Source organism: Streptomyces sp. NPDC127114 (genome assembly GCF_042677525.1).
GTDB lineage: Bacteria > Actinomycetota > Actinomycetes > Streptomycetales > Streptomycetaceae > Streptomyces.
The window spans coordinates 55,160-160,191 of sequence record NZ_JBHXTJ010000016.1; the positions used below are offsets into that span (position 1 = coordinate 55,160).

The 105,032-nt window shown below is 72.3% G+C and carries 101 protein-coding genes, 1 tRNA gene and 1 pseudogene (1 of these 103 cut by a window edge); 51 read left to right on the forward strand and 52 right to left on the reverse strand.

Annotation, left to right across the window (positions count from 1 at the left end; all coding sequences use genetic code 11):
* Together ACFVGS_RS18385 and ACFVGS_RS18390 are read right to left on the reverse strand one after the other, a co-directional pair.
* Positions 1 to 258, reverse strand: the 5' portion of a protein-coding gene (locus tag ACFVGS_RS18385) for a GNAT family N-acetyltransferase (RefSeq protein WP_384410176.1). The gene continues 225 nt to the left of window position 1, outside the view; 258 of the gene's 483 nt are visible here — the first part of the coding sequence; it begins with the start codon at positions 256 to 258; the stop codon falls past the left edge of the window.
* 19 nt (positions 259 to 277) lie between these two features.
* Positions 278 to 1,192: an aminoglycoside phosphotransferase family protein gene (locus tag ACFVGS_RS18390; RefSeq protein WP_385693043.1), complete on the reverse strand. Its 915-nt coding sequence runs from the start codon at positions 1,190 to 1,192 to the stop codon at positions 278 to 280.
* A gap of 293 nt (positions 1,193 to 1,485) precedes the next feature.
* Here ACFVGS_RS18390 and ACFVGS_RS18395 point away from each other — a divergent pair, with 293 nt between their 5' ends.
* Positions 1,486 to 2,892 (forward strand): NAD(P)/FAD-dependent oxidoreductase, encoded by a 1,407-nt coding sequence (locus tag ACFVGS_RS18395; RefSeq protein WP_384410170.1) that lies wholly within the window; start codon positions 1,486 to 1,488, stop codon positions 2,890 to 2,892.
* 61 nt (positions 2,893 to 2,953) lie between these two features.
* On the opposite strand, the gene ACFVGS_RS18400 is transcribed toward ACFVGS_RS18395, so the two are convergent.
* From ACFVGS_RS18400 to ACFVGS_RS18410, 3 genes are all read right to left on the reverse strand, one after another.
* Positions 2,954 to 3,376 carry a hypothetical protein gene (locus ACFVGS_RS18400; RefSeq protein WP_384410167.1) on the reverse strand — a complete coding sequence of 141 codons (423 nt, stop codon included), beginning with the start codon at positions 3,374 to 3,376 and terminating at the stop codon, positions 2,954 to 2,956.
* Entirely contained in the window at positions 3,373 to 5,103 is a 1,731-nt protein-coding gene (locus ACFVGS_RS18405) for a right-handed parallel beta-helix repeat-containing protein (protein WP_385693044.1), read from the reverse strand. Before ACFVGS_RS18405 ends, ACFVGS_RS18400 begins: the two co-directional genes overlap by 4 nt.
* A gap of 96 nt (positions 5,104 to 5,199) precedes the next feature.
* Positions 5,200 to 5,273: transfer RNA gene (locus tag ACFVGS_RS18410), tRNA-Thr, on the reverse strand.
* Positions 5,274 to 5,464: 191 nt separating this feature from the next.
* Here ACFVGS_RS18410 and ACFVGS_RS18415 point away from each other — a divergent pair.
* The 3 genes from ACFVGS_RS18415 to ACFVGS_RS18425 all read left to right on the forward strand — a co-directional run bounded on the left by ACFVGS_RS18415 (position 5,465) and on the right by ACFVGS_RS18425 (position 7,989).
* Positions 5,465 to 6,562: an ABC transporter ATP-binding protein gene (locus ACFVGS_RS18415; protein WP_384410161.1), complete on the forward strand. Its 1,098-nt coding sequence runs from the start codon at positions 5,465 to 5,467 to the stop codon at positions 6,560 to 6,562.
* Positions 6,563 to 6,808: 246 nt separating this feature from the next.
* Positions 6,809 to 7,231 carry a hypothetical protein gene (locus tag ACFVGS_RS18420; protein ID WP_384410158.1) on the forward strand — a complete coding sequence of 141 codons (423 nt, stop codon included), beginning with the start codon at positions 6,809 to 6,811 and terminating at the stop codon, positions 7,229 to 7,231.
* A gap of 44 nt (positions 7,232 to 7,275) precedes the next feature.
* Positions 7,276 to 7,989 (forward strand): NDP-sugar synthase, encoded by a 714-nt coding sequence (locus ACFVGS_RS18425; protein WP_384410155.1) that lies wholly within the window; start codon positions 7,276 to 7,278, stop codon positions 7,987 to 7,989.
* A gap of 441 nt (positions 7,990 to 8,430) precedes the next feature.
* On the opposite strand, the gene ACFVGS_RS18430 is transcribed toward ACFVGS_RS18425, so the two are convergent.
* From ACFVGS_RS18430 to ACFVGS_RS18455, 6 genes are all read right to left on the reverse strand, one after another.
* The gene (locus tag ACFVGS_RS18430) at positions 8,431 to 9,963 is read right to left on the reverse strand and encodes a DoxX family membrane protein (RefSeq protein WP_384410152.1); all 1,533 of its coding nucleotides are present in this window, start codon (positions 9,961 to 9,963) and stop codon (positions 8,431 to 8,433) included.
* 116 nt (positions 9,964 to 10,079) lie between these two features.
* Complete coding sequence (gene rlmB, locus ACFVGS_RS18435) at positions 10,080 to 11,036, reverse strand: 23S rRNA (guanosine(2251)-2'-O)-methyltransferase RlmB (protein WP_384410149.1); 957 nt, start codon at positions 11,034 to 11,036, stop codon at positions 10,080 to 10,082.
* A 91-nt stretch (positions 11,037 to 11,127) separates the two neighbouring features.
* The gene (gene cysS, locus ACFVGS_RS18440; RefSeq protein WP_384410146.1) at positions 11,128 to 12,528 is read right to left on the reverse strand and encodes a cysteine--tRNA ligase; all 1,401 of its coding nucleotides are present in this window, start codon (positions 12,526 to 12,528) and stop codon (positions 11,128 to 11,130) included.
* A gap of 193 nt (positions 12,529 to 12,721) precedes the next feature.
* Positions 12,722 to 13,255, reverse strand: a complete 534-nt coding sequence (gene ispF, locus ACFVGS_RS18445; protein WP_384410143.1) for a 2-C-methyl-D-erythritol 2,4-cyclodiphosphate synthase — start codon at positions 13,253 to 13,255, stop codon at positions 12,722 to 12,724.
* Positions 13,245 to 13,994 carry a 2-C-methyl-D-erythritol 4-phosphate cytidylyltransferase gene (gene ispD, locus ACFVGS_RS18450; RefSeq protein WP_384410140.1) on the reverse strand — a complete coding sequence of 250 codons (750 nt, stop codon included), beginning with the start codon at positions 13,992 to 13,994 and terminating at the stop codon, positions 13,245 to 13,247. The genes ispF and ispD overlap by 11 nt, the downstream gene beginning before the upstream one ends.
* Before the next feature lie 317 nt (positions 13,995 to 14,311).
* Entirely contained in the window at positions 14,312 to 14,794 is a 483-nt protein-coding gene (locus tag ACFVGS_RS18455) for a CarD family transcriptional regulator (RefSeq protein ID WP_003953493.1), read from the reverse strand.
* A gap of 736 nt (positions 14,795 to 15,530) precedes the next feature.
* Between ACFVGS_RS18455 and ACFVGS_RS18460 the strand changes: the two genes are divergently transcribed.
* Entirely contained in the window at positions 15,531 to 16,199 is a 669-nt protein-coding gene (locus ACFVGS_RS18460; RefSeq protein ID WP_384410138.1) for a DUF461 domain-containing protein, read from the forward strand.
* A 262-nt stretch (positions 16,200 to 16,461) separates the two neighbouring features.
* Here the strand turns inward: ACFVGS_RS18460 and ACFVGS_RS18465 are convergent, their stop codons facing one another.
* Positions 16,462 to 17,142, reverse strand: coding sequence for a response regulator transcription factor (locus tag ACFVGS_RS18465; RefSeq protein WP_015035162.1), 681 nt, complete (start codon positions 17,140 to 17,142; stop codon positions 16,462 to 16,464).
* Positions 17,139 to 18,713 carry a sensor histidine kinase gene (locus tag ACFVGS_RS18470; RefSeq protein WP_385693045.1) on the reverse strand — a complete coding sequence of 525 codons (1,575 nt, stop codon included), beginning with the start codon at positions 18,711 to 18,713 and terminating at the stop codon, positions 17,139 to 17,141. Before ACFVGS_RS18470 ends, ACFVGS_RS18465 begins: the two co-directional genes overlap by 4 nt.
* 288 nt (positions 18,714 to 19,001) lie before the next feature.
* On the opposite strand from ACFVGS_RS18470, the gene phoU reads away from it, so the two are divergent.
* Together phoU and ACFVGS_RS18480 are read left to right on the forward strand one after the other, a co-directional pair.
* Positions 19,002 to 19,682, forward strand: a complete 681-nt coding sequence (gene phoU / locus ACFVGS_RS18475; protein WP_384410133.1) for a phosphate signaling complex protein PhoU — start codon at positions 19,002 to 19,004, stop codon at positions 19,680 to 19,682.
* Positions 19,683 to 19,807: 125 nt separating this feature from the next.
* Entirely contained in the window at positions 19,808 to 19,966 is a 159-nt protein-coding gene (locus ACFVGS_RS18480) for a hypothetical protein (RefSeq protein ID WP_384410130.1), read from the forward strand.
* 202 nt (positions 19,967 to 20,168) lie between these two features.
* Here ACFVGS_RS18480 and ACFVGS_RS18485 read toward each other — a convergent pair whose 3' ends face one another.
* Positions 20,169 to 20,639 carry a GNAT family N-acetyltransferase gene (locus ACFVGS_RS18485; protein WP_384410127.1) on the reverse strand — a complete coding sequence of 157 codons (471 nt, stop codon included), beginning with the start codon at positions 20,637 to 20,639 and terminating at the stop codon, positions 20,169 to 20,171.
* A gap of 85 nt (positions 20,640 to 20,724) precedes the next feature.
* Here ACFVGS_RS18485 and ACFVGS_RS18490 point away from each other — a divergent pair, with 85 nt between their 5' ends.
* Positions 20,725 to 21,303 (forward strand): GNAT family N-acetyltransferase, encoded by a 579-nt coding sequence (locus ACFVGS_RS18490; protein WP_385693046.1) that lies wholly within the window; start codon positions 20,725 to 20,727, stop codon positions 21,301 to 21,303.
* On the opposite strand, the gene ACFVGS_RS18495 is transcribed toward ACFVGS_RS18490, so the two are convergent.
* Both ACFVGS_RS18495 and ACFVGS_RS18500 read right to left on the reverse strand, forming a co-directional pair.
* The gene (locus ACFVGS_RS18495) at positions 21,293 to 21,646 is read right to left on the reverse strand and encodes a hypothetical protein (protein WP_385693047.1); all 354 of its coding nucleotides are present in this window, start codon (positions 21,644 to 21,646) and stop codon (positions 21,293 to 21,295) included. The genes ACFVGS_RS18490 and ACFVGS_RS18495 overlap by 11 nt on opposite strands.
* Positions 21,647 to 21,960: 314 nt before the next feature.
* Positions 21,961 to 22,635 carry a hypothetical protein gene (locus ACFVGS_RS18500; RefSeq protein WP_385693048.1) on the reverse strand — a complete coding sequence of 225 codons (675 nt, stop codon included), beginning with the start codon at positions 22,633 to 22,635 and terminating at the stop codon, positions 21,961 to 21,963.
* A gap of 236 nt (positions 22,636 to 22,871) precedes the next feature.
* Here ACFVGS_RS18500 and ACFVGS_RS18505 point away from each other — a divergent pair, with 236 nt between their 5' ends.
* The 4 genes from ACFVGS_RS18505 to ACFVGS_RS18520 all read left to right on the forward strand — a co-directional run bounded on the left by ACFVGS_RS18505 (position 22,872) and on the right by ACFVGS_RS18520 (position 24,916).
* Entirely contained in the window at positions 22,872 to 23,333 is a 462-nt protein-coding gene (locus tag ACFVGS_RS18505; RefSeq protein WP_384410116.1) for a DUF6325 family protein, read from the forward strand.
* A gap of 43 nt (positions 23,334 to 23,376) precedes the next feature.
* Positions 23,377 to 23,706, forward strand: coding sequence for an SHOCT domain-containing protein (locus ACFVGS_RS18510; protein ID WP_384410114.1), 330 nt, complete (start codon positions 23,377 to 23,379; stop codon positions 23,704 to 23,706).
* 96 nt (positions 23,707 to 23,802) lie between these two features.
* Entirely contained in the window at positions 23,803 to 24,582 is a 780-nt protein-coding gene (locus ACFVGS_RS18515; protein WP_385693049.1) for a hypothetical protein, read from the forward strand.
* Between the two features lie 31 nt (positions 24,583 to 24,613).
* Positions 24,614 to 24,916 carry a ribosomal protein L7/L12 gene (locus tag ACFVGS_RS18520; RefSeq protein ID WP_384410108.1) on the forward strand — a complete coding sequence of 101 codons (303 nt, stop codon included), beginning with the start codon at positions 24,614 to 24,616 and terminating at the stop codon, positions 24,914 to 24,916.
* 82 nt (positions 24,917 to 24,998) lie between these two features.
* Here the strand turns inward: ACFVGS_RS18520 and ACFVGS_RS18525 are convergent, their stop codons facing one another.
* On the reverse strand, positions 24,999 to 25,757 hold the full coding sequence (locus ACFVGS_RS18525) for a phosphoglyceromutase (protein WP_384410105.1): 759 nt from the start codon (positions 25,755 to 25,757) through the stop codon (positions 24,999 to 25,001).
* Between the two features lie 126 nt (positions 25,758 to 25,883).
* Between ACFVGS_RS18525 and ACFVGS_RS18530 the strand changes: the two genes are divergently transcribed.
* Complete coding sequence (locus ACFVGS_RS18530; protein WP_385693050.1) at positions 25,884 to 27,269, forward strand: MDR family MFS transporter; 1,386 nt, start codon at positions 25,884 to 25,886, stop codon at positions 27,267 to 27,269.
* Between the two features lie 222 nt (positions 27,270 to 27,491).
* Here ACFVGS_RS18530 and ACFVGS_RS18535 read toward each other — a convergent pair whose 3' ends face one another.
* The gene (locus ACFVGS_RS18535) at positions 27,492 to 27,998 is read right to left on the reverse strand and encodes a YbjN domain-containing protein (RefSeq protein WP_384410098.1); all 507 of its coding nucleotides are present in this window, start codon (positions 27,996 to 27,998) and stop codon (positions 27,492 to 27,494) included.
* Positions 27,991 to 29,370 carry a D-inositol-3-phosphate glycosyltransferase gene (gene mshA / locus ACFVGS_RS18540; RefSeq protein ID WP_385693078.1) on the reverse strand — a complete coding sequence of 460 codons (1,380 nt, stop codon included), beginning with the start codon at positions 29,368 to 29,370 and terminating at the stop codon, positions 27,991 to 27,993. Before mshA ends, ACFVGS_RS18535 begins: the two co-directional genes overlap by 8 nt.
* Before the next feature lie 515 nt (positions 29,371 to 29,885).
* Between mshA and ACFVGS_RS18545 the strand changes: the two genes are divergently transcribed.
* The 3 genes from ACFVGS_RS18545 to ACFVGS_RS18555 all read left to right on the forward strand — a co-directional run bounded on the left by ACFVGS_RS18545 (position 29,886) and on the right by ACFVGS_RS18555 (position 33,626).
* Positions 29,886 to 30,695: a class I SAM-dependent methyltransferase gene (locus ACFVGS_RS18545; RefSeq protein ID WP_385693051.1), complete on the forward strand. Its 810-nt coding sequence runs from the start codon at positions 29,886 to 29,888 to the stop codon at positions 30,693 to 30,695.
* 371 nt (positions 30,696 to 31,066) lie between these two features.
* Entirely contained in the window at positions 31,067 to 32,125 is a 1,059-nt protein-coding gene (locus tag ACFVGS_RS18550) for a C40 family peptidase (RefSeq protein ID WP_384410092.1), read from the forward strand.
* Positions 32,126 to 32,375: 250 nt separating this feature from the next.
* Positions 32,376 to 33,626: a PP2C family protein-serine/threonine phosphatase gene (locus tag ACFVGS_RS18555; protein WP_384410089.1), complete on the forward strand. Its 1,251-nt coding sequence runs from the start codon at positions 32,376 to 32,378 to the stop codon at positions 33,624 to 33,626.
* 78 nt (positions 33,627 to 33,704) lie between these two features.
* Here ACFVGS_RS18555 and ACFVGS_RS18560 read toward each other — a convergent pair whose 3' ends face one another.
* The 3 genes from ACFVGS_RS18560 to ACFVGS_RS18570 all read right to left on the reverse strand — a co-directional run bounded on the left by ACFVGS_RS18560 (position 33,705) and on the right by ACFVGS_RS18570 (position 35,121).
* Positions 33,705 to 34,040: a DUF2516 family protein gene (locus ACFVGS_RS18560; protein ID WP_384410360.1), complete on the reverse strand. Its 336-nt coding sequence runs from the start codon at positions 34,038 to 34,040 to the stop codon at positions 33,705 to 33,707.
* A gap of 114 nt (positions 34,041 to 34,154) precedes the next feature.
* Complete coding sequence (locus ACFVGS_RS18565; RefSeq protein ID WP_384410087.1) at positions 34,155 to 34,727, reverse strand: hypothetical protein; 573 nt, start codon at positions 34,725 to 34,727, stop codon at positions 34,155 to 34,157.
* 22 nt (positions 34,728 to 34,749) lie between these two features.
* Positions 34,750 to 35,121, reverse strand: a complete 372-nt coding sequence (locus ACFVGS_RS18570; protein WP_384410084.1) for a helix-turn-helix domain-containing protein — start codon at positions 35,119 to 35,121, stop codon at positions 34,750 to 34,752.
* A gap of 233 nt (positions 35,122 to 35,354) precedes the next feature.
* Between ACFVGS_RS18570 and ACFVGS_RS18575 the strand changes: the two are divergent.
* Positions 35,355 to 35,576: pseudogene (locus ACFVGS_RS18575) on the forward strand (helix-turn-helix domain-containing protein); the annotation flags it as partial.
* A gap of 32 nt (positions 35,577 to 35,608) precedes the next feature.
* Here the strand turns inward: ACFVGS_RS18575 and ACFVGS_RS18580 are convergent.
* Positions 35,609 to 37,969: an ATP-binding cassette domain-containing protein gene (locus ACFVGS_RS18580; RefSeq protein ID WP_385693052.1), complete on the reverse strand. Its 2,361-nt coding sequence runs from the start codon at positions 37,967 to 37,969 to the stop codon at positions 35,609 to 35,611.
* A 209-nt stretch (positions 37,970 to 38,178) separates the two neighbouring features.
* On the opposite strand from ACFVGS_RS18580, the gene ACFVGS_RS18585 reads away from it, so the two are divergent.
* On the forward strand, positions 38,179 to 38,664 hold the full coding sequence (locus ACFVGS_RS18585) for a helix-turn-helix transcriptional regulator (protein WP_385693079.1): 486 nt from the start codon (positions 38,179 to 38,181) through the stop codon (positions 38,662 to 38,664).
* 10 nt (positions 38,665 to 38,674) lie between these two features.
* The gene (locus ACFVGS_RS18590) at positions 38,675 to 39,094 is read left to right on the forward strand and encodes a VOC family protein (protein ID WP_384410078.1); all 420 of its coding nucleotides are present in this window, start codon (positions 38,675 to 38,677) and stop codon (positions 39,092 to 39,094) included.
* A gap of 84 nt (positions 39,095 to 39,178) precedes the next feature.
* On the opposite strand, the gene ACFVGS_RS18595 is transcribed toward ACFVGS_RS18590, so the two are convergent.
* On the reverse strand, positions 39,179 to 39,745 hold the full coding sequence (locus ACFVGS_RS18595; RefSeq protein ID WP_385693053.1) for an HAD domain-containing protein: 567 nt from the start codon (positions 39,743 to 39,745) through the stop codon (positions 39,179 to 39,181).
* A 92-nt stretch (positions 39,746 to 39,837) separates the two neighbouring features.
* Here ACFVGS_RS18595 and ACFVGS_RS18600 point away from each other — a divergent pair, with 92 nt between their 5' ends.
* A complete protein-coding gene (locus ACFVGS_RS18600) occupies positions 39,838 to 40,326 on the forward strand; it encodes a MarR family winged helix-turn-helix transcriptional regulator (protein ID WP_385693054.1) in 489 nt (162 codons plus the stop codon).
* Between the two features lie 74 nt (positions 40,327 to 40,400).
* Positions 40,401 to 41,849 (forward strand): MFS transporter, encoded by a 1,449-nt coding sequence (locus ACFVGS_RS18605; protein WP_385693055.1) that lies wholly within the window; start codon positions 40,401 to 40,403, stop codon positions 41,847 to 41,849.
* Here the strand turns inward: ACFVGS_RS18605 and ACFVGS_RS18610 are convergent.
* From ACFVGS_RS18610 to ACFVGS_RS18625, 4 genes are all read right to left on the reverse strand, one after another.
* Positions 41,839 to 44,046, reverse strand: coding sequence for a HelD family protein (locus ACFVGS_RS18610; RefSeq protein WP_385693056.1), 2,208 nt, complete (start codon positions 44,044 to 44,046; stop codon positions 41,839 to 41,841). The two genes, ACFVGS_RS18605 and ACFVGS_RS18610, sit on opposite strands and share 11 nt — an antisense overlap.
* Before the next feature lie 40 nt (positions 44,047 to 44,086).
* Complete coding sequence (locus tag ACFVGS_RS18615) at positions 44,087 to 44,776, reverse strand: TetR family transcriptional regulator (RefSeq protein ID WP_384410061.1); 690 nt, start codon at positions 44,774 to 44,776, stop codon at positions 44,087 to 44,089.
* A 73-nt stretch (positions 44,777 to 44,849) separates the two neighbouring features.
* Positions 44,850 to 46,103 carry a GNAT family N-acetyltransferase gene (locus tag ACFVGS_RS18620; RefSeq protein ID WP_384410058.1) on the reverse strand — a complete coding sequence of 418 codons (1,254 nt, stop codon included), beginning with the start codon at positions 46,101 to 46,103 and terminating at the stop codon, positions 44,850 to 44,852.
* A 166-nt stretch (positions 46,104 to 46,269) separates the two neighbouring features.
* Positions 46,270 to 46,890 carry an ABC transporter substrate-binding protein gene (locus ACFVGS_RS18625; protein WP_384410055.1) on the reverse strand — a complete coding sequence of 207 codons (621 nt, stop codon included), beginning with the start codon at positions 46,888 to 46,890 and terminating at the stop codon, positions 46,270 to 46,272.
* Positions 46,891 to 47,040: 150 nt separating this feature from the next.
* Between ACFVGS_RS18625 and dtd the strand changes: the two genes are divergently transcribed.
* Complete coding sequence (gene dtd, locus ACFVGS_RS18630; RefSeq protein ID WP_384410052.1) at positions 47,041 to 47,466, forward strand: D-aminoacyl-tRNA deacylase; 426 nt, start codon at positions 47,041 to 47,043, stop codon at positions 47,464 to 47,466.
* Between the two features lie 84 nt (positions 47,467 to 47,550).
* Here dtd and ACFVGS_RS18635 read toward each other — a convergent pair whose 3' ends face one another.
* From ACFVGS_RS18635 to ACFVGS_RS18660, 6 genes are all read right to left on the reverse strand, one after another.
* Positions 47,551 to 48,531, reverse strand: coding sequence for a YgfZ/GcvT domain-containing protein (locus ACFVGS_RS18635; RefSeq protein ID WP_384410049.1), 981 nt, complete (start codon positions 48,529 to 48,531; stop codon positions 47,551 to 47,553).
* A 23-nt stretch (positions 48,532 to 48,554) separates the two neighbouring features.
* Positions 48,555 to 48,992, reverse strand: coding sequence for a Fur family transcriptional regulator (locus tag ACFVGS_RS18640; RefSeq protein WP_384410046.1), 438 nt, complete (start codon positions 48,990 to 48,992; stop codon positions 48,555 to 48,557).
* Between the two features lie 79 nt (positions 48,993 to 49,071).
* Positions 49,072 to 49,644 (reverse strand): FABP family protein, encoded by a 573-nt coding sequence (locus ACFVGS_RS18645; RefSeq protein WP_384410043.1) that lies wholly within the window; start codon positions 49,642 to 49,644, stop codon positions 49,072 to 49,074.
* A 246-nt stretch (positions 49,645 to 49,890) separates the two neighbouring features.
* Positions 49,891 to 50,892, reverse strand: coding sequence for a hypothetical protein (locus tag ACFVGS_RS18650; RefSeq protein ID WP_385693057.1), 1,002 nt, complete (start codon positions 50,890 to 50,892; stop codon positions 49,891 to 49,893).
* On the reverse strand, positions 50,889 to 51,692 hold the full coding sequence (locus ACFVGS_RS18655; RefSeq protein ID WP_385693058.1) for a hypothetical protein: 804 nt from the start codon (positions 51,690 to 51,692) through the stop codon (positions 50,889 to 50,891). Before ACFVGS_RS18655 ends, ACFVGS_RS18650 begins: the two co-directional genes overlap by 4 nt.
* A gap of 17 nt (positions 51,693 to 51,709) precedes the next feature.
* Positions 51,710 to 52,480, reverse strand: a complete 771-nt coding sequence (locus ACFVGS_RS18660) for a hypothetical protein (protein ID WP_385693059.1) — start codon at positions 52,478 to 52,480, stop codon at positions 51,710 to 51,712.
* A 195-nt stretch (positions 52,481 to 52,675) separates the two neighbouring features.
* On the opposite strand from ACFVGS_RS18660, the gene ACFVGS_RS18665 reads away from it, so the two are divergent.
* Positions 52,676 to 53,038, forward strand: coding sequence for a DsrE family protein (locus tag ACFVGS_RS18665; RefSeq protein WP_384410030.1), 363 nt, complete (start codon positions 52,676 to 52,678; stop codon positions 53,036 to 53,038).
* A gap of 218 nt (positions 53,039 to 53,256) precedes the next feature.
* Positions 53,257 to 54,303 (forward strand): hypothetical protein, encoded by a 1,047-nt coding sequence (locus ACFVGS_RS18670; protein WP_385693060.1) that lies wholly within the window; start codon positions 53,257 to 53,259, stop codon positions 54,301 to 54,303.
* Between the two features lie 24 nt (positions 54,304 to 54,327).
* Here ACFVGS_RS18670 and ACFVGS_RS18675 read toward each other — a convergent pair whose 3' ends face one another.
* The 7 genes from ACFVGS_RS18675 to ACFVGS_RS18705 form a co-directional block, all read right to left on the reverse strand.
* On the reverse strand, positions 54,328 to 54,588 hold the full coding sequence (locus ACFVGS_RS18675) for a DUF3099 domain-containing protein (protein WP_385693061.1): 261 nt from the start codon (positions 54,586 to 54,588) through the stop codon (positions 54,328 to 54,330).
* A gap of 137 nt (positions 54,589 to 54,725) precedes the next feature.
* Positions 54,726 to 55,013, reverse strand: a complete 288-nt coding sequence (locus tag ACFVGS_RS18680; RefSeq protein ID WP_384410023.1) for a DUF1416 domain-containing protein — start codon at positions 55,011 to 55,013, stop codon at positions 54,726 to 54,728.
* Between the two features lie 47 nt (positions 55,014 to 55,060).
* Positions 55,061 to 55,906, reverse strand: coding sequence for a sulfurtransferase (locus tag ACFVGS_RS18685; RefSeq protein WP_384410020.1), 846 nt, complete (start codon positions 55,904 to 55,906; stop codon positions 55,061 to 55,063).
* A gap of 474 nt (positions 55,907 to 56,380) precedes the next feature.
* A complete protein-coding gene (locus ACFVGS_RS18690) occupies positions 56,381 to 57,073 on the reverse strand; it encodes a DUF2993 domain-containing protein (RefSeq protein ID WP_384410017.1) in 693 nt (230 codons plus the stop codon).
* 92 nt (positions 57,074 to 57,165) lie between these two features.
* On the reverse strand, positions 57,166 to 58,398 hold the full coding sequence (locus ACFVGS_RS18695) for a hypothetical protein (protein WP_385693062.1): 1,233 nt from the start codon (positions 58,396 to 58,398) through the stop codon (positions 57,166 to 57,168).
* 10 nt (positions 58,399 to 58,408) lie between these two features.
* Positions 58,409 to 58,663, reverse strand: coding sequence for a MoaD/ThiS family protein (locus tag ACFVGS_RS18700; RefSeq protein WP_384410012.1), 255 nt, complete (start codon positions 58,661 to 58,663; stop codon positions 58,409 to 58,411).
* A 45-nt stretch (positions 58,664 to 58,708) separates the two neighbouring features.
* Positions 58,709 to 59,539 (reverse strand): alpha/beta hydrolase, encoded by an 831-nt coding sequence (locus tag ACFVGS_RS18705; RefSeq protein ID WP_384410009.1) that lies wholly within the window; start codon positions 59,537 to 59,539, stop codon positions 58,709 to 58,711.
* Between the two features lie 247 nt (positions 59,540 to 59,786).
* On the opposite strand from ACFVGS_RS18705, the gene ACFVGS_RS18710 reads away from it, so the two are divergent.
* The 5 genes from ACFVGS_RS18710 (at position 59,787) to ACFVGS_RS18730 (ending at position 65,276) form a co-directional block, all read left to right on the forward strand.
* Positions 59,787 to 60,545 carry a response regulator transcription factor gene (locus ACFVGS_RS18710; protein WP_384410006.1) on the forward strand — a complete coding sequence of 253 codons (759 nt, stop codon included), beginning with the start codon at positions 59,787 to 59,789 and terminating at the stop codon, positions 60,543 to 60,545.
* A gap of 254 nt (positions 60,546 to 60,799) precedes the next feature.
* A complete protein-coding gene (locus ACFVGS_RS18715) occupies positions 60,800 to 61,822 on the forward strand; it encodes a LacI family DNA-binding transcriptional regulator (RefSeq protein WP_384410003.1) in 1,023 nt (340 codons plus the stop codon).
* 111 nt (positions 61,823 to 61,933) lie between these two features.
* Entirely contained in the window at positions 61,934 to 63,079 is a 1,146-nt protein-coding gene (locus ACFVGS_RS18720; RefSeq protein ID WP_385693063.1) for a S1C family serine protease, read from the forward strand.
* A 20-nt stretch (positions 63,080 to 63,099) separates the two neighbouring features.
* Positions 63,100 to 63,855 (forward strand): response regulator transcription factor, encoded by a 756-nt coding sequence (locus ACFVGS_RS18725; RefSeq protein WP_385693064.1) that lies wholly within the window; start codon positions 63,100 to 63,102, stop codon positions 63,853 to 63,855.
* Complete coding sequence (locus ACFVGS_RS18730; protein ID WP_385693065.1) at positions 63,852 to 65,276, forward strand: sensor histidine kinase; 1,425 nt, start codon at positions 63,852 to 63,854, stop codon at positions 65,274 to 65,276. Before ACFVGS_RS18725 ends, ACFVGS_RS18730 begins: the two co-directional genes overlap by 4 nt.
* Positions 65,277 to 65,351: 75 nt before the next feature.
* On the opposite strand, the gene ACFVGS_RS18735 is transcribed toward ACFVGS_RS18730, so the two are convergent.
* The 4 genes from ACFVGS_RS18735 to ACFVGS_RS18750 form a co-directional block, all read right to left on the reverse strand.
* Positions 65,352 to 66,212: a phosphatidylinositol-specific phospholipase C gene (locus tag ACFVGS_RS18735; protein ID WP_385693066.1), complete on the reverse strand. Its 861-nt coding sequence runs from the start codon at positions 66,210 to 66,212 to the stop codon at positions 65,352 to 65,354.
* Positions 66,213 to 66,438: 226 nt separating this feature from the next.
* Positions 66,439 to 69,765 (reverse strand): FlgD immunoglobulin-like domain containing protein, encoded by a 3,327-nt coding sequence (locus ACFVGS_RS18740; protein ID WP_385693067.1) that lies wholly within the window; start codon positions 69,763 to 69,765, stop codon positions 66,439 to 66,441.
* Positions 69,766 to 69,949: 184 nt separating this feature from the next.
* On the reverse strand, positions 69,950 to 73,252 hold the full coding sequence (locus tag ACFVGS_RS18745) for a FlgD immunoglobulin-like domain containing protein (protein WP_385693068.1): 3,303 nt from the start codon (positions 73,250 to 73,252) through the stop codon (positions 69,950 to 69,952).
* Positions 73,253 to 73,376: 124 nt separating this feature from the next.
* Entirely contained in the window at positions 73,377 to 75,221 is a 1,845-nt protein-coding gene (locus ACFVGS_RS18750) for a bifunctional metallophosphatase/5'-nucleotidase (RefSeq protein ID WP_384409982.1), read from the reverse strand.
* Between the two features lie 199 nt (positions 75,222 to 75,420).
* Here ACFVGS_RS18750 and mshD point away from each other — a divergent pair, with 199 nt between their 5' ends.
* From mshD to pstB, 11 genes are all read left to right on the forward strand, one after another.
* Entirely contained in the window at positions 75,421 to 76,347 is a 927-nt protein-coding gene (mshD, locus tag ACFVGS_RS18755) for a mycothiol synthase (RefSeq protein WP_384409980.1), read from the forward strand.
* 152 nt (positions 76,348 to 76,499) lie between these two features.
* Complete coding sequence (locus tag ACFVGS_RS18760) at positions 76,500 to 76,898, forward strand: GntR family transcriptional regulator (protein ID WP_385693069.1); 399 nt, start codon at positions 76,500 to 76,502, stop codon at positions 76,896 to 76,898.
* A complete protein-coding gene (locus tag ACFVGS_RS18765; protein ID WP_385693070.1) occupies positions 76,895 to 77,740 on the forward strand; it encodes an ABC transporter ATP-binding protein in 846 nt (281 codons plus the stop codon). Before ACFVGS_RS18760 ends, ACFVGS_RS18765 begins: the two co-directional genes overlap by 4 nt.
* Positions 77,737 to 78,741 carry an ABC transporter permease gene (locus tag ACFVGS_RS18770; RefSeq protein WP_385693071.1) on the forward strand — a complete coding sequence of 335 codons (1,005 nt, stop codon included), beginning with the start codon at positions 77,737 to 77,739 and terminating at the stop codon, positions 78,739 to 78,741. Before ACFVGS_RS18765 ends, ACFVGS_RS18770 begins: the two co-directional genes overlap by 4 nt.
* A 105-nt stretch (positions 78,742 to 78,846) precedes the next feature.
* Positions 78,847 to 81,303 (forward strand): RNA degradosome polyphosphate kinase, encoded by a 2,457-nt coding sequence (locus tag ACFVGS_RS18775; protein WP_385693072.1) that lies wholly within the window; start codon positions 78,847 to 78,849, stop codon positions 81,301 to 81,303.
* A complete protein-coding gene (locus tag ACFVGS_RS18780; protein ID WP_384409965.1) occupies positions 81,290 to 82,372 on the forward strand; it encodes a CHAD domain-containing protein in 1,083 nt (360 codons plus the stop codon). The genes ACFVGS_RS18775 and ACFVGS_RS18780 overlap by 14 nt, the downstream gene beginning before the upstream one ends.
* Complete coding sequence (locus tag ACFVGS_RS18785; protein WP_384409963.1) at positions 82,369 to 82,779, forward strand: NUDIX hydrolase; 411 nt, start codon at positions 82,369 to 82,371, stop codon at positions 82,777 to 82,779. Before ACFVGS_RS18780 ends, ACFVGS_RS18785 begins: the two co-directional genes overlap by 4 nt.
* Positions 82,780 to 83,039: 260 nt before the next feature.
* On the forward strand, positions 83,040 to 84,176 hold the full coding sequence (pstS, locus tag ACFVGS_RS18790; protein ID WP_384409960.1) for a phosphate ABC transporter substrate-binding protein PstS: 1,137 nt from the start codon (positions 83,040 to 83,042) through the stop codon (positions 84,174 to 84,176).
* Between the two features lie 132 nt (positions 84,177 to 84,308).
* The gene (pstC, locus tag ACFVGS_RS18795; RefSeq protein WP_384409957.1) at positions 84,309 to 85,283 is read left to right on the forward strand and encodes a phosphate ABC transporter permease subunit PstC; all 975 of its coding nucleotides are present in this window, start codon (positions 84,309 to 84,311) and stop codon (positions 85,281 to 85,283) included.
* Positions 85,280 to 86,350, forward strand: a complete 1,071-nt coding sequence (gene pstA / locus ACFVGS_RS18800) for a phosphate ABC transporter permease PstA (RefSeq protein WP_384409954.1) — start codon at positions 85,280 to 85,282, stop codon at positions 86,348 to 86,350. Before pstC ends, pstA begins: the two co-directional genes overlap by 4 nt.
* Positions 86,351 to 86,375: 25 nt before the next feature.
* A complete protein-coding gene (pstB, locus tag ACFVGS_RS18805; protein ID WP_384409951.1) occupies positions 86,376 to 87,152 on the forward strand; it encodes a phosphate ABC transporter ATP-binding protein PstB in 777 nt (258 codons plus the stop codon).
* A 176-nt stretch (positions 87,153 to 87,328) separates the two neighbouring features.
* On the opposite strand, the gene ACFVGS_RS18810 is transcribed toward pstB, so the two are convergent.
* Together ACFVGS_RS18810 and ACFVGS_RS18815 are read right to left on the reverse strand one after the other, a co-directional pair.
* Complete coding sequence (locus ACFVGS_RS18810) at positions 87,329 to 88,327, reverse strand: anion permease (protein WP_384409948.1); 999 nt, start codon at positions 88,325 to 88,327, stop codon at positions 87,329 to 87,331.
* A gap of 6 nt (positions 88,328 to 88,333) precedes the next feature.
* Positions 88,334 to 88,954, reverse strand: a complete 621-nt coding sequence (locus tag ACFVGS_RS18815) for a DUF47 domain-containing protein (protein ID WP_384409946.1) — start codon at positions 88,952 to 88,954, stop codon at positions 88,334 to 88,336.
* 193 nt (positions 88,955 to 89,147) lie between these two features.
* Here ACFVGS_RS18815 and ACFVGS_RS18820 point away from each other — a divergent pair, with 193 nt between their 5' ends.
* Positions 89,148 to 89,498: a metal-sensitive transcriptional regulator gene (locus ACFVGS_RS18820; protein ID WP_384410354.1), complete on the forward strand. Its 351-nt coding sequence runs from the start codon at positions 89,148 to 89,150 to the stop codon at positions 89,496 to 89,498.
* A gap of 5 nt (positions 89,499 to 89,503) precedes the next feature.
* Here ACFVGS_RS18820 and ACFVGS_RS18825 read toward each other — a convergent pair whose 3' ends face one another.
* The 4 genes from ACFVGS_RS18825 to ACFVGS_RS18840 form a co-directional block, all read right to left on the reverse strand.
* Positions 89,504 to 89,686, reverse strand: a complete 183-nt coding sequence (locus tag ACFVGS_RS18825) for a hypothetical protein (RefSeq protein ID WP_384409943.1) — start codon at positions 89,684 to 89,686, stop codon at positions 89,504 to 89,506.
* A gap of 120 nt (positions 89,687 to 89,806) precedes the next feature.
* Positions 89,807 to 90,628: a hypothetical protein gene (locus ACFVGS_RS18830; RefSeq protein WP_384409940.1), complete on the reverse strand. Its 822-nt coding sequence runs from the start codon at positions 90,626 to 90,628 to the stop codon at positions 89,807 to 89,809.
* Positions 90,629 to 90,891: 263 nt separating this feature from the next.
* Positions 90,892 to 91,602 (reverse strand): phosphatase PAP2 family protein, encoded by a 711-nt coding sequence (locus ACFVGS_RS18835; protein WP_384409938.1) that lies wholly within the window; start codon positions 91,600 to 91,602, stop codon positions 90,892 to 90,894.
* Positions 91,603 to 91,842: 240 nt separating this feature from the next.
* Positions 91,843 to 92,877: an NlpC/P60 family protein gene (locus tag ACFVGS_RS18840; protein WP_384409936.1), complete on the reverse strand. Its 1,035-nt coding sequence runs from the start codon at positions 92,875 to 92,877 to the stop codon at positions 91,843 to 91,845.
* 363 nt (positions 92,878 to 93,240) lie between these two features.
* Here ACFVGS_RS18840 and ACFVGS_RS18845 point away from each other — a divergent pair, with 363 nt between their 5' ends.
* The 6 genes from ACFVGS_RS18845 (at position 93,241) to ACFVGS_RS18870 (ending at position 100,377) form a co-directional block, all read left to right on the forward strand.
* Positions 93,241 to 93,549 (forward strand): hypothetical protein, encoded by a 309-nt coding sequence (locus tag ACFVGS_RS18845; RefSeq protein ID WP_046908545.1) that lies wholly within the window; start codon positions 93,241 to 93,243, stop codon positions 93,547 to 93,549.
* 126 nt (positions 93,550 to 93,675) lie between these two features.
* Positions 93,676 to 94,479, forward strand: coding sequence for a hypothetical protein (locus ACFVGS_RS18850; protein WP_385693073.1), 804 nt, complete (start codon positions 93,676 to 93,678; stop codon positions 94,477 to 94,479).
* On the forward strand, positions 94,469 to 95,806 hold the full coding sequence (locus tag ACFVGS_RS18855; protein ID WP_385693074.1) for a hypothetical protein: 1,338 nt from the start codon (positions 94,469 to 94,471) through the stop codon (positions 95,804 to 95,806). Before ACFVGS_RS18850 ends, ACFVGS_RS18855 begins: the two co-directional genes overlap by 11 nt.
* Positions 95,803 to 97,356: an SCO6880 family protein gene (locus ACFVGS_RS18860; RefSeq protein WP_384409930.1), complete on the forward strand. Its 1,554-nt coding sequence runs from the start codon at positions 95,803 to 95,805 to the stop codon at positions 97,354 to 97,356. The genes ACFVGS_RS18855 and ACFVGS_RS18860 overlap by 4 nt, the downstream gene beginning before the upstream one ends.
* A 20-nt stretch (positions 97,357 to 97,376) precedes the next feature.
* Positions 97,377 to 98,768: an ATP-binding protein gene (locus ACFVGS_RS18865; protein WP_384409928.1), complete on the forward strand. Its 1,392-nt coding sequence runs from the start codon at positions 97,377 to 97,379 to the stop codon at positions 98,766 to 98,768.
* A gap of 1 nt (position 98,769) precedes the next feature.
* Positions 98,770 to 100,377, forward strand: a complete 1,608-nt coding sequence (locus tag ACFVGS_RS18870) for a type VI secretion protein (protein WP_385693075.1) — start codon at positions 98,770 to 98,772, stop codon at positions 100,375 to 100,377.
* A 100-nt stretch (positions 100,378 to 100,477) separates the two neighbouring features.
* On the opposite strand, the gene ACFVGS_RS18875 is transcribed toward ACFVGS_RS18870, so the two are convergent.
* A complete protein-coding gene (locus ACFVGS_RS18875) occupies positions 100,478 to 101,047 on the reverse strand; it encodes a GNAT family N-acetyltransferase (RefSeq protein WP_385693076.1) in 570 nt (189 codons plus the stop codon).
* A gap of 228 nt (positions 101,048 to 101,275) precedes the next feature.
* Here ACFVGS_RS18875 and ACFVGS_RS18880 point away from each other — a divergent pair, with 228 nt between their 5' ends.
* Genes ACFVGS_RS18880 through ACFVGS_RS18895 form a run of 4 tightly spaced genes read left to right on the forward strand, consistent with a single transcriptional unit; the run spans position 101,276 to position 104,903 of the window.
* On the forward strand, positions 101,276 to 102,196 hold the full coding sequence (locus ACFVGS_RS18880; RefSeq protein WP_384409922.1) for an ABC transporter ATP-binding protein: 921 nt from the start codon (positions 101,276 to 101,278) through the stop codon (positions 102,194 to 102,196).
* Positions 102,193 to 102,963: an ABC transporter permease gene (locus tag ACFVGS_RS18885; protein ID WP_384409920.1), complete on the forward strand. Its 771-nt coding sequence runs from the start codon at positions 102,193 to 102,195 to the stop codon at positions 102,961 to 102,963. The genes ACFVGS_RS18880 and ACFVGS_RS18885 overlap by 4 nt, the downstream gene beginning before the upstream one ends.
* A 60-nt stretch (positions 102,964 to 103,023) precedes the next feature.
* Positions 103,024 to 104,226, forward strand: coding sequence for a sensor histidine kinase (locus ACFVGS_RS18890; protein WP_384409918.1), 1,203 nt, complete (start codon positions 103,024 to 103,026; stop codon positions 104,224 to 104,226).
* Positions 104,223 to 104,903: a response regulator gene (locus ACFVGS_RS18895; RefSeq protein ID WP_384409916.1), complete on the forward strand. Its 681-nt coding sequence runs from the start codon at positions 104,223 to 104,225 to the stop codon at positions 104,901 to 104,903. The genes ACFVGS_RS18890 and ACFVGS_RS18895 overlap by 4 nt, the downstream gene beginning before the upstream one ends.
* The last annotated feature ends 129 nt before the right edge of the window (positions 104,904 to 105,032 follow it).

Consider the following 105,032-nt stretch of genomic DNA (forward strand, 5'->3'; position numbering starts at 1 on the left):
GACGTAGAGGTCTTCCAGGTAGATGCCGTGGACGCCGCGCCACGTCGAGAAGTTGAGGAACCAGAGGGCGAAGCCCGCGACCTCTCCGTCGGCGGTCTCGGCGATGTGGGCGTAGGCGGCGGGGCGGTCGCCGAACAGGGCGTCGTGGAGCTGTTCGGGGGTCGCGCGGGCCTCGTCGAGGGCCTTCTCGTACTCCGCGAGGTCGCGGACGAGCTGGTGGATCACGGGGACGTCGGCAGGCGTGGCGGTACGGATCATGAGGTCAGGGTGCACCCCCTCAGGGGCGCCTGGCCAGCAGGTTCCGAGCGATGGACACCTGGTCCGGGTCGAGGGCCGGTTCGCCGTCCGCCACGTCCCACAGACCGTTCTGGAGCACGCGGGCGAGGGTCCAGGCCCGGGCCCGGGCGCGGTCCAGGCCCAGGCGCTCGGTGAGGAGGTCGAAGCGCCACGAGGTCTCGGCCGGGTCCGGGTCCCACAGGTTGGTGAGGGCCGGCAGCAGCTCGAAGCCCGGGTCGCCGGCCAGGGGCTTCGGGTCGATGGCCAGCCAGGGCTCGCGTTCGGACGCCAGGATGTTGTCGTAGTGCAGGTCCCAGTGGAGCAGCCGGTCGCCGGGCTCGCCCATGACCTCCCGCACCGCCGCCGCGCAGTCCTTCAGGAGCGTCGCGTCGTCCGGGTCCGCCAGCCGCCCGGCCGCCTCCGGCGCCGCCGCCACCATGCGCGCCGCGATGTCCCCCAGGGACCGCAGGCCCTGCGGCGCCGGGACCGCGACGAGGCGGGCCAGGAGGTCCGCGAGGACGCGTACGGCCCCGCGCGCGTCGCCCGATCCCGACAGGTGACGGGTCTCGTCGGCCCGCTCCAGGAGCAACGTGCCGGTCTCCCGGTCGTGTTCGAGGAGGCGTACGGCTCCGTCCCCCGCCCACGTCCGCAGCGCGGCCGGCTCGCCCTCGCTCTCCTCGTCCACGAGTTGGAGCTTGAGCGCCGCCCTGGTCCCGTCGGCCCGCGACACCGGCAGCACCAGCGACGCCGCCCCGTGCATCGACGGACCGGTCGGCCGCAGCTCCCAGCGGTCCAGGAACTCCTCCGCCCTGCCCGGCAGCGCGGCGATGAACGCCCTTCCCGCCGCGCCGTTGTACTCCGCCTGCGACTCCGCCAGTTCCGCCGGGATCTCGATCACCCGACCGACCTTAGACACCCGCGTCGCGCAGCGCCTTCGAGAATTCCGGCGCGTCGTGGAAGCCGTTCCCCGCCGCCAGTGGTGCCCCGTCGACCAGGACGGTCGGCGTGCCGCCGGACGCCCGAGTCCTCGGCGCGGCCGGTCCCACTTACGCGCATGGGAAGAGTCCTTGCCGAGCGACGAAATCCGTACGTCCGACGCCAGGCGCGCCGCCGCCGGGGAAGCGGCGCCGAAGGACCCGTATCCACGGGACCCAGGCCCCCGGTAGCCTCCCGCGCACGGCCCCGGAAGGACCCGGAAGAGGGATGGACATGAGCACGATCGGCACGGTCAACGGCGGCATCTCGTTCTGGTACGCGCAGGACGGCGCCCCCGCCCCGCGCGAGCCGCTGCCCGGCGACACGACGGCCGACGTCTGCATCGTCGGCGGCGGCTACACCGGCCTGTGGACCGCGTACTACCTCAAGAAGGCCGTGCCCTTCCTCGACATCACCGTCCTGGAGGCCGCCTTCTGCGGCTACGGCGCCTCCGGCCGCAACGGCGGCTGGCTCTACAACGGCATCGCCGGCCGCGACCGCTACGCACGGCAGCACGGCCACGAGGCCGCCGTACGCCTCCAGCACGCCATGAACGACACCGTCACCGAGGTCGTCGACGTCTGCGCCGCCGAGGGCATCGACGCCGACATCCACCGCGGCGGCGTCCTGGAGGTCGCCACCTCACCCGCCCAGCTCGCCCGCCTCAAGGACTTCCACGCCGTCGAGATCGCCTTCGGCGAGAAGGAGCGCGAGCTGTACGGGGCACGGGAGACCGCCGAGCGCATCCGCGTCACCGGCGCCGTCGGCTCCTCCTGGACCCCGCACGGCGCCCGGCTCCACCCGGTCAAGCTGGTCAAGGGCCTGGCCGCGGCCGTCGAGGCGCTCGGCGTCACCATCCACGAGTCCACGCCGGTGACGGAGATCCGGCCCAAGCACGCGGTCACGCCGTACGGCACGGTCCGCGCCCCCTATGTGCTGCGCTGCACCGAGGGCTTCACCGCCTCGCTCGCGGGCCAGCGCCGCACCTGGCTCCCCATGAACTCCTCCATGATCGCCACCGAACCGCTGACCGACGCCCAGTGGGACGCCATCGGCTGGGACGGGCTGGAGACCCTCGGCGACATGGCGCACGCCTACATGTACGCCCAGCGCACCGCCGACGGCCGCATCGCGCTCGGCGGCCGGGGCGTCCCGTACCGCTACGGCTCGAAGGCCGCCACCGCCAGGAACGCAGACCGCACCCAGCCGCAGACCGTCGAGGCCCTGCGCGAGATCCTGATCCGCTTCTTCCCGCAGCTCGCGGGCGTCGGCATCGCCCACGCCTGGTCCGGCGTCCTCGGCGTGCCGCGCGACTGGTGCGCGACGGTCACCCTGGACCGCTCCACCGGACTCGGCTGGGCGGGCGGTTACGTCGGCTCCGGCGTCGCCACCACCAACCTGGCCGCCCGCACCCTGCGCGACCTCATCCGGCAGGACTCCGGCCAGTCGGGCCCGACGGACCTGACCACCCTGCCCTGGGTCAACCACCGCGTCCGCAAGTGGGAGCCGGAGCCGTTGCGCTGGCTCGGCGTCCAGACCATGTACGCCGCCTTCCGCGGCGCCGACCGCCGCGAGTCCACCGCCCGCACGGCCGCGACGGACCGCGTCGCGGTCCTCGCGAACAAGCTCAGCGGCCGCTGACGGCCGAGTGCTCGGACCTCGGCGACCCGCTGAGGCCGAGCACTCCGGAACCACTCCCGCCTCAGCCGAGGCCGCTCAGTCCCTGCATCGCCGAAAGCGCCCACTCCTGGGCCCCGACCGTCGTCCCGGCCGCCACCCCCGTCGCGACCGGGGCGAGCGCGCCCCGGAGCATGGTGAGGGCGCGCCGCAGCCTGCCGGGCTCGGGCTCCTCGGTGCCGCTGATGGCGGCGAGGACCTCGCCGGCCGCGGCCTCGGTGTCCTCGCGCTCCTGCGCGCCGAGGCCCTGCTCGGGCAGCCGCGCCAGCAGCTCCCGTACGAGGCCGGCGAGTTCGGTGTAACCGGGGGCGACCGCCGCCGGGGTGTGGTTGATCTGGTTCTGGGTGACCTGCTCGTTGCCCACGGCGATCTGGGAACCGGTCACCGGGCCGTGGATGTGGAGCCCCGAACCCTGGTGCTCCGGGGTGCCGTGCTGGGGACCGTTCATGCGGGAGATCCGTCCTCGTCGGTGTGCGGCGTCTGCCGGCTGTCGATGCGCTGGTTCATGTCGACCCGCTCGTTGCCCACGGCGAGCTGGGAGTCCCTCACGCCTCCGTGGATGGTCACGTTGTTGTAGGTGACGTGCGTCGGCGGCGGCTGGTTCGCCTCGTCCTTCCACTCCTCCACCGACAGCGAGCTCCGCAGCGACGGCATCGACACCAGGCCGTTGTGCCGCACGCCCGCCGCGCCCGTCCCCGACACCGCGCAGCCCACGAAGAGCCCGCCCGCCTGGTCCCGGAAGAACGCACCCACCGATGCGCAGTCGGTGAACTCGCTGTCGTGGACCTCCAGTCTCGACTGGTCCTGGGCGAGGAGACCGAGCGACTCCGATCCGGCCACCCTGAGCCGCCGGGCGACGAGCCGCCCCTTCCCGAGGGCCGCGGCCCCCGCCGACGTCACCGCCCGCGCGTCGCAGTCGGTCAGGAAGAGCTGGGCCTCCTCCGCGACGGCGAAGCCCACCGTGCCGCGCTCCGCGGTGACCTGGCGCAGGGTGACCCGGGAGGTACCGAGGACCTCCGCGGCCGACATCGAGAAGTCCGTGAACACCCCGCCGTCCACCTCCGCGGTCGTGCCCGCGTCGCCACGCGACTCCAGATGGGTCACGCAGCGCTCCACCCGCACGTCCCGGAAGACGGCCTTGCCGCCCTCGTACGCCCGGAGCGCGACGCTCGTCAGATCCGCGACCCGCACCCCGTGGAAGGCGCCCCGAGAGCCCGTGCCGGTGACGACGACGCCGACGTTGCCGCCGGCGACCCGGAGGCCGTGCACCTCCGGGGCACCGCGCTCGGACACGAACACCGCGACGTTGCCTGCCTCCGCGACCTCGCAGTCCTCGAACCGGCCGCGCCCCGCCCGTACGGTGATCCCGGTGTCCCGGCAGCCGGTGAAGACACAGCCGCGCACCACGGGGTCGGAGCCCTCCGCGACCGCGATGCCGTGCTCGGAGCCGGTGACGCGGACCCGGTCCACGGTCCCACGGGAGTGCTGGAGGTATCCGACGGCCTCCGCGCCCACGTCGGCGATGGTGCAGTCGGCCACCGCCAGCCAGGCCTGCGTGTCCGCGAACAGCGCGGCCAGCCCGGTCCCGGTGAGCTCGCAGCCGGTCACCTCGGCCTGCGCGCCGCTGACCCTGACGCCGTGGATCCGGGCACCCGTGAACCGGCTGTCCCTCACGGACACCCGAGCGCCCTCGATCGCCGCGAGCGCGTTGTCCGCGGCGTCGGTGAACCGGCACCGCTCGACGTGCCCGCCGGCCCCGGAGAAGAGCACCCGGCCGTGCCGGAAGGCGCTGTCCCTGAGCGTCACCGCGGTGCCGGGCGTCGCGTGCACGCAGACGCCGGCCGGCGCCCGTACCTCCGTGTGCTCCAGTGTGAGCGTGCCCGCAGCGCAGCGGACGACGTCCGCGTCACGGGAGGCAAGGACGAGTCCGCGGGCCAGGACGGTCCCGGCCGTCTCCAGCGCGGTGCCGCTCGGCAGGATCACCGTGACCGAACCGGGCTCGCCCGTCGCGACCAGCTCGACCTCGCCCCGGACGAGGAGCGGCTCCGCGTAGTGCCCGGGCGCGATCTCGATCCGGGCCGGCCGGTTCTTGCGGGCCGCCGCGGCGAGCGCGGACGCGATGTCGCGGTGGACGCCCATGCCGCCGCGCGGCGACACGCGGTACCTCGCGGCCAAGGCGGCCACCTCCCCGTCAGCTTCCGCCCGTACCCAGAACCGAGGCCCTGCCGCCCGCACGGACGACAGGGCCTCGGACCTGGTGCTGTTTCAGAGAGCCCCCTGTCGGGTTCGAACCGACGACCCCCGCTTTACAAGAGCGGTGCTCTGGCCAGCTGAGCTAAGGAGGCAGCGAATGCAGTGTAACGAACGCCCGCCCGCCCCAGGTCGGAAATCTCACGCATCCCGTAGCACCCGGACTGCTGACAGATCCCGCGCCGCCGGGTAGCGTCACTCCGAGTTCACCCAGGTGGACTAGACCTCAATCCTTCCTTTACTCGGATCGTCCGGCACGTTCCTGCCGGTGAAGGGACACATCACCATGGCTTCCGTCACCTACGACAAGGCGACCCTGGTCTACCCCGGCGCCGAAAAGCCCTCCGTCAACGAGCTGGAGATCGAGATCGCCGACGGCGAGTTCCTCGTCCTCGTCGGCCCCTCCGGCTGTGGCAAGTCGACCTCGCTGCGCATGCTGGCCGGTCTGGAGGACGTCACCTCCGGCTCCATCCGCATCGGCGACCGCGACGTCACGCACCTGCCGCCGAAGGACCGGGACATCGCCATGGTGTTCCAGAACTACGCGCTCTACCCGCACATGACCGTCGCCGACAACATGGGCTTCGCCCTCAAGATCGCCGGCGTGAACAAGAGCGAGATCCGCGCCAAGGTCGAGGAGGCGGCGAAGATCCTCGACCTCACCGAGTACCTGGACCGCAAGCCGAAGGCGCTCTCCGGCGGTCAGCGCCAGCGCGTCGCCATGGGCCGCGCCATCGTCCGCGAGCCGCAGGTCTTCCTCATGGACGAGCCGCTGTCGAACCTCGACGCCAAGCTCCGCGTCTCGACCCGTACCCAGATCGCGAGCCTCCAGCGCCGCCTGGGCATCACGACCGTGTACGTGACGCACGACCAGACCGAGGCCCTCACCATGGGCGACCGGGTCGCGGTCCTCAAGGACGGTCTGCTCCAGCAGGTCGACACCCCGCGCAACATGTACGACAAGCCCGCCAACCTCTTCGTCGCCGGCTTCATCGGCTCCCCCGCCATGAACCTGATCGAGGTCCCGATCACCGACGGCGGCGTGAAGTTCGGCGCGAGCGTCGTCCCGGTCTCCCGCGAGGCCATCGCCGCCGCGGCCGCCAAGGGCGACACCACCGTCACCGTCGGCGTCCGCCCCGAGCACTTCGACGTGTCGGGCCCCACGGGCAAGGACGGCCTGGCCGTGACCGTGAACGTGGTCGAGGAGCTCGGCTCCGACGGCTTCGTGTACGGCTCCACCCGCGTCGGCGGCGAGGACAAGGACGTCGTGGTCCGCGTCGGCGGCCGCGAGGTCCCGGCCAAGGGCTCCACGCTGCACGTCGTGCCGCGCTCGGCCGAGCTGCACGTCTTCTCGACCTCGACGGGCGAGCGTCTCTCCGACTGACGCCGGCCCGCGCCGCCCGGCGCACGCGCTCCGCTCCGTACGGCTCCGTCCCCGCTTGCGGGGGCGGGGCCGTTCGCGTACAGGAGGCATGAATCCCCGACTCGGCGAAAACCCCGGCAGAACTGGGCAAACAGACACCCGGCCTCTCCCCCGCGTCAACACGGGATTCGAAAAGCCGCCTCGAACCATCCCTCGCGAGAGTGACTAAATGTCGCCATATCACTACCGGCCGCTACGCTCGCCTGCGTGACGCATACTGCCCGCCGAATCGGCCGCTCTCTCGCCCTCGTCCTGCCCGTCGTCCTGGTGCTCTCCGGAACGCTCGCGGTATCCGCCGTTCCGTGGGCCGGCCAGAGCCACGGAACCCAGATGCTGACCGCGTCGTCCGCCTCGTCGACGGACGTCTCCACCCGCGCCAAGTCCCGCGCCCCGCAGGATATTCTGCGCGACCAGCTCCTCGCAGAGCTTCAGGAGAAGGACCCCGGGGTCGCCCTCACCCACCTCCAGCGCGAAGTGGAGAACCGGCCCTCGCTCGCCCGGCACTGCATGTCCATCGCCCGCGCCCTCGGCGCCGCCGCGGTCGAGCGCTTCGGCCCGACGCGCGCCCAGTCCTACTCCCGCCCGGTCTGCGACACGTCCTTCGCGACCGGCGTCATGAACGCCGCCTGAGCCGGGCCCGGTAGGCCCGCCGTTCACCGCATATCGTTCCCGGTATGCACACTTCCCCGACGCAGGCCGTGGTCCTGGCGGGCGGCCAGGGCTCGCGGCTGCGCCCGTACACCGACGACCGCCCCAAGCCGATGGTCGAGATCCCGGGCACCGGGACCCCGATCATCGGCCATCAGCTGTCCTGGCTCGCCGCCGAGGGAGTGACGGACGCCGTCGTCTCCTGCGGCCACCTCGCCGAGGTGCTCCAGGAGTGGCTGGAGACCGCCGACCTGCCGCTGAAGGTGACCACGGTCGTCGAGTCCGAGCCGCTGGGCCGCGGCGGCGGCCTCAAGTACGCGGCGACGCACCTGCCCGAGCCCGGAAAGCCCTGGTACGCCACCAACGGCGACATCTGGACCCGCTTCTCGCTGCGCGAGATGGCCGAGTTCCACACCGAGCGCGACGCCACCGCGACCCTCGCGCTGGCCCGCCCGCGCATCCCGTGGGGCGCCGTCGAGACCGACGCCTTCGGCCACATCACCGACTTCATCGAGTCGCCGCCGTCCCCGTACCTCATCAACGCGGGCGTGTACGTCTTCTCCGCGGCCTTCACCGAGCTGCTGCCCGAGCGCGGCGACCACGAGCGCACCACCTTCCCGCGCCTCGCGCGGGAACGCCGCCTGGCGGGCTTCCCGCTGCCGCAGGGCGCGTACTGGCGGGCCATCGACACCGCCAAGGACCTGACGGAGGCGGCGAAGGAACTCGCCGCCCAGGCGTAGCCGGCGACGCACGGCGGGCGCGGCCCGCGGCGCACGGGTGGGCGCAGCCCGCGGCGCACGGGTGGGCGCAGCCCGCGGCGCACGGACGGGCCCAAACCGCGGCGCACGCGCAGCCCGCGGCGTACGGACGAGCCCAGACCCGCAGCGCACGGGCGGCCCAAACCGCGGCGCAGGCGCAACCCGCGGCGCACGGGCTTCGCCCGCCGCCCCGCCCAGGCGTGGGTCCAGGAAGCCGACGAAGGCGGCACCACGACTCGTGGTGCCGCCTTCTCGCGCTCCGGCGGCCCTGGCCGCCTTCTCGCGCTTCGGCGGCCCGGCTCCTCTCGCGGTGCCTCGCACCGGCCGGGTGGAGCGCCGGCCACGCGAGAGGGGCCCCGGTGTCCGCATGGACACCGGGGCCCTCAGGAAGTCGGGCCGCCCGGCCGGCAGGGCCGCCCGGCCTCAGCCCAGCAGGCCACCGATCGGGTTGCGCGCGCCGCCCGACGTCGAGCCGCCGTCCGACGAGCCGGTGCTGCTCCCGCTCGACGGGGTGCCGCTCGTGCCGCCCGACGTGGAGTCGCTCGTCGAGGACGACGGAGCCGTCGTGCGGGTCTGGCTCGGGCTCCGCGTGGTCGTCGCCGACGGGCTCGTACGGTCGCTGCGCCGGGTCTCCCGCGCCGACTCCGTCGGCTTCGCCTCGTCCTCGTCCTGCTCGCTCGTGCCGCTCGCCCCGGTCGTCGCCGTGGGCTTCGGGCTCTTCGTGGCCTTCCGGGACGGGCTGCTCGCGCCCGGTTCCTGCGGCAGCGGCTGCCCCGGCAGGTGGTTGATCGGGTCGTCGTTCGGCCCCGGCACCGTGACCATCTGCGAGGAGCGCACCGCGCCGCCGAGCATCGAGCCGACGAGCAGCGTGAGTCCGACGACCACCGCGGCCACCACCGTGCCGCGCCGCAGCACCCGGCGGCGCAGCTCCCACAGCTCCGAGCGCGGCCCGAGGGTCCGCCACGCCTCGCCCGCCAGCCGGCCGTCGATCGAGTACACCGGGGCGCCCGCGATGATCAGCGGCGACCACGCGGCCAGGTAGATGATGTCCGGCGCGTCGTAGACCGGGACGGTCTTCCAGCTGACGGTCAGGATCAGCGCCGCCGACAGCAGCGCGCCCACCACGGCCGCGACCCGCTGCCACAGGCCGAGCACGGTGAGGACGCCGACGACGACCTGGAGGAACGCGACGGTGAGGCCCGCGCCGACCGGGTGCTGCAGCGCGAAGTCGCGCAGCGGCTCGGCCAGCGCCCACGGGTGCAGCGAGTGCAGCCACTTGACCATGGAGCCGCGCTCGCCGCCGTCGAAGTAGACGGGGTCGCAGAGCTTGCCCATGCCCGCGTAGATGGAGATGAAGCCGAGGAAGACGCGCAGCGGCAGGAGCACCACGCCCAGGTTCATCCGGCGGCCCGGGTAGTACGCGTGCCGGACGGCGTCCGCGCCGTGCCGCTGCCCGCGGGCCTGCGGATCGGCGCCCTCGTCGTACGCGTCGGGCGCCATCTCGTACACGTCGTCGTACGCGCCCTCGGCGCGCCGCATCGGCGGCAGCAGCGGGGCGGGCGGCCCGGCCGCCGGCACCACCGGGGTGGGCATCGTGTCGTCGATGCGCGGGATGGTCTGGGTCGTCGGCTCCAGAGTGGAGACGGCGCCCGCGGCCGACGAGTCGCGGACCGCCTGGAGCAGCCCGGTGGCGCCCGGCGCGGACTTGCCGCTCCACACGACGGGCCGGCGGCGGGCCTGGCCGGCTCCCGCGCCGGCGACAGCGCCGACACCCGCCGCGGCTCCGGCGAGCGCGGCGATACGGGGAGCGACCTTCGTCTCCTTGGCCGGCGCGAGCCGCACACGGAAGCTGGCGTGGTTCACGATCACCTGGGCGGGATCGGAATCCACCTTGACCATGCTCAGCGCGGGCTGATCGTCGAACCCCGGCCGGGGCGTTCTGGTGTCCACACTCATCTAACCGAGTGATGCGCGGTTAGGACACTGCCTTGACGGACCCGAAATGTCGGAGGTCCGTCAAGATCACGGCCGGGGCGCGTCCCCCGTTCGGGTCAGCCCGTACGGGGGACGGATCAGCGCATGCGGCGGCGGGCCGCCTCGTAGAGCACCACGCCCGCCGCGACACCGGCGTTCAGCGACTCGGCGCCACCGGGCATCGGGATGCGGACGAGGAAGTCGCAGGTCTCACCGACCAGTCGGGACAGGCCCTTGCCCTCGGAGCCGACGACGACGACGACCGGGCCGGACAGCGCCTCCAGCTCGTGCACCTCGGTGTCGCCGTCCGCGGACAGGCCGACGACCGTCAGGCCCGCCTTCTGGTACTGCTCCAGGCAGCGGGTCAGGTTGGTGGCGCGGGCCACCGGCGTACGGGCGGCGGTACCGGCCGAGGTCTTCCAGGCGCCGGCGGTCATGCCGGCCGCGCGCCGCTCCGGCACGACCACGCCGTGGCCGCCGAAGGCGGAGACCGACCGCACGACGGCGCCCAGGTTGCGCGGGTCGGTGACGCCGTCGAGGGCGACGATCAGCGGGTCCTCGTGGTCGTCGTAGGCCGCCTCGGCCAGGTCCTCGGGGTGCGCGTACTCGTACGGCGGGACCTGGAGGACGAGGCCCTGGTGGTTGAGCCCGTTGGTCATCCGGTCGAGCTCGGGGCGCGGCGCCTCCATGATGTTGATGTTGCCGCGGCCGGTGGCGAGGTTCAGCGCCTCGCGCACGCGCTCGTCGTTGTCGATGAACTGCTGGACGTAGAGCGTGGTGGCGGGCACGCCGTCGCGCAGCGCCTCGAAGACCGGGTTGCGGCCGACGACCATCTCCGACTGGCCCTTGCCGCCGCGGCGGGCGACAGGCTTGCGCTTGGCCGCGTTGCGGGCCATCGCGTTGGAGACGCGGTACGCCTTGTGGCCCTTGCGGTTCTCGGCCTTGGGCGTCGGGCCCTTGCCTTCGAGGCCCTTGCGCCGCTGGCCACCGCTGCCGACCGTCGCGCCCTTCTTGTTGGACGTGCGACGTCCCCTGCGCTGGCTGTTCCCGGCCATGACTGCTACCTGTTTCCTCTACCTGCGTGCGTATGAAGTCTGTAAGTGAAGTGTGCCGCCCGGAGGCCCGGACGGCACACGCGTCGTCTTGCTAGCGGTTGGCGAGGGTCCAGCGCGGACCGTCCGGGCTGTCCTCGATGGCGAGGCCGGACTGCGTGAGCTGGTCACGGATGGCGTCCGCGGTCGCCCAGTCCTTCCGTTCACGGGCGGACTCGCGCTGCTGGAGCACCAGCCGTACGAGGGTGTCGACCACGCCGTGCAGCTCCTCGCCGCCACCGGTCTCCTCGGCCCAGTGGGGGTCGAGCGGGTCGAGACCGAGGACGCCGAGCATGGCGCGCACCTCGGCGAGGCGGGCGATGGCCTCGTCCTTGTCGTCGGCGGCCAGCGCGCTGTTGCCCTGGCGGACGGTGGTGTGGATGATCGCCAGCGCGTGCGGCACGCCCAGGTCGTCGTCCATGGCCTCGGCGAAGGCCGGCGGCACCTCGGCGGCGGGGGCGACGGGCGACCCGGCCTTCTCGGTGGCGCGCTGCACGAAGCCCTCGATGCGGCCGAAGGCGGCCTCGGCCTCGCGCAGGGACTCCTCGCTGTACTCGATCATCGAGCGGTAGTGCGGGGTGCCCAGGTAGTAACGCAGGACGATCGGGCGCCAGTTCTTCACCATCTCGGAGACGAGGACGCTGTTGCCCAGCGACTTCGACATCTTCTCGCCGCTCATGGTGACCCAGGCGTTGTGCACCCAGTACGAGGCGAAGTCGTCGCCGAAGGCCTTGGCCTGGGCGATCTCGTTCTCGTGGTGGGGGAAGATCAGGTCGAGACCGCCGCCGTGGATGTCGAAGGCGGAGCCCAGGTACTTGTGCGCCATCGCCGAGCACTCCAGGTGCCAGCCGGGACGGCCGCGGCCCCACGGGGTCTCCCAGTCGGGCTCGCCCGGCTTGGTCGCCTTCCACATGGCGAAGTCGCGCGGGTCGCGCTTGCCGGTGATGCCTTCCTCGGCCGGCTGGCGCAGGTCGTCGATGTCCTGGTTGGACAGCGCCAGGTAGTCCGGGAAGGAGCGCACGTCGAAGTAGACGCTGCCGTCGGCGACGTAGGCGTGGCCGCGCTCGACGAGGCCGCGCATCATCTCGACCATCTCGGTGACGTGGCCGGTGGCGCGCGGCTCGTAGGTGGGCGGCAGGCAACCGAGGGCGTGGTAGCCGTCGTTGAAGGCGCGCTCGTTCTCGTAGCCGATGGACCACCAGGGGCGGCCCTGCTCGGCGCCCTTCTTGATGATCTTGTCGTCGATGTCGGTGACGTTGCGGACGAACGTGACGTCGTAGCCGCGGTACGCGAACCAGCGGCGCATGATGTCGAAGTTCAGGCCCGAGCGGATGTGCCCGATGTGCGGGGCGGCCTGCACGGTCGCGCCACACAGGTAGATCGAGACACAGCCCGGCTTGATCGGGGTGAAGTCACGGATCTGCCGGGCGCTGGTGTCGTACAGGCGAATAGTCACCACACCAGGGTAGTGGGCGGGGGGCAGTGCCCCGCGACCCTTTGCGGGTCGCGGGTGACACTTTTCCCACTCGGCTTCCCGCTCGGCTTCCCGCCGGGCGTTCCCCGGGTGGGGACCCGGCCGGGATCCGGCCCGGCGACGGGATGCCGCCAGGCCTTCTCTTTCGGACCGGCCGAGATCCGGAAGAGGCGGCCTAGGCGCGGGCCACCGGGTAGACGAGAGCGGTCGCGAGGGCGGCCAGGCCCTCGGCGCGGCCGGTGAGGCCGAGGCCGTCGGTGGTGGTGCCGGAGACGGACACGGGGGCGCCGGCCGCCTCGCTCAGGGCCTTCTGGGCCTCGTCGCGGCGCTTGCCGATCTTGGGGCGGACGCCGACGACCTGGACGGCGATGTTGCCGATCTCGTAGCCCTCGGCCCGGACGATGCGGGCGGCCTCGGCGAGCAGGGTGACGCCGGAGGCGCCGGACCACTCGGGGCGCGAGGTCCCGAAGTGGGCGCCGAGGTCGCCGATGCCGGCGGCGGAGAACAGCGCGTCGCAGGCGGCGTGGGCGGCCACGTCACCGTCGGAGTGCCCGGCGAGCCCGTACCCGTCGCTGTCGGGGCCCTCCCACAGGAGACCGGCGCACCACAGCTCGCGCCCCTTCTCGAAGGCGTGGACGTCGGTGCCGATGCCGGTACGGGGCAGCGGCACGGAGGCGGGGGCGGGGGCCTGGGAGAACTCAGAAGCCATCGTTGGCCCTCCTGCGGGCGAGTACGGCCTCGGCGAGGACGAGGTCGAGGGGGCGGGTCACCTTGAAGGCCTCTTCGTGACCGGGCACGACGACGACGGGCGCGCCGAGCTTCTCGACCATGCCGGCGTCGTCGGTGGCGCCCTCTCCGGTGAGGGCGACGGTGGCGTGGGCGTTGACGAGGGTCTCGCGGTCGAAGCCCTGCGGGGTCTGTACGGCGCGGAGGCGGGCGCGGACCGGGGTGGCGACGACCTGCTCGGGGCCGCCGGGCCGCTCGGCCGGCTCGACCTCCTTGACGGTGTCGGCGACGGGCAGCGCGGGGACGACGGCGACGGCTCCGTCCCGTACCGCCTCGATGACGGCGTCGACGGTGTCGACGGGCACGAGCGGGCGGGCGGCGTCGTGCACCAGGACGGTGGTGACGTCGTCGGGGATCGCCTTGAGGCCGAGGTGGACGGACTCCTGGCGGGTGTCGCCGCCGGGCACGACCACGTAGTCGGTCCGCTCGGGCAGGGCGTGGGCGTCGAGGAGGTTCTTGACCTCGGCGGCGCCGTCGGACGGCGCGACCACGACGACGAGGGAGACGGCGCGGGAGGCGGCCATCGCCCGGACGGCGTGGATGAGCATGGGGGTGCCGTTCAGCGCGCGCAGCGCCTTGGGGGCGCCCGGGCCGAGGCGCACGCCCCGGCCGGCCGCGGGGATCACCACGGCGGTGCGAGTAGGACGCGCTTCGTCTGTCATCGGTTGCACTCCGGCAGGTTTGTTTCCGCGGGCGACGTGGGTATGGCGTCAGCAGGCTTGCCGCGACGCCTCGACCGGGCCCTTTCCGTGACGACGGTCGAGGCGTCGCCGTGCGAGCCGCCGTGATCGTCGTGTGGGGTGCCGAGGTCGGCAGGGGGTCGGGAAAAGAGAGACGAACATGCCGCAGTGCCCGGCGACGGCACTGTGGAATCACTGGGATTCACAGCGCGTCAGCGGGCACCGCGGCATTGTGCGTGGCATGCATGTGCGTGACATGGCATGAGCGCCAGGCGTCGGATGGCATCAGACGGCAGGCGTCAGGACGCGAGCACCTCGTCGAGAAGCGCCTCGGCCTTGTCCTCGTTGGTGTTCTCCGCGAGGGCCAGCTCGCTCACCAGGATCTGGCGTGCCTTGGCGAGCATGCGCTTCTCACCGGCGGAGAGACCGCGCTCGCGCTCACGGCGCCACAGGTCGCGCACCACTTCGGCGACCTTGATGACGTCGCCCGACGCGAGCTTCTCCAGATTCGCCTTGTAGCGACGGGACCAGTTGGTCGGCTCCTCGGCGTACGGCGCGCGCAGCACCTCGAAGACCCGGTCCAGCCCGTCCTGACCGACCACGTCGCGAACACCGACGAACTCCGCATTGTCCGCCGGCACACGAACCGTCAGGTCGCCCTGCGCGACCTTGAGCACCAAGTAGGTCTTGTCCACGCCTTTGATCTGGCGAGTTTCGATGGCCTCGATCAGCGCGGCCCCGTGATGGGGATAGACCACGGTGTCGCCAACCTTGAACGTCATGTGACAGGTACCCCTTCCGTGGCTATCCAGAGTAACACGGATACGGCTTCTTCTGAATGGCGTTTTCGCAGGTCAGGGCATATCTCGGGGCTTGACAACAGCGCCGCGGACGTGCTGCGGAGGCCTTCCGGAAGGCGGTATTCGCAGGTCGGAGCGGCTGCGTGGACGCAGAGAAACACCCACGTTACAGGCTCCGAGGGTGGTGCGAGAGAGGGGTGATGTCCAGGTTTGCCGGGTTCGGTGTGGCGCTCTTCACGTAGTCCGTTCGAGGATCGACCACCCGTACGGGCGGATTCTCGAATTGATCACGGAGGGATTCCCGAATGGCGCGGAGGGGTGGTGCACGGGTAATGCGCGGCCGGCGGCCGAATTGATCACGGCGCTTATGTGAACGGCGCGTCAATGGGGCGTGATCCGGCCATGACGGCGAGTTCCCGACGGAGGCGGGGGGGCGGAGGGCCGCGGCGGTGCGGCGGGCGGGGGTGGCGGGCGGGGCGGGCGCGGGGGTGGCGGGCGGGGCGGGCGCGGGGGTGTGGTGGGCGGGCGGCTGGTGGCGGGCCCGGTACGCGACCGGGGTGCGGCCGGTACGCGACCGGTGCGCGGCCGGTACGCGACCGGTTACGCGTTGGGGGCGGGTCGGGTGCGGGACGGAGAGTGCGGCTCGGTAACCTAAGCGCGCTGACACACCTTTAGCCGTTACTTAGCCCGTCCGTACGTCCTAGGAGTTGCCGCCGCCGTGAGCCGCAGCCTTCGACGCGGCGCCCTCGCCGCCACCGCCATCGTGATCTCGATCGCCTCGCTGTCCGCCTGTGGTGCGGGCAACGACGCACAGACGCTCGGCGTCCGGCCGGACAACGCCGCCGTCACGGTGGACGACGTCAAGATCCAGAACGCGCTCGTGATCACCCAGCCGGACCCGGGTGCCGTCGGCCCGGCCGTCGTCTCCGCCACCGTCTTCAACAACGGCCGGACGCAGCAGACCCTCGAGTCGATCGCCCTGCCGGGCACCGTCGGCACCGTGAAGCTCAAGGCGGCCGAGGGCGACGGCCCGATCGTCGTCCCCGCCGGCGGCTCCGTCGTGATCGGCGGCGCCGGCAACGCGACCGCCACGATCGAGGGCGGCCTGCGGGAGGCCAGGAACGGCGACGCGCAGAAGGTCGTCTTCAAGCTGAGCAAGACCGGCGAGGTGTCGCTCGACGCGTTCGTCGTCCCGGCGCAGGGCTACTTCAAGGAGTACGGCCCCGCCGAGATCCCGAAGCCGCCGGCCACCACGCCGACCACGGGCGCCACCGCCACCGCCTCCCCGACCGGTGAGGCCGGCCACGGCGCCACCCCGTCGGGCACGGCGACCCCGACCGGCACGGCCACGCCGACCGGCGAGGCCGGCCACGCGGCCGGCCACTGAGCCCGGACACAGGCAAGCCGAAAGGGCGCCCCCTCCGAGGAGGGGGCGCCCTTTCGCACAGGCGCTGACGCGGCGCCGTCGGCCTACGGCTCGAACTTGTAGCCCAGACCCCGCACCGTCACCAGGTAGCGCGGCGCACCGGGGTCCGGCTCGAGCCCCCTGCCACACCGCGCCCCTCGCACCGCTCGACCCCAGGGGGCCTCCCGGGCTTCGGGACGCCGCGCCGGACTCCGTCCGGCGGTGATGGGCCGCGGGTCGCGTCCTACGGCTCGAACTTGTAGCCCAGACCCCGCACCGTCACCAGGTAGCGCGGCGCACCGGGGTCCGGCTCGATCTTGGCGCGGAGGCGCTTCACGTGGACGTCGAGGGTCTTCGTGTCGCCGACGTAGTCGGCGCCCCAGACCCGGTCGATGAGCTGCATGCGGGTGAGGACGCGGCCCGCGTTGCGGAGCAGCATCTCCAGGAGGTCGAACTCCTTCAGCGGCAGGTCGACCTTGCCGCCCGCGACGGTGACCACGTGGCGGTCGACGTCCATGCGGACCGGGCCGGCCTCCAGGGCGGCGGGCGTGACCTCCTCCGGCTCTCCGCGGCGGCGCAGCACCGCGCGGATGCGGGCCACCAGCTCACGCGAGGAGAAGGGCTTGGTCACGTAGTCGTCGGCTCCTATTTCCAGCCCGACGACCTTGTCGATCTCGCTGTCCTTGGCGGTCACCATGATCACCGGGACGTTGGAGCGGCCGCGCAGCTGCCGGCACACCTCCGTACCGGGCAGGCCCGGCAGCATCAGGTCGAGGAGGACGAGATCCGCTCCGTTGCGCTCGAACTCGTCGAGGCCGTCGGGCCCGGTCGCCGCGACGGCGACCTCGAAGCCCTCCTTGCGGAGCATGTACGACAGGGCGTCGCTGAAGGATTCCTCATCCTCGACGACAAGCACTCGGGTCACGGAAGGACCTCCGGGGCAGGGAGTGGTTCGGTCATGAGATCGGGGGTGGTGGAGGTGGAGGTGGACGCGGAGAGGGAAGGCGAGTCGGAGCCGAGCCCGGGACCGTGGCCCGAGCCCGAGCCCGAGCCGTTGCCGGCGCCCGAGCCGGGAGCGTGACCCGAGCCGTAACCGTGGCCGGCGCCCGAGCCGGGACCGTGGCCCGGGCCGGAGCTCTGGCCGTGGCCCTGGCTGTGACCCTGGCCGGAGGCCGAAGCGTGGCCGTGGTCGGGACCGAGCCGGCCGTCGAGGCCCGGGGCGTCGAGACCCGGGGCGTCGTCGTGACCGAGGTCGTGGTCATGGCCGAGGTCGTGGTCGTGGCCGGGTTCGTCGTCGTGGTCGTGGTCGCCCGCCGTGCCGTTCTGCTCGGCGCGGCGGTTCCGCCCCGCGCGCGCCTCGGGCAGCCGCAGGGTGAAGGTCGAGCCCTGGCCCTCGGTGCTCCACACCGTGACCTCCCCGCCGTGCGAGGCGGCCACGTGCTTGACGATGGCCAGGCCGAGGCCCGTACCGCCGGTGGCGCGGGAGCGGGCCGGGTCGACCCGGTAGAAGCGTTCGAAGATCCGCTCGCGGTCCTTCTCCGAGATGCCGATGCCCTGGTCGGTCACCGCTATCTCGATCAGGTCGCCGCCGGGTGCCGCGACGCGGCGGGCGGCGATGCCGACCCGCGTACGGGCCGGCGAGTAGTTGACGGCGTTCTCGACGAGGTTGCCGAGGGCGGCGGCGAGCTGGCCGCGGCTGCCCCAGACATACAGGTCGGCGGTGCCTCCGGACGCCATCGTGATCTGCTTGGTGGAGGCGGTGTGCCGCGAACGGTCGATCGCCTCGGCGACCAGCTCGTCCACGCGCACCGGCTCGGAGTCCTCCAGCGGGTCGTCGTTCTGCACCCGCGAGAGGTCGATGAGCTCCTGCACCAGGTTGGTGAGGCGGGTCGCCTCGATCTGCATCCGGCCCGCGAAGCGGGTGACCGCCTCGGGGTCGTCCGAGGCGTCCATGACGGCCTCGGAGAGCAGGGAGAGCGCGCCGGTGGGCGTCTTCAGCTCGTGGCTCACGTTGGCGACGAAGTCGCGCCGTACCGCTTCGATCCGGCGGGCCTCCGTCAGGTCCTCGACGAGCAGCAGCACGAGCCGCGACCCCAGCGGCGCGACCCGGGCGGAGACCGCCAGGGCCTCGCCGCGGCCGGTGCCGCGCCGTGGCAGGTCGAGCTCCACCTGGCGTATCTCTCCGTCGCGGCGGGTGTCGCGGGCCATGTTGAGCATGGGCTCGACGGCCAGCTTCCCGCCGCGGACCAGGCCGAGCGCGTACGCCGCCGAGCTGGCCTTGACCACCGAGTCGCTCTCGTCGAGGACGACGGCGGAGGAGCGCAGCACGGACAGCACGGTGTCGACGCCGGGCGGGAGCACGGCATCGGTGTGCAGGGAGGTACGGGTGGGTCGCGCCTGGTCGCGCTCGCTCCAGCGGAATGCCAGCATGGCGATCACGCCGGTGCACACGCCGGCGATAGCGGCCAATGCGGCGACCGCCGCGTTCACGTCCATGCCATCCAGGTTATGCGGGTCGAATGACACTCTCCCAGCCGTCCGGGTGGCTCCTCGAACAGTCGTCGCCCAGAGTTCACCGAGGAGACGGGGCTGGTTCATTTGCCCTGGTGGACCCTGCGGCGTGCGTTGCCCAGAGTTCACCTGGGTGACAGGGGTGGTTCACGTGAGGGGGTGGAGCCCGACGCGTACGGGCCCGAACGTGGGAGCGTGGGGGCACGGACCGACCCGGGACCCGGGGTCCGGGCCCCGAGGCATTTACGGAGCGCGTAGAGAGGGACGACATCGATGCGGGACGCGTACCACGAGGAACTTGACTCGATCGGCGAGGGCCTGGTCGAGATGGCCCGTCTGGTCGGGTCGGCGATCGGGCGCGCCACGACGGCGATGCTGGACGCCGACCTGAAGCTCGCGGAGAGCGTCATCGCCGCGGACCAGAAGATCGACGACCTCCAGCACGACCTGGAGGCGCGGGCGATAGCGCTGCTCGCCCGGCAGCAGCCGGTGGCGACCGACCTGCGGATCGTGGTCACCTCGCTGCGCATGAGCGCCGACCTGGAGCGCTCGGGCGACCTCGCCCAACACGTCGCCAAGCTGACCCGGCTGCGCTTCCCGGACCGGGCGGTGCCGAACGACCTGCACGCCACCATCCTCCAGATGGGGCAGCTGGCGCAGCGGCTGATGGCGAAGGCGGCCGAGGTGATCATCACCAAGGACGTCGACCTCGCGCTGCAGCTGGAGCAGGACGACGACGAGATGGACCTGCTGCACCGCACGCTCTTCCAGCACCTGATGGACGACCGCTGGAAGCACGGCATCGAGACGGCCGTGGACGTGACGCTTCTCGGCCGCTACTACGAGCGGTTCGCCGACCACGCGGTGTCGGTCGCGAAGCGCGTCGTGTACCTGGTGACGGGTGAGCACGCGGACGAGCTCCAGCCGGCGGAGGCGCCGGTCGAGGGCGCGTAGGCGCTCCGGGGCGGACGGCCGGGCGGCGGCCGCACGGCCGTCGCACACCTGTGCGCCGTTGATGCGCCTCGGTGACTGGGCATGCAATGGGGGGAGGCGAGGTACGCCTCTCAGGGAGGGACCCCATGGCCGAATCCGCTCCGATCACCGACCCTCAGCAGGAGAGCGCGCTCCCGCGCGACGCGACGTTCCTGCCCGTCCTCGGCGCCTGCGGGTGCGGCTCGGGCTGCGGCTGCGGCTGCCAGTCCGGCGGGCCGTGCCAGTGCGGAGGCTGCTCCGGCTGACCGGCACGACACCTCGGTACGGGCTCCGCCCGGCTCTCGGGCGGAGCCCCTACTGCCGCGCGCGATCGCGGTCCGGGAGGCTCGACCCGGGCCGTAGGCCCTACGGGACCTACTCGCGCCTGTAGGCCTACAAGCCGTACAGGCCCTACAAGCAGCCCTACAAGCCGTACAGGCCCTACAAGCCGTACAGCCCTACTGGCCCCTACGAGATGTCCAGGACGCCGACCGTCTGGTCGCCGGCCAGTTCGCCGGTCTCTCGGAAGCCGAGCCGGCGGTAGAAGTCGCCGGGGCCGTGCTCGCCCTGGTGCCAGCTCACGTACATCTCGGTCGCCCCGCGCCGCCGCAGCTCCTCGCGTACGGCGTCGACGGCGAAGCGCCCGTACCCCCTGCCCTGCTGCTCGCCGCTGATGTTCAGCCGCCAGAGCCCGCTGCGCCGGTCGTCCGGGTCCTGCTCCGCGTTCCACTGGATGTCGACGAAGGCCATCAGGAAGCCGACCGGCTCGTCGCCGTCGAAGATCAGCCGTGGCCAGGCGGTCTCGCCGAACGCGTAGGCCTCGGCGAGCGAACGGACCACGGGCGCGACGTTGTCCTGCTGGTGGGGACGGACACTCAGTCCGAGGGCGGCGTCGATGTTCGCGGGGGTGACCGGCTCAAGACGCGGTGACGTGCTCATGGCCGGGACGGTAGACGAAGGCGATGATCAGCGCGCGCGAATTCGGAGGGGCGCGGACGCGGCCGGCTGCGCCAGGATGGCCCGCATGCCGACCACGCCCGCGCTGCTCCGCCGTACCGTCCTCGCCCAGGCGACCGCTCCCGGGGAGGTGAGCCCGGAGCTGCGCCGACGGCTGATCGACTGCTGGATCGCGGTCACCAACGCGGGCGGTGCCGCCGGTTTCCCGTTCCCGCCGGTCACGGAGGTGGACGTCGCGCCGGTGACGGACGCGCTCCTCGCCCGTCTCGCACCGGACGGCCACCGGCTGGTCACCGCGACGGTCGGCACGCGACTGGCCGGCTGGGTGGTGCTCGGCCACGAGCCGAACCCGCTGGTCGCCCACTGGGGAACGGTCCACCACCTCCAGACCCACCCCGACTTCCGCGGCCTGGGCCTGGGCAGGGCCCTGATGCGCGAACTCCACCGCATAGCCCGCGACGAACTCTCCCTCACCCACCTCCGCCTCGCCGCCCGCGGCGGCGAGGGCCTGGAGTCCTTCTACGCGTCCCTCGGCTGGACGGAAACCGGCCGCTGGCCCCGCGCCCTGCGCCTGGGCCCGTCGCCGGAGGACACCCGGGACGAGGTCCTGATGGGCCTGGAGCTCCGGCCGGAGGTCAAGCCCTGAGGAAGACCACCGAGCGCAGCTTCAGGCGGTCCGAGGCGGGGCGGCCGTGGGGGCGGAGAGTCCAGCTGTCGCCGGTGCAGTCGGGCTCGGTGAAGACCGTCGCCCACTCGTCGGTGTCGTTGTGCGGGGCGAAGGCCGGGGCGGACGCGTCCGGGTCCGCGACCTCGGGCAGGGTGACGCACTCGCCGCTCGCCGGGTCGTGCAGGGTGACGGCGAGGGGCTGCCCGTCCAGGCCGGTCACGCGGTAGCCGAAGTCGCCGGTGGCGGCGTGGGCGGGGGAGACCATGACGGCGGTGAGGGCGAGGGCACCGCAGGTGGCGGCGAGGGTGTGCCGAAGGCGCACGGGGGTTCTCGTTTCGTGAGGACGACCAAGGTCGTCCTCACTGTGCTCGCCGGCAGCGGCGGCTACGCGCGGCGCCGAAGCCGAAAGCTTTCTTTGTCGCCCGTCCGGGCGACCGCTGCGGGGCGACCGCTGGGGGCGACCACTCGGGCCGGCACCTGCGGCGTACGCCCTCCGGGTGCTCCGGGCGAGCGCTCCCGCCGGGCGACTGCTCGGGGCGGGCGCTCCGGGCGGGGCCCTCCCGCCCGGCCCTCGCGCCCGGCCTTCGCGCCCGGCCCTCGCGCCCGGCCCTCCCGGCCCGAAGCGCCGGCCGGCGACTACGGCGTGAAGACCTGCTCCAGGCGGTGGATCGCCCCGTCGTCGCCCGTCTGGTACTTGAAGACCAGGCCCGAGTCGGGGTGCGCGTTCACCCAGTCGATGAGTTCCTGCACGCCGATCGGGATGTTCTCGGTGCTCGCCACGATCGGGTCGGTGGCGGTGACGTACGCGGCCTGGTCGAGCGCCCAGCGGCTCTCCTCGCCGCTGACGACGAACGGCCCGCCGTCGGTGTCCTTGCCGCCGCAGCCCCAGGCCCCGTGCTGGAGGATGAGATTGACCTTGCCGGTGCTTCCGGGAAGCTCCTCGATGCGGTAGAGGGCGAACTCGTCGGGGTCGTACTCGTCGGGAGTCGGCGCGGTGGTGACGCAGTCGGCACCGGGCGTGCCGCCCGGCTTCGTCGCGGGCTTGGCCGTGGGCTTCGCGGCGGGCTTCGCCGCGGGCTGCGCCGTCTCCTTCGACGGCGTGGCCGCGGGCTTGGCCGCCGGCTTCGCGCTCGCCCCTGACGAGGGATCGGCGGGCGCCGCGGTGGCCGGATCCTGCGCCGGCGCGGACGCGGTGGCACGCGTACCCGGCTGCGCGGCCGCGCCGTCGTCGTTCTGGCAGGCCGTGAGCGAGGCGGCCAGCGCGACGGCGCCGAGCGCGACACCGGCGGATCTGAAGCGCGTGAGGTTCATCCGGGACTCCCCCTTTGTCCGACGGCGGCCGTCCGTAGCCGCGTCCCGTCCGGAACGTAGCAACGCCCCGCGTCCAGGCGCGATATCCGGCCACGCTCTGTCGCACACCCGCGACATTCCCGTCACGCCCTGCGGACGGGGAGGGCCGGTGCGCCGGCGCCGCGGAGGTGCGGGCCCCCGGCCCGCGTGCTGGACTGGAGGGGCCGCTTCCGCCCGTAACGTGAGGTGAAGGCACCATGGAGACCCTCGAAGAGATGGGGCCGGTCGACTACCTGGTCATCGAGTTCCCCGGCAACCGCATGACGGGCGAGGCGTTCCCGCTCCTCGTCGACCTCGTCGACCGCGGCATCATCCGGATCATCGACCTCGCCTTCGTCGGCAAGGACGCCGACGGCTCGGTCGCCGGACTGGAGCTGCAGGACCTGGGCGGCGGCGAGATGGACCTGTCGGTCTTCGACGGAGTGTCGTCCGGAGTACTCGACCAGAGCGACCTGGAGGAGGCGGCCAACGCCCTCGACCCCGGCAACTCGGCCGCCGTGCTGGTCTACGAGAACCTGTGGGCCGCGCCCCTGGCCCGCGCGCTGCGTCGCAGCGGCGCCCAGCTCGTGGCCGGCGGACGCATCCCCGTACAGGCGCTGCTCGCGGCCCTGGACGCCACGGAGAAGACGTCACCGTCCGGCGGCTCCGTGGCCGCCTGATCCGCCACCCGTACGGACACCGACCCATGGGAGATGACCGACCATGCCCGGACTGCTGAGGGGCGTCGCCCGCACGGCCGTCGTCGCCGGAACCGCCACCGCCGTCTCCAACCGCGTCTCACGGCGCCAGGCCGGCCGGTGGGCACGGCAGGACTACGCTCAGCAGGAGCAGTACGCCCAACAGGATCAGTACGCCAGGCAGGAGCAGTACGCCCAGCAGGCACCCCCGCCCCCGGCCGCCCCACCGCCCGCCGGCACGGACGACGACATGACCCGCAAGATCGACCAGCTGAAGCAGCTCGGCGACCTGAAGGCACAGGGCGTCCTGACGGAGGAGGAGTTCGCGGAACAGAAGCGCCGCCTCCTGAGCTGACCGACCGCCGACTCGGCATCAAACGCCGACCCGCGCCGTCGTCCCGAGCGCAACCATCGCCGACGCCGTGCCCGCGCCTCTGGCTAGGCTGCGGGCATGACGGAGCATCTCGGTTTCGGCGCGGTGCTGGGGCGGTTGCTGAAGCACAGAGGACTCGGCGTGCAGGAGCTGGCCGACCGCGCCGGGCTCACCGCCGAGGAGGTCCGAGCGGTGCTCGCGGGCGAGCCTGCCGACGAAGGGCTCCTTCTACGGCTCGCGCCTGCTCTGCATCTCCACGCCGTCGATCTGTTCATCCTCGCAGGGCGGGTGATCCCGGACGACCTGGCGCCGTTGGACGCCACGGCCCGGCCGTGGGTGCCTTACGTCGTGATGAATGCGGCGCACCTTCCGGCGGAGCGGCGCCGTGAGGTCCTGGAGATCGTCCGCTCACTGCCCCAGGAGGAACGGCGCTCCGACGTCACCCCGGAGCGGCTCGCAGCGCCTGCCGGCGGTCCGGGCGGTCGGGTCGTCCGCATGTTCCGGTACCGCAACCTGGACTGGCCGGGCATGGCGAAGACTCTGGCGGTGGTGACGCCCACATATCTGTCGGCACCCACTTACGGGGTGATCGGCGCCGGCCGAAAGCAGCTGACGCCCCGCTTGGTGACGGACTTCGCCGCCTTGCTGGCGATCGACGCCCGCGAACTGGCGGTGCTGACGGACATCGTCCTGCCGGGGACGCCCCCACCTCCGGCCCCGGAGGCGGTGGACTCCGCGGCGCTGCTGTGGGAGGCCCGACGCCTGTCCGCCACCCAGGTACGCCATGTCGCCGAGCTCGCGCGTTCCATGCGCGGGGACTCCGGCACCGGCTACATCGTGAACCTGCCTGGATCATGACATCCGCCGGCCGGACAGAAGGAGGGCGAAGATGGCCGACGACGAGTCCACCGAGTACTTCACGCTGCTCTGCGACGACCCGTCCCACGAGGTCGTGCTCCTCGACTGCGGGCCACGCGGAAAGGATGTGACCCTGGCGGTGCGCAAGGTGACCGGGCTGAGTCTGTGGCAGAGCCGGCTCCTGGCGCGGCAAGCCCCCGTCACCGTCGTGGGAGGGCTGTCCGCGTTCCGGGCCCAGTCCGCCGTCTCGGTGCTCCAGAGCGCCGGCGCCACAGCGGAGTGGAGGCAGGAGCCGGAGCCGGAGCCGGTGGAGCGCGCGGTCCAGCCCCTCTGACGGCCCACAGACGCCCCCCGGCACGAAGAAGCCCCCTCCCTGCGGGGAAACCGCAGGTCGGGGGCTCTTTCGTGGGTAAGGGTTACTTCTTGCCCTGGTTCTTCACGGCCTCGATGGCCGCCGCCGCGGCCTCCGGGTCGAGGTAGGTGCCGCCGGGCTTGAGCGGCTTGAAGTTCTCGTCGAGCTCGTAGGCCAGCGGGATGCCGGTCGGGATGTTGAGGCCCGCGATGTCGGCGTCCGAGATGCCGTCGAGGTGCTTGACGAGGGCGCGGAGGCTGTTGCCGTGGGCGGCGACGAGGACCGTGCGGCCGGCCAGGAGGTCCGGGACGATGCCGTCGTACCAGTACGGGAGCATCCGCTGGACGACGTCCTTCAGGCACTCGGTGTCCGGGCGCAGCTCCGGCGGGATCGTCGCGTAGCGGGCGTCGTGCGCCTGGGAGAACTCGCTGTCCTCGGCGAGCGCCGGCGGCGGGGTGTCGTAGGAGCGGCGCCACAGCATGAACTGCTCCTCGCCGAACTCGGCGAGGGTCTGCGCCTTGTCCTTGCCCTGCAGCGCGCCGTAGTGGCGCTCGTTCAGACGCCAGGAGCGGTGGACCGGGATCCAGTGGCGGTCGGCGGCCTCGAGGGCCAGCTGCGCCGTGCGGATCGCGCGCTTCTGCAGCGAGGTGTGGACCACGTCCGGGAGCAGACCGGCGGCCTCGAGCAGCTCACCGCCGCGCGCCGCCTCCTTCTCGCCCTTCGCGGTGAGGTTGACGTCCACCCAGCCGGTGAACAGGTTCTTCTCGTTCCATTCGCTCTCGCCGTGGCGGAGGAGGATCAGCTTGTACGGTGCGTCGGCCATGCCTCCGAGACTAGACGACGGCCGACGATTGACGCGCACCGTCAATTCGCTGGCGTCCGGCGTATGAGATCCGTAAGTTACGGGAGCGGATAGCGGGACTTACAGATCACCAGGGGGCGGCCACACATGTCCATCGACTCACTCAGACGATCGGCGCGTGCCACCGTCTCGGGACTTCCCGGCGGCTTCTGGTGGCTCTGGCTGTCGACCCTGGTCAACCGGACCGGGGCCTTCGTCCTCACCTTCCTCTCCCTCTACCTCACCCAGGAGCTCGGGCACTCCGCCTGGTTCGCCGGACTCGTCGTCGCCCTCCACGGCCTCGGCGGCGTCGCCGGCTCGCCGCTCGGCGGCATGCTGACCGATCGCTGGGGCCGCCGCCCCACCATGGTCACGATGCACCTGGCGGCCGCCACCTGCGCCGTCCTGCTCGCGCTGGTCACCAGCGCCTGGGGCGTCGCCCTCGTCGTGCTCCTCATGGGCGTCGCCATGCAGGCCGTCCGGCCCTCCATCAACGCCACCATCGCCGACCTGGTGCCCGCCCACGAGGTCCGCCGCGCCTACGCCCTCAACTACTGGGCCCTCAACCTCGGCTTCGCCATCGCCGCCATCGGCGGCGGCGCCGCGATCGTCTTCGGCTACCGCACCCTCTTCCTCGTCGACGCCGCCGCGACCGCGCTGTGCGCCCTCATCGTCTTCCTCCGCCTGCCCGAGACCCGGCCGGACGCCAAGGTCGACCACGTCACCGGCGAGACCCTCGCGGACGAGAAGGTCAGCGTCCTCACCGTGCTGCGCGACGCGCCCTTCCGCACCCTGGTGCTGCTCAACCTGCTCGTCTGCCTGGTCTTCACCGCACCGTGGATCGGCCTGCCGCTCACCATGGCCGGCGAAGGCCTCGAGCCCTCCGCGTACGGTGCCGTCATCGCCGTCAACGGTGTCGTCATCGTCGGCTTCCAGCTGCTCGTCAACAAGGTCACCGACAAGCGCTCGCCGGTGATGCTGCTGACCGTCTCCTCCCTCCTCTTCGCCCTCGGCACCGGCGCCACCGCGCTCGCCGGCAGCTCCGTCGCCTTCGGCGCGACCGTCGTCGTCTGGACGATCGGCGAGATGGTCCACGTCCCGACCAACGCCGCCGCCACCGCCCGGCTCGCGCCGGAGCACGCCCGCGGTCGCTACCAGGGCGTGATGGGCATGTCCTGGGCGGTGGCCGGTTTCGTCGCGCCGATCCTGGCCGGCTGGGTCGTCGACGGACCCGGGCCTGACGTCCTGTGGATCGCCTGCGCGGTGATCGGCGCCGTCGCGGCCATCGGCTACCAGACGCGGCTGCGGTCCGCCCTGCGCGAGGCGGAGCCGGAGGAGGAGCTCGGGGACGAGACCGAGGCGGAGAGCAAGGCGGTTGCCAAGGCGGTTGCCGAGTCGGCAACCGAGGCGGAGACGAAGGGGGAGCCTCTGGCCGCCCAGGTTTCGACGGCCAAGGCGGCCACCCCCGCCGTCCAGAGCGTCAGCTCCTCCTGAAGCCCGAGGGGCCCCCGAAGTCCGGGGGCCCCTGAACCGCTTCTGTGCCTCGTACAGGTCCCGGGGGCGTACGGCGTCCGGTGCGCCGTACGCCCCCGTGCGTGTGTGGAGGTCGCCCGCGAAGTCCGGCACGTCGATCTGGTCGAACCTCGCGGACCTCAGGGATGGCGTCAGCCGGAGGGCGTCAGCGGGCGGCGTCCGTGGAAGGCGTCCGAGAAGGCGTCAGTTCGACGGCTTCTGGGTCAGGTTCTTGAACGCGTCGAGATTGCGCGTCGACTCCCCGCGCGACACCCGCCACGCGTACTCCCGGCGGATCGCCGTCGCGAAGCCCAGTTCGAGCAGCGTGTTGAAGTCGCCGTCCGCCGCCTCCAGGACGGACCCGAGGAGCCGGTCCAGCTCCTCCGGCGTGACCGCCGCCAGGGGCAGCTTGCCGGCCAGATAGATGTCGCCGAGGTGGTCGATCGCGTAACCGACCCCGTACAGCCGGAGGTTGCGCTCCAGGAGCCAGCGGTGGACGCCGGCCTCGTTCTCGTCGGGGTGGCGGATGACGAAGGCGTTGAGGGAGAGCGAGTGGCGGCCCACGCGCAGCGACAGCGTGGTGAACAGCTTCCGCGTGCCCGGCAGCTTGACCACGTAGGAGCCCGGTTCGGTGGACTCCCACTCCAGTTCCGCGTCCTTGAAGGTGTCCTCGACGATCCGCCGGACGCTCTCTGCCTCGACCTCAGCCATGGAGCGAGCGTACGCGACGGCGATGATCACGCGCCCGGAGGTCGTGCGTGCGGTGCCTGTGGTCGTGCATCGCGGCCGTGTACACGTCCGCCGTCCCGGACGCCGCCGTGTCCCAGCCGAACGAGCCGGCGTGCCGCGCCGCCGCCGCGCCCATCCGGTCGGAGAGCCGCGGATCGTCGACGAAGCGCGCGAGCGCGCGGGCGTAGTCCGCCGGGTCGTGCCCCTGCACGAGGAAGCCGGTGACGTCGTCCCGTACGGCCACGGGCAGACCGCCCACCGCGGCGGCGACGACCGGCGTGCCGGCCGCCTGCGCCTCGATGGCGACCAGACCGAAGGACTCGCTGTACGAGGGGACGACGAGCACGCTGGCGGCCCGGAACCAGTCCGCGAGCCGGTCCTGCCCCACCGGCGGGTGGAAGCGGACGACATCCGAGATGCCCAGCCTGGCCGCCAGCTTCTGCAGGCCCTCCGGCTTGGCGAGGCCGCTGCCGCTCGGCCCGCCGACCACCGGCACCACCATGCGCGAGCGCAGCAAGGGGTCACGGTCGATGAGCAGGGCCGCCGCGCGCAGCAGGATGTCCGGGGCCTTCAGCGGCTGTATCCGGCCGGCGAAGGCGGGGATGAACGCGTCCTGGGGCAGGCCGAGCCGGGCCCGGGCGGCGGCGCGGCCGTCGGCGGGCCGGAAGTGGTCCAGGTTGACGCCCGGGTGCACGACGGCGATCTTGGCCGGATCGGCGTCGTAGAAACGGGAGAGCTCGTCGGCCTCCTCGGCCGTGTTGGCGATCAGCCGGTCGGCCGCCTCGACGATCTGGGTCTCGCCGATGACCCGGGCCGCGGGCTCGGGCGTGTCGCCCTCGGCGAGCGCCGCGTTCTTGACCTTGGCCATGGTGTGCATGGTGTGGACGAGCGGAACGCCCCAGCGCTCGGCGGCGAGCCAGCCGACGTGGCCGGACAGCCAGTAGTGGGAGTGCACCAGGTCGTAGTGGCCGGACCGGTGGCCCGCCCAGGCCTGCATCACCCCGTGCGTGAAGGCGCAGAGCTGGGCCGGCAGCTCCTCCTTGGCCAGCCCCTCGTACGGACCGGCGTCGACGTGCCGGACGAGCACGCCGGGCGCGAGCTCGACCACCGGGGCGAGGCCGCCGGTGGTGGCCCGGGTGAAGATCTCGACCTCGACGTTGATCGCGGCGAGCCGCTTGGCCAGCTCCACGATGTAGACGTTCATACCGCCCGCGTCGCCGGTGCCCGGCTGGTGGAGCGGGGAGGTGTGGACACTGAGCATGGCCACGCGGCGCGGGCCACGGTGCCGGCCGGGAAGCCGGAGCCGGGGCGGCGCCGCCAGGGTGCCGGCGAACCGGGACACGTACTGGCTCACGTCGGCGGTCCTTCCGCTGTCGGGCATGACGGGCATGACAGGTATGACAGATGTGGCAGGTCTGGCAGGCATGACAGTGGGAGGGCGGGTCGCACCCTCCGCCCCCGCACAACACCGGAATCCCACTTTTCATTTCCCCGGCGGCCCGCGCTTTGCCAAGTCATTACCGCCGACGCGGCGCACGGCACGGAGGCAAAGCCTCCGCAGTGAACCGGATCGCGCTCGCGGTCGTGGCCGCAGGGGACGGTCGCGGCGGGGCGCGGGGGGCGGTCGCGGTGCGGGGGACGGCCGCGGTGCAGGGGACGGCCGCGGTGCAGGGGACGGCCGCGGTGCGGGGGACGGCCGCGGTGCGGGGGACGGCCGCGGTCGCAGAGGGCGGTCGCGGTCGCAGGGAACGGGCCCGCTCCTCCCTGCCCACTCCCCCGCCGCCACCGCCCCCGCCCCTGCCCCGCCCCTGCCCCCGCCCCGGCCCCGGCCCCGGTCAGCGGCGCTTCCCGACCCCTTACGCTCGTTCCATGGCCCCGCGCACCACACTCCCCGCCGTCGCCCGACCCGTCGGCACGGTCACCCGCGGGACCACCAACCCCAACCGGCTGCGCCGCCAGGACCGCTGGATCGCCGCGGTCCACGGCCCGGCCCTGCGCCGCTCCGGCACCCCGCCGCTCGCCGTCGACCTCGGTTACGGCGCCGCGCCCTGGACCGCGGTCGAGCTGCTCGCCCGACTGCGCGCCGAGGACCCGCGCACCCTGCTGTACGGCATCGAGATCGAGCCGGCCCGGGTCGCCGCGGCGCGGCCGTACGAGCGCGAGGGCCTGGAGTTCCGGCACGGCGGCTTCGAGGTGCCGGTGCCCGGCGAGGTCTCGCTGATCCGGGCCGCGAACGTACTGCGCCAGTACGACGAGGAGCAGGTCGCCGCGGTCTGGGAGCGGCTGTGCCGGCGGCTCGCGCCGGACGGGCTGCTCGTCGAGGGCACCTGCGACGAGATCGGCCGGCGGCACGTGTGGGTCGCGCTGGACCGCTCGGGGCCCCGGACGGTGACCTTCGCGACCCGGCTCGGCTCGCTCGTCCGGCCGTCCGACCTTGCGGAGCGGCTGCCCAAGGCGCTGATCCACCGGAACGTGCCGGGCGAGCCGGTGCACGCGTTCCTGCGGGACTTCGACCGTGCCTGGGCGGCGGCCGCGCCGTTCGCCTCGCTGGGCGCCCGGCAGCGGTGGATCCGTGCCGTACGGGACCTGGCGGCGGACTGGCCGGTGACGGACGGCCCGCGGCGCTGGCGGCAGGGCGAGGTGACGGTGCGCTGGGAGGCCCTGGCCCCGCGCACCTGAGGGTGCGGGCCAGCGGGAGACCCGGGCCGGACCCCGGGTCCGACCCCGACCCTCGGTCCTGATCCCGGGCCGACCCCGACCCTCGGTCCTGATCCCGGGTCCGACCCCCGACCTGACCCCGGGCCTGAACCCCAACCCTTCCCCGGACTTCTCTGAACTTTCCCTGAACTCCCCCTTGTTTTCTCCCGCTCGGGGAACGCGAGCGGCCGAACGCTCGTCCCCCGTGGGGGGAAGTGACCCGACAGGCCCCGCTTTCCCCTGTTGCTTTCGGGTTTCGCATGGCACTATCGCCAAGGTCACGACCAAGTTACTGACGGTAAATCAGATTCGGAACGTACATACGCATGACCGGGTGTCTTGAGGGGGAGCCTGTGAACCGACGCCGCCACGCCATCGCCACGCTCACCGTGGTCTGCGCCCTGACGGTGCTTGCCTCGCCCGCTCTCACCCTCCAGGCCGCCGCGGCCCCGCTCCCGCCCGGGCCGCCGGCGCAGCCGAAGAAGACCCTCGAAGAGGTCCGCAAGGAGATCGACGACCTCTACCGGCAGGCCGCACGGGCCACCGACGCGTACAACCTGGCCGAGGAGAAGGCCAAGGAGCAGTCCGACGAGATCGTGAAGCTGGCCCGGATGATCGTGGCCGGCCAGGAGAAGATCGACGACCTCAAGGCGCGGGCGGGCGCGGCGGCCCGCGCGCAGTACCGCAACGGCGGACTGCCCGACGGCGCCCAGCTGGTCCTCACGAACGACCCTCAGCTCTTCCTCGACAACGCGGGCCGGCTCAAGGAGGGCCAGAAGGCCACCAAGGACCTGCTCGCCGAAATGACGAGCACCCAGGCCCAGTTGACCACGTACGCGAAGGACGCCAGCCTCAACTGGAAGAAGCTGGAGGACAACCGGCTCAAGCAGGCCAAGGCGAAGCAGGAGATCAACGACAAGATCGAGGCCGCGAAGAAGCTGGAGTCACAGCTCGCCGCCGAGGAGCGGGCCCGGCTGCTGCGCCTGGAGGAGCAGGCGCAGTACAAGGCGCAGACCGCCTGGGTCAACTCCGGAGTACTCAAGGGCCTGAGCGAGAAGGCGACGCCCGCGGGCAAGCGGGCGGTGGAGTTCGCGACGGCGCAGATCGGCAAGCCGTACGTGTGGGGAGCCGAGGGCCCTGCCTCGTACGACTGCTCCGGCCTCACCCAGTCGGCCTGGGCGGCGGCCGGCCGCCCGATCCCGCGCACCTCGCAGGAACAGTGGCGGCTCCTCCCGCACGTGGACATCAAGGACATGCGGCCCGGCGACCTGATCGTCTATTACAAGGACGCCAGTCACATCGGGATGTACGTGGGCAACGGGGCGATCGTGCACGCGCCGCGGCCCGGGCGGGACGTGACGATCGCCGGCGCGGGCTCGATGGAGATCCTGGGAGTCGTCCGCCCGGAGTGACCGCAGCGCCCGGAGTGACCAACCGGAGTGGTCGGACCCGACCGGAGTGACAGGTCACAAGTGACGTTTCTCATCGTCCGGAGGCCTTCGCGCGCCGTCGTGGTGGCCTTCTGACGGCGACTACCTCCCCATCCGTGGCATATGCCATACCGCCGTGCCGGTTCACAGCGTGATCGCCATTCCGCTGCGCCACGAGGTACCGCTATGGTCGGTCCCCGGCCCTCGGGGGGAGGGAAGGAAACCCATACCGATGCCCGTACCCGTACCGCGTCAGAGAATCGATTCTCCCGCGGCACCCGGAACGCCCGGCACCGCCCACGCCCACGACCTCACGCTCCTGGTCGTCGAGGACGACCCGGCCGGCGCCCTCGCCGTACCCGAGCTGCTCGACGCGGCCGGGACCCGGGTCCGTATCCGTACCGCCCGCAACCTCACCGAGGCCGAGCGGCTGCTCACCGACGACGTCCACTGCGTCCTCGTCGACCTCGCCCTGCCCGCCCCCCGCGGGGCCGAGGACGAGCCGCTCGCGCCGCTCCAGCACATCCTGCGGCTCGCGCCGCGCCACGCCGTGCTCGCGCTCGCCGCGTCCGCGGACGCCGAGCTCGCGGCCGAGGCGGTACGGGTCGGTGCGCAGGACCACCTCTTCCGGGAGGAGCTCGACGGGCGGCTGCTCAGCCGCGCCATCCGTTACGCGGTCGAGCGCAAGCGCAACGACGTCGTGAAGATCAAGCTGGCCGAGTCGCGGCTGCGCGCCCAGGAGAACGCGCGGCTGGAGCGCGGGCTGCTGCCCACGCCGCTCCTGGAGGGCTCCGACCTGCGGTTCGCCGCCCGCTACCGGCCCGGCCGGTCCCGGGCGCTGCTCGGCGGCGACTTCTACGACACGGTGCGCACGCCCGACGGCACGGTGCACGCGATGATCGGCGACGTCTGCGGCCACGGCCCCGACGAGGCCGCGCTCGGCGTGGAGCTGCGGATCGCCTGGCGGGCGCTGACCTTCGCGGGCCTGTGCGGGGACGAGCTGCTCTCGACGCTCCAGCAGGTCCTGGAGCACGAGCGCGAGAACGACGAGATCTTCGCGACCCTGTGCACCGTCGACATCTCGGCCGACGGCCGCCGGGCCGGCCTGTGCCTGGCCGGCCACCCCACGCCGCTGATCGCCCGGCACGGGCGGGCGGCCGAGCTGCTGCCGTACGAGGACGGCGGCCCGGCCCTCGGCCTGCTGCCGCGCGCCCGCTGGCCCCGCCGGCAGGTGGAGCTGGGCGGTTCGTGGAGCCTCCTGATGTACACCGACGGCCTGATCGAGGGCCGCTCGGCGGGCCCCGGCTCGCCGCGGCTCGGCCAGGACGGGATGCTCGAGATGATCAACCGGCAGCTGGCCTCGGGCCTGCGCGGCGAGGAACTGCTCGACGCGGCGGTGACGGAGGTGCGGTCGCTGAACGGCGGCGAGCTGACGGACGACGTGGCGGTCCTGGCCCTGGAACGGGACAAGACCCGGGCGTAGGCCCGGGCCTTGTCGCCGCGGTGTCGTCTGCCGGCCTCCGCCGGCCTCCGGCTCTGCCGGCTGCCGTTCTCCGTGCCCCTACCGGCCGCCGTTGTACGGGCCGTACGGGCCGTCGCTGCTGGAGCCGCCGCGCCTGCCGCCGCCGGACACCTGCCGGAGCGCGGGGCGGACGTCGACCATGAAGACGATGGCGGCGATGAGCCCGGCGATCTGCAGGAACAGCATGGGCAGGAGCAGGTTCAGGACGAGGTTGATGCCGAGCAGGATCAGCCAGAACTTCTTGGTCTGCTTGTCGGCCGCTCGATACGCGTCCTCGCGCGCCGTGGCGGCGAAGACGAACGCGGCGACGGCGAAGCCGGTGAAGACCAGGAAGGTCACCAGGGACAGGATCGAGTCGAAGCCGTTCGCCAACATGCTGAGCACCGCCTAGGTGTGTGGGTGGAGCGCCTCGCGGCCAAGGTACCCGTTACAACGCTCGGGACACCGGGATTGGTGCCCGGACCGCCGTACGGCTTAGTCCGCCGTGCCCTACTTCTCGGCGCCTTCGGAGGCCGCGGCCTTCTTGGCGGGCGCCTTGCGGGTGGTGGTCTTGCGGCCGGCGGCGGGCTTGGGTGCCCCGTCCGAGGAGTCGTCGGCGGCGGAGGACTCGGTGGCGGAGGACTCGGCCTTCTTCGCCTCCGGCTCGCGCTCGCGCTCCGGCTCGGGCTCGACGACGACGGCGATCTCGGTGATCTCCTCGGCGGCCTCGCCCCGCCAGGCCCGGACGGCCTCCTCGCCCTGCGCGGCGAGCTCCTCGTACTTCTCGCGGGCCTTGACCGCGTACTCGGCGGCGACGCCGACGCCGCGGAGCGCCAGGTCCTGGGCCTGCTCGCCCAGCTTCTTCAGGTCGGTGTCGATGCCGCCGACGAACTCGGCGAACTTGGCCTGCGCCTTCTCCTGCACCGCCTTCGGGTCCGTGTTCTTCACGGCCTCGATCCGGCCGGGCGCCTCGGCGGCGAGCTGCTCGATCAGGCCGGGCACCTTCCTGGCCTGCCGGACGGCGAGGTCGGCGGTGCCGGCGGCGAAGTAGAGGGGCGTGCGGAGTTCGTCGATGATGGCCATGGTCGTGGTCCTCCCGGAGGTTCTACACGTCGGTGGGCTGCGCCTGCTCGGCGGCGTTCTCCTTGCGGAAGGAGTCGTAGATCTGCAGCAGCACCTGCTTCTGCCGCTCGTTGATCGAGGGATCGGCCAGGATGACGGCGCGCGTCTCCAGCTCCTCCCGCTCCTTCTCGTCGAGGATTCCGGCCCGCACGTACAGCGTCTCGGCGGAGATCCGCAGCGCCTTCGCGACCTGCTGCAACACCTCGGCGCTGGGCTTGCGCAGCCCTCGCTCGATCTGACTCAGATACGGATTCGACACCCCCGCGGCCTCGGCGAGCTGCCGCAGTGACAACTGCGCGGTGCGCCGCTGCTCACGGAGGTACTCGCCAAGATTGCCGACGTTGAGTGAAGCCATGCTCCGACCATGCCAGCTGGTGCTAACTATTGCAAGCAGCCGCTTGCAATAGTTCCGTCACACGACCTGGCGTTCCCCGCATGGCGGCACCGGACACGACGGAGACGACAGACATGTCCGGCGAGCAGCTGTCGGCCCTCACGGACGACGTCCGCCATTTCCTCGGCCCCCGAGGACCGGCTCAAGGCTGAACCGGGGTGCGACCGGCTCCGCGACGCCCGCACCGTGGTCCCCGGCTCGACCGGCCGCTGACCGTCGAGGACCTGGCCCGACGGGCCGGGATGAGCAGCCGTCAGCTCGCCCGCCGCTTCCGCGCGGTGACCGGCACCACCCCGCTGCGCCGGCTGCTCGCGCAACGGATCCGGCGCGCCGAGGAGCTCCTGGAGACCACCGACGACGGCATGGCGAGCATCGCGGCGGCCACCGGGATGGGGACCTCCACGACACTGCGCCGGCAGCGCCTCGCGCGGGCGGCTCCGCGGGTGTCTCACGCGCCGACGTACTCCGCGAGGTGCTCCCCCGTGAGGGTCGAGCGGGCCGCGACCAGGTCGGCGGGCGTGCCCTCGAAGACGATCCGGCCGCCGTCGTGGCCGGCTCCCGGGCCGAGGTCGACGATCCAGTCGGCGTGCGCCATCACGGCCTGGTGGTGCTCGACGACGATCACCGACTTGCCCGAGTCGACCAGCCGGTCGAGGAGCCCGAGCAGCTGCTCGACGTCCGCCAGGTGCAGCCCCGCGGTCGGCTCGTCGAGCACGTACACCCCGCCCTTGTCGCCCATGTGCGTCGCCAGCTTGAGCCGCTGCCGCTCGCCGCCGGACAGCGTCGTGAGCGGCTGACCGAGGCTCAGGTAGCCGAGGCCGACGTCGGCGAGCCGCTCCAGGATGCGGTGCGCGGCGGGCGTGCGCGCCTCGCCCGCGCCGAAGAACTGCTCTGCCTCCTGCACGGACATCGCCAGCACCTCTGCGATGTTCCGGCCGCCGAAGTGGTAGTCCAGCACCGCGGCCTGGAACCGCCGGCCCTCGCACTCCTCGCAGACCGTGGCGACCCCGGCCATCATCGCCAGGTCCGTGTAGACCACCCCGGCGCCGTTGCAGGTCGGGCAGGCGCCCTCCGAGTTGGCGCTGAACAGGGCCGGCTTCACGCCGTTGGCCTTGGCGAAGGCCTTCCGGATCGGGTCGAGCAGACCGGTGTACGTCGCCGGGTTGCTGCGCCGCGAGCCGCGGATCGCGGCCTGGTCGACGGAGACCACGCCCGCGCCCGCCGGGATCGACCCGTGCACCAGCGAGCTCTTGCCTGAGCCGGCGACGCCGGTGACGACGGTGAGCACGCCGAGCGGGATGTCGACGTCGACGTCCTGGAGGTTGTTCGTCTTCGCGCCGCGGATCTCCAGGGTGCCGGTGGGCTTGCGCACCGACTCCTTGATCGAGGCCCGGTCGCCGAAGTGCCGGCCCGTGACGGTGCCGCTCTTCCGCAGCCCCGCGACGGTCCCCTCGAAGCACACGCTGCCGCCCGCCGCACCGGCGCCCGGGCCGAGGTCGACGACGTGGTCGGCGACCGCGATCGTCTCCGGCTTGTGCTCCACGACCAGGACCGTGTTGCCCTTGTCGCGCAGTCGCAGCAGCAGGTCGTTCATGCGCCGGATGTCGTGCGGGTGCAGACCGGTGGTCGGCTCGTCGAAGACGTACGTGACGTCGGTGAGCGAGGAACCGAGGTGGCGGATCATCTTGACGCGCTGTGCCTCGCCGCCGGACAGGGTGCCGGAGGGCCGGTCGAGCGCCAGATAGCCGAGGCCGATCTCCACGAACGAGTCGAGGGTCTGCCGGAGCGTGGCGAGCAGCGGCGCGACCGACGGTTCGTCGATGCCGCGCACCCACTCCGCCAGGTCGCTGATCTGCATCGCGCAGGCGTCGGCGATGCTCACCTTGCCGATCTTCGAGGAGCGGGCGCCCTCGTTGAGCCGGGTGCCGTCGCAGTCGGGGCAGGTGGTGAAGGTGACGGCGCGCTCGACGAAGGCGCGGACGTGCGGCTGGAGGGAGTCGACGTCCTTCGACAGCATCGACTTCTGGAGCTTGGGGATCAGGCCCTCGTAGGTGAGGTTGATGCCCTCGACCTTGATCTTGGTCGGCTCGCGGTGGAGCAGGTCGGAGAGCTCGCGCTTGGTGTAGCGGCGGATCGGCTTGTCCATGTCGAAGTAGCCGCTGCCGCTGAAGATCCGGCCGTACCAGCCGTCCATCGTGTAGCCGGGGATGGTCAGCGCGCCCTCGGCGAGCGACTTGGAGTCGTCGTACAGGGCGGTCAGGTCGATGTCGGAGACCGTGCCCCGGCCCTCGCAGCGCGGACACATGCCGCCGGTGACGCTGAAGGAGCGCCGCTCCTTCACGGTCCTCCCACCCTTCTCGTAGGAGACCGCGCCGGCGCCGCTGACGGAGGCGACGTTGAAGGAGAAGGCCTTGGGACCGCCGATGTACGGCTTGCCGAGCCGGCTGAAGAGGATGCGCAGCATCGCGTTGGCGTCGGTCGCGGTGCCGACGGTCGAGCGCGGGTCGCCGCCCATCCGCTGCTGGTCGACCGTGATCGCCGTCGTGAGACCGTCGAGCACGTCGACGTCGGGGCGGGCGAGGGACGGCATGAAGCCCTGCACGAACGCGCTGTACGTCTCGTTGATCAGCCGCTGCGACTCGGCGGCGATCGTGTCGAAGACGAGGGAGCTCTTGCCGGAGCCGGACACTCCGGTGAAGACGGTCAGCCGGCGCTTGGGGAGCTCGATGCTGACGTCCTTGAGATTGTTCTCGCGCGCCCCGTGCACGCGGATCATGTCGTGGCTGTCGGCGGCGTGCGACTTGCTCATGGCTGACATCTCTCCCTGCGATCCCTGCGCTGCTGTCCTGGAAGCCAGGCTAGGCGGGGCGGCACGGCGCTGCTTCTCGATTCCTGCTCACCTGTGGACAACCGGATCGCCTGTGGACAACCGGCCGCGGCGTGGGCGGGCCGTGCCATGCTGGATCCGTGACGCCGCCGACCCTCGACGACCTCGTACGACTGCGCCGCGCGCGGGACATGATCGACCGCGACTACGCGGAGCCGCTGGACGTCCCGGCCCTCGCCCGGGCCGCGCTCATGTCGGCGGGCCATTTCCAGCGCAGCTTCCGCGCCGCGTACGGGGAGACCCCGTACAGCTACCTCATGACCCGCCGCATCGAGCGGGCCAAGACGCTGCTGCGGCGCGGCGACCTGAGTGTGACGGAGGTCTGCTTCGCGGTGGGCTGTACGTCGCTGGGCTCGTTCAGCACGCGCTTCACGGAGCTGGTCGGGGAGAGCCCGTCCGCGTACCGGGCGCGCAACCACGAGGCGGGCGAGCCGATTCCCGCGTGCGTGGCGAAGTTCCTGACCCGCCCGACGCGGGCCGGAGGCGGCAGGGCCGGGACCCCGGCCGCGGAACGGGGCACGACGGAACCCGGCGGGGCGGAACCAGGCGGGGGGCCGGAACCGGGCGCGACGGAACCGGTCAGGAACGGAGAAGCGGAAAGCGCCCCGGCCTCGTAGCGTCGGGGCCATGAACACCACCATCAACCTCGCGCAGTGCTTCATCGCCGTCGACGACCACGACAAGGCGCTCGCCTTCTACCGCGACGCCCTCGGACTGGAGGTCCGCAACGACGTCTCCTTCGAAGGCATGCGGTGGGTGACCGTCGGTTCGCCGACCCAGCCGGACGTCGAGATCGTCCTCGAGCCCCCGCTGGCCGACCCGAACGCCCCGGCCGCCGACCGCCAGGCCGCCGCCGAACTCCTCGCCAAGGGCATGCTGCGCGGCGTCATCTTCCGCACCGACGACGTGGACGCCACCTTCGAGCGCGTCCGCGCGGCCGGCGGCGAGGTCCTCCAGGAGCCCATGGACCAGCCCTACGGCGTCCGCGACTGCGCCTTCCGCGACCCGGCGGGCAACATGCTGCGCTTCAACCAGCCGCGCGGCTAGCCCGCACTCCGCGCCGACCGCGCTCGCGTTCGCCGCGGTCGGCTCACCCCCAGGCCGCGCTCACCCCATCACCCCGCGCCGCGGTCACCTCACCCCCGGGCCGCGTCCACCCGCCCAGGCCGCGACCGCCGCGTAGTCCGCCTCCGTGAGGCCCGTACGCGGATCCACGCGGCGCAGCAACGCGGGTGCGGGGTGGTGGATGCGGGCCCAGGTGCGGTCGGCCGGGGTGATCTCGTCGTCGAGCCAGACGTACGGGCGTCCCGCCGCCCAGGCGGCCAGCGGGCGGGTCTTCCAGTGGAGCCCCGCCCCGGCGCCGGCCGCGGCCACGGCGTCGGACACGGACACGGACACGCCGTCGGACACTGCCCCGGCCGCGGCGTCATCGTCGTCCGGCCAGGCCACCACCGGAAGCGGCGGCAGTCCGAGGCGCGGTGTGAGCACCTCGTTCGCCTCCTCGCCCCAGGTCGTGGCCCAGACGAGCTCGCCACCGAGCGCCGCGAGGGCCGTCAGCCGGGAGCCGTGGGCCGGGTCCACGCGGTGGAGCAGCGGGTGGGCGCCGGGCGGCGGTTCCGGGGCGTGGGCCGGGTAGGGGCCCGGCCCGCCGAACGGGACCAGAGGTCCGTCCACGTCGAGGAAGATCAGGAACCGCATCACCCCAGACTGCCACCGGCGGCCCCGCCGGGGCCACGCTTCGTCCGTTCGCCGATCGTCCGCAACGGAACCGTTCTCGTTACCCTGGCCGCATGACTGCCATGGCGCCCGCCCGCACCGAACCCGACCTCTCCTACCTCCTCGACCACTCCGGTCATGTGCTGCGCACGCAGATGGCCGCCCGGCTCGCCGAGATCGGACTGACCGCCCGTATGCACTGCGTGCTCGTCCACGCCCTGGAGGAGGAGCGGACGCAGGCCCAGCTCGCCGAGATCGGCGACATGGACAAGACCACGATGGTGGTCACCGTGGACGCCCTGGAGAAGGCGGGCCTCGCCGAACGGCGGCCGTCGAGCAGCGACCGGCGGGCGCGGATCATCGCGGTGACCGAGGAGGGCGCGAACGTCGCCGCCCGCAGCCAGAAGATCGTCGACGAGGTGCACGCGAGCGCCCTCGGCTCGCTGCCGGACGCCGAGCGCGAAGCCCTGGTCCGTGCGCTGAACCGACTGGTCACCGGGCATCTGGAGACGCCCGCCGAGGGTGCGCGCACCGCGCGGAGGGCACGCCAGTCCACCAAGTGAGACCGAGATAGATGGTCTGCAACAAAACTATCTGCTAGCGTCCTACCTGTCGCCCACTCGACAGGAGAACCGCCATGCGTACCTCCCGCTGGACCGCCCTCGGCGTCCTCGCCACCGCCATGCTGATGACCGTCCTCGACGGCAGCATCGTCACCGTCGCCATGCCCGCCATCCAGGCCGACCTCGGCTTCACCCCCGTCGGCCTGAGCTGGGTCGTCAACGCCTACCTCATCGCCTTCGGCGCCCTGCTCCTCCTCTCCGGCCGCCTCGGCGACCTCCTCGGACGGAAGCGGATGTTCCTCGCCGGGACCGCCGTCTTCACCGCGGCCTCGCTGCTCGCCGGGATCGCCGGCTCCCCCGGCCTCCTGATCGCCGCCCGCTTCCTCCAGGGCGTCGGCAGCGCGATGGCCTCCGCCGTCAGTCTCGGCATCCTCGTCACGCTCTTCACCGAACCCCGCGAACGCGCCAAGGCGATCGCCGTCTTCAGCTTCACCGGCGCCGCCGGTGCCTCCATCGGCCAGGTCGCCGGCGGTCTCCTCACCGACGCCCTCACCTGGAACTGGATCTTCTTCATCAACCTCCCCATCGGAGCCGCCGCACTCCTCCTCGCGCTCCCCGCCCTCCCCGCCGACCGCCCGGCACAGACCCGCGGCGGCGCGGACGTCATCGGCGCCCTGCTCGTCACCTCCGGCCTGACGACCGGCATCTACGCGGTCGTCAAGATCGAGGAGTACGGGGCCGGTTCGGCGCACACCCTCGGCCTGGGCGCCCTCGCGCTCGCCCTCCTCGCCGGCTTCCTGGTCCGCCAGGCCACCGCCGCCCAGCCCCTGATGCCGCTGCGGATCCTGCGCTCCCGAGCCGTCGCCGGGGCCAACCTGGTCCAGATGCTGATGGTCGCCGCGTTGTTCTCCTTCCAGATCCTGGTCGCGCTCCACCTCCAGAAGGTCCTCGGATACGGCGCCGCCGAGACCGGCCTCGCGATGCTGCCCGCCGCAGCGGTCATCGGCGCCGTCTCGCTCGGCCTCTCGGCCCGCCTCATCGCCCGTTTCGGCGAGCGGAACGTCCTGCTCACCGGCCTCGTACTCCTCGTCGGCGTGCTCGGCCTGCTCGCCCGGGTCCCGGTGCGCGCCTCGTACGCCGTCGACCTGCTGCCCGTGATGCTGCTCGCCGCCGGGTTCGGCCTCGCGCTGCCCGCCCTGACCTCGCTCGCCATGTCGGGCGCGAGGGAGGAGGACGCGGGCCTCGCCTCCGGCCTGTTCAACACGACCCAGCAGATCGGCATGGCCGTCGGCGTCGCCGTGCTCTCCACCCTGGCCGCCGCCCGCACCGAGTCCCTCACCGCGGCGGGCAGGCCCGCCGCCGAAGCCCTGACCGGCGGCTACCACCTCGCCTTCGCCGTCGGCGCCGGGCTCCTCGTCGCCGCCTTCGCGGTCGCCTTCGCCCTGCTCCGTACGCCGAGTAAGGCGGCGCCCCAGGGGCCGGACAGCGAGCAGCGCAGGCCCCAGGTCGCCCTCACCGCGTGAGCGCGGGCGGCAGCGGCTCGCGGTGCACCAGGTCGAGCCGGGACACCGCCCGCGTCAGCACGACGTACAGCCGGTGCAGGCCGCGCGGCTCGGCCGCCACGATCGCCGCGGGCTCGACGACCACGACATGGTCGTACTCCAGGCCCTTGGCGAGGGAGGCGGGCACGACGGAGACCCGGCCGCCGACATGACCACCGTGACGGCCGGACTCCCCGGACCCGCCCGACCCCCCGAACTGGCCGGGCTGGCCGGACTCCCCGGACCCGCCGGACCCGCCGGACCTGCTCGCGCCGTCGGAGCCGTCGGCTTCGCTGGAGCCGTCGGCGCCGTCCAGGCACTCGATGCCCGACTCCCGCAGCCGGCCGGCCAGCGCGTCCGCCGCGATCACGCCCACCGAGCCCTCCTCCGCCAGCGCCGCCCGCACCGCATCGGCCGCGCCCTCCACGAGGTCCGCCACCCGGCGCACGCCCACCGCGCCGCCCGCGCGCAGCGAACGCCCGGCCGGCACTCCGGCTCCGAGGTCCGGCAGGAGCCGGTTGGCGAGGTCCACGACGGCGGCCGGAACCCGGTACCCGGTGGTCAGCGGCACCACCGCCGCGTCCGGCTTGCCCAGGTGCGCCAGCTGCTCGCGCCAGTCGCGCGCCGCCCACGGCGTGGTTCCCTGGGCCAGGTCGCCGAGCACGGTCAGGGAGCCGAAGTCCGCGCGGCGCGCGATGGCCCGGCACTCCATGGGCGAGAGGTCCTGGGCCTCGTCGACGACGAGATGCCCGTATCCCTCGGGCCGCTCGATCAGCCCGGCCAGCTCGTCGAGGAGGACGAGGTCGGCGGCACTCCAGCGGGCACTGCGGTACGAACGCGGGGGCGTGGCCCAGCGGACGGCCGCCCGCTCCGCCGCCGTCAGCAGCTCGTCACCGGGAGCGGGGGCGGCGGGGCCGGTGGCCCCCGGGCCGGTGAGGAAGGCGTCCGGGTCAGTGAGGAAGGCGGCGAGCACCTCCTCCGGAGTGACCTTCGGCCAGCAGGCCTCCACCGCCGCCGACACCGGCCGGGCCCGCTCGATCCGGCGCACCCAGGCGGCGCCCTGCGGCCCGGCGCGCCGCTCGGCCTGGAGCTGGAGGGAGCGGACGATCCGGGCCCGTACCCGTTCGCGGCCGATCGCGTAGGGCGGGGCCTCCTTCCGTACGTCGGCGACGATCGCGGCGAGTTCACCGGCGGGCACGCGCCAGCGGTAGGAGCCGTCGGGCACGGCCAGGTCCTCGGCGGGCGACGGGTCGACCCGCGCGTACAGGGCCCGGCGGAGCACCTCGGCCATCCGCGGGTCGTGCTTGATCCGGGCCGCGGCCTCGCCGTCCTCGGCGCGCACCTCGTGCCGGGCGATCTCCTCGGCGACCGTCGACTGGCGCACTCCGGTCTCGCCGAGGGCGGGCAGCACCTCGGAGATGTAGGAGAGGAAGGTGCGGTTGGGGCCGAGGACGAGGAGTCCGGAGCGCTGGAGGCGCTGCGGGTGGGTGTAGAGGAGGTACGCGGCCCGGTGCAGGCCGACGGCGGTCTTGCCGGTGCCGGGCGCGCCCTGCACGCAGAGGGAGTCGGCGGGCCCGGAGCGCACGAGGTCGTCCTGCTCGGGCTGGAGGGTCGCGGCGATGTCCCGCATGGGGCCGACGCGCGGCCGCTCGATCTCTCCGGCGAGGATCCCGCTCACGCCGGAATCCCCGGCCGCGGAGCCCCCGCCCTCCTCCGCCGGCGGTCCGCCCGTCAGCCGCTCGTCCTCCATCGCGGTCAGGTCCTCGGTCGCGCCGAGACTGCCCGGGGCCCAGCCGAACCGGCGGCGCCGGACGACGCCCTGCGGGTCCTGCGGCCCCGCCTGGTAGTACGCGCGGGAGACGGGCGCCCGCCAGTCGACGACGAGCGGCGGGGCGGACGGGTGCTCGGCGATCCGGCGGCGGCCGATGTGGTGGACCTGCCCGTCCTCGCGGTCGAGGCGGCCGAAGAACAGCGGGCCCGGCGGCATCTCGCGGAAGACCTTGGCGCGGCTGCGCAGGTGGTATCCGAGCGCCTCGGCGTCGGCCCCGGAGGCGGCGGTGTCCTCGCCGACGACGACCTGTTCCTCGACGTCCTCGGTCATGCGGGCGAGGGCGGCGCGGCAGGCGTCGTGGTGTGCGCGTTCCTGGTCGAGGTCATGGCGGAGCGACTGCGGCTTCATGAACCCCAGGATAGACGAAAACGTTACTCGGTTACATTTTTTACGAAGTCACATCGCTCCCTCCGTACGGCAGGCCCTCCGCCAGCCGCCGGAACGCGTCCCGCGTCGCCGCCTCCGCCTCCGGCAACAGCTCCTCGACCTTCTCCCCCGCCGTGATCCGCCGTACGTTCTCGTGCGCGAGGACCCGCAGCACCGCCACGATCTGTGCCGCGGCCAGCCGCGCCACCAACGGGTCGCCACCGCCACGCGGACGGGCCGCGGCGTCCGCCGGCGCACCGGCCGGCGCGGCCGCCAGCGCCTCCGCCAGCGCCGCCTCCGAGCGGCCCTGGTACTCCGACATGCGGGCGACCAGCGCGGGCGTGCCGTACAGGAGGCGCAGGAACGCGAGGACGCCCGGCGCGTCGTTGAGACCCGTCACCGGGTCGCGCCGGGCCAGGCCCGCGAGCACGTGGTCGCGCAGCGCGTCGAGCGGCGCGACGCCGGCCTCCCGCGCGGCGGCCACCACCCGGGCCGGCTCGTCCTCGTGGTCGGCGAACCGGTACAGCGCCAGGTCCTCCTTGGCGGGGAAGTAGCGGAACAGCGTCGGCTTCGACACCTCCGCCGCCGCGGCGACCTCCGCGACCGACACCGCGTCGAAGCCCTTCTCCAGGAAGAGCCCGATGGCCACCTCGGAGAGCGTCTGCCGCGTCCGCTCCTTCTTCAGCTCCCGCAGCCCGCTCACGAAACCCACGCCCTCCTCAGGCACCGCATGCTCCACACGCCCACCACGCCGAGGACGCCCCGCATGTCGCCCATGCTCTCGATCAGAAGATGTCCATGCTCCACGGTCGCCGTGAGGTCCGCAGCAGCAGGTCCGCCCTCGCCGCCGCCCCGGCGACGGACTCGTCGATCCGGCCGAGCGCGGCGAGCCGTACGGCCGACTCGTCACCGAGGGCCAGCGTCGCCAGGTCGGCCACGTCCAGGACGAGGTCGGGCGAGGCGTCGGCCGGCACGCAGGCGCCGCCCTCCGGCGAGGCGTCGAGCCGGAAACGCCCGCCCGCGAACCCGGCCGCGTCCTTCACGTCCAGGACCAGGCTGCCCTCCGTCGCGTACGTGCGCGGTTCCAGCACCTTCGGCACGTCCAGGACCCGCATCCAGACCATGTCCGCGTGCGTCAGGACCGCTGCGGCGCGCGGGTCGGGCAGCAGCAGCGGCACGATGTCGTCCGGTGCGCGGTAGCCGGTCTTCACACGGGTGATCCAGTCGACCGAGCAGACGTAACGCCACAGCGCGCGCTCGGCGGCCGGGGTGACGGCGATGAGGTCGCGCACGCTCGCCGTGTTCACCGGCTGCTTGTTGTCGTTCCACCGGTCGTCCGCCGTGTACGCGACATAGCCCTCGACGTCCCCGGACTCGGAGCGGTAGACGGCGTAGAACGGCTCGTGCCAGGGGTCGGAGGCGTACGCGTTGCCCGTACCGACGTCCCATGCCCGGGCCGTACGGTCCGTGATCCCGGCCCGCTGCACGGCGAGCGCGCGGTGCAGCGCCGGGCCCTCCTTGCGGATCTCGGCGCCGTCGGAGAAGTCGATGCGCCCGCCGCCGTCCTCCGCGGTCGGCCCCGACCAGCGGCGGTCGAACCCGGAGCGCGTCACGTCGATCGCCCACTCGGTGATCCAGCTGGCCGCGCCGAAGCCGTACCGCCCGTAGATCGGGTACTCGGCGGCGATCAGCGTCGCGCACGCGTCGCCCCGCTCCTTCGCGAGCGCCAGGTCGTCGGCCATCATCCGGCTGAGCAGCCCGCGCCTGCGGTGCGTCGGGGCGACCGTGACGCCGGTGACCGCGTCGGCCGCCAGGTCCGCGCCGCCCACCGTGCTCAGCCGCTGGCCGTACGACTGGAAGGTGGCGACCATCCGGCCGCGCTCGAAGGCGCCGTACGTCCGGGAGAGATCGGTGTGCGGCAGCCTGTCCGCGACCTCCTCGTCCGCCACCGCCACGGGAGGCCTGAGGAAGCCCACCCGCCTGACCCGCAGCCATTCGGGGAACTCCGACTCGTCGATCGCGCGCACCTCAAGGCTCATCCTTCGAGGCTATGCGCGAGCGAGCGCGGCCCGCACGCGACTTTCCGCGGGCGCGGACGGGGCGGAGAAGGGCCGCCGGCAGGCGCGGGGGGCGCGAGAGCCACAGGCAGGCGCGGGGCGCCGACGCGGCCCCTCGGCGGCCGGCACCGCACCACGCCCCACCACCTCATGCCAGCAGGTCGTCGACCTGTGCCTCGCCCTCGCGGTAGCGGCGGGCGATCTCCGCGCTGCAGTCGTCGGCGGTCCGCTGGAGCTGCTGCCGACGGCGCGAGACCTGCTGCTCGTAGCCCGCGAGCCGCCCCATCGCCGCGTGCAGCTCCTCGTCCGTACGGGCCGTCAGGTCCGACAGCTCGACCTCCGACAGCATCTCGGCCGCGAGCCGCCGGTACTCCTCGCCGCGCGGCGTCGACAGCGTCACGTGCCGCGCCGAACGCGCCACCGCCCCGGGCCGGGACGGCGTGTCCGCGAGGATCTCCGACAGCCGGTCCAGGACCGGCGCCTCCGGGTCGGTCCGCCGTGCCAGCTCGGCCCGCAGGATGTCGATCCGCCCCTGCAGCATCCGCCGGACGTAGCTGAGGTCGGCCTCGTCGCCCTGCGCGTCACGGCGCAGCGCCCGCAACTCGGGCAGCCGCAGCGCGGCGAGGTCCGGCTCGGGCCGGTCCGGCAGGTCGGGTCCGGCGGTCCGCTGCACGGGCGGGCGCCCGACGGCACGTCCGGCGGCTGCGCCGCCGGCGCGGGTCAGCGGTACGGGACCGGACGGCGTCTGCCCGGCGCCAGGTGCACTCATGTGAATCGTCCCCTCGACCGGTGCGGAACCGCACCGCCTGACACGCATGGTGCCACTCCCGCCCCGGCACACGCAGGCGGTCTGCACCCGTTCGGCCCTCGACATGCCCTCGATGGGTCGGCCGGTGGGACGATCGGTAGGTTGGTCGGTATGCGAGCAGTGGTGCAGCGGGTGGACGGCGCGAGCGTCGTCGTGGCAGGGGAGACGGTCGGCGAGATCGTCGGCGAGGGGCTGTGCGTCCTGGTCGGCGTGACCCACGACGACACTCCCGAGAAGGCCGCGCAATTGGCCAGAAAGCTCTGGTCCGTACGGGTACTGGAGGGCGAGAAGTCCTGCTCCGACGTGAACGCGCCGCTGCTCGTCATCTCCCAGTTCACCCTCTACGGAGACGCCCGCAAGGGCCGCCGCCCCACCTGGAACGCGGCCGCGCCCGGCCCGGTCGCCGAACCGCTCGTCGACGAGGTCGTCGCCCGGCTGCGGCAGCTGGGCGCGCACGTGGAGACGGGCCGGTTCGGAGCGGACATGCGCGTGTCGCTCACGAATCACGGCCCGTTCACGGTGCTGCTGGAGGTCTGAGCCCGGGCCAAGGGCTTCCGCGCCCGGAGCCCCCGGCCCGAGGGCGCGCCGCCCGGGGCGCCCTGGAGCCCCGGGCACTGCGCCCTACGGCTCGACGACGGTCTCCTGCGCCGCGGCCGTCGTCCCCGCGATCAGGTCCGCGTCCACCGGCACGTTCCGCTTCACCAGGCCGAGGGCGATCGGCCCCAGCTCGTGGTGGCGCACCGCCGTCGTGACGAAGCCCAGCTGACGGCCCTCGGGACCGTCCGCGGCGAGCCGCAGCGGCGTGCCGTGCCCCGGCAGGTGCACCTCGCTGCCGTCCAGGTGCAGGAAGACGAGCCGACGCGGCGGCTTGCCCAGGTTGTGCACGCGGGCGACGGTCTCCTGGCCGCGGTAGCAGCCCTTCTGGAGGTGGACGGCGCTGCCGATCAGGCCGATCTCGTGCGGGATGGTCCGGTGGTCGGTCTCGAAACCGAGCCGCGGCCGGTGCGCCTCGACGCGCAGCGCCTCGTACGCCAGGACGCCGGCGGCCGGCCCGTGCGAGGAGGCGAACGCCTCCAGGTCACCGCGCGGCAGGAACAGGTCGCGACCGTGCGGGGTCTCCCGTACGACCACGCCCTCGGGCACCTCGGCGATGGAACCGGCCGGCAGGTGGACGACCGCGAAGTCCTCCGTGCGGTCCGCGACCTCGACCCGGTAGAAGAACTTCATCGACTCCAGGTACGCGACGAGCTCCGCCTGCGTGCCCGGCTCGACGTGCGCCCAGACCGTCTCGCCGTCGTCGACGAGGTACAGCGCGTGCTCGATGTGCCCGTTCGCGGAGAGGATCAGCGCCTCGGTGGCCAGGCCGGCCGGAAGCTCGCTGACGTGCTGGGTGAGCAGCAGGTGCAGCCAGCTCAGCCGGTCGTCACCGGTGACGGTCACGACACCGCGGTGGGAGAGGTCGACGAAACCGGTGCCGTCGGCGAGGGTCCGCTGCTCGCGGAACAGATCGCCGTAGTGCGCGGCGACGCCTTCGTCACGGCCTTCGGCGGGGACGGCGCCGGGCAGGGACAGCAGAGGGCTGAGCTGTGAATGTCGCTGCATGGGAAAAGCCTACGACTCGACGGCTACGACCCGGCGTCGGCGTGCTTCCGCGCGCAGTCCCGGCACCGGCCGAAGATGGCGAAGTGCTTCATGTCGGTCTCGAAGCCGAAGGTCTCGCGGAGCTTCCCGGTGAAGTCGGCGGCCACCTCCACGTCCGCCTCGATGACCTCGGAGCAGTCCCGGCAGACCAGGTGCAGATGGTGGTGCCGGTCGGCGAGGTGATAGGTCGGCGCCCCGTGCCCCAGATGGGCGTGGCTGACCAGACCGAGCTCCTCCAGGAGCTCCAGGGTCCGGTAGACGGTGGAGATGTTCACGCCGGAGGCGGTCTTGCGGACCTCGGCGAGGATGTCGTCCGGGGTGGCGTGCTCCAGCGCGTCCACCGCCTCGAGGACAAGCTGGCGCTGAGGCGTCAGCCGGTAACCCCGCTGCCTCAGATCGCTCTTCCAGTCGGTGCTCACCACGCCCCCAGTCTGACACGGAGCGGGCGTGCCCGAAGGCCCGCAGGCAGTGGCCGGCGGGCCCTCGGGAAGAACGGTCGCCCTACTTGAAGAAGGCGATGCCGTCGTCGGGCATGTCCGGGAGGTTGCGCGCCATCTCGGCGACCTCCTCCGGGGTGACGACCTTCTTCAGGTGCGCCGACATGTAGGGGCGCAGCGGCACCTCGGGGGTGGCCTTCTCGCCGACCCACATCAGGTCGCTCTTGACGTAGCCGTAGAGACGCTTGCCACCGCTGTACGGGCCGGAGGCCTCCGTGCGGGCGACGGCGTCCGTCACGATGTCGATCTGCGGCTTCTGGTCGGCGAGCTCGCCGTACCAGACCTCGACCACGCCCTGGTCACGGACCATGACGACCTCGACCTTGCGGTCCTTGTCGATGCGCCAGTAGCCGCTCTCGCTCTCCAGGGGGCGCACCTTGTTGCCCTCGGCGTCGAGGACCCAGGTCTGCGAGCGGTACTCGAGGAAGTCCCGGCCGTCGTGGCTGAAGGTCACCGACTGGCCGAAGTTGCACTTCTCGGCACCGGGGAAGTCGGAGACGCCCGCGCCCTCCCACGTACCGAGCAGGAACGCGAGGGGGACGAGCCCCGGGTTGAGATCGGACGGAATCTGGATCATGAGCAACTCAGGCGATCTGTGTGGAGGCGATCTGTGGAGGGCGTGCGTTCGGGGAACGCGGTCAGCGCTGGCCCTGGTACAGCTTCTTCACGGTCAGACCGGCGAAGGCGAGCACCGCGACGCAGACCAGCGCGAGCAGGACTTCGAAAAAGACGATCACTTGGTGCTCCTCGGTGAGCGGTGAAGGCGGACGGGCCGGCCCCCAGCTTAGTGGGCGGGGGCCGGACCCTCTCGGTGAGGTGGGCCTCAGCCGAGCAGCTGGTTCTGCAGGGTCACCGTCTGCTGGAAGGGCACGGCCGCGGCCTCGCCCTTGCGGGACTGGACGACGAGGGCGAGGGTGTCGCCCGCCTGGATGTAGGCCCAGCGGGTCTGCTCGGGGCCGTAGGGCTTCTTCTCGGCGACCGCGTACAGCGCCGTGTCCGGGACCCGTACGTCGTCGCCGAGCGGCTCGGTCTCGACGTACTGCACACCGTCCAGGAGCACCGCGTCCGCCGAGCCCGCGTTCAGGGCCTCGTCCTTGAACGTCTCCGAGAAGGCGACCGACTTGAAACGCAGCAGGTAGACGGCGCTCTTGGTGCCGTCCGGCATCGTCCAGGCGCGGGCGGTGACGTGACGCAGCGCCGAGTCGTCCAGCGCCTGCTTCAGGTCGTCGCGCTGGTCCTTCGCGTAGAGGGAGAGGTACTGGTCCACGCCCACCCAGCCGCCGTCCCGCTCGGGGTCGACGGTCGCGCCGGCGGGCGCGGGCAGCAGCAGCTTGTTCAGCTCGGCGTGGTGGACCTCGCCCTCGTTGCCGTCGGTGAAGGGCCGCGGGGACCCTTCGGGCAGCGGCGGCAGGCTCAGCTTCGGGTACGCCCAGCGGCCGTCGCTCTCCGTCGCGAGACCGGGCACGTCGGTGCGCTCCATCGAGGTGATGGCGGCGGCGGTCCCGGCCCCGAGCCCGCCACAGACGACGACGGCGGCGGCCCAGCGGGCGACGGCCCCGAGGACACGGCGGGAGCGGGCGGGGGCGGTCGGTGCCGCCTCCAGGGCGTGAGGGTCGCCGGGCGCGCCGGGCTCGGCGGGCGCGCCGGGCGCGGCGGGTGCGGCGGGCTCGCCGGGCCCGGCGGGTGCGGCGGGTGCGGCGGGCGCCACGGGTGGCCTCGCCTCCGCCGTCACCTTCCCGGGCGTGACCTCGGGCGTCGCCTCGGCCGTCGCCTCCCCGGGCGTCGCCTCGGGCGTCGTGCCGTCCGTCGGCTCGGTCACGGTCATACGTACTCCCCCGGGGACTTGATGTGGTCGAGCTGCTTCTTCACCAGCTCGGCGACGGCGGACCTGTCGAAGGGCCGGGTGCCAGAGGCGGTGACGGTGACGGAGTACTCGGAGTCGTGCGCGGAGCAGACCATGCCGTCGAGGCTGTTCTCCCGCTCCTCCTCGTCCCCGCCCTTCGGCTGCGGCATCACCCAGCAGGCGGCGTTCTTGTGGCCGTCGATCCTCGGCCCCTTGGGGAACTTCAGGATGCCGGCGACCTCGGAGCGCAGCTCGTGCATCTCGGCGCCGAACTTCTTGTTCTTGAGGTGCACCACCTGGATGTCGACGACGACGGTGGCCTCCTCCGCCTCGTAGGAGCGCATGGCGATGCCCTGGATGCCGAGCTTGTCGACGCGCTTCTCGAAGTCGCGGCGCTTCTTGCCGGTCAGGCCCTTGCCCGCCTGCTTGAGCAGGGCGCGGGCATCGCGTGCGCTGACCTCGCCGTCGTTGCCGTACTGCTCGATGTCGGGCCCGAGCTCGTAGTCCTCGGGCACCGGGAGCAGCAGCTTGCTCAGCGGCGTGGTGGCCCGCCCCTTGCCGAGGTTCTCGGCGGCCGGGTCCTTGCTCGGGTCGTCCGGCTCCTCCCAGGCGACGGTGGGCGCGGTGCGGTCGGCCCCGGCGACGGTGACACCGGTGAAGGTCGCGCCGGCGCCGACGCCGAGGACGAGGACTCCGGTGAGGACGTACGGGAGGATCCGGCGCGGGGTGCGCGGCACGGCGGCCGGGGTGGCGTCGGTGTCGGGAACGTTCTGCTCGTCCATGGTGGTGCTCTCCTCGCTCACAGACGCCCCAGCTGCCGCTCGGCCAGCGAGGAGATCTCCTTCTGGCTGATCTTCTTGGTGTCGCTCACGAAGATCTCGACCATGACGTCACCACGGTGGAAGATCGCGCGGGCCACGTAGAGGTCGAGGTAGCCCTCCTCGCGTTCCACGGGGAGCAGGTACGTGCGCCCCTCGCCGCTGCCCTTGATCGGCGTGCCGTAGCCGGCGTCGTCGGCCAGGAACTGACGCTGCTCCGAGGCGGTCTCGGCGGCGTGCGCCCCGTACTCGGGACGGAACTGCACGAGGTTGATCTGGACCGACTTGTACCGACCGGTCTGCCAGCCGGTGGTGGCCACCCGGCGTACGCCGTCGCCGATCAGCTCCTCGAACGCGCCTGCCGGATGCTCGTATTCACCGGCGTACGAGGCGACGCTCATCCAGTGGTCCTCGGGGACGAAGTCCGCGTCCTTCGCCCCGGCCGGCTTGGGCAGCAGCAGCTTGCGCAGGTCGCCGTCGGTCTTCAGTCCGCGGTCCTCGGCCGCGGACAGCGCGGCCGGCTCCTGGCCCTTCGGCGCGGGCTTGGCCGGGTAGGCGAGGCCGGTCTGGTTGAGGGCCGGGAGCGGCGTGGGCTCGCGGTCGGCCTGGATGCCGTATCCGACGGCGGTGCCGCCGACGATGCCGAGCACGGCGGCGACGGCGAGCAGCGGGAGCGTGCGCCCGCCCCGGCGGCGCGTCTTCGGCGCGGCGGTCTCGGCGGCCGGCGCGGACGCGGGGTCGGGAACCGGCACGGCTGCGGGTTCCGGAGCGGGCCCGGGTACGGATACGGGCTCCGCCTCCGGGGTGTTACGAGCGGTTTCCACCGCTTCTGTGGCTTCCAAAACAGTCCCCCCACGAGACTAGAAGCGCGGATTCCGTTATCCGCGCGCCTAGCTGACACGTGAGTGGTGCATGAGGTTGCGGCGGACCGCATTACAGTTCGGTATATGGCGAAGAAGCTCGTGATCAAGGTGACCGCCGGGGCCGACGCCCCGGAACGCTGCTCCCAGGCCTTCACCGTGGCCGCCGTCGCCGTCGCGAGCGGCGTCGAGGTGTCGCTGTGGCTGACCGGCGAGTCCTCGTGGTTCGCCCTGCCGGGCCGCGCGGCCGAGTTCGACCTCCCGCACGCCGCCCCGCTCCCCGACCTGATCGACTCGATCCTCGCGGCCGGCCGCATCACGCTGTGCACCCAGTGCGCCGCCCGCCGCGAGATCACGGAGGACGACGTCCTGAAGGGCATCCGCATCGCGGGCGCCCAGGTCTTCGTCCAGGAGGCGATGTCGGACGACACCCAGGCACTGGTGTACTGAGGCCCCCACGCGTCCCTGGCTCCGACGCGTCTCCCGCACTCCTCCGCTCCCCGGCCACCCGGCCGAATCCTCGGACTTGAGGACTATTCACCGGGATGTGACCCGGCGGAGTGTCCGCATGCCCGGCGCCGGTCCGTTGTGGCTTGATCGTCGTTCCGGTCCCAGGCGCGGACCGGACTTTCGATCCCAGTCGGCATCCCTGGTCAAGGAGTCCGAGCGTGAGACTGACCGAGCAACTTGCGGTATTTCCCCGGCGTGGCGCCGAACGGCTGCGTCGACCGGTGCGGCGCGGCGCCGTCGCGCTCGCCGTGGCGGTGCTGCCGACGGCGTCGATGGTGCCCTTGGCCACACCCGCCCAGGCGGCGCCCGTGACCGTCACCTTCAACGCCGGTGCCAATCAGCCCTTCACCGTGCCGTCCGGCGTGACCCGGCTGACCGTCACCGCCACCGGCGCCGCGGGCCGGAGCGGGGTCAACGGAGGTACGGGCGGTGACGGCTCCACCGTGACCGGCACCGTCGACGTACCGGCGGGGACCACCACCCTCTACGTCAACGTGGCCACGGGCGGCGGCACCGGCGGAGCGGGCGCCGGCGGGGGGGCCAGCGACGTGCGCACCTGCGACTCCACCCTCCCGAGCTGTGTCCTCACCGGTGATCCCGGCACCGACCCACGGCTGATCGTCGCGGGCGGCGGAGGAGGCGGAGGCAGCATCGGCGCGACGTCGCCGATCGTCCTCACCGAGGCCTTCGGAGGCGACGCTGGAGACACCGGTCAGGCGGGCGGCAGCAGGCCCACCGGCGGCGGAGGAGGCGGCGGAGGGACGCAGACGGAGGGAGGTGCCGGTGGCGCCAGCTGCACCTCACCCAACGGAGGCGGGCCCGGCGCGCCCGGTGGCCCGGGTGTCGGCGGTGCCGGAGGAAGTGCCGGTTACGACGGCGGAGGCGGCGGAGCGGGCTGGTTCGGCGGCGGAGGCGGCGGCAGCTGCAGCGACGTCACCGCCGACGGCTTCGGGACGGGTGGCGGTGGAGGCGGGTCCAACCGCGTCCCGGCGGGCGGTAGCTCCCGGCTCGCCACCGGCCCGGCCATGGTGACGATCACCTACGAGCAGAACGGCGGGAACAACGGTGGAGGCGGCGGATCGATCCTGCCCATCGACCTCAGCGGCATCCTCCCGATGTTCAACAACATCAGCATCAACAACAACGTCAACAGCCCCGGCGCCGCCAACACGACCACACAGAACTTCGGCGTCAGCACGCCGTGAGGACGCCGCTGCGGGGCCGCGAGGTCACCGGTCGCGCTTCTTGCCGTCGAGCTCGTCCCACCACTCGTCCGACTGCCTGTCGCCGCTCGGGTCGTCCCACCAGCGGTCGTCCGGGCCGCGCCGGTTCGCGAGCACCGCGGCGACGGGCGGGATGACCATGGCGACCAGGCACATGGCGATGGCGGCCGGGACCGACCACAGGCGCACCACGGCCCAGGCGCCCACGAAAAGCACCAGGCAGACGCCCATCATCCAGAAGTAGACGCGCCGTCGCCGTGCGTACACACCTTCAGCGTACGACCGCTGCCCGCGTGCGGACAGACCGAAGGGCCGTGCCTCAAGTCCTGGTCGGCGTCCAACCCCCCAGGAGGCACGGCCCTCCGGCCGTCTTCGGTGATCCGCCGGCGCGGATCAGGCGCGGATCAGACCGCGATGGCGACCTCGGCCAGGCCGCCCTTCTGGGCCACGACCTGACGGTCGGCGGTGCCGCCGGGGATCAGGGCGCGGACGGTCCAGGTGCCCTCGGCCGCGTAGAAGCGGAACTGTCCGGTGGCGGAGGTCGGGACCTCGGCCGTGAACTCGCCGGTCGAGTCCAGGAGGCGGACGTAACCGGTGACGGGCTCGCCGTCCTTGGTCACGTAGCCCTGGATCGTGGTCTCACCGGGCTTGATCGTCGAGGCGTCGGGGCCGCCGGGCTGTGCTCCACACATGCTGGGATTCCTTACGGTCGAGGGGTCCGGAGAAGGAGGTCCGGGGATTACTTGTTGGCGCCGAGCTCGATCGGCACGCCGACGAGGGAGCCGTACTCGGTCCACGAGCCGTCGTAGTTCTTGACGTTCTCGACACCGAGCAGCTCGTGCAGGACGAACCAGGTGAGCGCGGAGCGCTCGCCGATGCGGCAGTAGGCGATGGAGTCCTTCGCCAGGTCGACGTTCTCCTCGGCGTAGAGGGCCTTCAGCTCCTCGTCCGACTTGAAGGTGCCGTCGTCGTTGGCGTTCTTCGACCACGGGATGTTGCGGGCGGACGGGACGTGGCCCGGGCGCTGGCTCTGCTCCTGCGGGAGGTGGGCGGGAGCGAGCAGCTTGCCGGAGAACTCGTCGGGCGAGCGGACGTCGACGAGGTTCTGGGTGCCGATCGCGGCCACGACGTCGTCGCGGAAGGCGCGGATGGAGGTGTCCTGGGCCTTGGCCTTGTACTCGGTGGCCGGGCGGTTCGGGACCTCGGAGCCGTCGACCAGGTCGCGGGAGTCGAGCTCCCACTTCTTGCGGCCGCCGTCGAGGAGCTTCACGTCCTGGTGGCCGTAGAGCTTGAAGTACCAGTAGGCGTACGACGCGAACCAGTTGTTGTTGCCGCCGTAGAGGACGACCGTGGTGTCGTTCGCGATGCCCTTCGCCGAGAGGAGCTTCTCGAAGCCCTCCTGGTCGATGAAGTCGCGGCGGACCGGGTCCTGGAGGTCCTTCGTCCAGTCGATCCGGATGGCGTTCCTGATGTGGTTCTTGTCGTAGGCCGAGGTGTCCTCGTCCACCTCGACGACGGCGACCTGCGGGTTGTCGAGGTTGGCCTCGACCCAGTCGGCGTCGACCAGGACGTCGCTGCGAGCCATGCTGTTTCTCCTCCGGGGCAGTGTGCGGCGGTTCGTGCGTGTGCGGGGTGGTGCGGGTACGCGTCGGCGACGTGCGACGACGACGGCGTACGGCTGCGCAGGGTGGCCCCGACCTCACGTCGTAGGGCCTGAGGAATACGGGAGCTGTGCGTCCCGCTCAGACGGAGCGACAGAGCATGGCGGCGATGCGGCACAGGTCTACTGCCCGCCGCTTCGTGAGTTCCGCCTGTCGCTTCATGCCCACGATCGTAGGGACGGACAGGCAGCCGTGTCACCGGTGTGTCGTATTTTGAGACGCGATCGTCCGAGATGCGGGATGGAAGGGCCAGTCGGACCGGCCCGGAAGGGCCGTTGCCGGGCCGCGCGCCCACCGCTTCTGCGAATCGGACTCGGGTGTCTCAGCATGTGATCAGAGAGGTGTCCGAAAGCGTTCGCCCCGGCTGAGCGGGTGCCGTACGGCGTTCCCGCGCGCGCTCAGCCCGCCTTCAGGGTCACGTTCTCGCCCGCGACCGTCACCACGAGGCCGTCCGCCCGCGCCTCGACCTTCGTCAGACGCATACCCTTCGGCAGGCCCTCGATGCGCCGGTCGAAGTCCGTGCGGGCCCGCACCATGTCCTCCAGGCCCGGGATGCCCTCGCCGGGCACCTCGTCCGCCCGCACCCGGATGGTGTCGCCGTTCACCAGCGTCACCGTCGACAGCACGCTGCGCGTGAGCGTCCGGCCCAGGAACCGCACCCCGCCGGTCACCTTCAGCTTGCCGTCCCCGCCGTACGCCACCTGGGCGTCACGCCCCGACGCGGCGGCCAGGTCCGGGTAGGCGATCCGCGCCGTGCCGTTCGCCGAGCCCGCGCGGTCGATCCCGTAGTCCCCGTCCAGCGTCACGTCACGCAGCGCGGCGGTCAGCTCGCCGATGCGCACGGGGTGCCCGCCGGCCTTCGCCCGGACGCCGGTCAGCCGCACCTCGACCTCGTCGAAGCGCTTGTCCGCGACCTGCGTGAGGAACGGGAAGCCCTTGATGTCGACGTCCGTGGACTCGGCCCGCGCCGTCCCGAACCGCACCCCGCCGGCCGCCTCCGACTCCACGTACGCCGCGGCGACGCGGTCCGCGCCGACGAGGAGTCCGCCGAGCACCACGGCAAGGATCAGCACCGTCCGCAGTGCCCGCATGGTCCACATCCCCTGATCACGAGTCCGGCCCCCTGACACGAAGATCGACGTGTCAGGGGGCCGGTCGGTTCCCGGGCGGTTGCCGGCGTGCGTCAGGCCAGCGCCCGTCCCAGCAGGTAGACCGCGGGCACGGCCGCCGTCAGCGGCAGCGCCACGCCCGCCGTCATGTGGACGAACCGCGACGGGTAGTCGTAGCTGGCCACCCGCAGGCCGACCAGGGCACAGACCCCGGCGCCGAGGCCGAGCAGCGCCCCGGCCGTGCCCAGGCCCGTGAACCCGCCGGCCGCGATGCCGCCGCCCGCCGCCGCGAGCAGCGCGACGACCACGGAGACCGGGCCGGGCAGCGGCAGGGCCCGGGCGAGCACGGTCGCCGCGACCGCGAGCGCGCCCGCGACCACCGCGTCCGGCTCGGCGCCGAGGTTCCCGGCGGCCAGGATCGCCAGGGCGGCGGAGGCGACCGTGGCCATCAGGCCGTACATCCGCTCGTCCGGGTCGGCGTGGCTGCGCAGCTGGAGCACCAGGGTCAGCAGCACCCAGACGCCGAGCGTGCCGATGACGGCGGCGGGTGCGTGCTCCCGGCCGGTCGCGAGCAGCACCGCGTCGGCGACGATCCCGCCGAGGAAGGCGAGGGCGATGCCCTGCCGCGCGGGCCACATGCCGTTGAGCCGGAACCATCCGGCGGCGGTGAGCCCCTGGAGCAGCAGCAGGGGCACGAGCAGCGCGTACGGGCCGAACGCGGCGCCGGCGGCGAGCAGCACGCCGAGACCGGCGGTCAGGGCGGCCGGCTGCATGCCGGGCTCGATGATCGGCGACCGGCCCTCGGCCCGGGCCCGCTGGGCGTCGGTGATCCGGGTGTTGCCGGAGGTGGTGGGCGAGGAGTAGGCGGGACCGCCGTCCGCGACGGGCGCCGGCTCGGCGGGCGTCGCCGGCTCGGCGGGCGCGGAAGCCTCTGCGGGCGCGGGCTCCTCGTACGTCTCGTACGAGGCCGCGTACGGCCGGCTCCCGTACGTCTCGTACGACGACGGCTGCGTGCCGTACGCCTCGTACGAGGGCGGCTGCGCGGCGTACGCCTGCGGCTCGTACGGGGCCTCCGGCGGCAGCGGGTGGCCGCCCGTGGCGGGCCCCGTGGGCGGCTGCTGCCCGTGGCCCTGCTGCGGGAGGTACGCCGTGTCGTACGAGACGGAGGCCTGCTGCGGGGTGACCGTGGGCTGGTACTGGGTGTCCCAGGTCTGGCCCTCCCACGTCTGGGTGACGTTCGGGTCGTACGGCTGACCGCCCTGCGGGCCGCCCTGCGGCTCGTACGGATACTGCTGGTCACTGCTCATGCTGTGCGGTTCACCCTCCTGCGAACGGCGGGAGCACCTCGACCGTGCCGCCCTCGGCCAGCCGTACCGTCTCATGCGCGCGGGTCCCGACCGGGTCGCCGTCGACGAGGAACGAGCAGCGCTGGAGGACCCGGGTCAGCTCGCCGGGGTGCCGGTCGCGGACCGCGTCCAGCGCCTCCGCGAGGTTCTCGGCCGCGTACGGCTCCTCGGCGACTCCCGCGGCGGCCTTCGCCGCCGCCCAGTAGCGGATGGTTCCCGCTGCCATAGCGGCACTCCCTTCGTTCGTGTGCGCGCCGCCACCCATGATGGGCTATGGGCGGGCCAGCCAGTTCCCGAGGCGGTCGAGCAGCTCCTCGCCGGCCGCGTTCTCCGCGTGGCCCATACCGCGCTCGAGCCACAGCTCGGCCGGTGCGCCGGCCGCCTCCGCGGCGGCCGTCAGCATCCGCGGATGGTCGACCGGGAAGTACGGGTCGCGGTCGCCGTGCACGACGAGCAGCGGCGTCGGCGCGATCAGCGGCACCGCCTCGTACGGCGCCAGCGGCACCGGGTTCCACGGCTTGTGGTCGATGCGGGTGCCGAGGCCGTAGCGGCCGACCAGCCGGCCCGCCGGGCGGGTGATCACCCAGTGGACCCGGCGCATCGAGGGCGTGCCCCGGTAGTACCAGCGGGCGGGGGCGCTCACGGCGGCGACGGCGTCGGTGTGCCCGCCCGTGTCCCGTTCCAGGGCGGCGTGCCGCAGGACGACGGAGCCGCCCATGGAGAAGCCGACCGTCCCCACGCGCGCGTTGCCGAGCTCACGGGCCCAGCGGACGGCCGCCGCCAGGTCGAGGACCTCGCGGTCGCCGACCGTGGAGAGCCCGCCGGAACCGCCGTGGCCGCGGAAGGAGAAGGTGACGACGTTCGCGTGGCGGCGGAAGGCCTGCGCGGCGCGGCGCAGGGCGGGCCGGTCGACCGACCCGGTGAACCCGTGCGCCACGACGACCGCCGTATCGGTGACACTTGCCGTGGACGGTTCGTAAACCGCCTCGATCCGGACACCGTCAGCGGTACGGAGATCCGTCCGCACGATGTCCCGCAGAGGACGGGAAGTGATCTGAGAGACATCCACGATGTGAAATCGCCCCTCTGCCTCGGAACTCATGTGGGCTATTCTGCTAGCCAGAGGATCCGGGCAGAGCAGCCCCCGGGTCCTTTTGTGTTTTCCGACCGTTGTTACGGACGGATGAACAAAAGCTCTCAGGGCGCGAGAGCAGCACGTGAGAGCAGCAGCACGTGAGACCGCAGTACAGACGTCCTCGCAGGGACCGAGGAGGAACCGACGTCATGGACGAGCGTACGAAGCACGACCGACCGACGACCACGTCGCGCAACCGGGCAGGTGGGGCGCGATGAGCTCTCTGCTGCTCCTCACCAATGCCCTCCAGCCGTCGACCGAGGTGCTGCCCGCCCTCGGCCTGCTGCTGCACAACGTGCGCGTGGCGCCCGCCGAGGGGCCGGCGCTGGTGGACACCCCGGGCGCCGACGTGATCCTCGTGGACGGCCGGCGCGACCTGCCGCAGGTGCGGTCGCTGTGCCAGCTGCTGCGTTCCACGGGGCCCGGCTGTCCGCTGATCCTGGTGGTCACGGAGGGCGGTCTCGCGGCCGTCACCGCCGACTGGGGCATCGACGACGTGTTGCTGGACACCGCCGGTCCGGCCGAGGTGGAGGCGCGGCTGCGGCTGGCGACCGGCCGCCAGCAGATCGGCGCCGACGACTCCCCGATGGAGATCCGCAACGGCGACCTGTCGGTGGACGAGGCGACGTACAGCGCCAAGCTGAAGGGCCGGGTCCTGGACCTGACCTTCAAGGAGTTCGAGCTGCTGAAGTACCTGGCCCAGCACCCGGGCCGGGTCTTCACCCGTGCCCAGCTCCTCCAGGAGGTGTGGGGCTACGACTACTTCGGCGGCACCCGGACGGTCGACGTGCACGTACGGAGGCTGCGGGCGAAGCTCGGCCCCGAGCACGAGTCGCTGATCGGCACCGTACGCAACGTGGGCTATCGCTTCGTCACTCCGGAGAAGGTGGAGCGCGCGGCCGAGGAGGCGCGCGCGAAGCAGGAGTCGCGCGAGGGTTCCCGGACGAAGCGGGAAGCCCAGGTCGAGGCCTGAGGCACGGCGGCCCGAGGCCTGAGGCAGGGCGGCCCGAGGCCTGAAGGGCTGCGGTTCGGGGCCTGAAGGGCTGCGGGGTTCGGGGCCCTCGGGGCCGCGGATCGGGGCCTGGAGCGAGGCGGGGAACGGGGTTCCGGTGGGGGCGCGCGTCAAGCACGCCACGCCGGAACTCACCCCGTCGGGCTACGGTTGACGTGGCGTATGCCACATCGCGACCTGCCGGTAGGAAGGTCACCCCGCGTAGACTTCGCCGCGTGGCCAAGGTGACGCGGGATGACGTAGCGCGACTGGCGGGTACTTCGACCGCGGTCGTGAGTTACGTGATCAACAACGGACCCCGGCCGGTCGCACCGGCCACGCGCGAGCGTGTCCTCGCCGCCATCAAGGAGCTGGGCTACCGGCCCGACCGGGTGGCCCAGGCGATGGCCTCCCGGCGCACCGACCTCATAGGCATGATCGTGCCGGACGCCCGGCAGCCCTTCTTCGGCGAGATGGCGCACGCGGTCGAGCAGGCCGCCGCCGAGCGCGGGAAGATGGTCCTGGTCGGCAACTCCGACTACCGCGACGAGCGCGAGATCCACTATCTGCGGGCCTTCCTCGGCATGCGCGTGTCCGGCCTGATCCTGGTCAGCCAGGGCATGAGCGAGCGGGCCGCGAGCGAGATCGAGGCCTGGGACGCCCGGGTCGTGCTGCTGCACGAGCGGCCCGAGGCGCTCGACGACGTCGCCGTCGTCACCGACGACATCGGCGGCGCCCAGCTCGCCACCCGCCACCTCCTGGAGCACGGCCACCCGTACGTGGCGTGCCTCGGCGGCGTGCCGAACACCCCGGCCGTCGGCGACCCGGTCGCCGACCACGAGGAGGGCTGGCGACGGGCCATGCTGGAGGCGGGCCGCTCGATCGAGGGCCGGCTCTTCCAGGCCCCGTACAACCGCTACGACGCCTACCAGGTGGCGCTGAAGCTGCTCTCTGGCCCGGACCGGCCGCCGGCCATCTTCTGCTCGACGGACGACCAGGCCTTCGGTGTGCTGCGGGCCGCGCGCGAGCTGCGGATCGACGTGCCGACGGAGCTCGCGGTGGCGGGCTTCGACGACGTGAAGGAGGCGGCGCTGGCGGACCCGCCGCTGACCACCGTCCACTCGGACCGCCCGGCGATGGCGCGGGCGGCGGTGGATCTGGTGCTCGACGACTCGCTGCGGGTCGCGGGATCGCGGCGCGAGCGGGTGAAGCAGTTCCCGTCGGCACTGATCGTCCGCCGCTCCTGCGGCTGCGGCTGAGCCTCGCGCCACGAGGCCGGCGCGGGGCTTTATATCGGGCATACACGGTTCTGTCGGGCTTCTCAGGCCGTCCTCAGACGGTTCTCATCTACGGCTCCGAGAGTCGTAGCCATGACGGACCACCAGCAGCCCCAGCCGCAGCAGCAGCCGTACTACCCGCCCCGGCCGCCGTACGAGCCGACGCAGCCGATCACCACCGAGCCGGGCACCACCATCTGGCCGTCCACCGGGCACGGCGGGCACGGCGGGCACGGCGGGCACGGCGGGCACGGCGGGCACGGCGGGCACGGCGGGCACGGCGGGCACGGCGGGCACGTGCCGCCGCCGGTGGCGCCGGCGGCGCCCGGCTCGCACGCCGCGCCCGCCCCGCGTCGGCGGGCCCGGCGCGGTGTCGGGCTCATGGCGGCCGTGGCGATCGCCGCCGCGGCGGTCGGCGGCGGGGCCGCGACGCTCGTCCAGCAGTGGACGGCCGACGGCCCGACCACCGCCTCGGGCGCGGTGAGCGGCACGAACGTGTCGGCGAGCAGCAAGGGCACGGTCGCCGGCGTCGCCCAGGCCGTCTCGCCGTCCATCGTGGAGATCTCCGCGAGCTCCACCTCCGGCAGGTCGACCGGCTCGGGCGTGATCATCACCTCCGACGGCGAGATCGTCACCAACAACCACGTCATCTCCGGCGCCTCCTCGATCAAGGTGCAGACCTCGGACGGCAAGAGCTACGACGCCAGGGTCGTCGGCACCGACCCGGACAAGGACCTGGCGCTGATCAAGCTGGAGGGCGCCTCCGGCCTCAAGGCGGCGACGCTCGGCGACTCCTCCAAGGTGCGGGTCGGCGACGAGGTCGTCGCGATCGGCTCGCCCGAGGGCCTGACCGGCACCGTCACCAGCGGCATCGTCTCGGCGCTCGACCGCGACGTGACCGTCGCCAAGGAGGACGGCCAGGGGCAGGACCGCGACCAGCAGCAGTACGACCCGCGCCAGGGCTGGCCCTTCGAGTTCGGCGGGCAGCAGTTCAACGGCGACACGGGCTCGTCGAAGACCACGTACAAGGCGCTGCAGACCGACGCCTCGCTCAATCCCGGTAATTCCGGCGGCGCGCTGATCAATATGAACGGCGAGATCATCGGAATCAATTCGGCCATGTATTCGCCCAGTTCCGCGAGCGGTTCCACGGCGGGCAGCGTCGGTCTCGGATTCGCGATCCCGATCGACACGGTCAAGGCCGACCTGGACGGGCTGCGCTCGGGCGGTGCCGCCTGAACGCATGGGACGCTGAGCCCATGACGGGACAGCAGGGACACCGGAAAGAGGCCGAAGGCGCCGAGCGCATCCTCATCGTCGACGACGAGCCCGCCGTCCGCGAGGCGCTGCGGCGCAGCCTCGCGTTCGAGGGCTACGGGACGGAGGACGCCGTCGACGGGCTCGACGCGCTCGCCAAGATGGAGTCGTACGCGCCCGACCTCGTCGTCCTCGACGTCCAGATGCCCCGCATGGACGGGCTGACGGCCGCCCGCCGGATCCGGGCCGCCGGCTCGACCGTGCCGATCCTGATGCTGACGGCCCGTGACACGGTCGGCGACCGGGTCACCGGCCTGGACGCGGGCGCCGACGACTACCTCGTGAAGCCCTTCGAGCTGGACGAGCTGTTCGCGCGGATCCGGGCGCTCCTGCGGCGCAGCTCCTACGCCGTCCGGACGGCGCCCGCCGAGGGGCCGGCGGGCGAGGTGCTCGCCTTCGAGGACCTGCGGATGGACCTGGCCACGCGGGAGGTGACCCGGGGCGGGCGGCCGGTGGAGCTGACCCGTACCGAGTTCACGCTCCTGGAGATGTTCCTGGCCCACCCGCGACAGGTGCTGACCCGCGAGCAGATCCTGAAGGCGGTGTGGGGTTTCGACTTCGAGCCGAGTTCGAACTCGCTGGACGTGTACGTGATGTATCTGCGGCGCAAGACGGAGGCGGGCGGCGAGCCGCGCCTGGTGCACACGGTGCGGGGCGTCGGTTACGTGCTGCGCGGCGGGACCGGAGGTCCGGAGTGAGAAGCCCGCTCGCGTGGTTCCGGTCGCGGCCGCTGCGGTCCCGGCTCGCGCTGCTGACCGCGTTCGCTGTGGCGGTCGCGGTGGCGGCGGTCTCGCTGGCCTGCTGGTTCGTGACGCGGGCGCAGCTGGAGAACGAGCTGGACTCGGCGCTGCGCAGCAGCAAGGTGGACAACGGCTATCTGAACCTGGTGCTCACCGGCTGCCGGTCGGGCCGGCAGGCGCCTCCGCTGGCCTCGTACACGGTGCAGCTGATCCTGGTCGACGGCACCGTCTGCACGTCCGGCAAGGCGAAGGTCCCGGCGCAGAACGCGGACGTGGCGGTGGCCAACGGGCTGCTCGACGACACGCTGCACACGACGAAGGACGAGGACGGCCGGGAGATGCGGGTGTACACGTACGCCGACCCGAACCGTCCCGGCATGGCCGTCTCGCTGGCCCGGCCGCTCTCCGAGGTCGACAACTCGATGTCGACGCTCGGCTGGGTGCTGCTGCTGGTGTCGGGCATCGGCGTGGTGGGCGCGGGCGCGGCCGGGCTGTGGGTGGCGCGGACCGGCCTGGCGCCGGTGGACCGGCTGACGGGCGCGGTCGAGCACGTGGCGGCGACCGAGGATCTGACGGTGCGGATCCCGGTGGAGGGCGAGGACGAGATCGCCCGGCTCTCGCGTTCGTTCAACGCGATGACGGCGGCGCTCGCGACCTCCCGGGACCGGCAGGCGCAGCTGATCGCGGACGCGGGTCACGAGCTGCGGACGCCGCTGACCTCCCTCCGTACGAACGTCGAGCTGCTCGCGCGCAGCGAGGAGACCGGACGCGCGCTGCCGCCGGAGGACCGGCGGGCCCTGATGGCCTCGGTGAAGGCGCAGATGACGGAGCTGGGGGCGCTGATCGGCGACCTCCAGGAGCTGTCCCGGCCGGAGGCGACGGCGCCGGGCCCGCTGGAGGTCGTACCGCTGCACACCGTCCTGCGCTCGGCCCTCGACCGGGCGCGGCTGCGCGGTCCCGAGCTGCGCTTCGAGACGGACCTCGCGCCCTGGTACGTACGGGCGGAGCCGGCGGCCCTGGAGCGGGCGCTGGTGAACGTCCTGGACAACGCGGTGAAGTTCTCGCCGCCGCGCGGGACGGTCGAGGTGCGGCTGATGCGCGGTGAGCTGACCGTGCGGGACCACGGTCCGGGCATTCCGGCGGACGAGCTGCCGCACGTCTTCGACCGGTTCTGGCGTTCGCCGTCGGCGCGGAGCCTGCCGGGTTCGGGCCTCGGTCTGTCGATCGTGGCCCGGACGATCGGGCAGGCGGGCGGCTCGGTGGCGCTCGCCGCACCGTCGGACGGCGGTGGCGGCACGGTGGCGACGGTACGGCTGCCGGGCGCGCCGACACCGCCGCCGGAGGTGTCGGGCGCGGGCTCGGAGGCGGCTTCGGGGTGACGGCCCGGGTGCCGGTCCCGGCGCGGGCTCCGAGGCGGGTCCCGGCGCCGGCTCCGATGCGCGATCGAGTGCCGGCTAGTTGTGGCGGATGAGGGACTCGACGAGTCCTGGGCGGGTGTTGGGGTAGTCCATGGGGACGATGCCGAGGCCCTTCCAGCCGGCTCCCTCGCCGTCGATCAGCGAGTGCACCTGCGGGTTGAGCCGGTCGGCGTTCCAGCGGGGCGGCAGCCCGGCCGCGGTGGAGACGAAGTTGACGTAGAACGGGCCGGGCCGGGCGGCGGCCTCGCGGAACTGGTCGCGGATCTTCGGCCACTTGGCGAAGGGCTCGGCCTGGTAGTCGTCCTGCACGTCGAAGTGGGCGCTGTCGGCCCAGCGCAGACCGGGCAGCCCGCCGTTGTCGGCGAGGAGCACCACCTTGCCGCGGGCCTCGCCGAGCGTGGGCACGCCGTCGCCGATGCGGAAGAGGGGCCGCCAGCCGCGGTTGTCGAGGTAGTCGTCGAAGATCGCGCGGAAGGTGGCGTCGGAGTCGGTCGAGTACTCCTGCTTGACCCGCATGAGGACGGTCTCGGTGGGGTGGGCGGCGAGGAAGTTCCAGCAGGCGACGAGGACGTCGCCGAACATCAGGTTCTGGTAGAAGGCGCCGTGGTGGATCGCGAAGGATCCGGCGGTGACCCGGCACCGGACGTCCAGGAACCGGATACCGCTGTCGAGTTGCTGCGCGATGGTGGTGTTCTGGCACTCGGTCCACAGCCCGCCGTAGCGGGCTCCGGAGTCGTGGGTCCCGGGGATCGTGAGCTTCTGGAGCGGGGTGGGGTCGCCGTGGGCAGCCATCCAGTCCCGTGTGCCGAGGGCGGTGGCCGCCCGGGCGGAGGGGGTGCCCACGAGCAGGGCGGCACCGGCTGCGGCGGCGCCCGCGAGAAAGCGTCGTCGGTCCATGGCCCGCACTATGACACCGCTTGACGTGCCCCTGCCATAGCCGTGCACCGATCGGCTACCGCCGGGTATCCACCGCCCGGCCGCGTCACCGCGCCGGCGGTCGGGGACTTCCCGTCCGACTGCCCCTGAGCGGAAACGCCGAGGGGGCCCACCGTCACGAGACGGCGTGCCCCCTCCTCCGTGGCCGGCCCGGCCCTTGGCGGACCGGACGTCTCGGCCTGACGGCTCAGTTGGTGTAGTAGCCGAAGACGTCCACGATCACGTCGGTGGAACCGGCGTGGTTGTAGAAGGTGATCCGGCCGTTCACCACCGGGACGACCACCTGGTTCGCCACCGTCTGCCCCGCCCCCAGGTTCAGGTTCGAGTTCGACGGCCGGTTGGTCAGGGTCGGGTGCACCGCGATGTACGTCGACGGCGCCGTCGCGTTGGTGGCCGTCACGTTCAGCACCACGGCCGACGCGCCGGAGGCCGGGACCCCGCCGATGCCGGCGATCTCCAGGACCGCGGACTCGCCGGGGCCGAGCTTCCGCGCCATCCAGTTGTCCCGGGTGTCCATCACCCGCTGCGGCGGCAGCGGCTGGAACGGGTCACCCTGCCCGCTCGTGGTGAAGTAGCCCGCCACGTCGGCCAGCAGATCGATGCTTCCCGCGTGGTTGTACAGCGTCACCTTGCCGTCCCGGACCGGAACCACCACCAGGTTCGCGACCGTCTGGCCCGCCACCACGTTCAGGTTGGACGCGGCCGTGCGCTGCGTCCCGTACGGGTACACCGACACGAAGCTCGACGCCGTCGGGTTGGTCGCCGTCACGTTCAGGACCACCGCCGAGACGTCGGTCGCCGGTACGCCTCCGCGGCCAGCCACCTGGACGCTCACCGTCCGCGCCGCGCCCACCTTGGCCTTCGGCGCGCCGATGCCCGCGCGGGTGTCCAGGACCCGGGCCGGGGCCACCGGCTCGAACCGGTCGCCCCGACCGCTCAGCGTGTAGTACCCGGCCACGTCCGCGACCAGGTCGACCGTGCCCGCGCGGTTGTACAGCGTCACCTTGCCGTCCCTGACCGGTACGGTCACCAGGTTCGGCACGGTGCGGCCGGCGGCCGCGTTCAGGTTGGACGCGGTCGAGCGCTGCGTCCCGTACGGGTACACCGACACGAAGGTCGACTGCGTCGGGTTCACCGCGGTGACGTTCAGGACCACCGCCGAGACGCCCGCCGCGGCAACGCCCCCGCGCCCCGCGACCTGAAGCGTCACGGTACCGCCGGGGCCGACCTTGGCCTTGGCCGCACCGAGCCCGCTGCGGGTGTCCAGGACCCGGGTCGGAGTGACGGGCTCGTACGTGCCGAGGCCGGCGTGGGTGAGGAACACCTCGCCCCCCTGCCTCAGTTCCGGCCCCGCGCCGTCGGCGGGCACGGCGGTGAGCTCCCAGCGGTAGCCGCCGTCGGCGAGCACCGCACCGGCCTCGTTCCTGCCGTCCCACGCGGCCTTGACCAGGCCACGCGCCTCACCGCCGCGCAACGTGCGCACCACGGCCCCGGCCCGGTCCTTGACGGTCAGCGTCCAGGACGCGGCGGGCTTGGACAGCCACCACCTGCCGGTCCAGGAGGCGTCGGCGACCGCCAGGTCGAGGACCTGCGCGGCGTCGGAGTCGAGGACGGAGACGTCGGAGGCGGGGACGCCGGTCGGGACGACGTGCACCCGCTCCTGGTCATCCAGGTACGAGACGTGGCCGCCGAAGCGGTCGGCACTCCAGTCGGTCCCGTTCCGGGTCGGCCTGCCGATCTCCCGCGTCGCCCCGTCACCCCGCAGCGGCGTGACGGACAGGACGCCGTCCCGCTGGTGGGCGAGGTAGCCGTCGGCGAGGAAGGCCGACTGGTGGGCGGGAACAGCGACGTCCGCCCCGGTCGTCAGGTTGCGGACGCCCGCCTTCGTGTCGCACTGCCAGTAGAGGAGGGAACCCCACACCTGGAGTTGCCGAAGGTCGCAGTCGGCGACCTGCACCGACCGCCTGACGGCGCCGGAGCGCACGTCGACGGCGACGACGCCGCCGTTCGCCGCGCTCTCCTCCCAGAGGGTGTCGCCCACGATCGAGACGAGCTGTCCCTCCGCGCGCGGACGCTTCAGGACGACCTGCTTCGCGTCCAGATCGAGGACCTCCGTCTCACCGGCCACGGTGGGGTAGACGGCGTACCGGCCCGAGGCCTGCAACGCACCCTGGCGGGCGGACAGGCCCAGGACGGGCGTGCCCGGCAGGCTCTGCCCGGGCTCGAGCACGCGCACGGAACCGTTCGGGCCGTCGTCCGACACGTAACGCCCGTCGCCCGTGGGCACCATGGACGCGCACGGGCCGGGCCAGCAGGTGCCCTTGTCGCCGAGGCGCTTCCACGGTCCGGCCGTGAGGCCGCCGGACGTCGACAGCTCGGCCGAGCGCAGCAGGGGGCTTCTGCGGCCCTCGACCCCGTAGACCTGGAGCACGCCCTGGGCCGTGTTCGTCGTCACGACGTTGGTGCGGATCCTCGGGATCTCGGCGACCTGGGTGACGACCGGGGCCGCGCCCTCCGGGCCGGCCTGCACGGAGTGGACCGTGCGCTCGGTGTCGCTCCCGGCGCGGGCTGCGATCACGCGCCCGTCCGGGGTGGCCGTGGCGTCACCGACGAGCTTGTCGAGCAGCGGAAGGTCCGCACCGCCGGAGAGGGGACGGGCGACCAGTCGTTCGCCGCCGTCCGCGGCGGGCACACGGGTCACGACGTGGTCCTTGACCAGGGCGACCGGAACACCGCCGGCCCAGGCCATCTCGTGGGCCGGTGCGGAGAAGTCGCCCGTGAGGTCCCAGAGCTGCACGCGGCCCTCGACCGCGAAGCGGAAGAGGTGCTTGCCCCCGATGCGGCTGCCGTTGCTCGTGGTCGGCCCGCCGAAGTCCACCGGCCGGGGAACGAAGGAGCTGTCGGCCCGGACGAAGTGGCGGACGCCGTCGAGCGTGTAGCCGAGGAGGAGGACGTACGGGGTCTTCAGGTTCCCGAAGCCGATGTCGGTGGCGCCGTCCGGCAGGGTCAGCGTCCGGTCGGTGACCGTGCCCTGATCGAGGGTCAGCAGGTGCCACCGCCGGACGTTCCCCGTTTCCACGGTGACGACCGACTCCCCCAGCATGGCCTTGAACTGCTGCCCGGACGGGATGGTGATCCGCCGGGCGGAACCGGTGTGCGGATCGCGCAGGTCGACCCGTTGGCCCATGACCTCGGCGATCGTGTCCGAGCCGGTGGCGAAGGGCGTGTAGTACGTCCACGGCAGCTCGGTACGCGAGCCGTCGGCGTACGAGACCCAGGCGTAGCCGCCCTCGTAGGCCCCCTGGAGGAAGCCGGCCACCCCAGCGACCGGCAGGTTGCCCGCGGCCGGGTCCGCCGTGTACTCGGCCGGGATCACCAGCTCCGCCGGCGGCTCCGCGGCCTCCGCCGCCACCGCCGTCCCCGCCCCCAGCGGGATCATGCTCAGGAGTGCCGCCGTGGTCGCGACGGCGGCCGCCGTGGCGAGGCCGCGGCGGCTCTTCACAATGCTGTGCAAGTAGAGGTCCCTCCCCAGGAACCGGGACGGGGCTCCCCACCCGTCCCGAGGGTCCCGACGGTAACAGAGCCCGGAAGTCCCGGGCCAGAGTTTTCGAACCGATTCAAGAAGCGCGGGAGGGGCAGCGCACCGACTCGCGGTGCGCCACCCCTCCTCAGCCCTACTCCCTGACCGAGCGCCCGGCTCACTTCGTGTAGTAACCGGCCGCGTCCACGATCAGGTCCACGTAACCCGACCGGTTGTAGAGGTCGATGGTGCCCTCACTCGAAACCGGGACCACGACCTGGTTCGCCACGGTCAGCTTCGGCACCAGGTTCAGGTTCGAGATCGTCGGGCGAGCGGTCAGCGATGGGTGGATCGCGACGTAGGTCGACGATGTCGCGTTGGTACCCGCCACGTTCAGGACCAGGGAGCTCGCACCGGTCTCCGGGATGCCGCCGTAGCCGGAGACACCCAGCCAGGCGGCGCTGTCCGGACCGAGCTTGCCGTCCGCCCCGTACTCACGGGTGTCCAGGAGCCGGGCCGGGTTCAGCGGTACGAAACGCTCGCCCTGGCCGGCCGTGTTGGTGAAGTAGCCGGCGACGTCGCCGAGCAGGTCGACCGCGCCGCGGTGGTTGTACAGCGTGACCTTGCCGCTCTTCACCGGCACGGTCACCAGATTGGCGACCACCTGGCCCTGGACCATGTTCATGTTCGAGGTCGCCGGGCGGGGCATCCCGTACGGGTAGACCGAGACGAAGCTGGTCGCCGTCACGTTCGTCGCGGTCACGTTCATGACGACCGCCGTCACGCCCGTGGCCGGCACCCCACCGCGGCCCGCGATCTGCAGGTTCACCGTCTTGGCCGCGCCCACCTTGGCCTTCGGCGCGCCGACGCCGGCCAGCGTGTTGAGGATGCGGGCCGGGGTCACCGCCTTGAAGCGGTCACCCGAGCCGTCGAGCGTGTAGTAACCGGTGACGTCGGCGAGCAGGTCGACCGTGCCCCACGCGTTCCAGATCGAGATCTTGCCGTCCTTGCCGACCGGGACCGTCACCTGGTTCGGGACGCTGCGGCCGGCGGGCACGTTCAGGTTCGAGGCGGACGGGCGGGGCGTGCCGTACGGGTAGACCGAGAGGAACGTGCCGCTGGTCGGGTTCGTCACCGTCACGGTGAGGACGACCGCCGAGACACCCGTCGCGGCCACGCCGCCACGGCCGGTGACCTGGAGGTCCACCGTGCCACCCGAGCCGACCTTGCGCAGGGGCGCGCCCACACCGGCCAGGGTGTTGAGGATGCGAGCCGGAGTCACCGGCTTGAAGGTGGAGATGCCACCGCGCGTCACGAACACCGTGCCGCTGGTGCTCAGCGGCGCACCGACACCGTCGGCGGGCGGGGCGCTGAGCTCCCAGGTGTAACGGCCGTCGGCGACCACGGCGCCGGACGCGGTGTTGCCGTCCCACGCCGCCTTGATCAGACCGCGGGTCTGCAGACCGCCGTACGTGCGGACGACCTGGCCCGCCGCGTTCTTGACGGTCAGCGTCCAGGACGCGGCCGGCTTGGACAGCCACCACTGCCCCGTCCAGGCGGGGCCGCCTTCGACGTCGAGCTTGTCGGAGGAGATGGCAGAGTCCAGGACGGACACGGCGGAGGCCGGGACGCCGCTCGGAACGACGTGCAGCTGCTGCTGCTCGTCGACGAAGACGGTGTTGCCACCGAAGCGGTCGACGCTCCAGCCGCGCTCCGGCAGCACGTCGGCCGGACGGCCGAGCTCACGGGTCGGGCCCTCGCCGCGCAGCGGCGTCAGCGACAGCACCCCGTCCTTTTCGTGCGTGACGTAGCCGTCGCCGAGTCGCGCGACACGGTGCTCGGGCAGGGGCGTGTTCACGTTCGTCGCGGTGTTGAGGACGCCGGACTTGGTGTCGCACTTCCAGTAGAGGTCGGCGCCGACGGACTGGACGTCCTGCAGGACACAGTCGGCGACGGTCACGTTGCGGACGTAGGCGCCGGTCCGGACGTCGATCCCGATGAGATTGCCGGCGGCGCCGGTCGTTTTCCACAGAGTGGGGCCGTCGATCGCGTTCACGCGTCCGAGGACCTTGCTGAAGATCACCTTCTGGGCGTCCAGGTCGTAGACCCGCCGCTCACCGGACTGCGCGAGGTACGAGACGTAGCGGCCGGAGGCCTCCACGTCGCCCTCCACGAAAGTCGCCGACGTGACGGTGCCGGGCAGCTGCGAGCCCTCCGCGAGGACGTTCAGGGCGCGCCCGGCCATGCGGACGACCCGGCCGTCACCCGTGGCGACCATCTCGGAACTCGCGAGGAGCCCTGCGGTCGTGCCGCGGTCGACCCGGTCGCCGGCGACGAGCGGTCCGGCCGCCTTCGTCTCGATGGAGCGCAGGCGGTACTCGCCCGAGGGGACCTGGTCGACCGTGTGCAGGACGCCCTGCGCGACGGAGACGCGGCCCGTGCGGGTCGGGACGCCCGGGATGTCGGCGACCTTCGTCGCGGCGAACTCACCGTCGGTGCCCACCTCCACCCGGTGGACCGGGCGCGCGGCGCCCTCGCCTGCGGTGACGGCGAGGAGCGGGCCGGCGCTGTCCCCGGGCGTGCCGAGGACGTTGTCGAGCACCGTCTTCCGCTCGCCGCCGACGAACGGGCGGGACACGATCGTCTGCGTCCCCGCCGCCTTGCTCAGGACCTGGTCGCCACTGACGGCGATCGGGTAGTCCTCGCGGTTCCAGTCGGTTTCGCGGGCCGGTCCGGACCAGTCACCGTTGAGGTCCCACACCTGCAGCTTCCCGGCGCCCGTGACCTGGAGCAGGAGGTCGCCGTAGACGGTGACGGACCACACGTCGTCGGCGATGGGCCGCAGCGTCGGGGCATCGCCGGACAGGTCGACCCAGACGACGTCGGACACCTCGTTCACCTGGTACGACAGCATGAAGCCGTGCGCGGTGTGCCCCTGCATCACGAACTCCCCGGCGCCGGCCGGCAGACCGGTGATCGCGCGGTCCCGCTGCATGCCGTTCTCGACGGAGAGCGCGTGCAGCCCGGCGTCGGCCGTCGTCCCTGCGGTGACGACCGTGCGGCCGGCCACGCCGAGTACGCTTCGCCCCGCTCCGAGAGTGACCGTCGTCTCGGGACCGCCGGCCACGTCCTGGAAGACGACCTTGCCCTGTGCTTCGTACGAGCGGGCGACGGTGTCCGTGTCGGTGCCGTAGATCCGGGCGCCGTCGTCCTGGAACGGCGTGAAGGCCCCGGTGGCGTACGAGAACCAGCGGAAGGCGCCGGCCGAGTCGCCCTGCAGGAAGCCCGTCGTTCCGGGCCGCACCATCTGCGCGTACGGATCGGCCGTCGTCGCCTCGGCCGGGATCACCACCTCCGCCGGCACGTCGCCCTCGGCGGCGTACGCGAGCCCCGCGCCCACCGGCGTCAGCGAGATGAGTGCCGCGGTCGCCGCGGCGAGCGAGAGCACGCTTCTGCGCCGCTTCCCCCACCCTGTGTTCATTGGTGAACCCCTCCCCAGAAGTCCAAAGTCGGACGAGGCTACCAGCACTTCGAACCCGTTCAAAACGACAAAAGGGTGGCGCCCGCCGAAGCGGACACCACCCTTCCGTACGTGGCTCCGAGGACTACTTCACGATCGTGACCCGGCCCAGCGCCGGCGGTGCCAGCGGGGCGCTCGCCGAGGAGTGGGCGCTCATGTAGGCGATGAGCGCCTCCAGGTCGGAGACGCCGACCAGCTTGTTCTTGTGCTCCTTCAGTACGGGGAAGCCGTCGCTGCCGGCCGCCAGGAACTCGTTCATCGCGACCCGGTAGGTCTTCGCCGGGTCGATCGCCTCGCCGTTCAGCCTCACCGAGTCGACCACGATCCGGTCCGCGCCGGTCTTGGTCGTGTCCAGGGTGTACGTGAAGCCCTTCGACACCTGCAGGTACTTCGGAGCGGCCAGGTTCGCGCCACTGACCTGCTGCTGCAGCGCGGTGATCAGCTGGGCGCCGGTCAGGTCGACCGTCGTCATCATGTTGGTGAACGGCTGGACGGCGTACGCCTCGGCGTAGGTCACCACGCCGTCACCCTCACCACCGGACTGCGCGTAGGTCAGCGGCATGCGGACGCCGCCCGGGTTCATCAGCGCGAGCTGCGCGCCGCCCTTGTCCGCCGGGGCCATGGCCTCCAGCTGCGCGTCGGCGATCAGGTAGCCGGCCGGCCTCTCGACGTCGACGAACGGCTTCTTGGGGTCCGGGAGCGGGTTCTCGATGTCGGCCGAGATGTGACCCACCGGGCGGTTCGCGACCGGCGCGGACATCGTCTTGTAGTGGCGGATCAGGTCGGTCATGTCCTTCGCCGGGGTCACGTCACGGGTGACGACGTGGTTCGCGGAGGCGACGGCGGTGCGGACGATGTCCTTCGTACGACGGTCGTAGGTCAGCGTCGTGTCGGTGTACAGCCGGCCGAAGGAGGCCGCCGAGGTGACGGTGCGCGGCTTGCCGGACGGGTCCGGGATGCTGCACGCGTACGCCTGGTGGGTGTGGCCGGTGACCAGGGCGTCGACCTGCGGCGTGACGTTCTTGGCGATCTCCACGATCGGGCCGGATATGCCGGCGCCGGCGCCCGGGGTGTCGCAGTCGTAGTTGTACGCGCCGGAGGCCGGCATGCCGCCCTCGTGCAGCAGGGCCACGATCGACTTCACGCCCTTGCTCTCCAGCACCTTGGCGTACTTGTTGATCGTCTCGACCTCGTCGCCGAACTTCAGGCCCTTGATGCCGTCGGCGTTGACGATGTCCGCCGTGCCCTCCAGGGTCACGCCGATGAAGCCGATCTTGACGCCGTCGCGCTCCCAGACGAAGTACGGGTCGAGCATCGGGCGGCCCGTCTTCTCGTCCGTCACGTTCGCCGCGAGGTACGGGAAGTCGGCGCCGGAGAAGGACCGGCCCTCCTCGTAGCAGCCCTCGACCGGGTGGCAGCCGCCGTTCTGGATGCGGGCGAGCTCGCGCGCGCCCTCGTCGAACTCGTGGTTGCCCACGGAGGTGACGTCGAGCTTCAGCTTGTTGAGCGCCTCGATGGTCGGCTCGTCGTGGAACAGACCGGAGACCAGTGGCGAGGCACCGACCATGTCGCCCGCGGCCGCCGTGATGGAGTACCGGTGCCCCTCGCGCGCCTGGCGCAGGTGCGTGGCGAGGTACTCGACGCCGCCGACGCCCTCGATGGTCCGGGTGGTGCCGTCCTCGTTCCGGTGCGTGAGGCGGCCGGAGGAGCCGGACGGCGGCTCCAGGTTGCCGTGGAGGTCGTTGAAGGAGAGCAGCTGGACGTCGACCATCCGCCCCCAGCCCTTGCCGTTGCCGTATCCGGCGTCCTCGGCCCGGTCCTGCGAGGCGCCGGCCGGCAGCGCCGCCACCAGCGCACCGACGGTGGCGAGTCCCGCCCCCGCGGCGAGGATCCGCCGCACCGCCTTCTTGTTCTTCCGTGTCGCTGCCATTTCTCCCCAGTTCCCTGAACGACTCCGGTCTTGCCCGCGCAGCCTAGGGTCAACGCGCGTAGCGCAACAGGGGGTCACGGGTTACGAGCTGGTTGACTTTGCTCACTCTGCGGGCGGGGAGCGGGGTGCGGGACGCCCACCTGACAGTCTCCGGGTGATCTCCCACGGGCCGGAGCGACACCGCCGTAGGCTCGTAGGCATGACTTCTGACTCGGCGCCGGCCCTTGAACCCGGACGGCAGATCAACAGTTACGAAGAGCTGGGCCCCGAGCAGGTCGAGGCCGTGCTCGACCTCCTGGAGGCCGCCGACCGCGCCGACGGGGTGCACGCCGTGTCCGAGCAGGGCCGGCTCTATCTGCGCCACGGCAGGCGGGAGGGCGTGCGGCACTTCCTGCTCACGGTCGGCTCGCACCTGTACGGCTACGCCCAGCTGGAGGAGACCGACCCGGTCGAGGCCCCGGCCGCCGAGCTGGTCGTCCACCCCTCGCACCGGGGCCGCGGGCACGGCCGCGCGCTCGGCACCGCGCTGCTCGACGCGTCCGGCAAGCGGCTTCGGGTCTGGGCGCACGGCGGCAAGTCGGCCGCCCGGCACCTGGCGCAGGTGCTCGGGCTCACCCTGTTCCGGGAACTGCGACAGCTGCGCCGGCCGTTGGTGCCGCTCGACATCCCGGAGCCGGTGTTCCCGGAGGGCGTCACCGTGCGCACCTTCGTGCCCGGCGTGGACGACGCGGCCTGGCTCGCGGTGAACGCGGCGGCCTTCGCCCACCACCCGGAGCAGGGCTCGCTGACCCAGCGGGACCTGGACGACCGGATGGCGGAGCCGTGGTTCGACCCGAAGGGCTTCTTCCTCGCGGAGCGGGAGGGGAAGCTGATCGGCTTCCACTGGACGAAGGTGCACGCCGAGGAGCAGCTGGGCGAGGTGTACGTGGTGGGCGTGAGCCCGGACGCCCAGGGCGGCGGCCTCGGCAAGGCGCTGACGGCGGTCGGCCTGCGGCACCTGGCGGCGCAGACGCTGCCGACGGCGATGCTGTACGTGGACGCGGACAACACGGCGGCGGTGCGGGTGTACGAGGGACTCGGCTTCCGGACCCACGAGGTGGACCTGATGTACCGCACGGAGTCCTGAGCGTGGAGCCTGAGCACAAAGGCCTGAGCGCGGAGGCCTGAGCGCTTGGTCCGGGACCGGCTCAACACCTCGCCAGAAGGGGGCGGTTGACACCGCCCCCTTCTTTGCACCACCCTTTCACTACTTGATTAGTGAAAGGGTGGTGTACGCACGTGCTCGCCTACCGCATCGACCGGCGCAGCGGGGTCGCCACCTACCTCCAGATCGTCCAGCAGACCAAACAGGCCCTGCGGATGGGCCTCCTGGAGCCCGGTGACCGGCTGCCGACGGCCCGCGAGGTCGTCGAGGCCACCGCCATCAACCCGAACACGGTCCTCAAGGCCTACCGCGAGCTGGAACGCGAAGGCCTCGTCGAGGCGCGCCGCGGCCTCGGCACCTTCGTCCGCGCCACCCTCGGCACCGGCCCCGCCGGCTCGCCGTTGCGCGGCGAACTCTCCGACTGGGCCCGCCGGGCCCGCGCGGAGGGCCTGGAGCGGGACGACGTGGCGGCCCTCTTCACTTCCGTACTGAACGAGTTCTTCGAGAACGAGCACCACAAGGGGGACGCATGACACCGGAGACCGCGCTGCGCGCGGAAGGCCTCGGCGCACGCTACGGAGGACGGTCCCGGCCCTGGGCGCTGCGCGACTGCTCGTTCGCCCTGCCGGCCGGCCGGGTGTGCGCCCTCGTCGGCCCCAACGGCGCGGGCAAGTCCACCCTGCTCGCCCTCGCGGCCGGCCTGCTCCGCCCCACCGAGGGCACGGTCGGTGCACCGCCGCGGGAACGCCTCGCGTACGTGGCGCAGGACAAGCCGCTGTACCCGCGGCTGACCGTCGCCGACACCCTGCGCATGGGCCGCGAACTGAACCCGGGCCGCTGGGACGAGGCCGCCGCCCGGCGGGTGATCGCCGACGAACTCGACCCCCGCGCCCTCGTCCGCGAGCTCTCCGGCGGTCAGCGCACCCGCATCGCCCTGGCCCTCGCCCTGGGCAAGCGGCCCGAACTGCTGCTGCTCGACGAGCCGATGGCCGACCTCGACCCGCTCGCCCGCCACCAGCTGATGGGCCTGCTGATGGCCGACGCCGCCGAGCACGGCACCACCGTCGTGATGTCCTCGCACATCCTCGCCGAGCTGGAGGGGGCCTGCGACCACCTGCTGCTGCTCCAGAACGGGCGGATCCGCCTCGACGGCGACGTCGACGACCTCCTGTCCGGGCACGTCCTGCTCACCGGGCCCGCCGGCGACGCCGACCTCGCCCCGCACACCGTCGTCGAATCCCGCACCACGGGCCGTCAGCTCACCGCGCTGATCCGCCGCGAGGGCCCCGTCGAGGGCCCGTGGGAGGTCACCGACCCCACCCTGGAGGACCTCCTCCTCGCCCACCTCCGCACTCCCGAAGGAGCCCGGTCATGAGCACCCTCGCCCCGAAGGGCCTCGCCTGGGTGACGGTCCGCCAGTTCCGCCGGACCCTGTGGACGGCCGCGGCCCTCGTGGTCCTCGCCCTCGCCGGCACCCTCGCGCTGCGCGTCTGGGACGCCCAGACGCCCGACCGCTGGGTGGAGGACGGCTACTGGGTCCGCGGCGACGACAACCTCGCCTACGAGGTGCTGCGCCTGGCCATGGAGTACGCGTCGGTGTACCTGCTCCTGCTGCCGCTCGCCGCCGGCGCGGTCGTCGCGGGACCGCTCGTCGCCCGCGAGTTCGAGACCGGCACCTACCGGCTGGGCCTCACCCAGTCCGTCGCCCCGGCGGCCTGGCTGCGCGCCAAGGTCCTCACCGCGGGCGCCGCCGCCGTCGTGGTCACCCTCGCCCTCATGGGCGTCTTCCGGATCGGCTGGGACCGGGTCTCCGGCACGTACCAGCTCGCCTGGGGCGACCGCGGACCGTACGAGGCCGGCGGCGTCGTGCTCCTCGCGTACGTCGTCGCCGCCGTCGGCGTCGGCACCCTCGTCGGCCTGCTCGTGCGGCGGACCCTGCTCGCCATGGCGGCCACCGGCCTGGTCGTGGGCGTGACGATGATGGTCCTCGGCGCCGTGCGCTGGTCCTTCCTTCCGGTCGTCACGGTCACCGGGCCGGTCGGCCCCACCCTGACGATGCCGGAGAAGGCCCTCATGACGGAGACGGGCCTGACCACCCGGTCCGGCGGGCGGATGGACGAGGCGGTCTGCTGGGACCGGGCGGCGGCCGCGGTTCCCGACGACGCGAAGCTGCCGTCCGACGAGGCGTGGAACAACGCGTGGAACAGGGCGTTGGACACCTGTCACACCGAGCACGGCGTGACAGGCCAGTACCTCGACTACCACCCGTACGCCCACTACTGGCCCACGCAGCTCATCGAGACCGGCATCCTCCTCGCCCTGGCCGCCCTCGCGCTCCTCGCCGCCTTCCGCGTCCTGCGCGCCCGGCTGCCGTAACCGGCCCGGAAGACCGCGGGCGGGGCCCGATGCGGCCCCGCCCCCGATTCCCTCACGTCACGTCCCCGTTACCAATCATTCAGACGCGCTTGCGACGCTCACGCAATGAAGCGCTCCGTGCCCGCACATCCGAAGGGCAGACTTCCCAAAGGAAGACTCCCTTCCACCACGGCCCGCTCCGACGCGCCCGACCAGCCCTTCGCGCGGAAGAATGGGGCCATGAGCCAGCAGCCCGCCGAGGTCCCGGTCCAGTCGTCCACGAACGCGTCCGCCAAGACGGACGCCAAGACGAACGCGAAGACGGCCGCGAAGGCGTCCAAGACCTCCGCCCGCCCGTCCATGTCCAGCACGGCCGAGGCAGCCGAAACGCACGCCCAGCCGTCCCTCGGGTCCATAGCGGCGCACCGCCCGCACGCCGTGAACGGCGCCGCCGTGAGCGACCTCGCGCCCGACCTGGACGCCGACCTCGACGTGTACGAGGACGACGGCTCCGCGGGCGAGCTGCCCCAGGGCCGCTTCCTCGACCGGGAGCGCAGCTGGCTCGCGTTCAACGAGCGCGTCCTCGAACTCGCCGAGGACCCGAACACCCCCCTCCTCGAACGGGCGAACTTCCTCGCGATCTTCGCGTCGAACCTCGACGAGTTCTTCATGGTCCGGGTCGCCGGCCTCAAGCGCCGCATCGCCACCGGCGTCGCCACCCGCTCCGCCTCCGGCCTGCAGCCCCGCGAGGTCCTCGACCTCATCTGGACCCGCTCGCGCGAGCTCATGGCCCGGCACGCCGCCTGCTTCCAGCAGGACGTCGCCCCGGCCCTCGCCGACGAGGGCATCCACCTGATCCGCTGGCCCGAGCTCACCGAGAAGGAACAGGCGCGCCTCTTCACCCTGTTCCGGCAGCAGATCTTCCCGGTCCTCACCCCGCTGGCCGTGGACCCGGCGCACCCCTTCCCGTACATCTCCGGGCTCTCCCTCAACCTCGCGGTCGTCGTCCGCAACCCGGTCAGCGGGCACCGCCACTTCGCCCGCGTCAAGGTGCCGCCGCTGCTCTCCCGCTTCCTGGAGGCCTCCCCCGAGCGCTACGTCCCGCTCGAGGACGTCATCGCCGCGCACCTGGAGGAGCTCTTCCCCGGCATGGAGGTGCTCGCCCACCACATGTTCCGGGTGACCAGGAACGAGGACCTGGAGGTCGAGGAGGACGACGCCGAGAACCTGCTCCAGGCCCTGGAGAAGGAGCTCATGCGGCGCCGCTTCGGCCCGCCGGTGCGCCTGGAGGTCGAGGAGTCCATCGACCCGTACGTGCTCGACCTGCTGGTCCGCGAGCTGAAGATCTCCGACTCCGAGGTCTACCCGCTGCCCGGCCCGCTCGACCTCACCGGCCTCTTCGGCATCGCGGGCCTGGACCGGCCCGAGCTGAAGTACCCCAAGTTCGTCGCCGGCACCCACCGCGACCTCGCCGAGGTCGAGTCCGCCTCCGCGCCCGACATCTTCGCCGCGGTGCGCGAGCGCGACGTGCTGCTCCACCACCCGTACGACTCCTTCTCCACCTCCGTGCAGGCCTTCCTGGAGCAGGCGGCGGCCGACCCCGACGTCCTCGCGATCAAGCAGACCCTGTACCGCACCTCCGGCGACTCGCCGATAGTCGACGCCCTGATCGACGCCGCCGAGTCCGGCAAGCAGGTCCTCGTCCTCGTCGAGATCAAGGCCCGCTTCGACGAGCAGGCCAACATCAAGTGGGCCCGCAAGCTGGAGGAGTCCGGCTGCCACGTCGTCTACGGCCTCGTCGGCCTCAAGACCCACTGCAAGCTCTCCCTGGTGGTACGCCAGGAGGGCGAGGTCCTGCGCCGCTACAGCCACGTCGGCACCGGCAACTACCACCCCAAGACCGCCCGCCTCTACGAGGACCTCGGCCTGCTCACCGCCGACCCGCAGGTCGGCGCGGACCTCTCCGACCTCTTCAACCGGCTCTCCGGCTACTCCCGGCGCGAGACCTACCGGCGGCTGCTCACCGCCCCCAAGTCGCTGCGCGACGGCCTGGTCTCCCGGATCAACAAGGAGATCGCCCACCACCGCGCCGGCCGGCCCGCGTACGTGAAGATCAAGGTCAACTCGATGGTCGACGAGGCCGTCATCGACGCCTGCTACCGGGCCTCGCAGGCCGGTGTGCCGGTCGACATCTGGGTCCGCGGCATCTGCGCCGTACGGCCCGGCGTCGAGGGCCTGTCCGAGAACATCCGGGTCCGCTCGATCCTGGGCCGCTTCCTGGAGCACTCCCGCGTCTTCGCCTTCGGCAACGGCGGCGAGCCCGAGGTGTGGCTCGGCAGCGCCGACATGATGCACCGCAACCTGGACCGCCGCATCGAGGCCCTCGTCCGGGTCGCCGACCCCGCCCACCGGGCCGCCCTGACCCGGCTCATGGAGACCGGGATGTCCGACACCACCTCCTCCTGGCACCTCGGACCGGACGGGAACTGGACGCGGCACGCGACCGACCCCGAGGGCCAGCCGCTGCGGCACGTCCAGGAGATGCTCATCGACGCGCGGAGGCGCCGGCGTGCACAACCCTGACATCACCTCGGAGATCCCGCCGGGCACCGGTCCGGGCGCCCCACGGAACACGGTGACGGGCCCCGGGCCGGCCACGGCTCCCGACGCCGTCCCGTCCGAGGTCTCGGCGGGCGAGGTCCTCGCCCCGTACCTGCACGCCCGGGCCGCGGACTTCCTCCGCGGCCTGCGGCTGCACACCGAGAGCGGCGCCGACACCCGCGGCGCCGAGGAGGCCGCCCGCACCCTGCGGGCGGCGGCCCGCCGGATCAGCGGCACCCTCCACACCTTCCGCCCGCTCCTGGACGGCGCCTGGGCCGACCAGCTGCGCACCGAGCTGGCCTGGCTCTCCGGCACCCTCGCCCTGGAGCACGCCTGCACCTCCCGGCTCGTCCGCCTGGTGGACGCGCTGTCCCGGCTGTCGAGCGACGGCTCGCACGGCGGCCCGGTGCCCGCCGCCCGCGGCACGGAGGGCAGCCGGGGCATGGCCGTCGGCGCCGCCCGGGCCGGCGCCCTCCTCGAACGCCAGCTGACCCTCGCGAGGACCCGCGCCCACTCCGCCGCGCTCCAGGCCCTCGGTTCCTCCCGGTTCCACGCCGTCGCCGACGCCGTCGCCCTGCTCGCCTCCGAGGTGCCGCTCGGCCCGGCCGGCTCCGCCCGGGCCGCCGACGTCCTCGAGGCGCCCGCGCTGGCCGTCGAGCACCGGCTGCTCGACGCGGTCGGCGCGCTGCCCCTGTCCCGGGCCGCCCACCCGTACAACGCCGAGGCCCTCGCGCTCGCCGCGGGTGAGGCCCAGGACACGCCCTGGCACCAGACCCGCGGCCTGCTCCGGCTGCACCGCTACGCCGGCGAGGTGCTGCGCGGCGGCGCCGAACCGGACCCGGTGCTCTACGAGGCCGGCCGCGCCCTGGACCGGCACCGGGACGCCGCCGAGGCCGCGGCGGCCGCGGCGGCCGCCGCCCGCACCCCCCGGATCGCCCCGGCCACCGCCTATGCCCTGGGCGTCCTGCACGCCGACCAGCGCCATGAGGTCGAGGCCGCCCGCTTCGCCTTCCAGCGGGCCTGGTCCCGGGCGGCCGTGGCGGTGCCGTGATCCTCGCGGCGGGCGTCGTGCTGTGGCGCCGGGCCGCGGCGGGCGAGGACGGCTCCGCCGCCCTCGAGATCGCCCTCGTCCACCGCCCGAAGTACGACGACTGGTCGCATCCGAAGGGCAAGCTCAAGCGCGGCGAGACCCTCGCGTCCTGCGCGCTGCGCGAGGTCAAGGAGGAAACCGGCCAGTCCTGCGAGCTGGGCATCCGGCTGCCTTCCGTCCAGTACCTCGCGCACGGCCGCCCCAAGGAGGTCCACTACTGGGCGGCCCGCGCCCTGGGCGGCAGCTTCACCCCGAACCAGGAGATCGACGCCCTGCTCTGGCTGCCGCCCGCCGAGGCCCGCACCCGCCTCACCCAGCCGCGGGACCGCGAGCTCCTGGACGCCCTCCTCGCCACGACGGCCCTCTAGCGCCTGCCCCGGAGGCCACCGGACGGGTCCCGGGGACGGCGCCCGAGGCCGTCGCGCGACGCGGCTGGCTCCGCACCTCACCTTCCGGCATGGTTCACCTTCCGTTCACTCTCCCCCGTCGGCCGCTTCACCTGTTCTGCCTAATTTCGGCTGTACACGGTGCAGAGCCCAGCGATGCACCCACCACCCCGACACGCGCCGCCGTACAACGTCAGGACACACGGTCCACGGCAGGCGACTTCTGGAAGGAACACCCGAAAGTGAAGCTTTCGCGCAAGAACGGGCTTCGCGCCTCCGCGATCGGTGCCCTCGTCGTCTCCGGCGCGCTCGTCCTCTCGGCGTGTGGTTCGGACAACAACAACGAGCCCACCAAGGACGGCGGCAAGACGTCCGCCGCCGCGTCGAACATCAAGTGCGACGGTGCCAAGGGCCAGCTGCTCGCCGCCGGCTCCAGCGCGCAGAAGAACGCGATGGACCTCTGGGTCAAGAACTTCCAGGCCGCCTGCTCGGGCGTCGAGATCAACTACCAGCCGATCGGTTCCGGCGGCGGCATCACCAAGTTCAACCAGGGTCAGGTCTCCTTCGCCGGCTCCGACTCCGCCCTCAAGGAAGAAGAGGTCGCCGAGTCGCAGAAGATCTGCAAGGGCGGCAAGGGCGTCAACCTGCCGATGGTCGGCGGCCCCATCGCCATCGGCTACAAGCTGGACGGCGTGGACAACCTGGTCCTGGACGCTTCCACCATCGCCAAGATCTTCGACAACAAGATCACCAAGTGGAACGACCCGGCGATCGCCAAGCTGAACCCGGGCGCCAAGCTCCCCGACTCCACCATCCAGGCCTTCCACCGCTCGGACGAGTCGGGCACCACCCAGAACCTGGGCAAGTACCTGTCGACCGCCGCCGCGGCCGACTGGAAGTACGACCCGAAGTCGAAGTCGTGGCCCGCCCAGGGCGGCCAGGCCGCGAACGGCTCCTCCGGCGTCGCCACCGCGGTCAAGGACGCCGAGGGCTCCATCGGCTACTTCGAGCTCTCCTACGCGACCGCCAACAAGATCTCCACGGTCAGCATCAACACCGGCGCCGCCGCCCCGGTCGCCGCGACCACGGAGAACGCCTCCAAGGCCATCGCCGCCGCCAAGATCAAGGGCACCGGCAGCGACCTGGCGCTGTCCCTCGACTACGCCACCAAGGCCGAGGGCGCCTACCCGATCGTCCTCGTCACCTACGAGATCGCCTGCGACAAGGGCAACAAGGCCGAGACCCTCTCGACCCTGAAGGCCTTCCTCAACTACACCGCCAGCGAGGAGGGCCAGAAGGTCCTCTCCGACGCCGGCTACGCCCCGCTCCCGGCCGAGATCGCGACCAAGGTCCGCGAGATCGTCCCCACCCTGTCCTGATCCCAGGCCGGACGCGGCCCCTCGCCTCCCGTAGGGGGGCCGCGCCCGGCATCCGGTGCACCGCCGCCAGGAGCCCGTACACCCGCGACCCACGCATCGCGCCCGTACCGCTCCGCAGACCGGAGAAACCAGATGGCTACGACCACACCAGACATACGAAAGGGCCGGGGCGCCAAGAGCGCCACCCGCCCCGGTGACCGCATCTTCAGCGGCCTGTCCCGCGGATCCGGCATCACCCTGCTCGTGATCATGGCCGCGATCGCGGTCTTCCTGACCTACCGCGCCGTCCTCGCCATCTCGCAGGACAGCACGAACTTCTTCACCACCTTCGAGTGGAACCCGGCCGGCAGCCCGCCGGTCTTCGGCATCGCCGTCCTCGCCTTCGGCACGATCGTCTCCTCGGTCATCGCCATGGCGATCGCCGTGCCGGTCGCCATCGGCATCGCGCTCTTCATCTCGCACTACGCGCCGCGCAGGCTGGCCAAGCCGCTCGCGTACGTGGTCGACCTGCTCGCCGCCGTGCCCAGCATCATCTACGGCCTCTGGGGCGCCATCTTCCTGGTGCCCTACCTCGACGGCCTGAACAAGTGGCTCGACCAGTACATGGGCTGGACGTACATCTTCGACAAGTCCAGCGACGGCGTCGCCCGCAACATGTTCACCGTCGGCATCCTGCTGGCGATCATGATCCTCCCGATCATCACCAACGTGACCCGTGAGGTCTTCCTCCAGGTCCCGCGGATGCACGAGGAGGCCGCGCTCGCCCTCGGCGCCACGCGCTGGGAGGTCATCCGCATGTCGGTGCTGCCCTTCGGCCGCTCCGGCATCATCTCCGCCTCCATGCTGGGCCTCGGCCGCGCCCTCGGCGAGACGATGGCCGTGGCCGTCGTCCTCTCGCCCAGCTTCGTCCTGTCGGGCCACCTGCTCGACCCGGGCGGCGGCACCTTCGCCCAGAACATCGCCGCGAAGTTCAACGAGGCCAACGAGTTCGGCCGGGACGCGCTGATCGCCTCCGGTCTCGTCCTCTTCGTCATCACCCTGCTGGTCAACGGCGCCGCTCGCATGATCATCGCGCGCCGCAAGGAGTACTCGGGGGCGAACGCATGAGCCACGCGATCCAGGAGCGTCCCGTGACCGTGACCCCGCGCCGCTCGCTCTCCCACGCCCGCCTCCCGCGCTGGACGCCGGCCGCCGTCGCCGTCGGCTCCGTCGCCGTGGGCTCCGGCATCGGCCTCGCCGCCGGCTGGCACAGCAAGGTCCAGTGGGGCCTGGTCTCCGCGCTGGTCTTCGTCCTCGCCACGTACGCCATCACCACCAAGGTGGAGGGCTCCCGGCAGGCCAAGGACCGCGTCGCGACCAGCCTGATCTGGGTCAGCTTCGTCCTCGCCGTCGTCCCGCTGCTGTCCCTCGCCTGGGTCACCATCAGCAAGGGCCTGGAAGTCCTCGACGGCTACTTCCTCTCCCACTCGATGAACGGCGTCCTCGACGCCGAGGCCGGCGGCGGCGTCTACCACGCGTTGCTCGGCACCATCGAGCAGGTCGGCATCGCGACCCTCATCGCCGCCCCGATCGGCCTCCTGACCGCGGTCTACCTCGTCGAGTACGGCGGCGGAAAGCTCGCCCAGGCGGTCACCTTCTTCGTCGACGTCATGACGGGCATCCCGTCGATCGTCGCGGGCCTCTTCGTCCTCGCCACCTGGAACCTGATGCTGGGCTTCGGGCCCTCCGGGTTCGCCGGCGCGATGGCCCTCGCGATCCTGATGATGCCGGTCGTGGTCCGCTCCACCGAGGAGATGCTCAAGCTCGTCCCGAACGAGCTGCGGGAGGCCTCCCTGGCCCTCGGCGTCCCCAAGTGGCGCACGATCCTGAAGGTGGTCCTGCCCACCGCGATCGGCGGCATCACCACGGGCGTCATGCTCGCGGTCGCCCGCATCACCGGCGAGACGGCCCCCGTCCTGCTCCTCGTGTTCGGTACGAAGCTCATCAACCCGAACCCCTTCGAAGGCGCCCAGTCCTCCCTGCCGCTCTACGTGTACGAGCAGTACGCGGTCGGCACCGACGCCTCGGTGGCCCGTGCCTGGGCCGCCGCGCTCGTCCTGATCGCCTTCGTCATGATCCTCAACCTGGTGGCCCGCGGCATCGCCCGCTGGAAGGCCCCCAAGACCGGCCGCTGACGCGGCACACTGGAAGTGAACTGATATGGCCAAGCGAATCGACGTCAGCGGCCTCTCCGCGTACTACGGCAGCCACAAGGCGATCGACGACATCTCGATGACCGTCGAGCCCCGCTCCGTCACGGCCTTCATCGGCCCGTCCGGCTGCGGCAAGTCCACCTTCCTGCGCACCCTGAACCGCATGCACGAGGTCACCCCCGGCGGCCGCGTCGAGGGCAAGGTGATGCTGGACGACGAGAACCTGTACGGCGCCGGCGTCGACCCGGTCGCGGTGCGCCGCACCGTCGGCATGGTCTTCCAGCGCCCCAACCCCTTCCCCACCATGTCGATCTTCGACAACGTGGCGGCGGGCCTGCGCCTCAACGGCAAGTACAAGAAGGCGGAGCTCAACGACATCGTCGAGCGCTCCCTCAAGGGCGCCAACCTCTGGAACGAGGTCAAGGACCGCCTCAACAAGCCGGGCTCCGGCCTCTCCGGCGGCCAGCAGCAGCGCCTGTGCATCGCCCGCGCCATCGCGGTCGAGCCGGACGTCCTGCTGATGGACGAGCCCTGCTCGGCCCTCGACCCGATCTCCACCCTCGCCATCGAGGACCTGATCGGCGAGCTGAAGGAGCGCTTCACGATCGTCATCGTGACGCACAACATGCAGCAGGCCGCCCGCGTCTCCGACCGCACCGCGTTCTTCAACCTGGCGGCGGTCGGCCAGCCCGGCAAGCTCATCGAGCTGGACGACACCGAGCGCATCTTCTCCAACCCGAGCGTCCAGGCGACCGAGGACTACATCTCCGGCCGCTTCGGATAACCAGGACGTCCAGCCCGTGACCACCACCACCGGGGGCAACCACATCGCCCCCGGCCCACGGTGGCCACGTGTCGGGCAACCACGTCGTACGGTGCTGCATGGCGGTGCCGCCGTACGACACGAGAGGGCCCGGCTCCCCCCAGGGGAGCCGGGCCCAACCCTTTCTCCTCCGGCCGTCAGCCGAAGAAGAGCTGCACCACGTAGAAGCTCACCGCGGCGACCAGCGCCGCCGCCGGCATGGTGATGAACCAGCCCAGGATGATGTTCTTGGCGACGCCCCAGCGGACCGCGTTCACCCGCTTCGTCGCGCCCACACCCATGATCGCGGAGGTGATGACATGGGTCGTGGAGATCGGCGCGTGGAAGAGGAACGCCGAGCCGAACATGATCGAGGCACCGGTGGTCTCGGCCGCGAAGCCCTGCGGCGGGTCCAGCTCGATGATCTTGCGGCCGAGGGTCCGCATGATCCGCCAGCCGCCCGCGTACGTACCGAGCGAGAGCATCACGGCACACGCGATCTTCACCCAGATCGGGATCTCGTCGCCCTGCTGCTGCACGTCGGCGATGACCAGGGCCATCACCACGATGCCCATCGTCTTCTGGGCGTCCTGGAGACCGTGGCCGAGCGCCATGCCGGCCGCCGAGACGGTCTGGGCGATGCGGAAGCCGCGCTTGGCCTTGTGCGGGTTGGCCTTGCGGAAGATCCACAGGATCGCGCACATGACCAGGTAACCGGCGATCAGACCGACCACCGGCGAGACGAACATCGGGATGACGATCTTCTCGAGGACACCCGACCAGATGACCTCCGTGCCACCCGCGAGCGCCGCGCCCACCATGCCGCCGAACAGCGCGTGCGAGGAGGAGGACGGCAGACCGAAGTACCAGGTGACGAGGTTCCAGATGATCGCGCCGACCAGCGCGGCGAAGAGGATGCCCATCCCCTTGTCGCCGTGCGGGGTCTCGATCAGGCCCTCGCTGACGGTCTTGGCGACGCCGCTGCCGAGGAAGGCACCGGCGAGGTTCATGACCGCGGCCATCGCGAGCGCCGCCCGCGGGGTCAGCGCCCGGGTCGACACCGAGGTGGCGATGGCGTTCGCGGAGTCGTGGAACCCGTTCGTATACGTGAAGCCGAGCGCGACACCGATGGTCACGATCAGAGCGAAGGTGTCCACGAAGCCTCAGGACTCCTTGACGGCGATGGTCTCCACCGTGTTCGCCACGTGCTCGAAGGCGTCGGCGGCCTCTTCCAGCACATCCACGACCTGCTTGAGCTTCAGCACCTCGATGGCGTCGTACTTGCCGTTGAAGAGGTGGGCGAGCAGCTTGCGGTGGATCTGGTCGGCCTGGTTCTCGAGCCGGTTGACCTCGATCCAGTACTCGGTGAGGTGGGACATGGTCCGCAGGTTCGGCATGGCCTCGGCGGTCAGCTCGGCCGCCCGGGCCAGCACCTCGATCTGCTGCTCGACGCCCTTGGGGAGCTCCTCGATGTTGTAGAGGACGACCAGGTCGACGGCCTCCTCCATGAAGTCCATGATGTCGTCGAGGGAGGAGGCGAGGGAGTAGATGTCCTCGCGGTCGAACGGCGTGATGAACGAGGAGTTCAGCTGGTGGAAGATGGCGTGGGTCGCGTCGTCGCCGGCGTGCTCCGCTGCCCGCATCCGTTCCGCGATCTCGGCCCGGGCGGACGGCTCCGCCCCGAGCAGTTCCATCAGGAGCTTGGCGCCCGTGACGATGTTGTCCGCGGACGCGGCGAACATGTCGTAGAAGCTCGTCTCCCTGGGGGTCAGACGAAATCGCACGTGGGGTCCTCGGGGTGCTGGGTTTCGGTCAGGCTGATGCTAGGCGCATCATCCGGCCACGGCTAACCGGCGTCCCTTCAGTGTCGCCCATCAGGCACAGTGATCTGCACGGGCCCCCGCCCCGATTCGCGGGGATCGGTACCCTATACCCACGAGGGGTATGACCACCCTTTCTGGACAGCGGGAGGACGCGATGACGACCACCGAGGCGGCGGCCGAGGTCACCCCCGAGACCGCCGAGACGGCCGGCCACGAGCACGGCGTGCACGGCTACCACAAGCAGAAGGACGAGCACCTCAAGCGACTGCGCCGGATCGAGGGCCAGATCCGCGGCCTCCAGCGGATGGTCGACGAGGACGTCTACTGCATCGACATCCTCACCCAGGTCTCCGCCTCGACGAAGGCGCTGCAGTCCTTCGCCCTCCAGCTCCTGGAGGAGCACCTGCGGCACTGCGTCGCGGACGCGGCGACCAAGGGCGGCGACGAGATCGAGGCGAAGGTCGAGGAGGCCACGAAGGCCATCGCGCGCATGATGCGCACCTGAGGCCGCTACGGCCGGCGGCCGTCGCCGCCGACCCGGAGCACCTCGTCGATGCGGTCGGCGCTCAGCCGCTCCTCGTCGATCGCCGAGGCCGCGATGATCAGCTCACCGCACAGCTCGATCTCGGCCAGGGCGACGCACTCGGGATCGCCGGGCGCGGTCGCGGTACCGGTACCGGGCGGCGGAGCCATGCGCGTTCACCTCTTCCTGCCGACGTCGTCTCCCAGCGTAGGGAGCGGTGCACGGACCGCACATGACACGTCCGGACCATTTGCCGATGGTTCGCAAGAGAGGATCAGGCCCAGGAAGGATCAGGCCTTGATCTTCCCGGCGTAGATGTCCGAGCGGTCCGGCAGCTTCACGGTCACCCGCGCCCCGAAGCCGTACAGCAGCGTGGTCGAGGCGACCGCCACCGTGCGGCCCTGGTTGGTGAAGCTGAACTGGTGGCGCACCTTGCGCAGCCGCCCCTCCCGGTCCAGATACGCGTCGAACGGCACCGAGTCCGTGGTGAACCCTTTCGCCGCCGCGGCCAGCGCCCCGCGCACCTGCGGCGATGCCAGCCGGGCGGCCTCCGCGATGTCCGCGACACCGCGGTAGTGCCGGACCTTCACCCCGGCGAGCTCGATCTCCCCGACGTACGTCACCCGGCGCGCCCCGCGCAGCAGCTCGGCGGCGGCGGCCGGGTCGGTGGCCCCGCCGGTGACGAGGTTGCCGTCGTCGAGGGCGGTGGTGTCGACCCGTACCCACTTGTCGGCGGGCACGCCGGCGCCCCGGTTCTTCATGTACAGCGCGCCCGGCGCGAGCAGCTCCGTGATCGGCCGGTGCTCGCTCTCCCCGGCGGCGTCCTTGGGCAGCACCACCTGGAGGCTGCCGGTGCGCCGCCGGAAGTCGTAGAGGCCCTCGCCGCGGATGGTGACCCGGGTGCCGCCGGAGGCCATCTCCATGGACGTGCTCGCCTTGGACGACCCGGCCCGGGTCAGTCCCTCGGCCGCGCCGCGCACGGTCCGCACGGGATCGCCGGCGGGCGCGGCGTCGTCACCGGGAGCGGCACAGCCGCCGACCACACCGCCGCCGAGCACCAGCGCCACGGTCACGACCCACACCCCGCCCGTGCGCCCGTTCCGCACCACCATCGCCTGCCAACCCCCAACGCCCTGCCGCCGCTGTCCGGATCCCGCCCACCGGATAACGACGGTCCGGGCGCCCCGTCACGCGCAGTACGGTGGTGGACGTGCATCACACGGAGACCACGGAAAGCGGTTCGTTCGCCTTCGCCCGATGCAGCTGCGGCTGGCGGGGCCCGGCCCGCAGATCCCGCGACCGGGCCCGTGCGGACGCGAAGGCGCACACGGAGAAGACACACGACGTGAGCCCGGTCTCCTGACGGGGCGGGGGATCAGGCGGCGAGGTCGCTCTGGCCGGCGCCGAGCCGGGGCTCGGGGACGACCGCGGTCTCGGCGACGGCGGGCCGTTCGGCGGCGCGGCGGGAGCGCACCAGCCGGCCGCCGTGCCGGGACCGGGCGACGGCCGAGACGACCGGGGTCAGCAGGGCCAGCGAGAGCGGCGCGAGCAGCAGCGCGACGGCGGTGCCGAGGGCGAGTCCGCCGACGACGTCGGTCGGGTAGTGGACGCCCATGTAGACCCGGCAGAAGGCCTCGGTGAGGGCGAGCCCGATGGCGAGCAGACCGAAGCGCCGGTGCGCGACGAAGACCCCGACGGCGATGGCCATCGCCATGGTGGCGTGGTCGCTGACGAAGCTGTAGTCGGTCTTGCCGGCGACGAGGACCTCGAGCCCCTGATGGTCCTTGAAGGGCCGGGGGCGCTCGACGAACCCGCGGATCGGGATGTTGACGAGGAGTGCGATGCCGGCCGCGAGCGGGGCCCACAGGAGCCCGGCGAGACCGGCGACGGAGTCACCGGCGGTACCGCGCCGGCGGACGCTCCACCAGCAACCGAGGCCGACGAGGACGAGGCCGAGCATGATGCCGTACTCGCCGACGAACTCCATGACGCGGTCGAACCACGGCGGGGCGGCCTTCGCCAGCCCGTTGATGTCGTAGAGCAGGCTGACATCGGGGTTCGAAGCGTCCGATGCGAGTCCAGCCATCTGCTGAGGCCCCTTGCTCTCGTGTGTTGGTGTCCAACCCCCGTGGTCAGAGTGGTCGGATCGGGAAACGATCCACCCGAGGGCAGCGTTCCGCTCTCCACCCAAGATCACTAGGACGTTATCGAAAGGTGACGGCCCGTCGCAGCCCAGGGCCGGAGGCTCACGCAGCGTGGCTCACGAACCCACTCCGCCCCGCCCGCGGCTCCCGGCCCGTCGCACCCCGGCCGCCGCCCCGGCCCGTCACCGCTGCGGCAGATGCGTCGGCAGGGCGGCGGCGCCGTCCTCCGTGACGCGGGTCGCCCCGAAGTAGTCGGGCGTGTCGATCCGGTCGAAGCGGATCACCGCACCGGTGCGCGGCGCGTCGATCATGTACCCGCCGCCGACGTAGATGCCCACGTGCCTGATCGCCCGAGAGTTCGTCAGATCGTCGGAGAAGAAGACGAGATCACCCGGCAGCAGCTCGTCCCTGCTCGGATGGGGCCCGGCGTTGTACTGGTCGTTGGCCACGCGCGGCAGGCCGATCCCCACCGACTCGTACGCCGCCTGGGTGAGCCCCGAACAGTCGAACCGCCCGCCCTGCGCCGCCGTGCCCGTACCGCCCCAGAGATACGGCGTGCCCAGCTTCTGCTGCGCGTAGTAGATCGCCCCGGCGGCCTGCCGGGACGGGTCGACCCGCCCGACCGGCCGGGCGAAGCTCTTCTCCAGCGAACGGATGATCCGCACGTAGTTCTGCGTCTCGCTGATCCGCGGGACACCGCCGGACCTGATGACCCGGTAGGCGCCCGCGTTGTAGGCGGCGAGCATGTTGTTCGTACGGTCGCCCGGCACGTTCTTCACGTAGCCGGCCAGCTCGCAGTCGTACGAGGCCGCCGACGGGATCGCGTCCTTCGGGTCCCACACGTCCCGGTCGCCGTCCCCGTCCCCGTCGATGCCGTGCGTGGCCCAGGTGCCGGGGATGAACTGGGCGATGCCCCGGGCGTTCGCCGGCGAGACGATGGTCGGGTTCCAGCCGCTCTCCTGGTACAGCTGCGCGGCCAGCAGCGCGGGATTGATCGCCGGGCAGAGATTGCCCCACTGCTGCACCAGCCCCTGGTACGCGGCGGGCACGGCGCCCTTGGCCAGCGCCACGGTCCCGTTCTTCCCGTTCCCCGCCCCTCCGAGGATCCCGGCGGCGGCGGAGTACGTCCCGACGACGAGCAGCGCGACGAAGGTGAGGCAGATCCCGACGACCCCGCCACCCACCAGCCACGCCTTGCGCGCCTTACGCACCGTCAACCACCCCTCGGCTCCTGGCAGTACGCCCCGCCGCCCCAGTCTAGGCGGGCACCCGCGCCGGAGGGCGTGGACGAACCGGACGCGACGGACTTCTCCGCACCGCGCGGCGCCCCAAAGGTGCCACAACGACAATCATTGCCCGGAGTCACCCTGCGTGATACACAGAGTGACCATACGCGTCCTCGCATACAAACCGGCCACACCACCGCAGGTCAAGACGGTCGGATCGGTCAAGTGTGCGGGGATCGGGTAAAGAGAGCCGTCAAGCCGTCACACGCGAGCGGTTTCATCAGCGAAGATAGGGTCGACGACCCATGCCATCCGGCAGGGGCGACGAACTACCCAACAGGGGCGGTGAGTTACATGTACCTGGCGGCCGAGAAGGGCGACATCACCACCATCATCGGTGGAATCGCCCCGAACTGGGGGCCTTTCGGGAGCCTCGGTGCCGAAGCCAAGGTGATGATCGAGGTCGTGATGGCCGTGGCCATCCTGCTCTGCCTCGGCATCGCCATCTGGGGCGCGGCCAAGCAGCGTATCGGGGCCACCGCCCTGCGCGACACCTTCAGCGCCGAACAGGGCAAGGGCCTGATCGTGGCCGGCCTGACCGGCGTCTTCATCATCGGCTCGCTGGGGACGCTCTTCACCATCGTGTACGGGATGGCCGTCTGACGGCCGTCTGACCCGTTTCTCACCACCGAGGTCGCGTTCCCTGATGTCCAGTCACCACGCCGCGCCCGCGCGGAAACCAGCACGGCTTTCGTCGTACCCGCGAACGGTCGAGGGGGCGTACCCGGCATGAGCTTCGGCGACGAGCACGACGGCCAGACCCGCACCCGCCTCCCCGAGACCGGCGCCGGCACCCGGCCCCCTGCCCGGAGCGGCCGCTCCCTGTTCGCGGTGGTCGGCGTGGTGATCCTCCTGGTGGCCGCCATCGCCCTCGCCAACCGCGGCGACGGCACCTCCGACTCCGGCACCGGCGGCACGGCCCCCGACGCCCGGCCCGGCGCCGCGGCCCCGACCTCCCCGACGGGCGTCCGCCCGGTCACCGGCAAGAACGGCACCATCCCGACGGGCTTCGCACACGACGAGCAGGGGGCACAGAGCGCGGCGGCGAACTATGCGGTGGCGCTGGGTTCGGTGGACATGTTCCAGCGCGGACCGCGCGAGGCCATCGTCCGGGCCATCCACGACCCGGCCGTCGCGGACGGCCTGGTGAAGAGCCTGGACGAGTCCTACTCGGCCGGCTTCCTGGCCAACGTGGGTCTCGGCCCCGACGGCACCGCCCCTACGGGGCTGACCTTCGTCTCCCGCACGATTCCGGTCGGCACCACGGTGACCGAGTCCGGAGGCGACACGGCGACCGTCGAGGTGTGGTGCACGGGTCTCGTCGGCCTCGCCGGCGAGGGCTCCACCAAGCCGGTCACGTCGACGTGGTTCACCATCACCGAGAAGCTGAAGTGGGTCGGCGGCGACTGGAAGGTCGTCAGCTCCGAGCAGACCGAGGGACCGACGCCGGTCAACGGTGACAACCGCGCCTCCGTGGCGGACGACATCGCCAAGGCGGTCGAGGGATACGGAGGCTTCACCTATGCCCGCTAGCCGACGACTCGCCCTGCGCGCGCTGGGCGCCGGCGTGGCGGCCCTGCCCGCCACGCTCGTCCTGTTCGCCTCGCACGCCCACGCGGCGCCGACGCCCACCCCGAGCGCAACGCCGTCCCCGGGGGCCAGTAACAACCCCTGCGACCTCATCGTGGGGCAGGCCCGGGAGTACTGCGAAAACGGCCAGCAATCCCCCGGCTCCCGTGCCCGTCTCGACGACCCCAACGCCGCGCTCGACCCGCTCTCCTCCCTCGCCAACGGCTGCGCCAAGGCCGCCGCCTGGACCGTCGACACCCTGTCGAAGGCCGTGAAGGAGACCGCCGCCGTCGACTTCACGAACCTCGAGTTCCTCGGCCGCTACGCCATCGTCTTCGCGGCCGCCACCTTCCTCACCCTCCTCCTCTGGCTGCTCGCCGTCGCCAAGCGCGCCATCCGCGGCGTGCCGCTGACCACCGCGATCTCCGAGGCCATCGGGTTCCTCTGGCTGACGGTTCTCGCCTCCGCCTTCACCCCCCTGATCCTCTACACCGTCGTCAACGCCACCGACGCCGTCACCGAGGTCATCGCCTCCGGCACCGGACAGCAGACCGACGTCTTCTTCGGCAGCTTCAAGCAGGCCCTGGAGAAGGGCGACAGCATCGGCGGCGGGCCGATCATGCTGATCATCGTGTCCCTGGTGACGATCCTCGCCGCCGGCGTGCTCTACCTCGAACTCGTGCTGCGCGCCGTGCTGCTCTACGTCGGCGCCCTGCTCGGCGTCGTCGTCTACTCCGGGCTCGTCGACAAGAACATGTGGGGCCACGTCCGCCGCTGGGCGGGCATCATGATCGCGGTGATCCTGGTCAAGCCGGTCATCGTCATCGTCCTCGGCCTCGCCGGCGCGCTTTCCTCCGGCACCGGACCCGACGCGTTCTCCGCCGTCGTCTCCGGCCTCGCCATCATCCTGCTCGCGATCTTCGCCTCCGCGATGATCTACCGCTTCGTCCCCGGCTTCGGCGACGAGATCATCGCCTCCCGCAACAACCGCCTGCACCGCGCCGGCGAGAACGCCGCGGCCGCCGTCATCTCCTCCCCCGCCTCCCTCGTGTCCCAGGGCATCAAGACCCACAGCACCCGCAGCGACGGCGGAGGCGGCGCCCAGCCCTCCGGCGGCAGCACCCCCCGCCCCGCCAACCCGCTCTCCGGCGGCGTCGCCGCCCACAGCAGCCGCGGCTCCTCGGGCGGCGGCGGTACGGGTGCCACGCCCGCACCCCGTAACAGCAGTCCCACCGCGGGCACCCCGCACAGCAACCGCAAGAACTCAGGAGCAGGAGGTGCAGGGCGTTGACGACCCAGTCCCAGCCGGTCTCGCCCCGCCGCACGTATCTCATCGGCCGCGCCCGGCCGAACGCGATCGTCGGCAAGAACCGCGAGACCGGCGAGATCGCGCTCATCATCGCCGGCGCCTTCCTCGGCATGATGAGCGGACTGATCGTCCCCGTGCTGTCCCTGCGCATCGTGCTGCTCATGGGCTTCCCGCTGATCGCCCTCGCCATGGTGTACGTGCCGTACAAGCACCGCACGTTCTACAAGTGGTTCGAGATCAACCGCAGTTACAAGCGCATGCTCAAGCGCGGCACCGCCTACCGCTCCGCGGCCGTCGAGGCCGGCACCCGCCTCGACGGCCGCGAGGTCGAGATCGGCCCGCCGCCCGGCATCGGCCGGATCAGCTGGCTCTCCGCACCCTTCGGCCCCGACGAGATCGCCGTCCTCCTGCACGCCGACCGCCGCACCGTCACCGCCGCCATCGAGATCGAGGGCCCCGGCGTCGGCCTGCGCGACTCCGAGGACCAGGAAGCCCTCGTCGACCGCTTCGGCACCCTCCTCAAGCACGTCGCCAACGGGGACGGCTTCGTCACCCGCCTCCAGATGCTCGCCCGTACGCTCCCCGCCGACCCCGACGCCCACGCCAAGGACGTCGCCCAGCGCGGCGACCACCAGGCCCCGGCCTGGCTCCAGGAGTCGTACGACCAGCTCCAGTCCATGGTGTCGACCTCCAGCGAGCAGCACCGCGCCTACCTCGTCGCCTGCATGCACTACACCCGTGAGCTCGCCGCCGAGGCCAACGCCATGGCCCGCGCCGCCCGCCACGCCTCCGGCGCCCGCAAGCTCGACCGCGACGCCGGCCTCGCCGTCGTCATGGCCCGCGAGCTCACCGACATCTGCGCCCGCCTCGCCGAGGCCGACATCCGCGTACGGCAGCCCCTCGGCCAGTCCCGGCTCGCCTCCCTCGTGCACTCCATGTACGACCCGGACCACCCCATCGACCACATCCAGGCCATGACGAAACGAAACGCTTGGCCGGCCGAGCTGGACGCGATGGAACCGACGTACCTCCAGGCCAAGACCCGCGAGTCCGCCACCCGCGCCCCCTGGTGCCACGCCACCGCCTGGGTCAAGGAGTGGCCGATGACGCCCGTCGGCGTCAACTTCCTCGCCCCGCTGCTCGTCCACACGCCCGACGTCATCCGCACCGTCGCCGTGACCATGGACCTCGAACCCACCGAGGTCGCCATCGAGCGCATGCTCACCGAGAAGACCAACGACGAGGCCGAGGCCTCCCGCCAGGCCAAGATGAACCGCACCGTCGACCCGCGCGACATCGCCGCCCACGGCCGGCTCGACCAGCGGGGTGAAGATCTCGCCAGCGGCGCGGCGGGCGTCAACCTCGTCGGGTACATCACCGTATCGGCGCGCTCCCCCGAGGCCCTCGCCCGGGACAAGCGCACGATCAGGGCCTCCGCCGGCAAGTCCTACCTGAAGCTGGAGTGGTGCGACCGCGAGCACCACCGGGCCTTTGTGAACACCTTGCCGTTCGCGACCGGCATCCGCCGCTAGGGCCGAAGGGGCACAGACCGATGCGAGATCCGCTGTCCGTCCTCACCGAAGCCTTCACCTCCTTCCTCTTCGGCAAGGTCGAGACGACCCGCCTGCCCGTGCGCACCTCCACGGGCCAGGCCCAGGCCGTCTACCTGCCGACCGCGGCCCCCGGCCTCGGCGACTCCGGCGTGATCATCGGCCGCGAGGTCTACAGCGGCAAGGGGTACATCTACGACCCCTTCCAGCTGTACGGCCAGCAGCTCCCGGCCCCCCACTGGCTGGTCCTCGGCGAGTCCGGCAACGGAAAGTCGGCCCTCGAGAAGACCTACGTCCTGCGCCAGCTCCGCTTCCGCGACCGCCAGGTCGTCGTCCTCGACGCCCAGGGCGAGGACGGCGTCGGCGAATGGAACCTCATCGCCCAGCAGCTGGGAATAACTCCCATCCGGCTCGACCCGATGGTCGCCAACGACGACGGCATCCGCCTCAACCCCCTCGACCCCGCCATCACCACCACCGGCCAGCTCGCCCTCCTCCGCACCATCATCGAGGTGGCGATGGGCCACGGCCTCGACGAGCGCTCCGGCTTCGCGCTCAAGGTCGCCCACGCCTACGTCACCGAGCACATCACCGAACGCCAGCCGATCCTCACCGACATCGTCGAGCAACTCCGCCACCCCGAAGCCGAGTCCGCCGAGGCGATGAACGTCGACATAGACGACGTACGGGCCTGGGGCCTCGACGTCGCGCTCGTCCTCGACCGCCTCGTCGACGGCGACCTCCGCGGCATGTTCGACGGCCCCACCACGGTCGGCATCGACCTGGACGCCCCGCTCATCGTCTTCGACCTCTCCCACATCGACCGCAACTCCATCGCCATGCCGATCCTCATGGCGATCGTCGGCGTGTGGCTGGAACACACCTGGATCCGCCCCGACCGGAAGAAGCGCATCTTCCTCGTCGAGGAGGCCTGGCACATCATCAACAGCCCCTTCGTCGCACAGCTCTTCCAGCGCCTCCTCAAGTTCGGCCGCCGCCTGGGCCTCTCCTTCGTGGCGGTCGTCCACCACCTCTCCGACGTGGTCGACGGAGCAGCGGCCAAGGAAGCCGCCGCCATCCTCAAGATGGCCTCCACCCGCACCATCTACGCCCAGAAGGCGGACGAGGCCCGCAACACCGGCCGGGTCCTCGGCCTCCCCCGCTGGGCGGTCGAGATCATCCCGACCCTCACCCCCGGCATCGCCGTCTGGGACGTCAACGGCAACGTCCAGGTCGTGAAACACCTGATCACCGAGAACGAACGCCCGCTCGTCTACACCGACCGCGCCATGACGGAGTCGTCGTCCGTCACCGACCAGGAACTGGAGTGGGAGACGGAACAGCGCGCGATGCTCATCGAGCAGCAGATGAACGACCAGTCGACGGTGGCGTGACGTGGAGAAGGAGGCACGACAGCAGGGCGGCGGCATCCCCGACGGTTTCGTGGTCGGGCTGCTCGCCCTGCTGCTGGGCCTCGCCGCCCTGATCTGGACGGCGACCGGCCTGGCCGGCCTGCTGGCCCACGGCGGCTGGCCTCCGGGCGTCACCTTCACCCGTACTCCGCAGGCCCTCCGCTCCCTGATGACCGCCCCGACGGACCTGGCCGCCGCGTGGCCGACGACACCCCCGGAGACCCTCTCGGGCTACGGCCTCTTCTGGGGCCTGGCCATCGGCGAGGCGATGGTCCTGACCGTCCTCGCCGTCTTCGCCCTGGGCACCTTCGCCCGCTGGCGCACGGTCCGGGCGACCCGCAGGACGGACACACGGACGACGCCCCCGGCCCCGAGGACCGCGCGAACCCCGGCTCCACGCCGCCCCGAGAACCAGCCGGGCTCGGGGGCCCAGCCGGTCGGGCAGAACCAGCCGGTCGGGAACGAACGCCCCCTCGCCGACGACCGGCCCCTCGCGGATGACCGGCCCCTCCAGGACGACCGGCCCCTGTCAGAAGGCCACGCGCTCACCGATGCCCCTCCAAGCAAGGGCCATCCCAGCGAGGCCTGTCCGAGCGAGGCCTATCCACGCGAGGCGTACCCCCGCGCGCCCCGTCCAAGCGAGGCCCCGACGGCTCCCCCCGCCACCTCCCGCCTCGTCTACGCCCCCGCCGCCACCCGCCGCCCCACCGCCGCCCAGGCGGTACGGGACGCCGAGGGCGCCGCACTCGTCGTGACCTCCGACCCGTCCCTGTGGGCCGACACCAAGGACGCCCGCGCCAAGCTGGGCCCGGTCCTCGTCTACGACCCCGGCCACCTCTGCGACACGCCCGCCCGGCTCCACTGGAACCCGGCCGATCAGTGCGAGGACCCGGACACGGCCCGGGAACGCGCGGTGGCCCTGCTCGCGCCCGTACGCCCCCAGTCGCGTCTCGACGCGGCCGTCGCGGACACGGCGGAAACGCTCCTGCGCTGCTGGCTGCACGCCGCCGCCATAGACGGCCGGCCGTTCAAGCAGGTGCACCGCTGGGCCCAGGGCGCGGACGCCCACGAGCCCGTACGGATCCTCCGCACCCATCCCAAGGCCGCCGCCGGCCACGCCGGACTCCTCGAATCGTCCCTCACCGCGCATCCCGAACGCCGCCGGGCGGCCCAGGAACTCACGGCCCGTGCGCTCTCCGGTCTCTCCTCGATCCACATCAGGCAGGCCTGCACGCCGAATCGAACGGATTCGCTCACGCTGGCATCTTTCGTCGCCGAGCAGGGCACCCTGTACGTGGTGGGTGAACCGATCGAGGACCCGCGCACCCACCCGGGCGCGATGCCCCTCCTCACCGCGCTCGCCGCAAGCGTGGTCGAGCACGGCCGCCGCATGGCCGCACGGTCATCCGACGGTCGGCTCGACCCACCACTGACGCTCGTCCTCGACGACGTCGCGGCCGTCGCCCCGATCCCGACGCTGCCCGAACTCGTCACCACGGGCCAGGACATCGGCCTGCCGACCCTCGCCCTGATGCGCTCCCAGGAACAGGCCAGGTCCCGCTGGCCGGAGCACTCCTCGCTCAGCCGCTGAGCCAGCCGCGGGTCCGGCACGTACACCGACGCCGCCCGCGCCCGGCACGGCGTGCAACGGCAGGCCCAGCACCGCTAGGGCCTGATCCGCCGGACAGGCCCTAGGCTTTCACACGCGGTCGCGGGATCTCGTACTCGACCTCGACGCCCGTCGCGTCCCCCGGCATCGGGACCGTCTCACCGGACGCGACGAAGCCGAACTTCCGGTAGAAGGCCGCCGCCCGGGCGTTGTCCTCGTGCACGTACAGCCGCACCCGCTCGATCGCCGGCTCCGGCAGCGACCACGACCAGTCCACCGCCGCCCGGAACAGGGCGTCCGTCACACCGGCGCCGCGCGCCTCGGGCCGTACGAACACGCCCACGACATGCGTCTGGTCGACCTTCGCCGCGTCCCCGAACCGCACCTCGTCCGAGGGCCGCTCGACCAGCACGCTCACCGTGCCGACCCAGCGACCGTCCGGCGTCTCCGCGACGAACTGACGCACCCGCCCCTCACCGGTCTCGGCCGCGCCCGCGGCCCGGCCCTGCCAGAAGGAGTCGGGCTGCGCGGAGGCGTCCTCGTACGTCTCGAGGAAGGCGATGTGCGCGACCGGGTCCTGAAGGGCGGCGAGCCTCAGCTCGCGCACCTTCTCCCACTCGTCGGCGCGGACGGTGCGTATCGAATAGTCCATGCGCCTGATCCTCGCTACCTCCCCACGCCCCTGACAAGGGATTTTGCCCGTCGACCAGCCCACAGCCCCACGCACACCGCCTCCCGTCGGCCCCGTTGCACGCCGCGAGACCAGACCCACGACCCGACCGCGGCCCGACCCGCCGTCGTACCCCGGTACGACACCCGCCGCCCATCGCCCACCCACGGTCCGACGCCCCCGCCCCGCCCGCTCCCTAGCGTCGTCAGCATGATCAGAGCAGAGAGCCTCACCAAGCGCTACGGCGACCGGACCGTCGTCCGCGACCTCTCCTTCACCGTCCGGCCCGGCTCCGTCACCGGCTTCCTCGGCCCCAACGGCGCCGGCAAGTCCACCACCCTGCGCATGCTCCTCGGCCTCGACGCCCCCACCCACGGCCGCGCCACCATCGCGGGCCGCCCGTACGCGGAGCATCCCGCCCCGCTCACCCAGGTCGGTGCCCTCCTCGAAGCCCGCTCGCTCCACCCGGGCCGCACCGCCCGCCACCACCTCACGGCCCTGGCACTCACCCACGGCATCCCGCGCTCGCGCGTCGACCACGTCCTCGACGTCACCGGACTCACCGAGGTCGCCGACCGGCGGGTCAAGGGCTTCTCGCTCGGCATGGGCCAGCGCCTCGGCATCGCCGCCGCCCTCCTCGGCGACCCGGCCGCCGTCGTCCTCGACGAACCCGTCAACGGGCTCGACCCCGAGGGCGTGCTGTGGATCCGCACGCTCCTCAAGTCGCTCGCCGCCGAAGGCCGCACGGTGCTCGTCTCCTCCCACCTGATGAGCGAGACGGCCCTCACCGCCGACCACCTCATCGTCATCGGCAAGGGCCGGCTCCTCGCCGACACCACCGTCAGCGACCTCGTACGGGAGGCCGGCGGCACCACCGTCAAGGTCGTCAGCCCCGACACCGACCGCCTGCGCACCCTGCTGCAGAGCCTCTCCGGGTCCTCCGCGGTACGGGTGACCACCGAGGACCGGGACACGCTCCAGGTCTCCGGCCTCGACGCCGCCGACATCGGCCGCACCGCCGCCGCCCACGGCGTACCGCTGTACGAACTCACCCCGCAGAGCGCCTCCCTGGAGCAGGCGTTCATGGACCTCACGCACGACTCCGTCGAGTACCAGGGAGCCGCCGCATGAGCACCTACGGCATCACCCCCGCCCGCGTCCTGCATGCCGAATGGCACAAGCTGTGGACGGTCCGCTCCACATGGGCGACCCTGCTGACCGCCGTCGCGCTCGTCCTCGGCGTCGGCATCCTCATGGGCACCACGTACACCTCCGACGGCGGCGACTCCGACGTCGACACCGTCGTCCTCACCCTGTACGGCTCGCAGCTCGGCGCCATCGCCCTCGCCGTCCTCGGCATCCTCCTCACCGCCGGCGAGTACGCCACCGGCCTGGTCCGCGCCACCCTGACCGCCGTGCCGCGCCGCCTGCCGGTCCTGTGGGCGAAGGCCGCGGTCTTCACCGGCGTCGTCTTCACCGTCTCCTTCCTGACCGCCCTGGTCACCTTCCTCACCGCGCAGATCTTCCTCGGCGACACCGACCAGGCCGCCTCCCTCACCGACGACGGCGTCCTCGCCGCGGTCGCCGGGAACGCCGCCGGCGTCACCCTCCTCGGCCTCGTCGCCCTCGGCCTGGGCGCCGCGCTCCGCTCGGTGCCCGGTGCGCTCGGCGCGTTCATCGGCGGCGTCATGGTCCTGCCGGAGGTCCTCGGGATGCTCCCGTACGAGAGCGTCGACACGGCCGTCCGCTACTTCCCCACCCAGGCCGCCGGCGCCCTCGGCTCCGCCACCCCGCTCCCCGGCGCCGCCGCACCGGGCGCGGCGCTCCTCGCCCTGCTCCTGTGGGCCGCCGCGTCCCTCGCGCTCCCGGCGCTGCTGCTCAGGCGCCGGGACGTCTGAGGACGCGGACAGGCAGGGTCGAGAAGAGGCAGGGGACAAGGAGAGGTAAGGGGACGTGACATGGGTGAGGATGTGCGGGTGGTGACGACGGAGACCCCGGGGCCGACGGGCCCGAGCCGCTACATCCAGCGCGCGCTCGCCACGCTGCGCGCGTTCGACAAGGCCCGGCCCCGTGTCTGGGACGCGGTCCTGACCGCCGGCTGGGCGCTGGCCGCGCTTGTCGACGCGGCCGGCGGCTGGCGGAACACCGCCCGCGACCCGTCCGTACCGGCCTGGCTGGTCGTCACGACCACCCTCGTCCTCTCCGTCCCGCTCTACTGGCGCCGCCGCCGGCCGACGGCGGCACTGGCGGTGATGGCGTGCGGGGCACTCGTCAGCTCGGTCTCGGGCGCCTTCCTGCAGGCCGCCTTCCTCCAGGCGATCCCCGTGTTCCACATCGCCCTGACCCGGCGGCCCCGGGCCCTGCTGTGGTCCGCCGCCCTGATCGTGCCGCCGCTGGTGACGGGCGCGCTGCGCTGGCAGGCGGAGACGTGGGACGTGTACGTCGTCCCCAACCTGTGGGCGTACGCGATCGTGGCCCTCCTCGGCATCACGGTCCGCTCGCGCCGCGAGGAACGCGAGCAGGAGGTCCGCCTGGCCGCCGCGGACGAACGGGCCCGCATCGCCCGGGAGATGCACGACATCATCGGCCACAACCTCTCGGTGATCACCGGCCTCGCGGACGGCGGCCGGTACGCGGCCGCCAAGAACCCCGAACGCGCCGCGCAGGCCCTCGACGCCATCGGCACCACGAGCCGTCAGGCCCTCGGGGAACTGCGGCGCCTGCTCGGCGTCCTGAGGGAGGAGGACGAGTCGGCGGCACGGACCCCGCAGCCCGGCCTCGCGGATCTGCCGGCCCTGATCGAGGGCGTACGGGAGGCAGGGCTGCGTGTCCGTACGCACCTGGCCCCGCCCGCCCACGTCCTGTCCCCCGGCGCCGAACTGACGGTGTACCGGGTCGTGCAGGAGGCGCTGACGAACACCCTGAAACACGGCGGGAAGGCAGCCGAGGCCACGGTGGCCCTCGTGTACGAGCCCGGGGCCCTGGTCGTCACGGTCACCGACACCGGCCGGGGAGCCGCGAACCCGGGGCAGGGCCAGGGGCTCGCGGGAATGCGCGAGCGCGCGGCGCTCTACGACGGCACACTCGAATGCGGCACGCCACCGGAAGGCACCGGCTGGCACGTAAGCCTCACGCTTCCCAGGGAGGACTCCCCCTCGTGACCACGGTCCTGATCGCGGACGACCAGCCGATGCAGCGCTTCGGCTTCCGCATGCTGCTGGAGAGCCAGGACGACATGACGGTCGTCGACGAGGCCGCCAACGGCACGGAGGCCGTCCGCCTGGCCGACCGCCACCGCCCGGACGTCGTCCTGATGGACATCCGCATGCCCGGACTCGACGGCATCGAGGCCACCCGCCGCATCGTCGCCACCGGCGACCGCACCCGCGTCCTCATCGTCACGACCTTCGACCTGGACGAGTACGCGTACGAGGGGCTGCGCGCCGGCGCGAGCGGCTTCCTGGTGAAGGACGCCCAGCCCGAGGAGCTCCTCGCCGGCATCCGAGCGGTCGCGAGCGGCGACGCGGTGGTGGCCCCGAGCCTGACCCGCCGGCTCCTCGACACCTATCTCCACCACCTCCCGCAGCCCCCGAAGCCGGCCGCCGCTGCCGCCCCGAGGCAGGACCTGCGTCTGTCGGCCCTCACGGACCGCGAGCGCGAGATCCTGACGGTCATCGCGCAGGGCTGGACCAACACGGAGATCGCGGCCCGCCTCCACCTCGCGGAATCCACGGTGAAGACCCATGTCACCCGCATCCTCGCGAAGACGGGCTCACGCGACCGCGTGCAGGCGGTCATCCTGGCGTACGACACGGGCCTGGTGACGCCGGCGGCCTGAACGGCCCGTAAACGCAGAAAAGCCCCGCACCATGAGGTGCGGGGCTTTCCCACAATGATTGTTCGGCGGCGTCCTACTCTCCCACAGGGTCCCCCCTGCAGTACCATCGGCGCTGAAAGGCTTAGCTTC

What these genes read in the sequence shown, in the direction of transcription:
- ACFVGS_RS18395 (WP_384410170.1), top strand. Translation starts at nt 1,486, where the DNA reads ATGAGCACGATCGGCACGGTCAACGGCGGCATCTCGTTCTGGTACGCG.
- ACFVGS_RS18400 (WP_384410167.1), bottom strand. Translation starts at nt 3,376, where the DNA reads ATGAACGGTCCCCAGCACGGCACCCCGGAGCACCAGGGTTCGGGGCTC.
- ACFVGS_RS18415 (WP_384410161.1), top strand. Translation starts at nt 5,465, where the DNA reads ATGGCTTCCGTCACCTACGACAAGGCGACCCTGGTCTACCCCGGCGCC.
- ACFVGS_RS18425 (WP_384410155.1), top strand. Translation starts at nt 7,276, where the DNA reads ATGCACACTTCCCCGACGCAGGCCGTGGTCCTGGCGGGCGGCCAGGGC.
- ACFVGS_RS18430 (WP_384410152.1), bottom strand. Translation starts at nt 9,963, where the DNA reads ATGAGTGTGGACACCAGAACGCCCCGGCCGGGGTTCGACGATCAGCCC.
- rlmB (WP_384410149.1), bottom strand. Translation starts at nt 11,036, where the DNA reads ATGGCCGGGAACAGCCAGCGCAGGGGACGTCGCACGTCCAACAAGAAG.
- ispF (WP_384410143.1), bottom strand. Translation starts at nt 13,255, where the DNA reads ATGGCTTCTGAGTTCTCCCAGGCCCCCGCCCCCGCCTCCGTGCCGCTG.
- ispD (WP_384410140.1), bottom strand. Translation starts at nt 13,994, where the DNA reads ATGACAGACGAAGCGCGTCCTACTCGCACCGCCGTGGTGATCCCCGCG.
- ACFVGS_RS18455 (WP_003953493.1), bottom strand. Translation starts at nt 14,794, where the DNA reads ATGACGTTCAAGGTTGGCGACACCGTGGTCTATCCCCATCACGGGGCC.
- ACFVGS_RS18470 (WP_385693045.1), bottom strand. Translation starts at nt 18,713, where the DNA reads ATGGACGTGAACGCGGCGGTCGCCGCATTGGCCGCTATCGCCGGCGTG.
- phoU (WP_384410133.1), top strand. Translation starts at nt 19,002, where the DNA reads ATGCGGGACGCGTACCACGAGGAACTTGACTCGATCGGCGAGGGCCTG.
- ACFVGS_RS18480 (WP_384410130.1), top strand. Translation starts at nt 19,808, where the DNA reads ATGGCCGAATCCGCTCCGATCACCGACCCTCAGCAGGAGAGCGCGCTC.
- ACFVGS_RS18485 (WP_384410127.1), bottom strand. Translation starts at nt 20,639, where the DNA reads ATGAGCACGTCACCGCGTCTTGAGCCGGTCACCCCCGCGAACATCGAC.
- ACFVGS_RS18490 (WP_385693046.1), top strand. Translation starts at nt 20,725, where the DNA reads ATGCCGACCACGCCCGCGCTGCTCCGCCGTACCGTCCTCGCCCAGGCG.
- ACFVGS_RS18500 (WP_385693048.1), bottom strand. Translation starts at nt 22,635, where the DNA reads ATGAACCTCACGCGCTTCAGATCCGCCGGTGTCGCGCTCGGCGCCGTC.
- ACFVGS_RS18505 (WP_384410116.1), top strand. Translation starts at nt 22,872, where the DNA reads ATGGAGACCCTCGAAGAGATGGGGCCGGTCGACTACCTGGTCATCGAG.
- ACFVGS_RS18510 (WP_384410114.1), top strand. Translation starts at nt 23,377, where the DNA reads ATGCCCGGACTGCTGAGGGGCGTCGCCCGCACGGCCGTCGTCGCCGGA.
- ACFVGS_RS18515 (WP_385693049.1), top strand. Translation starts at nt 23,803, where the DNA reads ATGACGGAGCATCTCGGTTTCGGCGCGGTGCTGGGGCGGTTGCTGAAG.
- ACFVGS_RS18520 (WP_384410108.1), top strand. Translation starts at nt 24,614, where the DNA reads ATGGCCGACGACGAGTCCACCGAGTACTTCACGCTGCTCTGCGACGAC.
- ACFVGS_RS18525 (WP_384410105.1), bottom strand. Translation starts at nt 25,757, where the DNA reads ATGGCCGACGCACCGTACAAGCTGATCCTCCTCCGCCACGGCGAGAGC.
- ACFVGS_RS18530 (WP_385693050.1), top strand. Translation starts at nt 25,884, where the DNA reads ATGTCCATCGACTCACTCAGACGATCGGCGCGTGCCACCGTCTCGGGA.
- ACFVGS_RS18535 (WP_384410098.1), bottom strand. Translation starts at nt 27,998, where the DNA reads ATGGCTGAGGTCGAGGCAGAGAGCGTCCGGCGGATCGTCGAGGACACC.
- ACFVGS_RS18545 (WP_385693051.1), top strand. Translation starts at nt 29,886, where the DNA reads ATGGCCCCGCGCACCACACTCCCCGCCGTCGCCCGACCCGTCGGCACG.
- ACFVGS_RS18555 (WP_384410089.1), top strand. Translation starts at nt 32,376, where the DNA reads ATGCCCGTACCCGTACCGCGTCAGAGAATCGATTCTCCCGCGGCACCC.
- ACFVGS_RS18560 (WP_384410360.1), bottom strand. Translation starts at nt 34,040, where the DNA reads ATGTTGGCGAACGGCTTCGACTCGATCCTGTCCCTGGTGACCTTCCTG.
- ACFVGS_RS18565 (WP_384410087.1), bottom strand. Translation starts at nt 34,727, where the DNA reads ATGGCCATCATCGACGAACTCCGCACGCCCCTCTACTTCGCCGCCGGC.
- ACFVGS_RS18570 (WP_384410084.1), bottom strand. Translation starts at nt 35,121, where the DNA reads ATGGCTTCACTCAACGTCGGCAATCTTGGCGAGTACCTCCGTGAGCAG.
- ACFVGS_RS18580 (WP_385693052.1), bottom strand. Translation starts at nt 37,969, where the DNA reads ATGAGCAAGTCGCACGCCGCCGACAGCCACGACATGATCCGCGTGCAC.
- ACFVGS_RS18585 (WP_385693079.1), top strand. Translation starts at nt 38,179, where the DNA reads ATGATCGACCGCGACTACGCGGAGCCGCTGGACGTCCCGGCCCTCGCC.
- ACFVGS_RS18590 (WP_384410078.1), top strand. Translation starts at nt 38,675, where the DNA reads ATGAACACCACCATCAACCTCGCGCAGTGCTTCATCGCCGTCGACGAC.
- ACFVGS_RS18595 (WP_385693053.1), bottom strand. Translation starts at nt 39,745, where the DNA reads ATGCGGTTCCTGATCTTCCTCGACGTGGACGGACCTCTGGTCCCGTTC.
- ACFVGS_RS18600 (WP_385693054.1), top strand. Translation starts at nt 39,838, where the DNA reads ATGACTGCCATGGCGCCCGCCCGCACCGAACCCGACCTCTCCTACCTC.
- ACFVGS_RS18605 (WP_385693055.1), top strand. Translation starts at nt 40,401, where the DNA reads ATGCGTACCTCCCGCTGGACCGCCCTCGGCGTCCTCGCCACCGCCATG.
- ACFVGS_RS18610 (WP_385693056.1), bottom strand. Translation starts at nt 44,046, where the DNA reads ATGAAGCCGCAGTCGCTCCGCCATGACCTCGACCAGGAACGCGCACAC.
- ACFVGS_RS18620 (WP_384410058.1), bottom strand. Translation starts at nt 46,103, where the DNA reads ATGAGCCTTGAGGTGCGCGCGATCGACGAGTCGGAGTTCCCCGAATGG.
- ACFVGS_RS18625 (WP_384410055.1), bottom strand. Translation starts at nt 46,890, where the DNA reads ATGAGTGCACCTGGCGCCGGGCAGACGCCGTCCGGTCCCGTACCGCTG.
- dtd (WP_384410052.1), top strand. Translation starts at nt 47,041, where the DNA reads ATGCGAGCAGTGGTGCAGCGGGTGGACGGCGCGAGCGTCGTCGTGGCA.
- ACFVGS_RS18635 (WP_384410049.1), bottom strand. Translation starts at nt 48,531, where the DNA reads ATGCAGCGACATTCACAGCTCAGCCCTCTGCTGTCCCTGCCCGGCGCC.
- ACFVGS_RS18645 (WP_384410043.1), bottom strand. Translation starts at nt 49,644, where the DNA reads ATGATCCAGATTCCGTCCGATCTCAACCCGGGGCTCGTCCCCCTCGCG.
- ACFVGS_RS18650 (WP_385693057.1), bottom strand. Translation starts at nt 50,892, where the DNA reads ATGACCGTGACCGAGCCGACGGACGGCACGACGCCCGAGGCGACGCCC.
- ACFVGS_RS18655 (WP_385693058.1), bottom strand. Translation starts at nt 51,692, where the DNA reads ATGGACGAGCAGAACGTTCCCGACACCGACGCCACCCCGGCCGCCGTG.
- ACFVGS_RS18665 (WP_384410030.1), top strand. Translation starts at nt 52,676, where the DNA reads ATGGCGAAGAAGCTCGTGATCAAGGTGACCGCCGGGGCCGACGCCCCG.
- ACFVGS_RS18680 (WP_384410023.1), bottom strand. Translation starts at nt 55,013, where the DNA reads ATGTGTGGAGCACAGCCCGGCGGCCCCGACGCCTCGACGATCAAGCCC.
- ACFVGS_RS18685 (WP_384410020.1), bottom strand. Translation starts at nt 55,906, where the DNA reads ATGGCTCGCAGCGACGTCCTGGTCGACGCCGACTGGGTCGAGGCCAAC.
- ACFVGS_RS18690 (WP_384410017.1), bottom strand. Translation starts at nt 57,073, where the DNA reads ATGCGGGCACTGCGGACGGTGCTGATCCTTGCCGTGGTGCTCGGCGGA.
- ACFVGS_RS18695 (WP_385693062.1), bottom strand. Translation starts at nt 58,398, where the DNA reads ATGAGCAGTGACCAGCAGTATCCGTACGAGCCGCAGGGCGGCCCGCAG.
- ACFVGS_RS18700 (WP_384410012.1), bottom strand. Translation starts at nt 58,663, where the DNA reads ATGGCAGCGGGAACCATCCGCTACTGGGCGGCGGCGAAGGCCGCCGCG.
- ACFVGS_RS18705 (WP_384410009.1), bottom strand. Translation starts at nt 59,539, where the DNA reads ATGAGTTCCGAGGCAGAGGGGCGATTTCACATCGTGGATGTCTCTCAG.
- ACFVGS_RS18710 (WP_384410006.1), top strand. Translation starts at nt 59,787, where the DNA reads ATGAGCTCTCTGCTGCTCCTCACCAATGCCCTCCAGCCGTCGACCGAG.
- ACFVGS_RS18720 (WP_385693063.1), top strand. Translation starts at nt 61,934, where the DNA reads ATGACGGACCACCAGCAGCCCCAGCCGCAGCAGCAGCCGTACTACCCG.
- ACFVGS_RS18725 (WP_385693064.1), top strand. Translation starts at nt 63,100, where the DNA reads ATGACGGGACAGCAGGGACACCGGAAAGAGGCCGAAGGCGCCGAGCGC.
- ACFVGS_RS18735 (WP_385693066.1), bottom strand. Translation starts at nt 66,212, where the DNA reads ATGGACCGACGACGCTTTCTCGCGGGCGCCGCCGCAGCCGGTGCCGCC.
- ACFVGS_RS18745 (WP_385693068.1), bottom strand. Translation starts at nt 73,252, where the DNA reads ATGAACACAGGGTGGGGGAAGCGGCGCAGAAGCGTGCTCTCGCTCGCC.
- ACFVGS_RS18750 (WP_384409982.1), bottom strand. Translation starts at nt 75,221, where the DNA reads ATGGCAGCGACACGGAAGAACAAGAAGGCGGTGCGGCGGATCCTCGCC.
- mshD (WP_384409980.1), top strand. Translation starts at nt 75,421, where the DNA reads ATGACTTCTGACTCGGCGCCGGCCCTTGAACCCGGACGGCAGATCAAC.
- ACFVGS_RS18765 (WP_385693070.1), top strand. Translation starts at nt 76,895, where the DNA reads ATGACACCGGAGACCGCGCTGCGCGCGGAAGGCCTCGGCGCACGCTAC.
- ACFVGS_RS18770 (WP_385693071.1), top strand. Translation starts at nt 77,737, where the DNA reads ATGAGCACCCTCGCCCCGAAGGGCCTCGCCTGGGTGACGGTCCGCCAG.
- ACFVGS_RS18775 (WP_385693072.1), top strand. Translation starts at nt 78,847, where the DNA reads ATGAAGCGCTCCGTGCCCGCACATCCGAAGGGCAGACTTCCCAAAGGA.
- pstC (WP_384409957.1), top strand. Translation starts at nt 84,309, where the DNA reads ATGGCTACGACCACACCAGACATACGAAAGGGCCGGGGCGCCAAGAGC.
- pstA (WP_384409954.1), top strand. Translation starts at nt 85,280, where the DNA reads ATGAGCCACGCGATCCAGGAGCGTCCCGTGACCGTGACCCCGCGCCGC.
- pstB (WP_384409951.1), top strand. Translation starts at nt 86,376, where the DNA reads ATGGCCAAGCGAATCGACGTCAGCGGCCTCTCCGCGTACTACGGCAGC.
- ACFVGS_RS18820 (WP_384410354.1), top strand. Translation starts at nt 89,148, where the DNA reads ATGACGACCACCGAGGCGGCGGCCGAGGTCACCCCCGAGACCGCCGAG.
- ACFVGS_RS18825 (WP_384409943.1), bottom strand. Translation starts at nt 89,686, where the DNA reads ATGGCTCCGCCGCCCGGTACCGGTACCGCGACCGCGCCCGGCGATCCC.
- ACFVGS_RS18830 (WP_384409940.1), bottom strand. Translation starts at nt 90,628, where the DNA reads ATGGTGGTGCGGAACGGGCGCACGGGCGGGGTGTGGGTCGTGACCGTG.
- ACFVGS_RS18835 (WP_384409938.1), bottom strand. Translation starts at nt 91,602, where the DNA reads ATGGCTGGACTCGCATCGGACGCTTCGAACCCCGATGTCAGCCTGCTC.
- ACFVGS_RS18845 (WP_046908545.1), top strand. Translation starts at nt 93,241, where the DNA reads ATGTACCTGGCGGCCGAGAAGGGCGACATCACCACCATCATCGGTGGA.
- ACFVGS_RS18850 (WP_385693073.1), top strand. Translation starts at nt 93,676, where the DNA reads ATGAGCTTCGGCGACGAGCACGACGGCCAGACCCGCACCCGCCTCCCC.
- ACFVGS_RS18855 (WP_385693074.1), top strand. Translation starts at nt 94,469, where the DNA reads ATGCCCGCTAGCCGACGACTCGCCCTGCGCGCGCTGGGCGCCGGCGTG.
- ACFVGS_RS18865 (WP_384409928.1), top strand. Translation starts at nt 97,377, where the DNA reads ATGCGAGATCCGCTGTCCGTCCTCACCGAAGCCTTCACCTCCTTCCTC.
- ACFVGS_RS18875 (WP_385693076.1), bottom strand. Translation starts at nt 101,047, where the DNA reads ATGGACTATTCGATACGCACCGTCCGCGCCGACGAGTGGGAGAAGGTG.
- ACFVGS_RS18880 (WP_384409922.1), top strand. Translation starts at nt 101,276, where the DNA reads ATGATCAGAGCAGAGAGCCTCACCAAGCGCTACGGCGACCGGACCGTC.
- ACFVGS_RS18885 (WP_384409920.1), top strand. Translation starts at nt 102,193, where the DNA reads ATGAGCACCTACGGCATCACCCCCGCCCGCGTCCTGCATGCCGAATGG.
- ACFVGS_RS18890 (WP_384409918.1), top strand. Translation starts at nt 103,024, where the DNA reads ATGGGTGAGGATGTGCGGGTGGTGACGACGGAGACCCCGGGGCCGACG.